We start from the raw sequence: 112,985 nt of genomic DNA on the forward strand, positions 1-112,985 counted from the left end.
CTTTATGCCCAAGGCGTCGATATCGGCGGTTCACTGGCCGAAAAGGATATGGCGGACACGGCGCGCGAAATCCTGGCGGAAGCCGAGGCGAAGGGCTGCGACATCCTGCTGCCCGTCGATGTCGTCGTGGCGACCGAGGTCAAGCCCGGCGCCGCCGCCCGCACCGTCAAGACAGGCGAAGCCCTCTCGACTGAAGACAAGATCCTGGACGCAGGCCCCGACACCGTCGCTCGCCTGAACGCCGCCATCGACGGCTCCAGGACCCTGATCTGGAACGGCCCGCTGGGCGTGTTCGAGGTCCCGCCCTTCGACGCCGCCACGGTCGCGGCCGCCAAGCACGTCGCCGAGCGCACCAAGGCGGGCGCCCTGATCGCCGTGGCGGGCGGCGGCGACACGGTCGCGGCCGTCGGCCATGCCGGCGTCAGCGCAGACCTGACCTTCGTCTCCACGGCCGGCGGCGCCTTCCTGGAATGGATGGAGGGCAAACCCCTGCCCGGGGTCGAAGCCCTGCGCGCCTGAAGGCTCAGCGATGCAGGCGGATCACGCCTGCATCCTGTCTTCGAAATCGGCGGTGAAACGACTGTAACACGGCGTGACTTCGGGCTGTCCGGCGTCTAATCTCTCGCCCAACCAAAAAGACTATTCGGCTCAGGAGACTACCCAATGGCGCGCATCACGCTGCGACAGCTGCTCGACCACGCGGCAGAGAACGATTACGGCCTGCCCGCCTACAACATCAACAATATGGAACAGGGTCTGGCGATCATGGAGGCGGCTCACGAGGTCAACGCCCCCGTCATCATACAGGCCTCGCGCGGCGCCCGGAACTACGCCAACGACATCGTTCTAGCCAAGCTGATCGACGCCCTGGCCGAGCTCTATCCGCACATCCCGGTCTGTATGCACCAGGATCACGGCAACGGCCCGGCGACCTGCGCCACCGCCATCCAATACGGCTTCACCAGCGTGATGATGGACGGTTCGCTGGAGGAGGACGCCAAGACGCCCGCCTCCTACGAATACAACGTCGACGTCACCCGTCGCGTCACCGAAATGGCCCACGCCTGCGGCGTCTCGGTCGAGGGCGAACTGGGCGTGCTGGGTTCGCTGGAAACCGGCATGGGCGAGGCTGAGGACGGCCACGGCTTCGAGGGCAAGCTGGACCATTCGCAACTGTTGACCGACCCGGATCAGGCCGTCGACTTCGTCGCGGCCACCAAGGTCGACGCCCTCGCCATCGCCATGGGCACCAGCCACGGCGCCTACAAGTTCACGCGCCAGCCGGACGGTGAAGTCCTGGCCATGAACGTGATCGAGGAAATCCACCGCCGCCTGCCCAACACCCACCTGGTGATGCACGGCTCGTCGTCGGTGCCGCAGGATCTGCAGGACATCATCAATCAGTACGGCGGCGAAATGCCCCAGACCTGGGGCGTGCCGGTCGAGGAGATCCAGCGCGGCATCAAGCACGGCGTGCGCAAGGTCAACATCGACACCGACAACCGCATGGCCATCACCGGCGCCATCCGTAAGGCCCTGATGGAGAAGCCGGGCGAGTTCGACCCGCGCTACTATCTGAAGCCCGCCAAGGAGGCGATGAAGAAGCTCTGCATGGAGCGCTACCAGCAGTTCGGCTGCGAGGGTCAGGCCTCCAAGATCCGCCCGCTTTCCACCGCCCAGATGGCGAAGCGCTACGCCTCGGGCGACCTCGATCCGTCCTTCCGCGGCGCATCCGTCAAGGCCGCCTAGGACCGTCGTCTAGACCGGGTAGCGGCCGCTCAGTTCGCGCCGCACCCGGCGAACGTCCCATTCCGCCTGATCCAGCGCGTCGCGTGCCTCTCGGGCATTGCGACGCGCATCCTGGATTTCGCCTCTGACCTCTTGAATGCGGTCACGAATACGCTCCCGCTCTTCGTCCGTCAGGCCCTCCCCGCGCAGTTCTCGCTCCTTGGCCTCCAGCTTGTCTTCGCGGTTCTCGATCCGGGCCTCAGCGCTGTTCAAGGCGCTTTCCGCCGTTTCGTGCGTGTCCTCGACCTCATGCAGCATTCGGCCGTCACGATAGGCCGGCAGAAACGCCTGCTCCTCCTCGGGCCGACAGACGCCATAATAGGCATTGCCCGCCCGCCCTTCCTCCCAGCCGCGCTGGAAGGTGCAGTAGGTCCGCAAGCCATCCTCACGCGCCGAGCCATAGGCGGCCGGATTGGCTGCGATCTGAAACTTGGCGCAGGCCTTGGCGTGGTCGTCCAGTCGCGTCATCGGATAGCCCGACGCCCCGTCCGCATAGCCCTTCTCGCCCCAGGCCCCGGCGAGGCATTCGTCCTTGCTCATGGTGGTGCAGCTGCTCAGCAGCGCCGCCGCGGCGAACGCGCCCCCGGCGATCATCAACCGCTTCATCGGATGTCCCCAACGCCCCCAAGCTTGACTATCGCCTCACCCGCACCCCTCGCGCAAGCGGCCGGTCGTGCTAGGGAGACGACGTGTCCGCCCAAGATCTGATCGATGACGACGAAGACCCCGCGACCGGCGCCCCCGCCGAGGTGCTGGAGGCCCGCATCGACGCGGCCGGCGCTCGCTTGGACAAGGCCCTGGCCGGCGCCTTCCCTACCCTGTCGCGCGCCCGGCTCCAGGCCCTGCTGGCCGAGGGCGCTGTCAGCCGCGATGGCGCGGTCCTGACCGGCGGTTCCGCCAAGGCCCAGCCCGGCCTCTATGCCGTCGCCCTGCCGCCCGTCGCGCCGGCCACGCCCCAGCCCCAGGCCATTCCCCTGACCGTTCTCTACGAGGACGCCGACCTTATCGTCATCGACAAGCCTGCGGGCATGGCCGCCCACCCCGCGCCCGGCACGCCCGACGGCACCCTGGTCAATGCGCTGCTGGCCCATTGCGGCGACAGCCTCTCGGGCATCGGCGGCGTCGCCCGCCCCGGAATCGTTCACCGGCTGGACAAGGACACCTCCGGCGTCATGGTCGCCGCCAAGACCGACCGCGCCCACGCCGGCCTCTCCGCCCTGTTCGCTGCGCACGACATCGAGCGCACCTACATCGCCCTGACACGCGGCGCGCCGTCGCCCGCGACCGGCCGTATCCACACCCGCATCGGGCGCTCCACCGGCGACCGCAAGAAGATGGCGGTCCTCAAGGCCGGCGGTCGCGAGGCCATCACCGACTATGTCGTCCAAGCGACCTTCGGGCAGCCCGCAAAAGCTGGCGGCGCACCCATGGCTGCGCGTGTCGCCTGCACCCTGCACACCGGCCGCACCCATCAGATCCGCGTCCACCTGTCGTCCAAAGGCGCGCCCATCCTTGGCGACGCGACCTATGGCTCAGGCAGTCCAGCCATTCCCGTTCGCACCGCCATCGCAGAAGCGGCCCTCGAGCGTCAGGCCCTCCACGCCGCCGTCCTGGGCTTTGTCCATCCTGTCACGGGCGAGGTGCTTCGCTTCGAGACCGCGCCGCCGTACGACATGCAGCGTCTCGAAACACGGCTCGCCGAACTCTGAACAGCCGCCCGTGTAGGCAGGTCTTGAATAGCAACTGACAAAGTTCTATATAGGACGTCGATCGGCGCGAGTGGCGCCAGGGCCACGGTCACGCTTTCGTGTGACGATCCGCCTCTAAAAATGGCGGCAACCCATCGCTACTTCACCGGTTGAGGGGTGAGACGTCGGCGCACACACCGTGGCCGATGACGAAGAGCCCGCTCGTTCAAGACGGTCGGAGGGACCTGTATATGGCTGCCAATAGTACGCTCGCGGTGATGTCGCCTGAACAAGGCCTGTCGCGCTATCTGACGGAAATCCGCAAATTTCCGATGCTGACCAAGGATGAGGAGTTCATGCTCGCCAAGCGTTGGTCTGAGCACCAGGACCCCGAAGCCGCCCACCGTCTCGTCACCTCGCACCTTCGTCTGGTGGCAAAGATCGCCATGGGGTATCGCGGCTATGGCCTGCCGATCGGCGAAGTGATTTCCGAGGGCAACGTCGGCCTGATGCAGGCCGTAAAGAAATTCGACGCCGACAAGGGCTTCCGCCTGGCGACCTACGCCATGTGGTGGATCCGCGCCTCGATCCAGGAATACATCCTGCGCAGCTGGTCGCTCGTAAAGATGGGCACCACCGCGGCGCAGAAGAAGCTGTTCTTCAACCTGCGCAAAGCCAAGAGCCAGATCTCGGCCTTCGAGGAAGGCGATCTGCATCCTGAACACCTCGCCGCCATCGCCACCAAACTGGGCGTGACGGAGGAAGAGGTCACCAACATGAACCGCCGTCTCGGCGGCGACGCCTCGCTGAACGCGCCTCTGCGCGCTGACGGCGAAAGCGAGTGGCAGGACTGGCTGGCCGATGACACGGCCGTGTCTCAGGAAACCCAGCTCGCCGACGACGAGGAAAAGGGCATCCGCATGAGCCTCCTGCAAGAGGCCATGGAAGAGCTGACCGACCGTGAGAAGCACATCCTCACGGAACGTCGCCTCAAGGACGATCCGGTCACGCTGGAAGAACTCGCCGGCCAGTATGGCGTCTCGCGCGAGCGCGTGCGCCAGATCGAGGTCCGCGCCTTCGAGAAGCTGCAAAAGGCCATGCGCGCCGCCGCCGAAGAGCGGAACCTGGTCGACGCCTGAGCTACTCGGTCCGCTGCGCCTTCAACGGCGCGGCGGACAGTCTATCGTCAAGACGCGCGCGCCACCTGCGCCGCTTCATTGGCCGCTCTCGCAGCCGTCACCACCGTGCCGATCGGCTGGGCCAGTCCCGCCTTCGTCACCTGACCGCTGGCCACATAGGCCTGCAATGTCGCCACAGCCATCGCCAGTCGCGCGTCCGCCGTCTTGATGGCCAGACCGTTCAGCGTCTCGGCCTGTTGGCGAATGGCGCGCGTCGCCTGCGACGGATCCTGCTCGAACTGCGACATGGCCGAAACCAGGATTCGCGACGCCTGATCGCGGATTTCTGCAGGGCCGCCTCCGGCCGCGCCATCGCTGCGGCGCTTGCGGGCGCCTGAATATTCACCTGAGTTGAACCGGCGACGATCCGGCCCGACATACCCGACGGCCTCGATCCAGGGTCGCGGCTTCAACGTCACATTCTCGACCCGCTTGAACAGGTCGCCTGTCGTGAACGGCTTTCTCAAGAACTCGTGGATGCCGGCGTCGCGCGCGCCCTTGATCGCCGCGGCGGTTGCCTCGCCCGTCACCATGATGATCGGCGACATGCGGCACGACATGCTGGAGCGCCGAATGCGCCGCGCCAGCGTCTCGCCGTTCAGCCTGTCTCCAGACCGCTCCGTGAAGATCACGCCCGGCTCGACGTCGCGCAGCAACTCTAGCGCCCGCTCCTCGTCGCCTTCGGAATAGACCTCGCGCGCACCCATGCCCTTCACGATGTCCGTCAGCAGTCGCGCTGACGACAGATTGGCGTCCACGATGACCACCCGACGAAGCGCAGGCTCCATGCGGCTTATGGTTCTGGCGTTTGCGGCGAACACATCAGACTCCGAAGTTGGAGCCGTTATCCTTACCGACCACGGGTTAAGACCTGTTGAATAGGTCTTTCTGCGTAGTCCGCCGCCTCACGCCGCCCCCTTCCAAGACCTCAGCCCTGGAACGGATCGCGCATCAGAATGGTGTCGTCGCGCTCTGGGCTGGTCGACAGCAGGGCCACTGGGGCGCCGATCAACTCCTCGATCCGGCGCACATATTTGATAGCGTTGGCGTTGATGTCCTTGAAGCTGCGGACGCCGGCGGTGCTTTCGCTCCAACCTTCCAGCTCTTCGAACACCGGCTCGGCCGCGCCCTGGGCCTTCAGGCTTGAGGGCAGATAGTCCAGCACCTCGCCATCGACCTTGTAGCCGACGCAGATCTTTAGCGTCTTCAACCCATCCAGCACGTCCAGCTTGGTCAGGGCGATCCCGTCGATGCCGTTGATCGCCACCGACTGGCGCACCAACACGGCGTCGAACCAGCCGCAGCGGCGCGCGCGGCCGGTGTTCACCCCGACCTCGCGGCCCACGGTCGCCAGATGCGCGCCGACCTCATCATTCAGTTCGCAGGCGAAAGGGCCCTCTCCGACGCGCGTGGTATAGGCCTTCACGATGCCCAGCACATAACCGACGCCGCGCGGCCCGATGCCTGAACCCGCCGCCGCCTGCCCGGCTACGGTGTTGGAGCTGGTGACATAGGGATAGGTGCCGTGATCCACGTCCAGGAAGGCGCCCTGCGCCCCTTCAAACAGGACGCGCTTGCCGTCCTTCTGCGCCTGGTCCAGCACGCGCCAGGCCGGTTTCACATAGGGCAGGATCTTCGGCGCGATCTCCAACAGAGAGGCCAGCAGCGCATCGGGATCGATCGGCTCCAGCCCCAGACCGGCGCGCAGCGGATCGTGGTGCGAGCGCAGCCGGTCGATCTTGACCTTCAGATCGTCTTCATTGGCCAGATCGCAGACTCGAATGGCGCGACGCCCCACCTTGTCTTCATAGGCCGGGCCGATGCCGCGGCCGGTCGTGCCGATCTTGGCGCCCGGCGCGCTCGCCGCCGCCTCGCGCGCGACGTCCAGCGCCGGGTGGATGGGCAGGATCAGACAGGCGTTGTCCGCAATGGTCAGGATCTCAGGGCTGATCGCCACGCCCTGGGCGGCGATCTTCTCGATCTCGCCGACCAGATGCCAGGGATCGACGACCACGCCGTTGCCGATGATCGACGGCTTGCCCTGCACAACGCCGCTGGGCAGCAGCGCCAGCTTGTAGACCTTGCCGTCAACGACCAGCGTATGGCCCGCATTGTGACCGCCCTGGAACCGCACGACCATGTCGGCGCGGTTGGACAGCCAGTCCACGATCTTGCCCTTGCCCTCGTCGCCCCACTGGGCGCCGACCACCGCTACGTTCGCCAAAACCGTCTCTCCGCACTGGAATGCGGGCGCAGCCTATAGCGAGGGAATCGTCCGATGTCGTCCCGTCAGGCGGATTTATCCGACTTCGCCGACCGCCGTCTCGAACGCCCATTCCAGCCAGGGCGTCGCCGCGATCACATCTGCGGTCTCGACCGTGCAGCCGCACCATAGTCGAAGACCAGGCGGCGCATTGCGATGCGGCTCCATATCAAACACGGCCGCCTCGCCTTCCAGCAGGGCCTTGAACCGCATGACGAAGGCCTTCTGCGCCTTGTCGTCCAGCGCGGCGATCCGCGCATCGGTGAACTTCAGGCAGACCGAGGTCGTCGACCGGATTTCCGGCCGATCCGGCAGGAAGGCGATCCAGTCGGTCCGTTCCACCCATTGCGCCAACGCGGCGTAGTTGGCGTCGGTCCGCCGGATCAGTTCGCTCAATCCGCCGATGTCCTTGGCCCAGCCCAGGGCGTCGATCCAGTCTTCGATGGTCAGGATCGAGAAGGTGTTGATCACGACCCCGTCCGCCAACGCCCGATCAAACCGTCCCTTGCCGTCCGTCAGCCGCAACAGCTTGGGGATCGCCCGATCCGGCCGGTAGGTATCCAGCCGCTCAACTGCGCGCGGCGACAGCACCATCACCCCGATGCCCGCTTCGCCGCCCAGCGCCTTCTGGAAGCTGAAGGTCACGACATCCAGCTTGTCCCACGGCAGCGGCATGGCGAAGGCGGCGGAGGTCGCGTCGCAGATCGCCAGCCCCTCGCGATCGTCGGCGATCCAGTCGGCGTCCGGCACGCGCACGCCCGAAGTCGTGCCGTTCCACGGGAACACCACGTCCTTGGACCAGTCGGCCCGGCTCAGATCAGGCAGTTCGCCCCACGGCGCCGTTAGCGCCTCGGGCTCCAGCCCCAGATGATCCTTCACGTCCGCCAGCCAGGTCAGGCCGAAGTTCTCGAACGCCACGACCTGCACCGGCCGCGCGCCCAGCATGCCCCACAGCGCCGCCTCGACCGCACCTGTGTCAGACCCCGGCGTATAAATCATCACGTGGCTGTCAGGCACTTCCAGCACCTCGCGCGTCAGCCGAAGGCCGTGCGCGAACCGCTCGACCACCTCCGGCGCGCGAATACCGCGTCCCAGCAGGTCGGACGGCAATCCACCCAGCGCATAGCCCGGCCGTTTCGCCGTCGGCCCCGCCGAAAACCACGGCCGCGCCGGCTTCACATCAGGCTTCGTGCTCATGCTCTCTTCCTTTGGCGCAACCGCGCTTCACGCGACTTGAGCGCGCTCACCGCCCCGGCGTATAGGGCCGCCTGGCCCGCCAATCCTCGGCGAACTGGGTCAGTTCGGCGTCCGGCGCATCCGGCAGCGTCACCATCACCCGCGCCAGCAGATCGCCGCGCCGCCCTTGAGCAAACGCGCCGCGCCCCTTCAGCCTCAGCACCTTGCCCGAGTTCGACCCCGCCGGCAGCGTCATCTGCACCACGCCCTCTGGCGTCGGCACCCGCACCTTGGCGCCCAGCACCGCATCGGGCACCGACACCGGCAGGTCCATGGTCAGGTCCGCGCCGTCGCGCTTGTAGATGGGGTGCGGTTCGATCCTCAGTTCGATCAGGGCGTCGCCGTTTTCGGCCCCGCGCCCCGGCGATCCCTGACCGCGCAGGCGGATCGTCTGGCCTTCCGACGCCCCCTTGGGAATGGTCACGTCCAGGGTGCGTCCGTCCGAGAACTGAATCCGCCGCGTCGCCCCGGCGATGGCGTCTTCCAGACTGACGTCCAGCGTCGCCTTCACGTCCTGGCCGCGCGAGGTGAAGTCCCGCGCGCCGCGCTGACGCCCGCCCCCGCCGAACATGCCGAACAGGTCGTCCAGATCAACGCCTTCGAAGTTGGCGCGGCCGCCCGGCCCGCCGCCTTGTCCGAACGGATTGCCGCCTTGGCCGAACGGGCTGCCGCCGGCGCGACCGCCCCCGCCGAAGCCGCGGTACTGTTCGTTGCCGTCGCCGTCGATCTGGCCCGCGTCGTATTTGGCGCGCTTTTCCTTGTCGCCCAGGATGTCGAAGGCCGCCGTCACCCGTTTGAACTTGTCCTCGGTGATCTTGTCGCCGGGGTTCTTGTCGGGATGCAGCTCCTTGGCGAGCTTGCGATACGCCTTTTTGACCTCTTCCGCGCTCGCGCCCTTCGAAACGCCCAGTTCCTTGTAGGGGTCGCCTGCCACGTCCGTTGTCGCTCCAGCTGAAAAAGGTCGAGAGGCCGTCAGTTAAGCCATGCCCCGCCCCGCGCAAAGGGCTGGACCCGCCCTATTTCGTCAGACCCGCCGGATTTCCGCCTCTACCTCTGCTTCTGAGCCCCACCCAAACCCCTCGCCCCACTGCGCCACGGCGATCCGCGCCGTCGATGTGACGCCTTCTGGGAAGTCCGCCGTCAAGTCGGCCGTAGAATAGGATGCCGACAGCCCCTCGACCTCCATCGTCCGCACCACGACGTCATGATCAAACACGCGCAGCCGGAACCGCATCGTATCGACCGCTGTCGGTTCCCCATCCCAGCTGTCGCCGAACAAGCGCACGCGTGGAGTCCATCCAATCTTCAGACCCTCGGCCGACGTCTCGACCGTCAGACCAGACGGCGACCACGGCCGATCATGCACGCCCCTCGCCACGAACAGGGCTTCGCTGAACTCCGTACCGCCCGGCGCCGCGCCAGCCGGTCCCGCGCGACAGACCAGCGGCAGTCCTCGCTCGCCCCGCCCGATCTCCGCGCGCGCCAGCCGATCGTCCAGAAACACCACGACCGCCCCGGCCCCGGCGCCCGCCCGCATCTCGACCTCGGTTCCCTGCTGCCCGCGCAACAGACCCGTCAGCCGCCATGTCTCCGGCCCGACCAGCACCGCCGACCGATACTGGACGATCTCCCAGCCCGCCGCCGTCTCGACCGCCAGCGCATTGCCGCCGCCCAGCACCGCCGCCTCGACCGCGCTTTCCGGCGCCTCGCCCTCGACCCGCACCACCAGGGCGTTGGCCTCGTCCCAGCGGTGCCGCACCCCCGGCCCCAGCGCCTCAAGCAGCACCCCGACCGTCGCCGGCGTCTCCACATCGCCCCTCGCCGTCAGGGTCTCAGCCGTCGGCCCCGCATGCAGCCGCATCGTCCGCCACGGCTCGGCCGCCACGGCGATCAAGGGCCGAGCGTCCGCCTCACCCCCCATCAAGGGCGGCAGGTCCAACACTTTCAGGAACGGGGCCCCGACCACGACCGGCGCCTCGCCCCCGCGCCGGACGCCGTCGTCCTCGACCGCCCCCCGCGCAGTCACCGGCTCCAGCACTGCCGACGGTGTCTCGTCCGACATGACCCGCATCACGCGCCAGTCGCCCGATCCACCCTCCAGCCGCACCCCGTCCCCCGGCTCCAGCCGCAAAGCCTCCAGCGGTCCCAGCGCCAGCGTTCTCGCCTCCACGCCCTCTCCGTCCAGCGCCCTCTGCGCCGCCGCCGTCGCCAGCCCGCCGCCGCACACCAGCGGCAAGTCCAGATCGACCCCGCCCGCCGTCGCCGTCGCATCGTCGGACCGCACTACCACCGCCCCGGTCTGATAGTCCGCCGTCTCGTCAATAAACCGCACCCGCGCCTCGCCCGCCCTGGGCTCCAGCGTCCGCGTCATCGTTTCCGCCGCCCCGCTATCGGGCAGAGCCAGCGCCTCGCCCGCGATCTCGACCACCGTCTCCACCCGCCCCAACACGGCGACCTTCCCGTCCCGCTCGGCCGCCACGGCGTCGAACGCCGCCAGCAGCGGCTCCAGCGCATCGCGCGTCCGCATCGGCCGGTCGATGACATAGCCGGCCGCGGCACCCTCGACGCCCTCGATCGCCATCTCGTGCGGCGACAACCCGCCTCGCGCCAGCACCGCCTCGATCAGATCACGCCCGTCGCCCGCCAGTCGTCCGTTCAGCCAGTGGCCGGCCCGCCACGCCCCTGCGTCGGCCCAGACATCGCCCCGCGCCGGAAAGGCCGGATAGGGCCGCGCGTCCCAGCACCAGGCGTCCGCCGCCTCCAGCATCCGCCCGCCATACACAGCGGACACCGGATTATTTTCTTGGTCCGCATAGTGTCCCAGCACCGCCTCCAGCGCCCCCCGCTGCACTGCGTCGTCGCGCTCGCCCGTTGATCCCGGCGGCAGTCGGCTCTCGCTGCTCTTCGCATCCTGAAACAGGTTCGGCGCATTGCCGCCCCGGTCCACCGCCGCGCAGCCGAACTCCGACAGCCGCACCGGCTTCATCCCCGGAATCCAGGCCGTCGGCACAGCGCTCCGCACCCCGCCCGGCCGGTCATGGTGCGAGTTCGACCACCAGCCGTTCAGGTCCTTAGGCCGAAATACCCAGTCCTCGCCATGCGCCGCGTCGACGATGGGCGTTCTCACCTGCGCCGCCCGATCCGCCTCGCTGGCGTAATACCAGTCGAACCCGTCCCCGCCCACGACCCCCGCCGCCAGATAGGCCGGGTCCGCCGCCCCGCCGAACGTCGCCGCATCGACCCCGCCGTCGCCCGCTCGCCAGTCCGTCAGCGGCGGATACCAGTCGATCGACACATGATCGATGGCCGCATCGGCCCACAGCGGATCGAGATGGAACACCACCTCCCCGCCCGACTGCCACCCGAAATATTCGCTCCAGTCCGCCGCATAGGACAGTTTCACGCTCGGCCCGACCACCGCCCGACACTCCGCCGCCAGCGCCCGAAACTGATCGACCGCCGGAAAGCCCCTGGCCGCATCCCGTGTCCAGGTCACGCCCCGCATCTCCGACCCGATCAGCAGACCGTCCGCCCCCTCCTCGGCCGCGATCCGGGCGTAGTGCAGCGCCATCCGCCGCAGCCCCCAATCCTCGGCCCCGCCGAACAGCGCCGCGATCTCCGTTGTCGCCCCTGCCCCGTCCACGCCCGCCACACGCCCCCGCCACGGATAACCGGGACAGTCCATGAAGACGAACGGATACAGGGTCACCTCCAGCCCCCGCGCCTTCAGCTCGCGGATCGCCTGACGCACGCTGTCGTCCGAAGGCGTCCCGCCATAGGCCGGCGCCCCATCCACCTGACTGACCTCATAGGCCTCATCGCGCGCGACGCCCGCCACGGACCAGACCTGCGGTTCGGTCGGCTTGTCGCGCCGCTCCACCCCCGGCCGCACGACGCAATGCCCGGCCCTCAGGTCGCTGCCGAACCACCCGACCACCAGGCTGACCCGTTTCAGCTTCGGCAGTTGCGCCTGAAGTTGATCCAGCGACACGACCAGATCGGCCCGGCCCTCGCCATTGTGCACATTCTCCGCCGTCGTCCGCGTCAGCCCCTCACGACGCACCACCGCCTCGGTCGCCAGGGCGAACTCTCCCGCGCCGGGGATCAGGCACACCCCTTCCAGCCGGTCCTCCAGCCGCGCGGTCTGTCCGCGCGGTCGCCGGAACACCTCGAAACTCAACTGCGGAACCCGATCCCCGAACGGCCCCAGCGGCAGGTCCTCGAACACCACATAGGCCGTCCCGCGATACGCCGGCGCATCCCCCTCGACCGCCTCGATCAGCAGGTCCGCCGTCTGCGCCTCACCCCCGCGATGCACCCGCATCACCACGCCGGTCAGGTCCATCAGCCGCCCATCGGCCCAGACCCGCCCGACCCCGTCGATCTCGCCCTCGCAAAGCGCCACGGCGAAACTCAGCGAATAGACATAGTCGACTGTCTTCGGACCGCCCTTGCCCGCCCGGCCCTTATTTTTGCCTTCCAGGAACCGCGCCGCCCAGATTACCTGACCCGTCACCCGCGCCCGTCCGAAGACGCAGGCCATCGGCGCCCCTTCCGCCGTGCCCTGAACCTTCAGCGTCTCCAGCCTGGGCCCCACCTGCCGCGCCGGACCCAGCGAGCCCACCACCCGATTGTCGATCGCCCGCCCAAGGGTCGCGCCGATCACCCGCCCGACCGGCCCGCCGACCGACTGCCCGACCGCGCTCAAAACGACTTGCGCCATGCCTTTAAACTCCGTCATCCTCGGTCAACGAGGCGGCGCACGCCGCCAAGGCCGAACCGGGGACAGGAAACCGGAACACGGCCGCCAGCCGTCTTCGCCACCACACGCCCATCCAGCTTTCGACCACCGCCCGTCCCCAATAGGCGTGGATCATCCTCGGCTCCGGTCCGTCGAGGTCGCTCAGAATGGCGCAGTGCTTCACCGCCGCCCCCGGCGACACGCGAAACAGCAACACGTCGCCCGGCCGCATCTGATCGACCGCAACGGGCCGCATCCACCGCCCCGCCGCCTCCAGCAGCGTCTCGCGCCCGCCGACCTCGGCCCAGTCGGCCGAATAGGCCGGCAAGACTTCGGGCTCCTCGCCCACCACCTCGCGCCACACCCCGCGCACCAGTCCCAGACAGTCCGCGCCCACACCCTTCATGCTGGCCTGATGCCGATACGGCGTGCCGAGCCAGGACCGGGCGGACATCACAACCGCGCTCCCGCTCACCGGCGGCTCCCGCCGTCGCTGCGCGCACTTCCGGCCGGATAGGCTGTCAGGAAGTCGTCCCCCGGCACATCCGGAAATCCGCGAAAGTTCGCCCCATTCCCGAACGTCCCGACGCAGGTCTCCCACCGCTTGTCGCAGACCCGCCCCGCCGGCGCCGCGACCCGGCACCTCTGGTCTCCCAGTCGCGCATCGCACATCCGCCCATAGGTCCGCCCGACCACCCGCTCCAGCTGCGCCAGGGGTCCCTCAAGCTCAGCGACGAAGCTCTCCCCCTGGCGCCGTATCTTCGCCAGCGCCCCCGACCACAATCGCACCTTCAGATCCGGCCGCGCCCAGTCCACGCGCCATAGTGCGACCGTCGCCTTGTCGAACAGACCCGCCGCCACATCCGCTTCCGTAATCGCCGCGTCATCCAGCACGCCCGCCGCCGAAACCGACCCCGCCGCCAGCCCGACCGCGCTCTCGCCCGCCCCCGCCGTCCAGCCGCTCGCCGCCCGACAGACGACCCCGTCCACCACCAGGTCCCGGTCATGGTCGGTGAACCCCATCACCACGCCGTCGGCTCGCTCCAGCCGCCAGACATGGCAAAGCGTCGCCGCCCCGCTCTCGATGCGGGCGGCCATTTCGTTCGGTATGTCGCGCATGGCTCAGACCCGAACCTCGATCAGCGGAACCGCCGCCATCCGTCCGGCCTCGAAGCTCTCCAGCGTCGTCTCGATCCGGTCCGAATCGAACCGCACCGGCGTGTCGAACTGAAACCCCGCCGTCACGCTGACACCCGCCTCCGGCGCGCGCTCCAGCGTCACCCGCCCGGTCGCGAGGTCGATCCCAAAAGCCGTCGTCTCGACACCGCCCACCGCGACCCGCACCGATTCCTCGACAGGCTTGGCGACCGGCCGCTCCACATCGCCGTAGCGCTTCACCAGATCGAACGCGGTGCGAACCCCGTCGCCCACGCCCAGCACCTGATCCTCAGACGATACCACCCCGCCCGGCGCGCACGATTTGAAGTCGGCGAAGTCCTTGAACCGGAACCCGTACAGCCGCCCCCGCCGCGCCTCGAAGAAGGCGACCAGCGCGGCCATGTCGTCCAGCGACCTCAGGTTCGCCCCGATCAGATACCGCCTGCGCCCCAGCGCCCAGGGCGTGGAGCGCCGCTCGAACCCTGACGCCAGCGTCGTGATCTCCGTCCGACGCTCCACCCCGCCGGTCGAACCGAACGCCAGCCGCGCGGGCAGGCGCACCTCATGAAAGGCCATGCGAGCCTTTCCTCCCTTTCACTTGTTCACTGATCGTCGCTCGTTCATGGTCGCATTGCGGCCAGCTTCGGCCGCATGCCCAAGGGGAGCGACACGTTTGCGCGGCGAGATTCTCAGCTACGACACCACCACCGGAATCGGTCTGATCAGCGGCGACGACGGCGCCCGTTACGATTTCACCTCGGCCGCGCTGCAATCGCCGGCCGTGCCCGCCACCGGCGTCCGCGTTGACTTCGTCCCCGAAGGTGCCGCCGCCACCCAGATCCTGATCCTGGCCGGTTCGCCCACCACCACCGGCGTCGCCGGCGGCTACGCCAGCTCGACCTCGACCGCCGTCGCCGGCTTCGACTGGCAAAAGCTGTTTCTGTCCTTCGAGGGCCGCATCCGCCGTAGCCATTTCTGGATCGGCTGGCTGATCCTGCTGGGCGTCAACGTCGTCATCAGCTGGATCCCAATCATCAACCTGTTTGGCATCGTGCTGATCTGGCCGAACCTGGCCATTTCGGTGAAGCGCCTTCACGACATGGGCAAGACCGGCTGGCTGATCGCCATTCCCTGGGTCGGCTCGGTCATCGCCTTCGTCGCCGGCTTCGCCATGATGATCGCCGGCGCCGTCGCCAACGGCTATGCCGAGGACTATTACGAGAGCAATCCCGCCGCCGTCTTCGCCCTGATGGGCCCGGCCATCGGCCTGTTCGCGATCGCCGGTCTGCTCGGCCTGGCCTTCCTGCTGTGGATCGGCATCGCCGACAGCCAGAAGGGCGAAAACCGCTTCGGCCCGAACCCCAAGGGCGAATAAGCCTCATCGCCGATCGACCTCAGCGCCGCCCCGTCCTCGACGGGGCGGCGTTTTCACATCCGCCTGGCGCCCAGGCTGACGGCCCGCGCCAGCATCTGGGCGATCTGCGCCTCGGACCGCAGCAGGGCCGGCGCCCCGCCGTCCACCGCCACATTCACCGTCACGCCCCCGCCGCCGACCGGCCCGATCTCGCCGCCCGTCGCCGGTCGAAACACCTCCGGCCCGCGCTCGCCGACCAGGTAGGCTGCACCGCCCAGCACCGGCCCGCCGTCCGTCCGCGCCCCGCCGAAGCTGGACATCACCGACTGGATCGCCGCGCTCAGCCCGCCACCCTGCGATCCCGCTGCCGCATTGACCGCATTCAGCACCGCCCGCGCCAGTTCGGCCAGCGACACCTCCCCGTCCGCCGCCGCCCGCGCTAGCGATCGCGTCAGGCTGTCGCCCGCCCGCCCGAACGCCGCTTCGATGGCGTCGGCCGCCTCCTGCGCCGGCGCCTTCAGCGCCTCCAGCGCCGCCCCGGCTTCGGCCGCTCTCAGCGCGATCTGATCGATCCCGTCCCGCCCGAACTCATCCGCCATCCGGCCAACCCTCCATCAATCGCGCCAGCCCGTCGCGCCCGAGCAGCGCCGTGCCGCGCGGCGCCTGCGTCAACAGCCGCCACTCCTTCAGCGACAGCCGCCAGAACGCCTCGGGCGCCACGCCCATCGTCGCCGCCAGTCGCAACATCTCGCCCCAGGGCGTCATCGTGCTGCGGCCGCGAACGCCTGCGCCACCGCGACCGCCGCCTCGCGCGGATCAACCGCCGCCACCTCCGGCTCGACCTCACCGCCGCCGCGCAACACCGCCGCCAGCACCACGATCAGATCCCGCGCCGACAACGTCTTCATCCGCTCGGCGACCGCCGCCATCCCATCGACGCCCAGCCCCGTCTCGATCTCCGCTAGCGCCCCCAGCGTCAGACAAGCCCGACGCCGCGCGCCGCCCAAGATTACCGCCGCCTCGCCCCGCGCGCCGTTCATATCGCGCTGAACCCGATGGCCCCGGCGCTTGCCAGGCTCAGCGCGAACGTCGCCTCCCCCTCGTGCTCGCCGGCGTATTCCAGAGCCGCCAACAGGAACGGCCCCTCCAGCACGCCGAAGTCCGGCACGATCAGCCGCCACCGTTTCGCCGCCTGATCGAAGAAGGCCTCGCGCACCAGGGCGTCCGACGCCGCATCGCGAAAGATGCCCTGCCCCGACACCGCCGCCGACTTCACGCCCGCGCCGGCCAGCAGCTCGCGCCACCGCCCGGCGCTGTCGCCGTCCGTGGCATCCACTGTCTTGGCGTTCAGCGAGATCGTCCGCGCCCTCAACCCCGCCACCGTCGTAAACACGCCCGGCGCGCCCTCGATCTTCAGCAAGATGTCCTTGCCGGCCTGTGCCGTCATCCGTCTTCTCCCACTTCCTCGGTTACCGCCCTCAACCGCACCACCGCATAAGTCCGCCGCCCGTCGCCCGCGCGGAACACGTCCGCGAATGTCGCCCTCAGGGTCGCCGTCCGCACCCCGTCGGCCTCCAGCACGGCCTCGTGCAGACAGGCCCGCACCGCCGCCGCGACCGCCTTGGCCTCTTCCGATCCCGCGAATCGCGACACGCCCGTCAGGGTCAGCTTCTGTTCAACCCCGCCCCCGTCCGCCGCCACTGGCCGGCTCTCGCACCGCCCTAGCGCCAGATAGGGACACAGCGCCCCTTCCGGTGCCTGGTCGTAAACCCGCTCCTGGATCAGGGCCGACAGCGCCGGATCGGCCTTCAGCGCCGCCACCATCGCCTTCTGCAGCGCGCCTTCATGGTCCCTCATCGCACCCGCTCCAGATCCAGCTTCGCTCGCCCCGGCCGCGCATCCTCGACCGAGACAATCCGCCAGTCCGCCCCGCCGAACCGTAGCACGCGACCGCTCATCAGCCGGGCATCCGCCCGCGCCTCGGCGCCCATAGTCTCGACCGCGCGCCGCTGATCGCCCTCGCCACGCTCCAGGCGCCGACGCGCCCCGCACTTCAGCCAGGCCGACCCGGCCGCCTCGAACGACACGCTGCGCCCGCCATACGGCGTCTCGGCCTCCACCGGCTGGAACAGTCCCGCCAGAACTCTCACAACCTCACCACGCGGTATGGCGCGATCCAGCCCTCCACCGGCTGGATCTCCACCGCCTCGCCTCGCTCATAGGCCCGCAGGACCAGCATCAGGATCGCCAGCCGCAACGGCGCCGGCGAGGTGGACGTCAGGCTCAACCCGACATCCCCCTCCACCTTCGCCTGCGCCGCCGCGATCAGGGTCTGGATTAAGCCGTCCTCGACCTCATGCTCGACCCTCAGAAACAGCTTCGCCTCCGCCACCGTCACCGGCTGCGCCATGGCAATCTCCATTGTCAGATTCGGAATTCTCCCTCCCCGCTCCGGGGAGGGTGGTCGCGCAGCGACCGGGTGGGGGCGGCCCGGCAAGGCCGCACGCTTGGTCGATGAGCTAACTTCGATCGCCCGGCCGTCCCCACCCGACTTCGGCTGCGCCTCAGCCACCCTCCCCCGCAGGGGGAGGGAAAGTCGCCATCACTCCGCGACTAGGTCGCGGCGAACTTCATCACCTTGATCGCGTCAAAGTTCTGCACCCCGCCGCCCACACGCTTGGTCGTGTAGAACAGCACATAGGGCTTGGCCGAATAGGGATCGCGCAGCACCCGCACCCCCGCCCGATCGACGATCAGATACCCCCGCTGGAAGTCCCCGAATGCGATCGACAGACTGTTCGCCGCCACGTCCGGCATGGTCTCGATCTCGGTCACCGGATAGCCGAGCAAGGAAGCCGTCTCGCCCAGCCGCGTCGCCGGCTGCCAGATATAGTTGCCGTCCGCGTCCTTGAACTTGCGCACGGCCGAGACCGTCTTGCGGTTCATCACGAACCGGCCGTTCGGCCGATACTGGGCCTTGGGTGCATAGATCAGGTCGATCAGGCGATCCGCCGGACTGGTCGCCGCAAAGCCGCCCGCCGCGCCCGATGCGACAGAACCGATCTGGCCCCAGGTCTGGCCCGCGTCCGCCACAGTCGGATAGGACAGCAGACCCTTGGGCTTGTTCACCCCGTCGCCGTTGATGAAGGCCTGGGTCTCCTGCGCCGCAAAGACGTCCTCGACCTCGGCCGCCAGCCATTCGTCCAGATCGACCATGGCGTCGTCCAGCAACGCCTGCGTCGCCGCCGGATTGGCGTAGAGATCCGCCGACGGAAACTCCAGCAGGGCCAGGGTCGCCGGGTCCGTCTCGGGCCGCGCGGCCGTCTCCGCCACCCAGCCGCAGGCCACACCCGCCGTCGATACCGGCTTTCTGAACACGCCGCCGCGACGGTCCTGACCGTGGCGATCTCGCGCATCGGACTGGCCGCCATCAGACGCCGCTCGATGGCCCGCTCGGTCTCGTACGGCACGACATAGCCGCCCGAGGTCGCCCCGCCCGACAGACCCGCCTTGACCTCCAGACCGCCCGCCAGATGAGGAGACTGACCCGTCTTCAAATAGCCGTCCCATGCCGCCTTCGCCTCTGGCGCTGACGTCGGCTCGGCAAGTTCGCCGCCGATCGCCGGACGACGGCTCTGGCTCATCACCCGATCCAGTCGCGCCTGGGCCGAGACGACCGCCTGGTCGATGCGCGCCACCTTCTCCTCCAGCAGCACATCGGCCGCCGCCTTCTTCTCGATCTCGCCCAACCGGGCGTCGTTCGCCCCTTTGAACGCCTCGAACGCCGCCATCATCTCGCGCACGACATCGCGCGCCTCGGGCTGGCCCGAAGCCTGTTTGGTCTCTTTCATGATATCTCCGGTTGAAGAACCGCGTGTTGCGGTTAGGGTCGAGACGTGACCGACACGACCTCGAAATTGTTGGACGGCCTGCAGCGCTCCTGGCTGCTTAAGCTCGTCTGGATATGGGCGCCGTTCGTACCGCTGACGGCCGTCGCGATCCTGAACCATTACGAGGGGCCGGTCCCCGAACTCTTCTACGCATTGCCTCTGCTGGCCATATTCGGCGCCTTGGGCCTTCAATATGGCCTCGCCTTCGTCGCTCGTCGCAAACGGCGCGCGCTGGCGCGTCACCTCTCGCCGCTACAGCGTCTTCAGACATCCCACGAACTCGATCCTGTTCCTCTCGGCGAATTCCTGCTCGTCACCAAGAAACCGCCTGTCGAAACCGTGCCACGGACCATCCAAGCGTTGATCGCGCGATGGGGAGCTCCACCTTCCAAAAGGACCGGCAACGTCATCGACGTAATGTCCATTTCCGTGTGGATCATGTTTTGCGCGGTGGCGGGCTTGCGCGACCCACTGGGTTTCCTGAGCCGCCACTTGGGGATACCGACCATCCCGTATTGGCCTGTCTTCACGACCTTATTTGTATTGGCCTTGCCGCTTTTCCTTCGAGCACAGCTGCGCCGGATGAACGATTACTACGTCGCTGAGGCGAAAGCTTCCGGTCGTCGACCTTTCCCTGCCCTGTGATGGCCGCCCCATGTCCCACCTGACGCCCCTGGAAAGCGCCGTCATGGACGCGATGATCTGGCAGATGGGCGACAGCGTCCCGGACCTGCGGGCCCAGGTCGCCGCCAGTTCGCCGGGCCTGCGTCGCAACACCGGCGCGGGCCTCTATTCCCAGATCGTCGTCGATGCGGACCGCGCGACCGCCAACCCGGACGCCACCGGCCTGTTCGGCACGGTCCATGCCATGGTCGCCGGCCTGCCCGACCCCGTCGGCTTCCAGATCGAGCTGCGCCAAGGCCGACTGACGGCCCTGCATGGCCAGAGCTACGGCCAGGACACCCGCGCTATCGACTTCACAACCACCGCCTTTGAAGAGGTCTTCACCGTCGACGAAGCCGGCCGATCGATCCTGTTCCGTCCTGCCCGGCGCGCGCCGGATCCGATCCCGCCCAGGCCAAAACCCGCCCGACCGGCCGCTGCACCCGCCGCCCAAGCCACGCCGCAGAAGCAATCCAGACCCGCGCCCCAACCGGCCTCAAAGCCCTCCGATCACGCCCTGCCATCCGCCGCCGCAGCGCCGACCGTGGCCGAGATCATCGCCGGCCTGTCCAACCCCACGGCCTCGCGCGGCGGCCAGCTGGCCCTGGTCTATCTCGGCGCCTATGCGCTGGCGGCCGTCTTCATCCTGTTCGCCCACCTGGCGCTGCACGTCGGCTGGATCTTCGGCCTGGTGCTCGCCGGCTGGGCCTTGCGCTATCTCCACGGCAAGAAGGGCCGCGCCCAGATGGCCGCCCTGGCCGAAACCCTCGACCGCAACGGCGCCTTCCAGGCCCTCAAGCCAAACTGAACCGCGCCCCCGGCAGCATCGGGAACGTCACCAGCGACACTTCCCACAGTTCGACCGCGCTCAGCACCCGCAGCCGTCCCTGACGCCGGGCCCGGGCCGTACGGTATCCGATCGACAGCCCGTCCAGCGCCCCGGCCCGGCTCAGCGCCCCGGCGAACCGCGCCTCGGCCGACCAGTCCTCAATCCGGCCGCGCACGAACAGACCGCGCGCATCCTCGACGATCTGCTCCCAGACCCCGACCGGCGAGCGCGCATCGTGCTGGTTCAGCATCCGCACCCCCTCGGCGCCCGTCTTGGCCAGACTGTCCGCAAACGCCCCCGCCTGCACCACGTCCCCGTTCAGATCCGCCACGCCCCACAGCGAGGCGTAGCCTTCGATTTGGAGGGGTGAGTGGTGACTCGTGAGCCGTGATTGCTCGCTCTTACTCACCAATCCCGATTCACCACTCACGATCCATCCTCCAACCTACGCTCGATCCGCTCCACGGCCGCCGCCGTCGCCTCGCCCTGGACCTCCAGCCGCGCCAGCCGTTCGGCGACCAGCCTTTGCTCCCCGACCCGCTGCTCCAGCGTCGCGATCCGCGCCGCGGCGCCCCCGGCCCAGACCAAGCCGCCCACCGTCTGCACCACAACGGCGATCAGCAGCGCCGTCGGCACGCGCCGGATCTGATGTTCGCTCATTTCGCTCTCTCCGTTCGCCGCGTGAATCGTGAGCCGTGAATCGTGAGCCGTGAATCGTGACTGTCAGACGAACCCCATTCACGCGTCACCAATCACCGCTCACGCCCCAAGCCCCGCCATTCGCCGACGCTCTTCGTCGGTCAGGAAGCGCGCCGCCTCCAGCCGCGCCCACAGGGCGTCCCGCTCGGGCTGCAGCGCCGAGACCGCATCCAGGTCCGCGCGGATTTCGCACCCCGCGAACCGCTCGCCCAGCCAGCCCGTCATCGCCCCCGCCGCCTTCTTCACCAGCGGGATCACCGTCTGTCGCCAGAAGGCCGCATTCGCCTCGCGATAGTTGGCGTAGGTCGCATCGCCCGGTATCCCCAGCAGCTGCGGCGGCACCCCAAACGCCAGGGCGATCTCGCGCGCCGCCGCATGTTTGCCGGCCGTGAAATCCATTTCCGCCGGCGTCAGGCTCAGCGGCTTCCAGTCCATCCCGCCTTCCAGCAGGATCGGCCGCCCGGCGTTGGTCGCCCCGGCATAGACGGTCGACAACTGATCCTTCAGCGCCTCGAACTGCCCGTCCGTCAGCCGCTCGCCGTTTCGCGCGCCATAAACGAGCGCCCCCGACGGCCGGGCCGCATTGTCCAGCAGGGCCTTGTTCCAGGCGCCGGCCGCATTGTGCGCGTCCACCCCTTGCGCCGCCGCCTCCAGCGGCGACAGTCCGTACCAGTCGTCCAGCGGGTGCCACAGCTTCAGATGCATCACCGGCGCCCAGCCGTCCGCCGCCCGCCCGATCCGCACCGACCGTCCGTCTACGGAGTAATCCCACGCTTCGGGCCAGCCCGACCGGCCCGGAACCACCTTCACCCGATCCGACCGCAGCGCCCACAGCTCGTCCGGCGCCCCGTCCCCGTCCACATCGCCGGTCGCCTCGACATAGGCGTTGCCCGACACCTGCAGCGCGCCATAGACCGCCTCCATCAGCTCCGCCCCCGACTGCTCGGGATTGGGCCGGCGGATGAGTTTCGCCAACGGATGCGACTCGTCGCGCACCCCGACCACGAACACCGCGAACGGCGCCGCCGCCGCCGCCTCGGCGATCATGCGGATGCAGCGATAGGCCACCGCGTTTCTCTGATACCCCTCGCGCGCCAGACTGGCGTAGTCGTTGGACGTCCACCGCGGCCGCCCCACCCCTGACAAGGCGATCACCCCGCCCGCCCGGCTCTCCTTGCCCTCAGGCGCGCCCACGCGCCCCGCCTGGCCGAACGGCCACCGGATCGAAACCATCGCAATCTCCTCAGAAATTTAGGCCAGATCCTCCCCGCCAGCGGGGAGGGGACCGCGTAGCGGTGGAGGGGCGACGGCGCGCTCTACGAACCGTCTCACACCCAACCCGTTTCCGCCCCTCCACCACGCTTCGCGCGGTCCCCCTCCCCGTGCCGCTACGCGGCTCGGGGGAGGATCTTCAAAAGCGGTCGCTCCACCCACAGATGCACCGCAACCCCCGCCGCCAGACTGGCGATCACAGTCAGCCCCACCACCGCATCCCCCGGCAGGACGACCACGCCGCTTTCGAACATGCGCCCCAGCGCCCGGATCACCAGCACATGGACCAGATAGATCGAATAGGACGCATCCCCCATGAAGGCCGCCGCCCGCGCCAGCCGCCCCGGCGCCCGGTCCGTCCGCTCCATCCGCACCACGCCGAACACCAGCAGGGCGCTGGGCAGACCCCAGACCGCTGCCCGCCGCAGCCCGTTCCACGGATCGTTCAGCGCCCGCACATCGTCGATGCCGCCATAGCCGAAGACCAGGCCCAGCCCGAACCCGAGCGTCGCCAGACCGATCGCCCACAGTCCAAGCCGACGCGGCGTCGACCGCCACACCGACGCGATCCCGACGCCCAGCAGAAACTCCGCAATGATCGGCGCGCCCCAGAACCTCAGCACCGGCGCCGCCACCACCAATCCGACCGCCAGCATCGCCGCATAGGTCCCAACCAGACTCCAGCCGACACGCCGCCCGCCCGCTATCGCCAGCCCGAACCCGGCGTAGAACAGCATTTCGAAACACAGGGTCCACCCCGGCCCCAGCGCCGGAAACGTCATCTCCAGCCCGCTGAACGGCCAGAACAGGAACGTGGCCGCCGCCACCTCCGGGCTCAGCGTCCCGCCTCGCGCCATCCCGATCAGGATCGGCAGCGACAGCAGCCAGTAGATCGGCGCCACCCGCCGAAACCGCCGCCACAGGAAGGCCCCGGCCGCGCCCACGCCCGTCTGCCCCTGCGTCGTGGTGGCGATGATGAAGCCGCTGATGACGAAGAACACGTCCACGCCCACGGCGCCGAAATCCTCCAGCGTCCCACCCGCCAGCACGGTCTCCAGCCCCAGCCGCGTCCCCGCCAGATCCACGGCGTGCGTGACGACCACCGCCGTCGCCGCCGCGAACCGCAGCGCCTGCACCCCGTGGAACCGCTCCCCCATCTGCCACGGTTACCACCGCGCGAGAGCGATCGACAACCTCAGATCATCACCCGCGTCCGCACAGCCTCGGCGATCCTCGCCTGGCCCGCCGCATTGGGATGGACGGAATCGAACATCAACCCGCCGGCGAAGCTGCCGCCGAACAGGGCCGTCCCGTCGACGGGCGCCGCCAACCCCCGCGTCGCCGCCACCTCGAACACCGCGTCCCGCAAAGCGGCTTGCGCGGCATAGCTCGCCTTGCCCTGGGCCGGGTCCGACGGACATCCGGTCATCAGCAGCACGTCCCCCGTCGTCAGGCACCGATCCACCAGCGTCCCCAGCCCGGCCTTGTAGGTCGCGACCGCCGTTCCCGCATTCCAGTCGTTGATGGTCAGGCACACGACCGACAGATCGGGCGCCGCCGCCGGGATCGACCCATAGGCCCGGTACGGCTGATCCGTCGTGATCCAGTCCGCGATCCTGGCCCCGCCCCACCCGGCGTTGATCACCCGCGCCCGCTTCACGTCCGAGCGCCATGCGACCCCGCCCGCGATGAACACCGCTCCGCCCGAGGCCCAGCGCACGCTCACAGGCCCGGTCGTCTCTGGAAAGGCCACGGTCAAGACCTCCATCGACGCCGCCTTGGTGGTGTTGACCGTCGCTCGCACTGCGCCGTCCGTCTCGACCGTCAGCACCCCCAGCGCCGTATTGGTCACGGCCCACAGGTCGAACCGATCCACCGGCCGGTCCGGCTGAAAGCTCCAGACGCCCGTCGACGACGCCGCGCCCGAAAACAGCTTGCCGCCCATCCCGGTCAGGGTGTTGACGCTCCACCCGGCCCCCAGGGTCACGCGCGGGTCATAGGCGGAATAGCCTCCGCTCGCCCCGTCCGCCGCCCCGGCGCCCGCGACCGACGCCGCCGAGGCCGGCAGGCCCCGCCCGCTCATCATCGCCGCCAGCCGCTCGGGCCAGGCGCTCGCCCGACCGTTCGGTGTCCAACCGCCGGAGACCGCGCCATAGCCTTGGGTCACGCTGTCGCCGATGCACAGCAGCCGCGCCTCGCGCCCGCCCGCCTGCATGGTCCTGACCGCCGCCGACCAGACGGGCAGGTCGGGCACGGCGAACCGCGCCCCACCCAAGACACCGGCCAGCACCCCGCCCGGCGCCGCCGTCGCTGCTCCGATCTCGAGACCCGACATCAGTCGAAGGCCGCCACGATCTGCGTCGCCGTCGTCCCGGTCGCCAGCACCCGGCGCACCTGCACCGGCAACCACCCCACCGGATGGTTGGCGAAGGTCACGGCGTCCCCGTCCTCGGCCCCGACCGTCAGCACACGGATATTGCCCGCCCCGCCGACATACAGCGCCTTGGCGTAGGTCGTCAGATCGGCCGCGTCGCTGGGCGTGACCGCCGCCGCGCGCCTCGCCGGCCCGCCCGCGTCGCGCCCATGGTTCAGCAATCCGTCCCGCTCCGGAATGGCCGGCATATCGTCTCTCCTATGCAATGAATGCGGTCGTCATTCCGGGGCCGCGCCCCGCGCGGAACCCGGAAGCCAGGGCCGCCGCTCGGCGCTGACCCCCGGCCTTTTCGAAAGCCCCCTGGGTTCCGGGTTCGTCCTTCGGACGCCCCGGAATGACGGGTCGTGACCCGCTAGAGCCGGCTTATCCTCGGCGCCGACTGCCGCCCCAGCATCAGCCGCGTGATCGCCCACACCAGGGCGTCGGCCCGATCCGGGCTGGGTCCGCCCTCGCTGCCCAGCGCCAGCATCTCCTCCTCCAGCGCCGGGAAGGCGTCGCAGTGGACCACCCGCCCCTGTTCATAGAGCAGGGCCACCGGCTCGGCCCGCGCCGCCTTGGACCGCGAGGCGTGGACCATCTCGATCCGGCAAGGACACGCGCTGATGGCCAGGACCGAGCGCACCATGTCGCCGCCCTGATTGCTCTCGGCGACCACCTCGTGCGCGCCGAACTCGTGCGCCGCCGCGCTGACCGCCCCGCCCCAGCTCTGGGGCGAGCGTCCCTGCACCGTCCGGTCGGCCAGCACGAAGGCGTGGCGACCTTTTCGCCCCACGACCACGATGCCGCAGGCGTCTCCGGTCGCGGTCGCCGGCGGATCGACTGCCACGACGATCCGGTCCAGTTCGGCCGGCCGCGCACCCCTGGCCCGTTTCAGGTCCGCGATGCGGAACAGGGCGCCCTCCCCCTCGACCACCACGCCTTCCAGTTCCTGCGCCGCCAGCCGCGTCCCGCCATAGACGTCGTTCAGATGCGCCAGAAAGCCGGGCGACAGGTTCTGCGCGTTCAGCGCCGTCGCCGCCCGCTCCGTCACCGTCCCGGCCTCGGCCATCAACCGCCTCAGCGCCGGGATCGGCCGGGGCGTCGTCGTCACCGCCAGCAGCGGCTCGTCCCCCAGCCGCAACCCGAACCTCAGGTTCGACAGCACCAGCTCCGGCCGTCGCCAGGCGCAGAATTCGTCGGCCCAGGCCGCGTGGAACTGCGGCCCCCTCAGACTGTCGGGATCCTCGGCCGAAAACGCATAGGCCGCCGACTGATTTTTCCACACCAGCCGACGCCGCCCCGCTTCCCAACGCGGCCGGTCGCCCGGCTCGGCCAGCGCCTTGATCCCCGACGCCCCCTCCACCATCACCTCGCGCACATCGTGCAGAGCGGGGCCGACCAGCGCCAGGGTGATGCCGGGCAGCTCTCGCGCCATGATGTCGATCCAGACCGACCCGGCGAACGTCTTTCCCGACCCCCGGCCGCCCAGCAGCAGCCAGGTCTTCAGGTCATCATCCGTCGGCGAACACTGATGCTTCGCCACCCGACAATGGCTGCGATGCAGCCTTAGCTCGCGCCCTTTCAGCTGCCTCAGCGTTCTTCTCTTCCAGAATCCGATCAAGCCGCTCGTGCTCGACGACCAGTTCCTGTCGGATTCGCTCGTCCTCGGCGGGGTCGTAGGTTCGTCCACCCATCTCGTCCTCTTCGTTGTCGCTCAGGCACAGCAGTCGCAGCGCCTCGACCGCCTTGGCCGACCGCGCGATCACCCCGATCTGGCGCGCGACCTTCTCGGCGACGGCGGCGTCCTTGACGTCCGTTTCGCAGACGCTCTTGGCCGTCTCTTCGATCTTGGCCTTCATCATCAGGAACAGGGGCTCCATCCACCCGGCGCAGGACGCAGCCGTCTCGCGCGCGCCGCCGCAGCCGCCCTCTCCGTCATCCCGATTTCCCGTCATGCCCAAACCATAGCGGACCAGCGTCCTCAGGCCGGAAGAACACCCACATAATTCGCCAATGGCTTGTTTTCGCAGCCTTTCAACCAGCGTCATTGCGCTGGCTAGGGGGTGCTACCCTATCGCTCCCGGCCCCGTTCGACCGTCCATTCCGGCGCCTCGAAATCCAGCGCATCTTCCGGCTCGGCCAGCGACAGCTCCGAAATCGTCTGGCCCCGCACCGACACGCCCGCCGTATGCACCGTCTCGCGACTGCCCGAGATCAGATGATGCCATTTGGCCAGCGGCCGCCCCTCATGCAGCCGGCGATAGGCGCACGACTTAGGCATCCACTCCAACGCCTCGATGTTTCCGGGCGTCAGCTTGATGCAGTCCGGCACCTGGGCCTTGCGGTTCGCATAGTCCGAACAGGCGCAAGCCTCGGGGTCGAACAGCTTGCAATGCACCCGCGTCGGAATGACCTCGCCCGTATCCTCGTCCTCGAACCGGATCACGCAGCACAGCCCGCACCCGTCGCACAGCCCCTCCCACTCGGAAGGCGACATCTCGGCCAGGGTCTTGGTTTCCCAGTAGGGCTGCATGGCGCGCCTCATACGCGCCGCGCCGTCGCTTGTCACAGCCTCAATGCCCGACCGTCTTCGAGAACACGTTGATCACCGCCACGCCGCCGACGATCATCGCCAGCCCGACCATCGCCGGCAGGTCCAGCCGCTGGCGGAACACCACCGTCCCGATCACCGAGATCAGCACCACCCCCAGCCCGCTCCAGATCGCATAGGCGATCCCCACCGGCATCTGCCGCAGGGCGATCGACAGCAGATAGAAGGCCAGGCCGTAGCAGACCGCCATCCCCGCCGTGGGCCAGACCCGCGTGAACTGCTGCGAGGCCTGCAGCATCGTCGTGCCCGCCACCTCCAGCGCGATGGCGCCCAGCAGCGCGGCCCAGGTGATCATGCTCATGACAGGCCCATAGCGCGGCCCGACGCCCGGCCGCAAATCCACAGCCTGCGGCGCGTATCGCCTTTCCAGTGGCGAAATGGGCCTGAACCCCTTAGATCACACCCGTTTCCGCCCCCTCCGCCGCGCAGTGCGCGGTTTCCCTCTCCGGCGTCGCCCGAGAGGATCGAAAGTCACATGGCAGCCAGACCCCCTCTCGTCGCACTCAAGGACGTCCGCCTTCAGGACGGCCAGCGCCCCCTCTTTGACGGCGTCGACCTCGCGGTCGAACCGCGCAGCCGCGCCGCCCTGGTGGGGCGCAACGGCGCGGGCAAGTCCACCCTGATGAAGGTCGTCATGGGCCTGATCGAGCCGGACAGCGGGGACCGCTCCATCCAGTCCGCCGTCCGCTTCGCCTATGTGCCGCAAGAGCCCGTGATCACCGGCGAGACCCTGCTGGACTATGCGTCGTCGGGCGAGGCCGAGACCTGGACGGCCGAAAGCTGGCTGGAGACCTTCGGCCTGAACCCGGCGAAGTCGACGCAAGGGTTGTCTGGCGGCGAGACCCGCCGCGCCGCCCTGGCCAAGGCCTTCGCCGAAGAGCCCGACCTGCTGCTGCTGGACGAGCCGACCAACCACCTCGACATCCTGGCCATCGAACTGCTGGAGAACGAGCTGATCCAGGCCCGGTTCGCCCTTCTGGTCGTCAGCCACGACCGCGCCTTCCTGAACCGCGTCACTAACACCGTCCACTGGCTGGAAGGCCGCCGGGTCCGCACCCTGAACAAGGGCTTCGTCGAGTTCGACGAATGGTCCTCCAAGGTGTTGGAGGAAGAGGCCGAATCCCTGCGCCGCCTGACCAAGACCATCGAGCGCGAGACCGCCACCTTCTACTCCTCCATCACCGCCCGCCGCAGCCGCAACGAGGGCCGCGCCCGCTCGCTTCAGGCGCTGCGCGCCGAACGCGCCGAGAAGATGAAGAACGTGCCGCGCGAACTGTATCTCGGCGTCGATTCCGGCTCGACGTCGGGCAAGCTGGTCGCCGAGATCAAGCATGTCTCAAAGGGCTTCAACGGCCGCACCCTGTTCAAGGACCTGACCACCCGCATCATCCGCGGCGATCGTCTGGGCATCGTCGGTCCCAACGGCGCGGGCAAGACCACCCTGGTCAAGACCCTGCTGGGCGAACTGGCGCCCGACGAAGGCACGGTGCGCATGGGCGCGAACCTTGAGCCGGTCTATCTGGACCAGTCGCGCGAGGGGCTGAAGTCGGACATGACCCTGTGGGACGCCCTGACGCCGGGCGGCGGCGACAGCATTCTGGTGCGCGGCGTGTCCAAACACGTCGCCGCCTACGCCAAGGACTTCCTGTTCTCCGAGGCCCAGCTTCGCCAGCCGATCTCGACCCTGTCGGGCGGCGAGCGCAACCGCCTGCTGCTGGCCAGGGCGCTGGCCAAGCCGGCCAATATGCTGATCCTCGACGAACCGACCAACGACCTGGACATGGACACGTTGGACAAGCTGGAAGAGCTGCTGGAGGGCTATGACGGCACCCTGATCCTGGTCAGCCACGACCGCGACTTCATCGACCGGCTGTCCACCTCGACCCTGGCCCTGAACGGACGCGGCGACATCGTCGAGACCCCCGGCGGCTGGACCGACTTCATCCGCCAGAACCCCGGCTTCCTTCAGCCCGGCTCGAACCCCCGTCCCCAGGACAAGGCCGCCGCCCAGCGCGCCGCCGAGGCGCCGCCGCCCGCCGTCGCCCCCAAGAAGACCGCCAAACTCTCCTTCAAGGACGCTCACCGCCTCAAGGAGCTGGAAGCCCTGATCGATGCGTTGCCCGCGACCATCGCCAAACACGATGCGACCCTGGCCGACCCCGGCCTCTACGCCCGCGACCCGAAGGCTTTCGACGCCGCCATGAAGGCCGCCGAAAAAGCCCGCGCCGAGCTGGAATCCGCCGAACTGGAATGGCTGGAGCTGGAAGAGAAGAAGGCGGCCCTGGCGGGGTAGGGACCGAACGGCTGGTCACCCGGCGAGGACGGCTTGAGGGCCTAACCCTGACTGTCCGGATCCCCGGGCGGCGTCTTCGCCGCGCCCCGGTTCTGCATCACGCTGACGGCGATGCAGGCGACCAGGCCGAACGCGAACCACAGGCCGAACTTGCCCGTCAAAAGCCCGATCAGGCCGAAGATGAGCAGGACGCCGAAGGGGGTGAGCCGTTTCATGGGGCGGACGATAACCGGCTTTGTCGTGGCTGACGAGGCTAGGCCAAAGGCCCCGACTTGAAACCAAACCCGCCGCCGCACACTCAAGCTTCATGACCCTGCGCAGCCATCTCGTCGAATTCGCCCCGCCCCAGCAGGCGGCGGTGCGGCGGACCAACGCCGTCCTCGCCCGCGCGCCGCGTCTGCGCACCAACGGCTGGCGGATCGATGCGGGCCAGCGGCTATCGCTGTGGCTGGACGCGGCCGCCGGGCGGGTCACCACGCCTCGTCTCAGGAAGCGCGGCGTGACGGTCGAGATCGTCCAGACGGACGGCGATCACCCCGTTCCTCTACGCATCCTGCATCCGACGGGCACGCCCCGCGCCGTCATCTTGGATATTCACGGCGGCGGCTGGGTGCTGGGCAGCGCCGGGCTGAACGACCGGCTGAACGCCCATCTGGCCCACCACGGCTTCTGCGTCGTCTCGGTGGATTATCGCCTGCTGTCCGAACGGCGTCAGATCTATATCGACGCCGCCATCGCCGACTGTCTGGCCGCCGCCTATTGGACGGTCACGAATGTCGATCGACTGGGCGCCTCGACCCTGTTTCTGGCGGGCGAATCCGCCGGCGGGCATTTGGCCGCCCTGACCGCCGTCGCCCTGCGCGACCAGGGGCTGATTGATTTGGTGAAGGGCTGCGTCTTCACCTATGGCGTCTTCGATCTGTCGGGCACCGAAAGCGTGCGTTCGGCCGGGCCAGAAACCCTGCTGTTCAACGGCCCGACGATGCAGGCCGATCTGGCGCGCCTGGCGCCGGATCGCGACGAGGCGGCCTTGCGCCAGCCCGACGTCTCGCCCCTGTATGCCGACCTGACCGGCCTGCCGCCCGCCCTGTTCCTCGCCGGCGAGCAGGATCCTCTTTTCGAAGACAGTCTGTTGATGGCCACGCGCTGGGGCGAGGCTTCGGACGCGGACCTGATCCGCGTGCCCGAGACCCCTCACGGCTTCCTGCATTTCGGCGGCCCGGCCGCGCGCGGCGCGCGCAAGGCGATCCGCACCTGGCTGAACGCCCGGCTTTAGATCAGCGAGTGGGCTGCTCGTCATTCCGGGGCCGAGCGCAGCGAGGAACCCGGAACCTAGGGCCGCAGCCTCCAACGCCCGCCGATCCGACATCCAGGAACGCCTCCTGGCTTCCGGGTTCGTCCTTCGGACGCCCCGGAATGACGATCTGGGACGGGATCAACGCTTAACGATCCGACCTAATTCTCGATCAGTTCGCGGATCCGGCTGCCCAGCGCCTCCATGGCGAAGGGCTTGGTCATGACGTGCATGCCGGGGTCCAGGTGCCCGTTGCCGACCACCGCATTCTCGGCATAGCCGGTGATGAACAGCACCTTCAGGTCCGGCCGATCGATCCGCGCCGCATCCGCCATCTGACGCCCGTTCATTCCGCCCGGCAGACCCACATCGGTGACCAGGAGGTCGATCCGCGCCCCCGATTGCAGCAGCTTCAGCCCCCCCACGCCATCGGACGCCTCGATGCACTGATAGCCCAGCTCATGCAGGATTTCGGCGACCAGCATCCGCACCGTCGGCTCGTCGTCCACGACCATGACCGTCTCGCCGGCCTGGGCGCGCGGGGCCTGTTCGACCTCGGGGATCAGATCGGCGTCGTCCACCTCGCCGAAGTGGCGCGGCAGATACAGGCAGATCATCGCCCCCTCGCCCGCCTCGGAATAGATTCGCACCTGTCCCCCCGACTGGCGCACGAAGCCATAGATCATCGACAGACCCAGGCCCGTCCCCTCGCCCAGCGGCTTGGTGGTGAAGAAGGGCTCGAACGCGCGCGCCGCCACCTCCGGCGCCATGCCCGTGCCGGTGTCGCTGACGCAGATGGAGACATATTGGCCCGGCTCCAGATCCTGAGCCTTGGCCGTACGCGCGTCGATCCAGCGGTTGCCGGTCTCGATCGTCAGACGCCCCCCGCTCGGCATGGCGTCGCGCGCATTGATGCACAGGTTCAGCACCGCGTTTTCCAGCTGGTGCGCGTCGATCAACACGGGCCACAGGCCAGCGCCGGCGACCACCTCGACCTCGATGCCCGGCCCTGTCGTACGCCGCACCAAATCCTCCATCCCGCGGATCAGGCGGTTGGGATCGGTCGGCTTGGGATCCAGGGTCTGACGCCGCGAGAAGGCCAGCAGCCGGTGCGTCAGGGCCGCCGCGCGTTTCGCCGCCCCCTGCGCCGCCACCGTGAACCGCTCCACCTCGGCATGACGCCCCTGCGCGATCCGGTTGGTGATCAGTTCCAGGCTGCCGCTGATCCCGGCGAGCAGATTGTTGAAGTCGTGGGCGATGCCGCCGGTCAGCTGTCCGACCGCCTCCATCTTCTGGCTTTGGCGCAGCGCCTCCTCGGCCTGCATCAGGGCGCTGGTGCGTTCGGCGACCTGTTCTTCCAGGGTCTCGTTGAACCGCGCCAGTTCGGCCGATTGGCGTCGCAGGTCCTCGATGTCGGTGTTGGAGCCGACCCAGCGCAGGATCCGCCCCTCTTCGTCGTGGACGGGCTCGGCCCGAACCATGAAGGTGCGATAGACGCCGTCGTGGCGGCGGATGCGGAACTCGTTTTCATAGACCTGGCCGCTGGCCAGGGCCTGGACCCATCGCTCGGACGCCCAGTCCAGGTCGTCCGGGTGAACGACCTTGCCCCACCCGGTCGTGCCGTCCAACGCGCCCTCTGCAAGGCCGGAGTAGGCATAGACCTGGGGGTTGAACCAATACAGCGAGCCGTCCGCCCAGCTGGCCCAGATCTGGATCGGCGTGGCCTGGGCGAAGACCCGGAACTGGGCCTCACTGTCGCGCAGGGCCGCCTCGCTTCGGGCGCGCTCGGTCGCCGTGCGAACCCGTTCGGCCACGTCGCGCATCAGGCGCAGATCGCTGTCGGTGTAATGGCGCGGCGTCGCATGGTTGACGAACACCATCGCCACGACCCGCCCCTGTTCCATCAGCGGCATGTTGACGAACGACCCGGCGCTGATGACCCTCAGGGCCTCGGCTGTATCGGCCGTGCGGGGATCGTGGGCGACGTCGTCGATCGCCACCGTCTCGCCGCGCTTAATGTCCTCGATATAGGACCCGTAGTCGCGGAACGACAGGACGCCGGCGATGCTGCTCACCCCCGGCTGGTTGAAGTCGCGGGCGATGGTGATGGTCTCCGCGGCCGTGTCCACCGTGCCGTATCCGGCCCGGCTCACGCCCATGGTGCGGGCCAGAACCTGGGCGGAGGCCTGGGCGATGTCGCCGGCGTCGGTCAGGTCGCGGATTGCGTCGTTCAGCTCCAGCAGCGCGTTCTGACGCGTCTCGCTCTGTTTGCGCTCGGTGATGTTGTTGAACAGGATGGCGACCTGCCAGGCGCCCGGCTGGCCGATCCTCAGCGCCTGCACGTCATACCAGCGACCGAAGATGTCGGCCGGGTTCTCGAAACGGACCGGCTCGCCCGTCCGCGCCACCCCGCCGTAGAGATCGAACCAGTGCTGCTCCAGCCCCGGCGCGATCTCGCTGACCCATTTGCCGTAAGGGTCGACCAAGCCGGTCATCTCTTCGAAGGCCTTGTTGCCCTCGACGATCCTGTAATCGACGGGCCGGTCGGCCGCGTCGAACTTCATCTCGATGACGCAGAACCCCGTCGCCATCGCGGCGAACAGGGCGCCGTATCGCGCTTCGCTCAACGCCAGCGCTTGGTCCGCCCGGTGGCGATCCGACACGTCCATCCCCTGGATGAACACGCCCCAGACCCGACCGTCCTCCTTCAGCGGCTGGAAGACGAAATCGACGTAACGGTCCACGATCTCGCCGCCCGGCTCGGCCTGAACGGCGTACAGGGCGCTGTCGGCCCGGTGCGCCTCGCCGCTGCGGTAAACTTGGTCCAGCAGATCCAGATAGCCTTGCGCCACCGCATCGGTCAGCACCTCGCCCACCGTGCGCCCGATCACCTCGCGGTGGCCGATCACCTTCTGGTAGTTGGGATTGGTCAGCTCGAACCGATGGTCCGGGCCCGTGACCAGCGCCATGAACCCCGGCGCATGGGCGAACATCTGGGCCAGCTGGCTGCGATTGATACCGATAGATAAGGCGTGGTTAGAGCCGGTGTTGGACAACGAATTCCCCCAAGGACTTTTGTCCGTTGATCACAGAACCCAAAGCGCGCCGCACGGTTGCAGCGCAATGTGTCCGACGCCGGACATAGCGCTCTATCGCCGCGTTTCTGTGGACAAGACAAGACGCTGATCCGCAATCGCGAATTTGATCCGTCCACCGATGTTCACAGGCTTGTCCACCGCCGCCGGGCCAATCGTGCACACTGGGGCGAGTTCGGGCGCTTGCCTCATAGCCGGTTTCGTCCGAACGTCAACAGGCCAAGGGACACGGGGCAGCGGAAATCCAGGGAGACCTGGACCTCCAGCGAACCGGCCCGGCTCTCCGACCCGGCGCTTCGGGCGATCTTCGGATCGTAACGTGCGACAGGCGGGATCCAGGCTCCAGTCTTCGACGGTCTTCGGATCGACGGCAGACAGGAGAACCGGATCGGGATCGACGGACGACGCGGACTAAAATGCCGTGGGACGCCGAAGACCAGGAGCGCGACAGGATACAGCCGACCGCCCTTTCGGGGTCGCCCGAAACGACGCTGACGCCAAGGTCCAGACCCGAACGGCCAAGTCCAACCCGGACTTGGCGAGGGGACGAAGCTGACGGGTCCGCCCGCACGCTTCGTCCCCTCGCTCAATTGGGGCGCCGAAGACATGAAATCACGCTAGACAGCCGCCGCGCCAGATGCACCCATGAAGTGCAGACGGAGACACCCATGCGCGCGATCCTGTTCGGCCTCGGCCTTGCTCTGACGATGACGGCGCCCGGGTGGGCGCAAGCGCCGGTCGTTCGCCATCAAAGTGCGACATCGCCGGAGCAGGTCGTGTTTTTGATCCCCTCGACCGACATCCAATGGGACGGTCAGGCGGTTAAGCCGACCTTTTCCGACGATCTCCGCGTGGAAACTACTGGCCCATCTCGTGCCGACCGAACGTCCGTCTCCCTGTCTTTCAGCGTCGATGACACGGGTCGCACCTTCGACATTCGTGCGCCCCGGACTGCGACGCCCTCTAACAGCCCGATCATCATCCCGACCGGCATTGGCTCAGAACATGAACAGGCCGCCCTCGCCGCCTGGCGCTTCGATGGCCCTCGTCGCGACTGCATCATGACCATTCGTTACACGGCCAAACCTTTCATCGAGGCGACGAGAGGCGATCTGCTGCGCTATTTCGCGGTCACGCGGACGCGCGGTCCCATCCGAGACGCCGTGGCTGTTCGTCTCGCTGGGCCAGACGCCAACTGCGGAGGAGAGCGCAGAGGCGGTCGCGCGCCCCGCACCGTCAGTTATCCGGACTACAAGATCGGACAGCGTCCGCCGCCAGGCGGTCGATCCTGGACGGTCGTTCGCTGGGACGTCGACGCCGACGGGCGCGCCGTCAATGTCGAGACCCTGGGTTCCGCCGGTGATACGGCGTTCGATGCCGAAACGCGGCGCGCCGTGTCGGAAACCTTTGTCGAGAGCGGAGCGCCGCTGAAAGGCTGCGTCTTCAACTTCTACCGGTACGGCGAAAACCTTCGCGCGCCGGTGATGCAGCAAACCAGCGACGATCCGCTGCAGAACTGTCCCCCCGAAGTCGGTGCGCGATTCCAGGCGCGCGCGACGCCGGAAACCTACCCTCAGGCCTTCAGGGATCGCGGGATCGAGGGCTGGGCCCGCGTGCGGTTCGACTTCGCCACATGGGGTCAAATCGGCAATGTAGGGGTCATCGACGCCCAGCCCGCCTCCGCGTTCGGCGAAAGCGGCGTTCGCGTGGTTCAGACCAGCCGGGCCGACTCCGGGTTCCAGGCGGGCGTTCGCTGTGTAGCGCCCGTCCGCTATGTTCTTTCCCAAAGTCCCGGCGACGGGGCCCCCTCGACATCAGTCAACGCGGCGGACTGACGCCCCGCCTTCCCAAGGCCCCTATCGCCCCGTAAGTCAGGGGCATGAGCTTGTTGGGGAATCGCCTGCTGACCCGTCGCCGTGCGCTGATCGCGGGCGGGGCGGCTGTGGCGGCGGGGACGATCGGGCTTCGGGCCTGCGGGCGGGCCGAGGCGCCGGTCGACGAACAGGGCCGGGTGCGTTTGCGTTTCGCCACCGACTGGCGCGCCCAGGCCGAACAGGGCGGCTTCTATCAGGCGCTCGCCAGCGGGGCCTATGAGAAGCGCGGGCTGAACGTCCAGATCGTCCAGGGCGGGCCGGGCGTGAACGTGCCGCAACTGCTGGCCTCGGGCGCGGTCGAACTGGGCATGGGCTCCAACAGCTTCATCCCCCTGAATCTGGTCGCGTCCGGCGCGCCGGTGAAGGCGGTCGCCGCCTTCTTCCAGAAGGACCCGCAGGTCCTGATGGCCCATCCCGACGCGGCGCTGGAAACCATCGCCGATCTGGCCGGCCGACCCTTCCTGCTGTCCGAGGCCGGGATCAGCACCTTCTGGGTCTGGCTGAAGGCCAAATACGGCTTCACCGACGAGCAACTGCGCCCCTTCGCCTATGACCCCGCCGCCTTCATCGCCAATGCGCGGGCGGTGCAGCAGGGCTATCTCACCAGCGATCCCTACGCCATCGAACAGACGGCCGATTTCGACCCGCGCGTCTTTCTGCTGGCCGACGAGGGCTATCCCTCCTACGCCGCCATGGTCCTGGCGCCAAACGCCTTCGCCCGCGACAATGCGGCGGCGCTGCGCAGCTTCATCGCCGCCTCGGCGGAAGGGTGGCGCGACTATATTCGGGGCGACGCCTCGGCCGCCGACGCCCTGATCCGCAAGGACAACCCGGACATGACCCAGGCTGTGCTGGATCAGGCCCGCGAACGCCTGCGCGACTACGCCATCGTCGATGGCGGCGACGCGGCGCTTTACGGCCTGGGCGCCCTGACCGAGGAACGCTGGCAGGCCTTCTTCGACGTGACCTCGAAAGCGGGGGTTTACGAGGCCGGTCTGAACTGGCGCGACGCCTTCACCGACAACTATCTGCCCGGTCGCGGCTGACACGCGGTCGTTGTCGAATCCTGGCTTCACATTAGCGCGGGATTAAGGGTCCGAGCTCTAGTGTGCGCGCTGGAATTCCTCTCCGGAGAGCCGCCGTGCGCCGCGCCCTCGCAGTTTCGATCGTCCTGACCGCCGTCAATCTGGCGGCCGGCGCCGCCGTGGCGCAACAGGCGCCGACCAACGCGTCGGGTCTGCGCTACCTGTCCTGGCCCGGCAAGCCGGCGGTCGCCGCCCGTGCGACCCCGACGCCCGCCGTCATTCAGGCCGAGGCGCCCGCCCCGACCGTGACCGCCGCCAATCGCTCCCTGCCCGGCGCCATTCCCCTGGCCCGCCTGTCGCCCGCGCCTTCGGTCACCCCCTCGATCTCCACGCCGCGCAGCAACGGCCTGACGCCCGCCAGCGCCTGGATGCCCCAGCGTGCCCCGACGCCGGCCGAGCCTGCGCATAGTGCACCCGTAGAGGCCGCACCCGTAGAAACCGCCCCCGCGCAGGCGACGCGCGTCGCGCCCTCGCCCTATGTTCCGGAGCCGCAGCCTTCCGCGCCTCAACCTCAGCCTGAACCCCAGATGCAGGCCGAGCCGGCGCCCGTCCCGCAACAGGCCGCGCAGGCTGAGCCCCAGCCCGCGACCCAACCGGCTCAGGCGGCCGTCGCCGATCCGATGGCCCCGCGCCGCGACGCCCCCATCTATCGCCTGCAACGGCCCCAAGCCGGCGCGCCGCTGGACGCCGCCGCCGTCGCCGCCAGCGGTCAGGCCGCCCCGACGCCCACAGCCGGCGACAACAGCGCCCGCTACTATTCGGTCCACCGCCAGGCCGGCCGTCACCCCGACGCCATCCCTGCGCCGCAGCAGACCTACCTCGACGCCATGCCTGTCCAGATGGCCCAGACGCCCCAATCCAGCGACCTGGCCCAGCCGGACGGTCCGCCTGCCCTGATCCGCAACGCCAACGGCGCCCTGCGCGCCGTGCCACAGACTGAAGCCGACAACCTGCCATGAACGATCGCGCCGTGATCGAACCTGCCGAGATCAAGGGCTCGCGCCTGCCCGAACTCATCGCCCTGGCCAGCGAGGAGTCCAGCGAGAAGCGTCGTCTGCTGCTGCGCGAACTGACGGCCCACTTCTTCGGCGCGCCTGCGCCCAACGCCAATGAAACCGCGCTCTACGGCACGGTTCTGGCCAAGCTGTCAGCCGAGATGGAGGTCGCGGTCCGCGCCGAACTGGCCGCCCGTTTCGCCCAGGCCCCCAACGCCCCCCACAGCCTGATCCGCCGTTTCGCAGACGACGAGATCGAGGTCGCCGAACAGGTTCTGCGCGCCTCCACCGTCCTGACCGACGAGGATCTGATCCAGGTCGTGCGCAAGCGCAGCCAGGGCCATCTGCGCGCGGTCTCAGGCCGCGCGACGGTGTCCGAGGCGGTTTCCGAAGTCATCGTCGAGCACGGCGACGACGACACCTTGAACACCCTGCTGCGCAACGACGGCGCCCAGCTGTCGCGCGCCGCCTCCGAAACCGCCATCGAGCGCGCCAAGGCCAATCCGGCCCTGCACGCCGCCACGGTCGAGCGCCAGAGCCTGCCCGCCGACCTGCTGAACGAGATGTATTTCGTCGTCGAGGCGCGGCTGCGTCACCAGATCCTGGAACAGAACGCGCGCATGGATCCGGCCCTGCTGGAGGCGGCGCTGGCCGCCGGCCGCACCCGCGTCGCCACCGACGACGGCGCTTTGCCGGCCGACTATGCCGAGAACCTGGCCTACATCGACGAGCTTCAGGCCGCCGGCCAGCTGACGCCTCAGACCCTGATCCGCTTCCTGCGCTCCAACGGCCGCACGCCCTTCCTGATCGCCCTGTCCAAGCTGGCCGACATCGACTTCCACACCGCGCGCGGCATCGTCGAGCGCAAGGATCTGGACGCCCTGTCGGTGGTCTGCAAGGCGGCCGACATGGACCGTGCCGTCTATCTGACCTACGCCGTCGCCGTCCTGGGCGCCGAGGACAATCCGATGGGCAAGGCCGCCGCCTACGGCCGCATGTACGGCGAACTGACCCGCGACGCGGCCCTGCGCACCCTGCGCTTTTGGCGCATGCGCCGGACCGCCCAGGCGGCCTGAAGCAGTAATGATTTCTCCCTCCTCCCTGCGGGTGAGGGTGGTCGCGCAGCGACCGGGTGGGGGCGGCCCGGCACGGGCGCACTAATCAGATCAAAGACAAATCCGTGGGACGTCTCCCTGCCGTCCCCACCCGGCTGCGGCTGCGCCTCAGCCACCCTCCCCGCTACGGGGAGGGAGAATGCTCGTGCGCCCCCAAAGCAAAAACGCCCGCCTCCTGATGGAAGCGGGCGTCTCCAGACCGAAAAACCTCGGCTTATTTCTTCGCGCGGGTTCCGGCGGCGCGGGCGGGCTTGCGGCCGCCCTGGCCCAGGCCCATCGACTTGGCCAGTTCCGAACGCGCCTTGGCGTAGTTCGGGGCGACCATCGGATAGTCTTTCGGCAGACCCCATTTGGCGCGGTATTCTTCGGGGCTCATGTCGTATTTGGTGCGCAGGTGACGCTTCAACGACTTGAACTTGCGGCCGTCTTCCAAGCAGATCAGGAAATCGGGCGCGATCGACTTGCGGATCGGCACCGCCGGTTCCTTGGGTTCAGGTTCGGCCTCGACCGGACCGTTCGACACACCCGACAGGGCGGCGTGAATATTGGCGATAAGCGCAGGCAGGGCCTCTGCCGAGACCGAGTTATTGCCGACATAGGCCGACACGATGTCTGCCGTCATCTCCAGCAGTTCGGGCTTATCTTCCATTATCGGCTTCGCTTTCCTGATTTATTGAGTTCGGCTGATTCTCCAACCGAACGACCCCAATAGCGTCATAGGGTTGTTTCGCCGCGAAAGCAAACACGCGTATAAGCGGTGCGATATGCACGTCTATGCATTCGACTTTAGTGATCAGACCTATCGGCCGAAGTCTTCGGCCAGCACCATCATCGCCGCCCGCTCCGGCGCCGAATATTCATCGACCGCGTCATCCTCGCCGTCGCGAATGGCGCGCAACAGCGTGGGCGTCAGGGCCGAGGACAAAGACCAGTTCCAGTAACGCAGCACGGTCTGGGCGCGATCGACGGCCAGCATTTCATAGGTGATCTGCACACGCTCCCAGTCGGGATGGATCTTGCCGTCCGCCGTCGTCTCGGGCCGCCGCATCGAGCGCCATAGATTGGTCAGATCGACGCGCGACATCCCCGTCGCCTTGCACAGGATCGCCAGCGGCTCGCCGCCCGGATCGCCCAGAAGCTTGGCCCCCGTCAGCGGTTTGATCCCGGCCAGGAAGGCGATCTCGGACGCCGTCTCGCGCGTCAGGCCATCGCTGGCGGCGACCATGACGGCGTGTTCCAGGTTGTCGAACGGGCTCTTTTCGATGGCGGCGCGATTGCGCTGGCGGCGCTCGATAAACTGAAGCGCCTTACGAGCGACGGGATCGGACCAGCTTTCGTCATTGGCGATGGCGAAGACGTCTTCGGACGCCTCCTGCATGACTTCGCGCGACACGGCGAACCGTTGCAGGATGGTGCGGCGATCCTCGGGCGCGCACCACCAGAACATGACATAGGCGCCTGACGGCCTCAGCTCGGGCCGCTTCAGCAAGGGGCTGCACAGGCTCGGCGATTGGCGGCTCAGGCCCACCACCGTCTCGATGCCCAGCTGCGACAGGCGCGCGGTCGTGTTGCGCAGCACCGCCTCGATCACCTCCATCTCGCCGAAGGAGAACAGGGTCTCGGTCACGATCTCCGACAGGCCCCGGCGCACGGCCAGCAGCATCCGGTGCTCGAAACCGGCGTCGCGCGCACAGCCGACGATGTCCGCATCGCTCAGCGAGGCGCATTGTTCGATCAGCAGGCCGGCGATGTCCGGATCGTCGCGCAACAGGATGCGCGCCACGCTGTTGGGCAGTTCGGCCAGCGGCGCCAGACGCGCCGCCACGCGTTTGCGCTCATCGTGCGAGGCCAGCCGCAGCATCTCGACCAGCAGGTCGCCCGTCACCGCCCGCTCGAAGGCGTTGATCCGGCTGGCGGGCAGGGACACGACGTCGGCCAGACGCTTCAGCAGCGCCCGGCGCGCACGCAGCGGCGGCGGCGTCGCCTCTTCCCCGATCATGGCTGCCAGATCGCCCATCCCCCCACCTTAGAAGCGAGCGGTTAACCGGGCGTGAGCCGGATCAAAGCCCTTCGAATAACGCCGTCGAAAGATAGCGTTCGGCGAAGGACGGGATGATCACCACGATCGTCTTGCCCGCATTCTCTTCGCGCGCGGCGATGCGGAAGGCGGCGGTCAGGGCCGCGCCCGAGCTGATGCCGACGGGAATGCCCTCGACCCGCGCGGCCCTTCTGGCCATATCAAAACTTTCGTCGTTGGAGACCTGCTCGACCCCATCGACCACCGACGGATCATAGATGGCGGGCACGAAGCCGGCGCCGATGCCCTGGATCTTGTGCGGGCCGGGCGCGCCGCCGGACAGCACCGGAGAGGCCTCGGGCTCGACGGCGATGAACTGCACCGACGGCTTCTTGGCCTTCAGCGCCTGGCCGACGCCCGAGATGGTGCCGCCGGTGCCGACGCCGGCGACGACGATGTCCACCGCCCCGGCCGTGTCGTTCCAAATCTCCTCGGCCGTCGTGACGCGGTGAATGGCGGGATTGGCCAGGTTCTCGAACTGAGACGGGCTGATGGAGTTCGGCGTGGTCTCCAGCAGTTCCTGCGCCCGCGCGATCGCGCCCTTCATCCCCTTTTCGGCCGGCGTCAGCTCCAGCCGCGCGCCCAGCAGGGCCAGCATCTTGCGCCGCTCGATCGACATGCTTTCGGGCATGCACAGCGTCAGCTTCAGCCCCTTGGCCGCCGCCACGAAGGCCAGGGCGATGCCGGTGTTGCCGCTGGTCGGCTCGATCAGCACCGTGTCCTGATCGATCTTGCCCGCCTCTTGCAGCGCCTCGACCATGGCCACGCCGATCCGGTCCTTGACCGAGGCGATCGGGTTGAAGAACTCCAGCTTGGCCAGAACCGTCGCCTTCGTATCGTACTCCGCCGACAGGCGCGGCAGACGCACGATGGGGGTGTCGCCGATGGTGTCGACGATCGAGTCATAGACCTTGCCCCGGCCCTTCTTCAGGTGGCGGGACGCGTCATAGCTGAAGTCGGTCATTGGAAAAGGTCTCCTCGAATGCTGGCGCACAACAGATAAGGCCTTGCCGCCCCACGCAAGGGGTGACGCGCGATGATTTCTGCGAACGACCGTCAGAACCCTTGAGCTAAAGCCAGCCGGCGGCCCGCAGGTTGGCCACCCGCGCGCGCGACACCGGCGCCGTCAATCCGCCGGTCAGGGCCAGGCGAAGGTTCCGGCCGTCCTCGACGACCCCGACGATGGCTGCGCGCGCCACCCACCACGAGCGATGGGTCTGAAGCCCCTCGACGCCCTTCAATCCTGCCACGGCCTGCGACAGCGACATCAGAACAAGCTGCGACCCCCGCGTCGTATGCACGCGCACATAATGGTCCTCCATCTGCAGGCAGATCAGGTCGCGACCCACCCCCGTGGGCAGGGTGCGCGCAAAGCCCGGATCGCCTTGATCCGCTCGCGTCGCCGCAGCGGACGTCCGCATCCGCAACAGGGCGTAGAGCGCCACATAGACGGCCCCGATCAGCAGGGCCTGGCCGTACCATTCGACCCAGCCGACACGCTGGCGAATGCCGGGCCACAGGACCACGGCGATGATCCGGCTGATCAAGGCCGTAGGCCCGCTGGCGACGACGATCAGCATGGGCAGCCAGAACCGCATGGACACGCGTCTGCGGCGCATCCTGGGCCAGGCCCAGCGGATCGCAGCGCCGAACACCGCGCCGCTGATCACCAGAACCGCCGTCCAATAGCCGATCCGCACCGCCAGCCCGTCGTTGAAGAAGCTGCCGAAGGGACCGACCGCGCCCAACACCGCCCCCGTCAGGGCGCAGGCCGCCAGATCGACGGCCCAGGCGTGCGGCGTATTCAGTCTGTCAGCGGCGTTCTGCGTCATCATCCCTCCCCTCGTCAGCCCACTATCGTCGAACCCTTCGCCCGTCCACGCACTCGTTCGCCCATTGGCGAAATGCGGCTGGCGTTCGCTCGGTCTTGTCCCGAACAGCGGGTCGTCTCGACCAACGGAAACCGACATGACCCATCGCTCGCCGCCCCAAAACCTGACCGCCGGCCTCAGCCTGGCCCTGATGCTTCTGGCCGGCGCCGCCTCGCCCGTGCAGGCGACCGCGCCACAAGCCCAAGGCCCGGCGCGCGCCCAGACCGATCCGCAGGCGCCCGACCAGGTCTTCACCTTTCCCGGCGGACCGGACGGCGCGGTGGAGGCTGGAGTCTGGCTGCCGGCGCCCCCCGCCAATGCCCGGCCCGCGCCCCTGATCGTCATTTCGCACGGCAACGGCGGCGGTTTCCGCAGCCATGCCGACACCGCCAGAGCCCTGGCCGACGCCGGCTTCGTGGTCGCCGCCCTGACCCATCCCGGCGACAACTATCGCGACATGAGCCGCTCCACCCAACTGACCAATCGCGCGCCCCAGCTCAGTCGGCTGATCGACTATATGACGGGCGACTGGTCCGCGCGGCCGGGCGGCTTGGCCGTCGATCCGAACCGCATCGGCGCCTTCGGCTTCTCGGCGGGCGGCTTCACGGTCACCTCGGCCATCGGCGGGGTCTCGGACGCGGCGGTCATCGGCGACCATTGCCAGGCCCATCCCGGCTTCTTCGCCTGCCGCCTGCTGGACGCGATGGGGATCGACCTGTCGACCTGGCGTCCGCGTGCAAAGGATGACCGGATCAAGGCCGCCGTCATCGCCGCCCCGGCCCTGGGCTTCTCCTTCACATCCGACAGCCTCGCCGCCGTGCGCATTCCGGTTCAGCTGTGGCAGGCGGGCGCCGACACCATTCTGCCCGCGCCCTACAACGTCGAGCCGATCCGCGACCGGCTGGGCGCCGCACCCGAGTATCACCGCGTCGAAGGCGCCGGTCATTACGACTTCCTGCCGGCATGCTCGCCGGCCCTGGCGGCCGAGGCGCCGCAGATCTGCACCCCGACGCCGGGCTTCGACCGCGCCGATTTTCACAAGGACCTCAATCGCGAGATCGTCGGCTTCTTCCAGCGAACGCTGTAGCCCGCAGGGACCGGACCGAGGGCGGCGCGATCAAGGACGTCGTTGGCGCTCGCCACCGGCACAGGGGGTGACGCGCGATGATTTCTGCGCAAACCTTTCAGAGCGGCTATGTCAGCCTATATGTCGCCGTCGCGCGAACCGAGATTTCCGTCCTTGCCCCACACCCGCCCGCCCTCCGACCCCGGCCTGACCCCGGAGATCGCCGAACTGGTCGCCGAGGTGTGGGCCGACACGGCCTCCCAGACCCAGATCCAGATGGACGATCCCGTCGCGCCCAAGGTCGAGGATGCGCCGACGCCCGAGACCCGTTCCATCGCCGACGAGCTGCGCTATCGCCTGAAGCAGCAGTCGCTGCTGGCGCGTTTCGGCGAGGTGGCCCTGCGCGAACGCGATCGTCAGGCCCTGCTCGACGCCGCCTGCGTGGTCTGCGCCGACGGCCTGGAGACGCCCCTGTCCAAGGTGCTGATCCACAATGAAAGCCGCGACCGGCTGGTCTTGGTCGCTGGCGTGGGCTGGAGCGGCGAGGTCGAGGGTCACGCCTCGCTGGGCGTCGAACTGGATTCGCCGGCCGGCTACGCCTTCCAGACCGGCAAGCCGCTGATCTCCAACCATCTGGAGAACGAACAGCGCTTCCACACGCCCAAACTTCTGGCCGACCACGGCGTGCGGCGTGCCATCAACGTCCTGATCCGGCCCGAACTGGACGGCGAACCTTGGGGCGTGCTGGAGGTCGACAGTCCAGACGAGGGCCAGTTCGACGCCCGCGACGCCCTCTTTCTGGACGCCTTCGCCGCCGTCGTCGGCGCCGCCATCGCCCGCCAGCAGACCGAGCAGCGGCTTCTGGCCGCCATCGAACATCAGGCCCTATTGACGCGAGAGGTCAGCCACCGGGTCAAGAACAGCCTGTCGCTGGTTTCCAGCCTGCTGTCGATGCAGGCGCGCGGCGCGGCCTCCGACGAGGTGCGCGCCGCCCTGGCCACGGCTGGATCGCGCATCCAGGCCATCAGCGAAGTCCATGATCAGCTGTGGCGCGGCGCTGACGTCCAGACCGTGATCCTGTCTGACTTCCTGTGCCAGCTGTGCGAGGCCATCGACGCTGGCAGCGACCGCCATGTCGTCACATGCGAGGCGTCCGATGCGCCGCTGGGCGCCGACATCGCCATCCCGCTCGGTCTGATCGTGAACGAGCTGGTCACCAATGCCATCAAATACGCCTACGGCCCCGAGGGCGGCGGCGTCTCGGTCACAGGCCGCATCGCCGACGGACGCCTGACCGTCACGGTGGCGGACCAGGGCAAGGGCTTCGACCTGATCGCCGCCCGCAGCGACCGCAGCCTGGGCATGCGCGTAATCAACAACCTGGTCCGCCAGATCGGCGGCACGATCGAGAACCGCAGTCCTGGTTCGGGCCAAGGCGCGACCCTGGTGGTCGAGGCCCCGGCGACCTAGCGCTCCAGCACGGCGCGTCCGGGGTCGAAGCCGACGACCTCGCGGATGACGATCATGCTCTTGAAGCCGCGCACGCCCTTTTCGGGGACCAATTCGCGAATACCGAAGGCCTCATAGTCCTGCATGGAGCGGACGGCTACGGTCAGCAGATAGTCGGTTTCACCCGTCACGTCCCAGCAGCCCTGCACCTCGGGACTGGCCTTCATGGCGCGCTGGAAGGCGTCCATCACCTTGCGGTCCTGGGTGTTCATCTCGACCTGGACATGCAGGACGATGCGCGGTTCGACCCGGGCGGGATCAATGACGGCGACGTCGGCAGCGATGACGCCCTCGGCCCGCAGGCGACGCAGGCGGCGCAGCACGGCGGATTCCGACAGGCCCACCGCCTCGGCCGTCACCCGCGCCGGCTCCAGATTGTTGCGCCGGACCCGCATCAGCAGCTTATGGTCGAAATCGTCGAGCGTGACGAAATTCGTCATTACAGGGTCTCCAGTGACGATTTCCATCGCATTCAAGCGGAAATTCGCCGGGAAGCGCAAGCGGCGTTACGCTAGCTTTACGCCATGACGTCGCTGGCCCTGAAAACCCACCTGAACTCGCCGCTGGCGGCGCGCCTGGTCCCCTATCTGGCGCTGTTTGCGGGTATGGTGACGCTGGCGTGCGGCACCTCCTTCGCCAAGACCCTGTTTCCAGCGATCGGGGCGGAGGGGACCTCGGCCTATCGCGTCGGAATTTCGGCCGTTCTGCTGGTCGCCGTCTTCCGGCCCTGGCGGTTCCGCCTGACCCGCGCGGACCTGGGCGCCATCGCGCTTTACGGCGTCGTGCTGGGGGCGATGAACCTCAGCTTCTACATGGCCCTGCGCACCATTCCGTTGGGTCTGGCCATCGCCATCGAGTTCATTGGGCCCCTGACCCTGGCCCTGATCCATTCCCGAAAGCCCATCCATTTCGCCTGCATCGGTCTGGCCGTCGTGGGCTTGGGCCTGCTGCTGCCGATCAAGGCCGGCGCCGGCGCGCTGGATCCCGTCGGCATGGCGCTGGCGGCCTTCGCCGGCCTGTGCTGGGCGCTGTACATCGTCTTCGGCAAGCGGCTGTCGCACCTGCACGCCGGTCAGTCGGTGGCGCTGGGCATGAGCGTGGCGGCCATGGTCGTCGTGCCATTTGGCGTGGCCCATGCGGGCGCCGCCCTGCTGAACCCCGCCATCATCCTGGCGGGCGTGGCGGTGGCGATCTTCTCCAGCGCCCTGCCCTATTCGCTGGAAATGGTCGCCTTGCGCAGCATCCCCAAACGCACCTTCGGCGTGGTGCTCAGCGCCGAGCCGGCCGTCGGCGCACTGGCGGGGCTTGCGATTCTGCACGAGCACCTGACGGGCCAGCAATGGCTCGCCATCGCCGCCATCGTCGCCGCCTCGATCGGCGCCATCGCGACGACGCGGGAGGCGAAGATCGAGCTGGAGCCGAGCGCGCCCTAGAACTCTTCCCAGCCCGCGCTCGACGCCGCAGTCGCGCCGCCGCTGGCGAAGGCCCGGATGCGGGCGCGTTCGCGGGCCAGGGGGACGGGGGCGGCGGCTTGCGACAGGTCGTGGATGCGGGTCTGAGCCGGCGCCTCGCCCGTCTCGAAGCGTTCGACCAGCAGGGCCAGTTGTTCGGTTTCGGACTTCAGGCTCATGGCGGCGGCGGTCGTCTGTTCGACCATGGCCGCGTTCTGCTGGGTCACCTGGTCCATCTGGTTGACGGCCGTATTGACCTGGCTCAGCCCCGTCGCCTGTTCCTGAGCCGATGCGGCGATCTCGCTGACCAGAGCGTCCATCTCCGCCACCTTGACCGCAATGGCCGACAGGGCCGCGCCGGTCTCGTCGACCAGCTTGACCCCTTGCGCCACCTCCTGGCCCGAGGTGGTGATCAGGGTCTTGATCTCCTTCGCGGCTTCCGCCGAGCGCTGCGCCAGAGCCCGCACTTCGGAGGCGACGACGGCGAAGCCGCGCCCTGCCTCGCCCGCCCGCGCCGCCTCGACGCCGGCGTTCAGGGCCAACAGATTGGTCTGGAAGGCGATCTCATCGATCACGCCGATGATGTCGCTGATCTGGGTCGAGCTGCGCTTGATGCCGTCCATGGCCGCAATCGCCTGGCGCACCACCTCGCCCGACCGATCCGCCTCGGCGCGCGCGCCCAGGGCGGCGGCCGAGGCCTGTTTGGCGCCGTCCGCGCTGCGTTTAACCGTGGCGGTGATCTGGTCCAGCGCCGCGGCGGTTTCTTCCAGACTGGCGGCCTGCTGTTCCGTGCGGCGCGACAGGTCGTCGGACGCGCTGGAGATTTCGCCCACCCCGCCCCGCAGACCCGACACGGCCCGCAGCGCCTGGCCCATCGTCTGGCGCAGGCTTTCGACCGCAGCATTATAATCGTCGCGCACCCGCACATGGTCGCCCTTCACCGGCGCATCGATCCGCGCAGTCAGGTCGCCGGCCGACAGTTTGTTCAGCACCCCCGCCAGGGCGTCGACCAGCAGGGTCTGGGCGCTTTCCGCCTCGACCCGTTCGGCCTCGCGGCGCGCGGCCTCCTGCTCATCGGCGGTGATGTCGATGGCCAGTTTGATGACCTTGGCCGGCCGCCCGTCTGGGCCGAACACCGGATTGTAGGACGCCTGCAGCCAGACCTCGCGGCCACCCTTGGCCAGCCGCCGGAACTTGCGGGCCAGGAAGTGTCCCGCGTTCAGCTCGCGCCAAAAGGCGGCGTAGTCGGGCGAAGCCGCCTCGGCCGGGTCCATGAAGGTCCTGTGGTGGGCGCCCCGGATCTCGTCCAGACTATAGCCCATCGTGGTCAGAAGGTTCTGGTTGGCGTCGATGATGGTGCCGTCTAGGTTGAACTCGATCACGGCCTGCGACCGGCCGATGGCGGCCATCTTGCCGTCCAGATCGATCAGCCGATCCTGCATGTCCGATGACTTCGGTTTACGCGCGAACATAGGTTGCAACCTCTTCGCTATCGGCCGGCCCCCGCCCGCCTCGGTTGCAAGATTAGCCCTCTAATTAGTTGAAGAATCGTTGCCCGCTTGAGTTGCAACCGAGACGCAGTAATCGCTGTCTTATCCCCCGCCTTCCAGCAGCGCTTCACCCGTCGTTAACCACGTTGCCGCATCTGTTGAGACCTGTTCCTGGGGTCTGATTTTTGCGCAATCTCGTCGCCGCCGTCGAAGCGATCGATCCTCTGGTCGTGACCGGCAAAGTCGCAGGCGTCTCGGGCCTGCTGATCGAGTCGCGCGGCGGCCTGTCGCGCCTCGCCGTCGGCGCCCGGGCCGAGATCGGACGGCGCGGCCACGATCCCCTGCCCGCCGAGGTGGTCGGTTTCCGCGATTCCAAGGCCCTGCTGATGCCCTTCGGTCCGGTCGAGGGCGTGGCCCCCGGCGCCGATATCCGCATCATCGATCAGGCCGCCAGCGTGCGCCCGACCACCGCCTGGCTGGGCCGCATCATCGACGCTTTCGGCCAGCCCATCGACGGCAAGGGACCGCTGCCCCAAGGCCCCGCCCCCTATCCCCTGCGCGCCCCGCCCCCGCCCGCCCATTCGCGCGGCCGGGTGGGCGAGCGTCTGGACCTGGGCGTGCGAGCCATGGACGTCTTCACCACCACCTGCCGGGGCCAGCGCCTGGGCATCTTCGCCGGTTCGGGCGTGGGCAAGTCGGTGCTGCTGTCCATGCTGGCCAAGGAGGCGACGTGCGACGCCGTCGTCGTCGGCCTGATCGGCGAACGAGGCCGCGAGGTACGCGAGTTCGTGGAAGAGACCCTGGGCGAAGAGGGGCTGAAACGCGCCGTCGTCGTGGTCGCCACGTCGGACGAACCGGCCCTGAAGCGCCGTCAGTCAGCCTATATGACCATGGCCATCGCCGAATATCTTCGCGACCAAGACCTGGAAGTGCTGTGCCTGATGGACAGCGTCACCCGTTTTGCCATGGCCCAGCGCGAGATCGGGCTGGCCGCTGGCGAGCCCCCGACCACCAAGGGCTACACCCCCACCGTCTTCACCGAACTGCCCAAGCTGCTGGAGCGCGCCGGTCCCGGCCCGATCCGCCCCGACGGCACGACGGCGGCGCCCATCACCGCCTTGTTCACCGTGCTGGTGGACGGCGGCGACCATGACGAGCCGATCGCCGACGCCGTGCGCGGTATTCTGGACGGCCACATCGTCATGGATCGCAAGATCGCCGAGCGTGGGCGCTTCCCCGCCATCGACGTGTTGAAGTCGGTCAGCCGCACCCTGCCCGGCTGTCAGACCCCGCCCGAGCGCGAGCTGAACAAGCGCGCGCGCCAGTGCCTGAGCGCCTACGCCAATATGGAAGAGCTGATCAAGATCGGCGCCTACCGCACCGGCGCCGACCCGATCGTGGACCGGGCCATCGCCCTGAATCCGGCGCTCGAAGATTTTCTGGGACAAGACAAGGACGATGCGACGCGTCTTTCCGATTCCTTTACCCGGCTGGAAGCAATCCTGAACCAAGGCATGATCAGGGAGTGATGATTTAGATGACCGCTTGGGCCCAATCCCTGATCCGCATCTCCAACTATGAGGTCGAGACGCTGCAGAAGCGCTTGGCCGAGATCGCCGAACGCCGCGCCGGCGCCGAACTCCGCATCGCCGTGCTGGACGCCGAGGCCGAGGGCGAACGCAACCGCGCCCGCATGGATGCTGAGGCCGGCATGATGCTGGGCGCCTATCTGAACGGCTGGAAATCAAGGAAGGCCGCCGCCGAAGGCGACCTGTCGGTGCTGGACGCCGAGGAAGCCGGCGCCCGCGACGCCCTGACCGGCGCGTTCGAAGAGCTGAAGAAGTTCGAACACGTCGCCGAGACCACGCGCCTGAACCAGCTGATCGCCCTCGCCAAGCGCGAAACCGCCGCCTTCGACGAGCTGGGCCTGCGGAAGCGTGCGGTCTGACGACCCGCAGCCTTCTACGTCTGCCTTCGCTGGAGGGAGACGCATGACGCCCACCCGCCGCGCTATCCTCGCCGCCCCGCTCGCGCTTGCCGCCTGCGACCGCTTCGCCTCGGCGGAGCCGTCGCCGCCCAACGTCCCCCCGCTGAAGTCCATCGCCCCGGCTCCCTTCGGCACGGCGATCAAGGCCAGCCAGATCGACGACCCGGACTGGGTCGCGCTGGCGCGCGCCAACGTCTCCCAACTCACGCCCGAGTGGGAGATGAAGATGGAGTACATCCTGGCCGATGGCCTGGACCGGCCCAACTTCGACCGCTCAGACCGTATCGCCGCCTTCGCCCGGGCCGAGGGCATGGCGATGCATGGCCACACCCTGATCTGGTACGCGCAGGGCAAGGAGGCCTTCGCCGGCCTGTCGGGCGCCGCCTTTGACCGCGCCTTCGACGGCTATATCGCCACGGTCGCCGGCCGCTATCGCGGCAAGGTCCGCAGCTGGGACGTGGTCAATGAGCCGATCCTGGACGACGGGTCGGGAATGCGAGACTGTCACTGGTCGGCGCGATACGGCCACGACGGCTATATCCTGCGCGCGTTCGAAAAGGCCCGGATCGCGGATCCTGACGCCGTCCTGTTTCTCAACGAATACAATCAGGAAAGCGTGCCGGCCAAGGGCGCGCAGTTTCTGAAACTGGTCGAGCGGTTGCTGAAGGCCGGCTGTCCGCTGCAGGGCGTGGGCCTGCAATCCCATCTGTGGATCGACATCCCCGAGGGCGTCATCGCCGCCTATATGCGCGAGATCAGCCAGTTCGGCCTGCCGATCCATGTGTCGGAGCTGGACTGCACCCTGCGCACCGAAAACCGGCTGGACCTCCGCAGCCAGGCCGACCGGATCGCGGCCCAGGGCGCGCGCGTCACCGAACTGGCCTCGGCCTTTGCGGCCCTGCCCAAGGCGCAGCAGTTCGCCTTCACCGTCTGGGGCCTGCGCGACACCGACAGCTGGTATCGCCAGGGCGACAAGGACGACGGCAACGACAAGCCTCTGCCCTTCGACAGCTCCGGCCGTCCCAATCCGATGGCAGCCGCCCTCGCGGCAGGCTTCAAGACCCCGGCCTGACGACAGGCCTCTGAATACGGAAACGCCCGGCCGTCTTGCGACAGCCGGGCGTTCCTGTGCGAACAGGAAGGGGCGGCCGGTTTACTTCTTCTTGGCGGTGACGGTCGCCGGCGGCTGGACCGACGTCTGGGCCTGGGCTTGATGACCCCGGCGATGCGCACGCGGGGCGCGGGCCGACGGCGCGGGCGTCGTCGCCGAAGCGGTCGCGGCCGGACGAGCGGTCATGGCGGTCGAGGGAGCCGGGGTCGTGCCGGCGAAGGCGGCGCCGCTGGTCAGGGCGACGAAGGCGACGGCGGAAACGGCGGCGGCGGTGCGGAAGGATTTCATGTCGATATCTCTCGTTTGAAGGTCGAAGTCTCAGGCGTGTCGGGGGGTCCTGCCGGCCGGGGACGCCGGCAGGACCAGTAAGGCGTCGCGCCTTACTTCTTCTTGGCGGGCGTCACGGCGCGGTGGGTGCGGGCGTGGCTGACCCGATGATGCGCACGGGCGGAGGCGGCGGGGCGGGCATGAGCGCCCGACGACGGGGCCGAAGGGGTGCCGGCGAAGGCTGCGCCGCTGGTCAGGATCACCAGGGCGGCGGCGCCGAAAGCGGCGGTGGAACGGAAGGACTTCATGGCGGGTCTTTCTGTGTGTTTGGCGTCCGGCCTCGTGTCGGACAGTCACTGTTTCGGACCCGCGTCCGGCCGGTTCGGGGCCGGTCGGTGTCGCCGCGTATCGTCGGCGAAGAGAATTGTGTCCGACTGTATCCGCCGCGCTTTGGCCATGAGACAGGACGACAGATCGCGCTTCTTCCCGCTCGCCGAACGCCAATGTCCCAGACCTCCGCCGCCCCTGTCCTTCTGGTCGTCGACGACGACCGCGAGATCCGAAACCTGTTGTCCGACCATCTGGAACAGCACGGGTTTCGCACGGTGAAGGCCGCCGACGGGCGAGCCATGAAGGCAGCGCTGGAGGCCGGGCCGGTCGATCTGGTGGTGCTGGACCTGAACCTGCCGGACGAGGACGGCCTGTCGCTGTGTCGCGGCATTCGGGCGGCGTCGAAAACGCCGGTCATCATCCTGACGGCGCGCGGCGATCCCATCGACCGCATCGTGGGGCTGGAGATGGGCGCCGACGACTATATGGCCAAACCCTTCGAGCCGCGCGAACTGGTGGCCCGCATCCGCACCGTCCTGCGGCGCACCGGCGGCGAGGCGACGACGAGCGAGGGACGACACGCCGACTTCTCCGGCTGGTCGCTGGACATCGCCGCGCGGGCGCTGACGGCGCCGGACGGACGGCTGGCCCCGCTGTCGGGCGCCGATTTCGACCTGCTGCACGCCCTGGTCAGGAACGGCGGCAAGCCCCTGTCGCGCGAGCGAATCCGCGCCCTGTCCACCGTCGCCGACGCCGACGACCGCGCCATCGACCTGAGGGTCAGCCGCCTGCGCCAGAAGCTGGGCGACGACGCCAAGGCCCCGGCCCTGATCCGCACGGTGCGCAGCCTGGGCTATATGCTGGCCGGACCCGTCATATGGCGCGCGTAGGAACCCGCCACGGCCGGGCCGAGGCCGAGACCACGCGGCTGTTCCTGCTGCTGCTGGTCGGCGCCCTGCTGGCGGCGGGCGTGACCTTCGCCGCCCTGGGCCTGAACCATCGCCATCGCCTGTCCCAAGCCCATGACTTCACCACCGCCGAACGGATCGTGGACCTGGCCGGCTCCAGCGACGATCCCGCCGCCGGCCTGACCGACGGCCTGCCGGACGCGGCGGGCCAAAGGCTGGGTGCGCCCGATCCGTCGCTGACCCATGCGGTCGCCGAGGCCCTGAAGCGGCGTGGCGTGGACGGGGTCTCGGTCAAGGCGTTCGAGGCCTCGGCCGGGGCGTGCGGCGCGGCGACCGATCGTCTGCGGTGCCGCATCCTGGTGCTGCGGCCGGTCAATGGCGCGCCCGTCCCGGTGGCGATCAGCCTGCCGCCCGCTCCGCGCCCGTGGACGCTCAGCCGCGAGGCCGCCGTCCTGCTGTTTGCGGGTCTGGCCGCCGTGCTGTTGACCGGCTGGATAGCGTCGCGGCTGGCGGCCGGTCCGCTGAATCGTCTGTCCCAGGGCGCCGTCGCCCTCAGCCACGATCTGGACCGCCCGCCCCTGGTCGAGGAGGGCGCGCGCGAGGTCCGCGAGGCCGCCGCCGCCCTGAACGCCATGCAGACCCGGCTGAAGGCCCTGATCGAGGATCGCACCCGCGTCCTGGCCGCCGTCGCCCACGACCTGCAGACGCCCCTGACCCGGATGCGGTTGCGTGTCGAAAAGATCGAGGACGAGACCCTGCGCGCCCAGTTCATCAGCGACTTGGCCGGCATGCAGCATCTGGTCCGCGAAGGGCTGGACCTGGCCCGGATCGAAACCACGCTCGAAGCCGTGACCCCCGTCGATCTGGACGCGCTGCTGTCCGCCATTTGCGAGGACGCGGCCGAGGCGGGCCAGCCGGTCGTCTTCACCGATGGCTGCAACGCCGTCGTGCCGACCCGGCCCCAGGCCCTGCGTCGATGCCTGACCAATCTGATCGACAACGCCGTCCGCCACGGCGGCGATGCGGCCGTCAGCGCCGTGCGCGACGACCATGCCGTGCGCCTGATCGTGCGCGACCACGGCCCCGGCGTGGCGCCGGACCAGTTGGAACGCCTGTTCGAGCCCTTCTACCGCCTCGATCCGTCCCGGTCGCGCGACAGCGGCGGCTCCGGCCTGGGCCTGACCATCGCGCGCCGCATGGCCGAACGCGCCGGCGCCCATTTGACGCTCGCCAACGCCGACGGCGTCGGGCTGGAGGCGACTCTGACCTTCCGACAGCCCTGACGAAAAGGACGGACGCCTGCATCCGAACGCCACGCTCGCCGCCTCTGTCGGAAAGCGTTAGCGTGACGCGTTCAGGAGACCGCCCCTTGCCTCATTCGTTGCTCGCCCGCCGTCGTCCGGCCATCCTGCTGCTGGCCGCCAGCGCCCTGGCCCTCACGCTCAGCCCGCTGGCCAGCCGCCCGGCCGCCGCCCAGGACGTGGCCCGCATGGACCAGGTGATCCGCGCCTCCAGCGACGCCGACGCCTTCTCCGGCGCCGTCCTGGTCGCCCGCGACGGCCGCATCCTTCTGGACCGGGGCTACGGCCTGGCCAATCGCGAGTGGAACATCCCCAACGATGGTGATGTGAAGTTCCGCCTCGGCTCACTGTCGAAACAGTTCACCGCCGTCGCGGTCATGCTGCTGAACCAGCAGGGCAAGCTGGATCTGGATGCGCCGATCAAGACCTGGTTGCCCGACGCCCCGGCCGCCTGGGACGCGATCACCCCGCGCCATCTGCTCAGCCACACGGCAGGCGTGCCCAACTTCACCGCCTTTTCCGACTTCGAGGCCCAGAAGACCCGGTCCGCGACGCTGCCGCAGTTGATCGCCCGGTTCCGCGACCGGCCGCTGGATTTCGCGCCGGGGTCCCGGTTCGCCTATTCCAACTCGGGGTATGTGCTGCTCAGCGCCATCATCGAGGCGGCCAGCGCCCAGACCTACGCCGACTTCGTCGCCGCCAATCTGTTCCAGCCGCTGGGCATGAGCGACAGCGGCTATGACCGCCACGACGTGATCCTGCCCCGCCGGGCCTCGGGCTATGCGCCGGGCGCCGACGGCGTCGTCAACGCCGACTATGTGGACATGACCATCCCGACCGGGGCCGGCGCCCTGTATTCGACCACCCACGACCTGCTGAAGTGGGAACAGGGCCTGTTCGGCGGGCGGCTGCTGAACGCCCAGTCGATGACCGCCCTGACCACGCCGGTGCGCAACGGCTACGCCATGGGGCTGATGGTGTCCGAAGCCGACGACAAGCGTCTGGTCTGGCACAACGGCGCCATCGATGGCTTCAACACCTATATAGCCTATGATCCTGGCGACCGGACCGCCGTCATCGTCCTGGGCAATCTGAACGGCGAGGCGCCCGACAAGCTGGGCGCGGCCCTGGTCACCCTGGCGCGCGGCGGAACCGTCACCCTGCCAAGCGAACGCCGCGCCGTCGCCCTCTCGCCCGACGTGCTGAAAGCTTATGAGGGCGTCTATAATCTGGCCCCGACCTTCGCCCTGACGATCTCCGTCGTGGACGGAAAGCTGATGGCCCAGGCCACCGGCCAGCCCGCCTTCGCACTGACGGCGGAAGCTGAGGACGCCTTCTACCTCACCGCCGTCGATGCCCAGATCACCTTCACCCGCAACGCCGCCGGCGCCGTCGAGGGCCTGGTCCTGCACCAGGGCGGCCGCGACATGCCGGCGAAGCGTCAGTAAGCTCTCAACGCAAAACGCCCGCCGTCACCGGCGGGCGTTTCAAAATCGCGGATCGAAGGTCGATCAGGCGGCGACGGTGACGACGCCCTCGGCCGGGTCGCGCAGGACATAGCCGCGGCCCCAGACGGTTTCGATATAGTGTTTGCCGTCGGCGGCGGTGGCCAGCTTCTTGCGCAGCTTGCAGATGAAGACGTCGATGATCTTCAGCTCGGGCTCGTCCATGCCGCCGTACAGGTGGTTCAGGAACATTTCCTTGGTCAGGGTGGTGCCCTTGCGGAGCGAGAGCAGCTCCAGCATCTGGTATTCCTTGCCCGTCAGGTGGACACGGTGACCGTTCACCTCGACCGTCTTGGCGTCCAGGTTCACGGCGATCTCGCCGGTGTGGATGATCGCCTGGGCGTGACCCTTGGAGCGGCGGACCACGGCGTGGGTGCGCGCGATCAGTTCGTCCTTGTGGAAGGGCTTGGTCATATAGTCGTCGGCGCCGCCGCCGAAGGTCTTGACCTTGGTTTCGATCTCGTGGCTGCCCGACAGGATCATGACCGGCGTGTTGACCTTGCCGACGCGCAGCTGGCGCAGGACTTCCAGGCCGCTCATGTCCGGCAGGTTCAGGTCAAGAAGAATGAGGTCGTAGTCATAGATCTTGCCCAGATCGATGCCTTCCTCGCCCAGGTCCGTCGTATAGACGTTGAAGCCTTCCGACTTCAGCATCAGTTCGATGCTTTGGGCGGTTGCGTGATCGTCTTCAATCAACAGGACGCGCATACGTGCCCCTCCAGGCAAAAAGCTTTGCGGTAACCACCCTGACACACGGCCGGGTAACCTTGTTCGCAAGTTAAGACGTGAAAACCTTAAGAAGGGTTAACGCCATCCAATTGAGGCGAATCTAGGCTGATTTGCGAATCGGCGTCGAGAGGCTGGAGTCAACGATTCGAAATTTATTAACCATGTTGGACCCGCGCCCCGTGTTTCGGCCGACAGACCGCCCGTCCTCTCACCTCCCTCACGCACGACGTGCTGCCCGCAACCGCAAGGCGGTTAAGCCGCCACGACCGATTTTGGCGCACAGTAGGATGATATTCCTATCGCGACGTCACGGCCACCTATGATGCCGGCGTCGAGAGTTCGTGAGAGGGAGAAGTTTCGTGCTGGAGGAATACAAGGTGCCGGTCACCGAGGAGGATCAGGTCAAGGCCGGGCTGGCCATTCATCTGATCGCGGCGCGCACCGGCGCCCATCCGTCGCAGATGACCGGTCGGGGTCGGATGAACCCCCGCGCGGCCCGCCCGCGCTGGCTGGCCATGTATCTGTCGCACGTCGCCTATGGCTGGACGATGGAGCGGGTCGGCCACGTCTTCGGCGTCAATCGCGCCAGCGTCGGCGCCGCCTGCCGCTGGGTCGAGGACGAGCGCGAACGGCGCAGCATCGACGATCTGATGAACGACCTCGAAGGCTGCATCCAGGGCCTGTATCAGTCGCCCCGCCTGGAGTTGCCGCAATGAGCCGGCTTCTGGAACGCGCGCGCGATCTGATGGCCAAGCCCGGCGCCTGGCTGTCGGCCGAGGGCGGCGCCTATGCCTTGCGTCTGTCGCCGGATCGCCGCAGCCGCATCAGCCTGACGCTGACCGAGACCGAGTTTCGCGCCCTGATCGACCAGCCCGGCCTGCGCGTGCGGCCCGGCGGCGGCTGGTCGGGACGCGCCCAGCCGGACCCGACGCCGTCCCCCGCCCCCGGTCGTCCCGGCTTCGTGGCGGGCCAGCGCGACCTGATGCAGCCAGATGGCCGCATGGTCCGCGCGCGGGCGAATCTGGGCGAAAGCCCCATCGCCTGGCTGGCGCGGCGCAAGGATGCGTCCGGCCGCCCCTGGCTGACCCCGGCTGAAGCCGCCGCCGGCGAACGGCTGCGGCGCGAGGCGGAACAGGCGACCAGGGGCGCCTCGGTCACCATGCGCTGGGACGCCCTGCCGACCTCCGGCTCAGGAACCGCCGCGCGGATGGAGCCGACCGACCGCGCCCTGTCCGCCGCCCGCCGCGTCGAACAGGCGCTGACCGCCGTCGGCCCGCGCCTTCGCCCCATCCTGACCCGCATCTGCATCCACGGCGACAGCCTGCAACTGGCCGAAACCGGCCTGGGCCTACGCCGTCGCCAGGGCAAGACCGTCCTGAAACAGGCGCTGCAGGCCCTGGCGGATCACTATGGGATCGGGTGAAGTTTTGATGCGCTATCGGATGTGACGAAAGCGTGCTGTGGATGGGAAGCGGACATGCCCAAGTGACTTTGCTGCGCAGGCAGATATTCTAAGCGTATGATGGAGACCAACCTTCAAGAGCCACCTGCAATAATCGAGCTGCGCAGAGATGCAGAAGCGATTGCGCGGCTGAGGCTCTACGGTGATGACTGTGCAATGATGGGCTGGACCGGCGACTACAGGAGCAATTCGCCCGTAGTCGCATTTCTGGCGAAGTCTGAGGCTTCGAATACCAGCACCATCAAAGCCGTGGAAATCTTACTGGAGCAGACAAGCGAAGCAATCTACCTTTGGAGTGTGGAATTTTTCAAACAGGACACGATGAAGCTTGCCGAGTTTCTCTCGACCACCTGTCCAGACCTGGCCCAGCGCTTTCCAAATATCCTCGTTGCGGATGGCGATGAGCCAGAAACTCCCCAACAGTTTCACGCGAAGTTGCTCAGCTTCGTAATCAGAGTGTCCTAGCGACAGGTCCGCATCACAGAAGTTGGGCACGCATGTTTGCAATGGGTCGAAAGCCGAAACAGCCATCGCACCGGGCAACGGACCTTCGCTAACATTCCGCGCGCTGATAATCGCACCCCCACTAGACCCTGTCTTGTCCGCTCAGATCAGGGCGATGGGGATCAGGATGGCCAGGAGGTAGATCAGCGCCCGGATCAGGGCCAGCACCGCGATGACCGCGCCGCGCCCCTTTGACACGTTCAGCCGCCGGGCGAACCAGCGGGACTGCACGACGACGAACCAGGCCGTGCCGCCGGTCATGATCGCCGCGCCGACCGCATTGGGCAGTTCGGGCCGTTGAAAGATGGTCCCGCCCGCCGAGACGAAGGCGGCGCAGACGGCGGCGAGATAGCATTGCGCATAGAAGGGTGCGCGCAGGGTCTCGCGGCTGATGCGTTTCTTCTCGTGGCGCAGCAGGGTGACGGCGGCGACCAGCGGGATCAGGCTGAAGGCCAGCGAGCGAAACAGGACCAGGTTCTGCTGGGACGCATAGACCACGCGGCTGAGGTCGGTCGCCTCGGGCGGCGGCGGCACATGCAGCGCCATCGACAGCAGATTGGTCAGGACGATGGTGGCCAACAAGAACAGCGGCGGGCTGAGCGCATCGTCGTAGCGACGCTCCTCGCTGTCGCTTTGCTCGCGGTCCGAATAGTCCATCGCCGCCAGCGGCCCGCGCAGGATGCGCCACAGGGTCAGGGGATAGAAGACCAGCCAGCTGACCGCCTCGAAGAGAAACTCCTCGAAACTGCGCAGGATCTTCAGCAGGTCCATCCGCGCCCCCCCGGTTACGACCCCGCGATCGTGGGTCGCCGGGCCGGCGGTTGCAACCCCCGACTACTGAACCGCCAGCGCCGCCTCGCGGATGCGGCCGACCATGCTGTTCAAGCCATTGGCGCGCTGGCGCGTCAGGGCCGAGGGCAGGCCCAGCCGATCCAGCGCCGCGCGGGCGTCGAAGGCGACGATCTCCCGCGCCGTGCGGCCTGAATAGAGTTTCAGTAGCAGGGCGATATTGCCCTTGGACAGGGCGCTGTCGCTGTCGGCGGCGAACCACAGACGCCCGTCGTCCTGCGTCGTCGCCAGCCAGACCTGGGCGGCACAGCCCGGCACCTTGTTGGCCTCGATCCGGTCGGCCTCGTCCAGCGGAGCCAGCCCCTTGCCCAGTTCGATGACGTATTCGATCCGTTGCTCCCAATCGCCCAGCAGGTCGAAATCCTCGGCCAGTTCGGCCAGGGTCTGGTCCAGGGTGTCGGTCGGCGGCGTGCGGTCGGTCATGCGCCGCCAGATAGGCCGCGAGGCCGTTAACGACAACCGGCCGTTTTGTCCCCCGATATTCATGGTGAACGCCGCAATGGGGTTCGCCTCAGGGGGGAGCGGCCTCGCACCGACTCAGCCGCAGCCCTAGTCTGGGCGCAGACGAAACCCATGGCCCGCCCTTCTTGAAACCCGACGCCCACGCCAGATTCGAGGACGACCCGACGCACGACGCGGCGTTGGGCGCTCCGCTGGTCGCCTTATGGCATGCCATCTGGGCGGTGGCTGTGGCATTGACGGCGCTCGCGGCCCAGATGATGGACGGGCTGAAGGACGCGCCGCTGGCCGCCCTGCTGCTGATGGCCTTCCCCGGCGTGTTCGGCGTCGTGCTGATGGTGCGCGACAGCGTGGGGCTGAGGCTGGCCGTCATGGGCGGGTGGATTTTGGCCGCCACCGCTTCGGCCGGCCTGACCGGCGGCGTGACCGGCGCCCTGCCCGGCCTGATCCTGACGCCGCTGGCGGCGGGGATCGCCCTGGATCACGGCGTGCATCACGCTCGCGTCGGCGCCGACCGCCTGACCCGGATGGGCGCCTTTGCGGTGGCCCTGCCGCTGCTGGCGGGGCTGATCTCGACCTGGCTGAACGGGGCGGAGGCGCAAGCCCCCCTGCTGGCCGCTGTCTCAGGCCTGCTGGCCATGGGCGCGATCATCGCCGCCATGCGCCTGACCTGGAGCGCGCGCCAGCGTCGCCTGGACGAGGCGGAAGGACAGGCCGCCCGCATCGCCGCCCTGCTGGAGGATCAGCCGGCCCTGACCCTGCTGCTCGATCCGTCGGGCCGCGCGGTCGCCACCTGGGGCACGCCGCCGCCCGCCCTGTCGGTGCTGGCCCTGACCGAACAGGGCCTGATCTCGGCCGTCCATGCGCCGGACCGACCGGCCGTGTCCGCGGCCCTGGCCCGCGCCCTGTCGGGCCAGTCGGTCGAGGTCCAGTTCACGCCGCGCATCGCCCTGGACCGCCGTGTCGTCATGATCCTGGGCCCGTTCCAGCACGAGACGGACCGCCCGCGCCTGATCGCCCAGGCGTTCGACGGCACGGCCCAGTTCGCCCGTGAGCTGGGGCTGGAGACCGCCCGCGTCGAGGCCGAGGCCCAGTCGGCCGGAAAGACCCGCTTCCTGGCCAATATGAGCCACGAGCTGCGCACCCCCCTGAACGCCGTGATCGGCTTTGCGGACATCATGCGCCAGAAGCTGTTCGGCCCCCTGCCCGAACGCTACGCCGGCTATGCCGACGCCATCCATCAGGCGGGCGGCCACCTGCTGGATCTGATCAACGACGTCCTGGACCTGTCCAAGATCGAGGCCGAGCGCTACCAGCTGGCGATGGAGACGTTCGACGCCCGCGACGCCGTGTCCGCCGCCGTCGCCCTGGTCCGGCTTCAGGCGGACGACAAGGGGGTCGAGCTGGCCGCCGTCCTGCCGTCCGAGCCGATCAAGGTCTGCGCCGACGCCCGCGCCCTGAAGCAGATGGCGCTGAACCTGCTGTCCAATGCGGTCAAGTTCACCCCGGCCGGCGGCTCAGTGACCATTACCCTGGACGCCGACGGACCGGATCTGGATCTGGCCGTGTCCGACACCGGCGTCGGCATCGCGCCGCAGGACCTGCAACGCCTGGGCCGCCCCTTCGAACAGGCCGGCGGCGCCGACCAGAAGGCGCAAGGCACGGGCCTGGGCCTGTCCCTGGTCCGCAGCCTGACCGAACTGCACGGCGGCCGCATGACCATCGACAGCACCCTGGGCGAAGGCGCGGCGGTGATGATCCGGTTGCCGGTGATGGTGGCGGCAGGGTCGCTGGATCCACAGCCGAGCGAAGCGACCCCTGCGACGGTTGAGGCCTGAGCGTTAGCTTTGGGTTGTGAGGACGCGCGCGCATCTCTAGCAGTCTATGCAGAATGCCGCTCTGTCTCGAGGCCCTGATATGCGCACAAAGCTGAAGCTTGCCATGCCGCTCGGCCTGACGGTCGGGCTGATCGGCCTGCTGTTTGTGACCGCGCCAAGCGCGAGCGGATCGGCCGCGACCCTGTTCGGTTGGTCGCGGTGGCCGGAGGAGGTCGGCCTTGTCGTCGTCACGCTCGGGCTGGGGCTGGCGCTTTTCGGCCTAGTCCTCACCCTGCGTGGCCGGCTAAAGGCGGCGAAGCCGAACGCGCCCCGTAAAGCCGATCCGACGCGTCGCGCCCTCTAAACCTGCCCCATCGCCAGGAAGGCCCTACCCGCCGCGAAGTCGCCGGCTTCGAAGGTGGAGCGGGCGATGCTGCCGTCGCGGAACAAGAACTCGACCGTGAAGACCTCGCGCGGGTCCAGGGCCGACAGGGCGTCGGCGGCGGCGGCGGGGAACAGCCAGGCCTGACCGGCCGGACGGCCTTCGGGCAACAGCATCGTATCGGCGCTGGTCACCCCGGCGGCCCAGAAGGCGCGGCGCTGGGCGGCGGGCGGCAGGTCGTGCGACAGCCACGGACGCGGCGCCACCGTGTGGTCGCGCATCACCACCCGCACCCCGGTCGGCCGCGAGCGCCCCTGCCAGGACACCACGGCGGCCAGTTGATCGGGCCGGTCCATGCCGCCCACCACGCCGAACCGCACCGGCGAGGCGCCGGTCACGGTCGCCTGCATCAACCGCCAGGTCGGGCGCGCATAGGCCGCGCGATCCGCGCTCCACTTTCGGCGATCGCCGGGAAACTCCATCCGCGTCGTGCGCGACCAGCCGGAAAAGGCGGTCTGGACCCGGCCCTGAACCGTCTTCAGATCCGTCGAGCCGCACGGCGTCGTGTTTGCGCGCGCCCGCGCCCGCTGGGCCGTCTCAGCCAGCTGCCGGTCGTTGGATCCGGCGCGCAGGGCTGCGCCCCGCGCCTGATAGGCCGCAGCCGTCAGGGCGGCGGTCAGTTGCGGCTCGAACAGGCCGCAGCGGTCGTTGGCGGCCAGCACGAAGCTGCGCTCATAGAAGCGGTCCTGCGGCGCGGCGAAGGCTGCGACGGGCGTCGCGGCGATCAGCACGGCCGACAGGAAACCTCTGGCTTGCCGGGGGGAAAGGCCTATCCTCATGCCCCGACCCTAGCGCGCCAGGGTTGGGGTTCCGTGTTCGAGCAGGGTTAGCGAATTGCTTCTTTCCAGCGACCTGTGGGTCAGCGCCCTGATCCGCCGCGCCCAGATCGAGGGCGCCTATGCGACCGTGGTCAAGAAAGGCGACGCGCGCGCCGGCTCGGTCATCGTCAAGGCCTACGACACCACCACCCGCACCGCCCGCCTGTTCACCGAAGCCTTCGGCACCGACGGCGACCGCCTGTGGATCCAGCCCGTCACCTCCCACAGCGAAAGCGAACTGGACGCCTATATCGCCCGGCAGAGGGGATATGACCCGGACGTGTGGGTGGTCGAGATCGAGGACCGGCAGGGGCGGCACTTCATCACGGAGACGGTGCAGGGGTAGATGCGCCGTTCGTCGTTCCAAGAAGCGAACTTGAGCCCTAGCATTCCCGGTGAACCCGTCTAGCTTCGACCCCGGGGAGAGCCTGTGGCCGACGCAAGCAAGACCGGAACGGATTGGAAGGACGACGAGCTCGACGCCATCGTCGCTGACTATTTCTCCATGCTTGCCCTCGACGCGGCGGGCGAGCCGTTCGTCAAAGCGCATCGCGCTCGTGCACTGATGGAGCGAACCGGCCGAAGTCACCGCTCGGTCGAATTCAAACACATGAACATTTCGGCCGTCGCAGCCGAGCTGGGCTTGCCCCATGTGCGCGGTTACCGCCCCATGGCCAACTACCAAGCCGCCATCTTCGACGCCATCGACCGCCACCTAGACGCCCATCCCGAAATCCTAAATGACAATGCTTTTTCTTTCCTCCCCGTTGCGCTGACATGGGGCGGTGGATCGGCGCTCTTTCGCGCCGAGACGGAGGGAACGACTGGGTCTGAGCGAGGCGTCGCCGAATCCGCGTCAAGGTTTGACGACGCAGGTGCAAGCCATCTGCCCCTCACCCTCACCGAAAGCCCTCCCCCCGGCCCGGCCCGCACCCCGCGCCCGGAAGGGCTCGCCCGCCTCGTCCGCAAGTACGACCCAGCAGCCCGCGATCACCGGAACCGGTCCCTCGGCTTGCTGGGCGAAGAGCGCGTCTTCCATCACGAGCGCGCGCGTCTCATCGCGCACGACCGCCCCGACCTCGCGCGTCGCATCGAATGGACCAGCCAAGAACGCGGCGACGGCACCGGCTATGACATCCGTAGTTTCGACCCTACCGGCGCCGAGCGCCTGATCGAGGTGAAGGCCACCCGAGGTGGCCCCACGACGCCCTTTTACCTGACCCGCACCGAGCGCGAGGTTTCGCAGGAACGCCCCGACCACTGGCGGCTCTACCGCCTCCACGACCTTTCAGCCGCGGCAGGGCTCTTCATCCTGCCGCCGCCGCTGGAAGCGTCGGTCACGTTAGAGGCCGAGGCTTGGAAAGCCCACTTCTGACCGGTCAAGGTTCGAACCGGATCAGGTCATACTTCTCCGCGAAGCACGCCACGAACGCCGCCGGGTCTTCTTCATTCCGCCAAGCGCGCGTTAGCTGATCTTCGTCGATCCCGGCGTCGGTCACTGACAGACGCCAGTCGCTTAGCAACAACCGATTCACTGTCCGAATCCACTGTGCGCGGTGCATCACTCGACCTCGCCCGATGGCCCTTTCAGCGCCTTGGCCTTGGCTCGTTCCAACTGACCGATGCTCGTTTCCGGCGTCGGCAGACGCTCCGGCATCACACCGCCCAGTTCTGAGATGGTCTGGCGCACCTTCTTGCCGACGGCATGGTGAATGTCGTTGGCCTGCGCCTTTGTGCTCGCCCCGTCTCGCCTTAGCTTGTCCTCGGCCTGAGTGGCGCGGAACAGGTTCGCGGCTAGTTCCGTCGATCCCATGTGATCCAGTATCTTTTGGCTCTTCTTCAGGCCCTTCAGCGCGTGGATGTCGCGCATGGTCCGGCCGCCATAAAGGCCGCGATAGCCGTGGTCCTGAAACACCGCATAATCCAGTCCGGTCTCAACCCCCGCCTGCCTCGCGGCGGAGGCCAGCGCGGTATTGTGTTGCGCCATCTCGCGCCTCAGCATCAATCGCTTGTCGTCCTCCGACAGGCCGCCAAACGCTGGGTCGTCCGCGATCTCCTGACGCCGCGTCTGGACGGCGAAATAGGTCTGCCCCGCCGCGATCACAGGCTTGGACGGGTCACCGTTCTGGACGATCAGGTAACAGGCGTAACGAGACAACCGCACATCGGCGACCTCGCGTTGCGCGCCAGAGCCCAGATCGACCATTTTGGTGACGTCACCGAAATGGTCCGCCGGATCGAGCCCCGCCGCAGCCGCCGACACACGCGCCTTCTCAATCACGGACAGGAAGTTGCGGTAATCCTGATAGCCGAGAACGGGGGCAAGCTGCCTCGCCAGCCAATACTCAACCCCTTCGTCCTCATGGCGAATGGACTCGAACGACTGGCGATGCGGAGGAGCGATGTCGGTCATCTGGTGACTATCACGCCAGCAGAACAAAAAGGCAACTCTGTTATCCTTTTGCCAGCGCTCCTCGGTCAGCTCTCAATCCTCGTCCATCTTCAGGGCGGCGATGAAGGCTTCCTGCGGGATCTCGACCTTGCCGAACTGGCGCATGCGCTTCTTGCCGGCCTTCTGCTTCTCCAGCAGCTTCTTCTTGCGGGTGGCGTCGCCGCCGTAGCATTTCGAGGTCACATCCTTGCGCAGGGCGCGGACGGTTTCGCGGGCGATGATCTTGCCGCCGATGGCCGCCTGGATCGGGATCTGGAACAGGTGGGGCGGGATCAGTTCCTTCATCTTCTCGACCATGCCCCGGCCGCGCGTCTCGGCGCGGGCGCGGTGGACCAGCATGGACAGGGCGTCGACCGGCTCGGCGTTGACCAGGATGGACATCTTCACCAGGTCGCCGACCTTGTATTCGGTGATCTCGTAGTCGAACGAGGCGTAACCCTTCGAGATCGACTTCAGCCGGTCGTAGAAGTCGAACACCACCTCGTTCAGCGGCAGCTCATAGACCACCATGGCGCGGTTGCCGACGTAGGACAGTTCGATCTGCTGGCCGCGACGGTCCTGGCACAGCTTGATGACGCCGCCCAGGTATTCGTCGGGGGTCAGGATGGTGGCCTTGATCCAGGGCTCGGCGATCGTCTCGATCTGCATCACGTCGGGCAAGTCGGCCGGGTTGTGCAGGTCCATTTCGGAGCCGTCGCGCAGGCCGATCTTGTAGACGACGGACGGCGCCGTGGCGATCAGGTCGAGGTTGAACTCGCGGCTCAGGCGCTCCTGAATGATCTCAAGGTGCAGCAAACCCAGGAAGCCGCAGCGGAAGCCGAAGCCCAGCGCCGCCGAGCTTTCCATCTCATAGGTGAAGGAGGCGTCGTTCAGGCGCAGCTTGCCGATCGCGGCGCGCAGGTCCTCGAAGTCGGCGGCGTCCACCGGGAACAGGCCGCAGAAGACCACCGACTGGACCTCCTTGAACCCCTTCAGCGGTTCGGCGGTCGGCTTCTTCTCGTCGGTGATGGTGTCGCCGACGGCGGCATGGGCGACTTCCTTGATCTGGGCGGTGATGAAGCCGACCTCGCCGGGGCCGAGCTGATCGACCGGGGTGTTCTTGGGCAGGAAGACGCCGACGCGGTCGATCAGGTGGGTCGAGCCATTGCGCATCATCTTGACCCGCATGCCGGTCTTCAGCACGCCGTCGAACACGCGCACCAGCACGACGACGCCGAGGTAAGGGTCGTACCAGGCGTCGACCAGCATGGCCTTCAGCGGGGCGTTCACATCCCCCTTGGGCGCCGGAAGCTTGGTGACGATGGCCTCCAGCACCTCCTCGATGCCGATGCCGGACTTGGCGCTGGCCAGGACGGCTTCGGAGGCGTCGATGCCGATCACGTCCTCGATCTGGGCGCGCACGCGGTCCGGCTCGGCCGCCGGCAGATCGACCTTGTTCAGGACCGGGACGATCTCGTGGTTGTTGTCGATGGCCTGATAGACATTGGCCAGGGTCTGGGCCTCGACCCCTTGCGAGGCGTCCACGACCAGCAGCGAGCCTTCGCAGGCGGCCAGCGAGCGGCTGACCTCATAGGCGAAGTCCACGTGGCCCGGCGTGTCCATCAGGTTCAGGATGTACTCCTCGCCGTCCCTGGCCTTGTAGGTCAGGCGCACGGTCTGGGCCTTGATGGTGATGCCCCGTTCCTTCTCGATCTCCATATTGTCGAGCACCTGCTCGGACATCTCGCGCGCGGTCAGGCCGCCGGTGTGCTGGATCAGGCGGTCGGACAGGGTCGACTTGCCGTGGTCGATGTGGGCGACCACGCTGAAGTTGCGAATGTTCGAGATCGGGGGAGTCGTCATCCGCGCGCCCCTATCACGCGCGGGCGCCGGGGACCAGACGCGGCGCGATCCGGCCCCGATCAACGGGCGTATTACAGCTTTGCAATGATGGCGTTTGTCTTTGAGCGCGGCTCTGTGACGCGATAAGGAGACAGCCATCGCCTGATCGCTCTCCAAGGACGTTTTTCCGTGCTCCAGACGACCCGACCCACTCTCTTGGCCGGCGCGGCCGTTCTCGCCGTCCTGCTGCTGGCCGGCTGCGGCGGCGGAGACGACAAGAAGGCCCACGGCAAGGAAGCGGCCGGCGCGCGCCAGACCGTGACCGCCGCGACCGTGACCCAGATCAATCTGGCCCGCACGGTCAGCGCCTCGGGCTCCGTCTCCGCCTGGGAAGAGGTGCCGGTGGCGGCCGAGACCGGCGGCCTGACCGCCGTCGCCGTCTATGTCGACGAAGGCTCCTACGTGCGTCAGGGCCAGCCGCTGGTGCAGATGAACGACGTCCTGCTGCGCGCCCAGCTGCGCCAGCAGCAGGCCCAGGTGCAGCTGGCCGAGGCCAATGTGGCGCGCGACAACGCCGCGCTTGATCGCGCGCAGCAGCTGAAGGAACGCGGCTTCCTCAGCCAGGCGTCGCTGGATACGGCCCTGGCCAACCAGCGCAGCTCGAACGCCAATCTGGCCGCCGCCCGCGCGGCCCTCAGCCAGACCCAGACCCAGTTGTCGCAGGCGACCATCCGCGCGCCCGTCGGCGGGATGATCATCAGCCGCAGCGTCACCAAGGGCCAGATCATCGCCGCCGGGACCGAGCTGTTCCGCATGGTTCGCGACGGCCGGCTGGAACTGGACGCCCAGGTGCCGGAAACCGAACTGTCGCTGGTCCGCGCCGGTCAGTCCGCGATCGTGACCTCCAGCGAGGCCGGCCAGACCACCGGCTCGGTCCGCATCGTCACGCCCGAGGTCAATGCGCAGACCCGCCTGGGCCTGGCCCGCATCTCCCTGGCGCCCGGCGCCCAGCTGCGCCCCGGCATGTTCGCCCGCGCCGAGATCGCCGTCGGCGATCAGCCGGCCTTGGTCGTGCCGTCCTCGGCCGTCGTCTATCGCGAGGCCAAGGCCGGCGTCTATGTCGTGGGTCAGGGCGATGTCGTCCGCTTCGTCCCGGTCACGACCGGCGTTCGCAGCGGCGACCGCGTCGCGGTCACGGGCGTCCAGGCCGGTCAGCGCGTCGTGGTTCAGGGCGCAGGCTTCCTGGGCGAAGGCGACCATGTGACGGTGGCCCCGGCCACGGCGGCGCCCCAGCCGGCGGCGCCCGCCGCCCCTGCCCCCGCCGCTGCAGTAGCGCGCTAGGATCGGACCGATGGGCTTTCAGAACATCTCGTCCTGGTCGATCAGGAACCCGATTCCCATCGTCCTGCTGTTCGTCGTCCTGACGATCGCGGGGACGATGAGCTATTTCACGCTCAGGACGAACAACTTCCCCGACGTGGATCTGCCGGTCGTCGCCGTCACGGTGGTCCAGGCCGGCGCCGCCCCGACCGAGATGGAGACGCAGGTCACCCGCCTGGTCGAGGATGCGGTGGCGGGCCTGGGCTCGGTCAAGCACATCACCTCGGTCGTCAACGAGGGGGTGTCGACCACCTCCATCGAATTCCAGCTGGGCGTGAACCTGGAGAAGGTCACCAACGACGTGCGCAACGCCGTCAGCGGCATCCGACAGAACCTGCCCGCCGACGTGCAGGAACCGATCGTCCAGCGCATCGAGTTCACCGCGATCCCCTTCGCCAACTATGTGGTGCGGGCGCCGGGCATGAGCCCCGAGGAGCTGAGCTGGTTCGTCGACAACACCGTGGCCAAACGCCTGCTGTCGGTGCGCGGCGTCAGCCAGATCAGCCGTGACGGCGGCGTCAGCCGTGAAATCCGCATCAAGCTGGACCCCGCGCGGCTCGCCGCCTCGGGCGTGACGGCGGCCCAGGTTTCAAACCAGCTGCGCGCCTCCAACATCAACCTGCCGGGCGGCCGCGGCGAGATCGCGGGCGAGGAACAGGCCATCCGCACCGTCGGTTCGGCCAAGTCGGTCGAACAACTGCGCGAGACCCTGATCCCCATCGGCAGCCGCAGCGTGCGCCTGGGCGACCTGGGCCAGATCACCGACGAATGGTCCGAGCCGCGCGGCCGCGCCCGCTTCAACGGTCAGGAAGTCGTCGGCTTCGGCGTCTCGCGCGCCATCGGCTCGTCCGAGGTGGACGTCTATGACCGCGTCAAGGCCGAGATCGAGAAGCTGGACCAGGAGCGCGGCGACGTCGCTATCGAGGAGGTGGCCAACACCACCGAGGACGTCGTCAACAACTTCCACGCCTCTGTCGAGACCCTGGTGCTGGGCGCCCTGCTGGCGATCGCGGTCGTCTTCATCTTCTTGCGGGACTGGCGCGCGACCCTGATCGCGGCGGTGGCCATGCCGCTGTCGCTGATCCCGACCTTCTGGGTGATGGACCTGACGAACCAGTCGCTGAACGTGGTGACGCTGCTGGCCCTGTCGCTGACCATCGGCATCCTTGTGGACGACGCCATCGTGGAGATCGAGAACATCGTCCGCCACATCCGCGACGGCAAGGCCCCCTACCCCGCCGCCATCGAGGCGGCCGACGAAATCGGCCTGGCGGTCATGGCGACGACGGCGACTCTGATTGCGGTGTTCGCCCCCACCGGCTTCATGCCCGGCGTCGTGGGTCAGTTCTTCAAGAGCTTCGCCATCGCCACCTGCGTCAGCGTTCTGTTCTCGCTGCTTGTGGCGCGAACCCTGACGCCCCTGATGGGCGCCTATCTGCTGAAGCGCGACCAGGGCAAGGAGCACAAGGAGCCCTTCTGGATGGGGCCCTATCTGAAGGCCCTGAACTGGGCGCTGGGCGACGACTGGCGCAAGCGCCGGGCCGACCACCATCCGCGCGCCAGCTGGTTCCGCCGTAAGGTCGCGGACCGGATGTTCGATCACCGGCTATGGGTGCTGGGGATGGGGATCCTGTTCTTCTTCCTGTCGATCTTCATGGCGACCAAGCTGCCGGGCGAGTTCATTCCGGTCGAAGACATCTCGCGCTCCACCGTGACGGTGCAGTTGCCGCCGGGCGCGACCCTGGCGGAGACGGATTCCGCCGTGCAGCGCATCAACCGCGAACTGATGAAACGGCCCGAGGTGGCGTCGGTCTATTCGTCCGTCGGTTCGGCGACGACCAGCTTCGGCCCCGGCGGCGGCGGTTCGGCCGGCGAGGTGCGCAGCGCGAACCTGACCGTCAATCTGGTCGGGCGCTGGGATCGCAAGCTGAACCAGCAGGAGTTCGAGCGCGACATGGGACCGGTGCTGCGCCAGATCCCCGGCGCGCGGATTCAGTTCGGCGCCTCGGGCGGCGGCGGCGGGTCCAGCCTTCTGACCATCGCCCTGGTCGGGGACGAAGCGAACGTGCTTGAACCCGCGGCCGCCAAGGTCGAGCGCGAGATGCGCAGCATTCCCGGCCTGTCCAATGTGGTGTCCTCGGCCTCGCTCGTGCGCCCGGAAATCCTGGTCACGCCGCGCGCCGACGTCGCCGCCCTGCAAGGGGTGTCGACCCAGGACATCAGCCAGGTGGCGCGCGTCGCCACCCTGGGCGACGCCGATCAGCTTTTGCCCAAGTTCAACCTGGGCGACCGTCAGGTGCCGATCCGGGTCATGCTGACGGAACAGGCGCGCTCGGATCTGGGCGTGCTGGAGAACCTTCAGGTGCCGACGGCGTCGGGCGCGACGGTGCCCCTGTCGGCGGTGGCGGACATCACCTTCGGCGCAGGCCCCAACCAGATCAATCGTCTGGACCGACTGCGCGTGGCCAACATCACCGCCGAACTGACCGGCCTGACCCTGAGCCAGGGCACGCAGGCGGTGAACGCCCTGCCCGCCATCAAGTCCCTGCCGCAGGGCGTCAGCCAGAAGCCGTCGGGCGACGCCGAAAGCTTCCAGGAACTGGGCATGGGCTTCGCCTTCGCCATCGTGACCGGCATTCTGCTGATGTATGTCGTGCTGGTCCTGCTGTTCAAAAGCTTCTTCCACCCGATCACCATCCTGGCGGCGCTTCCCGTGTCGTTCGGCGGCGCCTTCTTCCTGCTGCTGGTGACGGGCAAGTCGCTGTCCATGCCGGCCCTGATCGGCATCATCATGCTGACCGGGATCGCGGCGAAGAACTCCATCCTGCTGGTCGACTACGCCATCATGGCGATGGAGAAGGGGATGGGCCGACACGACGCCCTGATGGACGCCGCCCACAAGCGGGCGCGGCCGATCATCATGACGACGATGGCGATGGGGCTGGGGATGCTGCCGATCGCGGCGGCGTTCGGCGAAGGCACCGCCTTCCGCTCGCCCATGGCCATCGCGGTCATCGGGGGGCTGATTACCTCGACCGCCCTGTCGCTGCTGTTCGTGCCGGTGGTGTTCAGCCTGATCGACGGGGTCAAGCGCCGCCTGGAAGGCCGACTGAACAAGATGTTCCACGGCCAGCACGGGCACGAGGAGCCGGCGGCGGAGGATCGCCCGGCCTGATCCGCCCAAGACTGAAACGACCAAGGCCCGGCGGAGCGATCCGACCGGGCCTTTTTTTGGACGCTGTGTAGCCTAGCAGTCTATGGCGTTGCTGAGGCACTGGGCCAGCACAGCCGCGCCAATGCGCCGGGGCTTGCAGGCCGCAGCGACCACTGTCCGCCGAGTTGTCGCGCCAGGGCCGTCGTAATCCGAAGACCCAAGCTCGTCGGTTCGCCGCTCGCTGCTTCAGTAACCCCCACCCCATCGTCGGCGACCGTCAGCGTGCGAACCGCGCCATCGTCGCACAGATCGATCGTGATCCGGCCTGGCCGGTCGGGAAAGGCGTGCTCCAGCGCGTTGTTGACGCACTCCAGCATGATCAGGACCACGGGCGTGGCCTCCTCGGCCGACAGAACCACGTCGCCGCTGGAAATGGAGACAATCACGTCGTCACGCGCGGCCGCCGTCAGCGCATCGTCGACGATCGATCGCGCCAAATCCTGAAAAGCGGTGTTCTTCTGGTCTGCGTCGGCCAGACTGCGCTGGATGCGGGCCACCAGACCCGTGCGGGACGAGGCGTCGGCCAAAGCCTTTCTGGCGCCTGGGTCGGCGGCGGCGCGCGCCTCCAGGCTCAACAAGGCGCTGACCACCTGAATATTGTTCGACACCCGGTGCTGCACTTCTCTGAGCAGAATGTCGCGGCTTTCCGCGAGCGCGGCGTTGCGCTCGACTTCGCGCGCCAACTTTCCTGACGCCTTGTCCATGCCGACGATGAAGAAGATGTCGACGGCGACGACGAAGGCATAGAAGCCGATGGCGACGAAGGTCGCGACGCTGAGGTCGAACCCAGCCGGGCCGATCCAGAACCACCAGGCCGACAACCCCGACAGGGTCGCTGTCAGGACCGCCGGGCGCAGGCCCGCATAGAAGGCGACCAGCACGACGGCCGGAAAGAAGGTCAGATAGGGAAAGCCCGGTGGAAACCAGTGCGCCAAGCCATAGCGAATGGCGAAGGCGACCAGCCAGGCGGCTATGGCGAAGGCATAACCGCGCCAGACGGGCGTTCGAAACTTCTGATGACGCATTCGCTTCCTCAATGGACGCAGTGCGTCGACAAAGCCTTGTATCGGGCAGTGGAACGTCCGCGTCCAGCATGGCTTGACGAGGGAAACCGGCCGATCGGCGAAAAGTCGATAACGAGGGCCTGCTGTGACAACGCGAGGTCGCACCCGCCCACGGGCTTGATTGCACAGAAAAAGGGCCGGCCGGTTTCCCGGTCGGCCCTTGGTCGGTCAGCCTTGAGGGCTGGCGATCAGTATTTGACCTTCAGCGTCACGCCGTAAGTGCGCGGGGCGCCGAGGTAGGCGTTGTAGGTCGCCGTGTCGGTGGCCTGGTTGTAGAAGGTGCCGTTGGCTTGCGGCGTCGTGGTGTTGGTGAAGGCCGTGCCTTGCAGCGGCGCGGCGAAGCCGACCTGGGTGTATTCTTCTTCCAGCAGGTTCTGGCCCCAAACCTCCAGCGTCCAGCGTTCGTCGGCCGAACCGATCGAGACCCGGCCGTTGACGACGGTGAAGGCGTCCTGGTTCTTGTAGGGCAGCAGGTCCGAGCCGGTGTTGTATTCGGTCGAATATTTGGCCGACAGGTTGAAGCCGCCGCGCAGGCCGCCGCCCAGTTCGCGATCGAACGCCAAGGCGCCGGTCAGCGACCATTCCGGAGCGAACGAAGCACGCGCGCCCGGCAACAGCGACAACTGCGGGAAGCGGCCGGGGCTGGACAGGTCGCCGGCGCCGAACTGGCCGTATTTGGCGTCGGTGTAGGTCACGCCGCCCTGGAAGCTCAGGCCCTCGACCGGGGTGAACCAGACCATGTCGGCGTCGACGCCGCGCGAGGTCAGTTCCGGGATCGATTCCACCACGAAGGCGGTGCCCAGGAAGGTGTTCAGCTGGAAGTTCTCGAACTTCTGATCGAAGTAGGTGACGTTCAGCAGCATGGTGCGGTCGAACAGGGTCGTCTTGACGCCCGCTTCATAGCTGTCGACGGTCTCGGCCTTGAAGAACAGCGAGGCGTCCGGCGTCACGCCCGTCTGCACCCGGTCCATATTGTAGCCCGCGCCCTTGTAGCCGCGCGCATACGAGCCATAGACCATGATCGACGGGTTGAAGCGGTAGGACGCCTTAATCGTGCCCGAGATGTCGGTGTCGCTGAACTTCTCTTGGATCCGGCGACCATCATACAGCGGGTTGGACCAGGGCAGGCACAGCAGGCCGAGCGCAGCGGCCGGCGTGGCGACGTTGGCGGTGCCGGGGATCGGCGACACGGTGCGATTGGCCGGGTTCTGATTGGCCAGGGCGCCGCCGCAGGCCGCGCCGTTGGTACCCAGGTTGTCCTGAATCCCGAACAGACGCTTGCTGTCGTAGGTGTAGCGCAGACCCAGGTTGATATCGAAGGCCTCGGTCACCCGATAGGTGTTGTTAGTGAACACGGCGACCGATTCCGACTTCTGGGAATAGTGGTCTTCATAGGCCTTGCCGACGCCGAAGGTCGGGGCGGTGGCGCTGGGCGGCACCGCGCCGATCACGCACAGCGGCTGACCCGCAGCGGCGCCGGCGGTGCCGACCAGGAAGCCGTTCGGATTGGTGAAGCAGCCCAGACGCGAGGGGCTGGGGCCGCCCACGGCCGCCGGCAGCGAGGCCGTCAGCAGCAGGGAGGCGAAGGCGTTGTAGTCCGAGCCGTAGACATAGCTGTCGTCGCGATACACGCCTTCCTTGGTGGCGAACAGACCGACCAGCCAGTCCAGCTTGTCAGACGTGCCAGCCAGGCGGAACTCTTGCGTCAGGTTGTCGACGCCGTAGCCGTTCGAGCCGTCGTTGGCGCGGTACAGGATGTCGGCGCCGGTGTAGTCCAGGTCCATCCCCTGCTGGAACGACCAGTCGCGCCACGAGGTCTGCGACGTCAGGGTGGCGTTGATGCTGGGGAAGTCGATGGTCGCTTCCGCCGACAGACCCATGTCCTCGATCTCTTGCGGCGTCTCGCGGTTCGAATAGGCCAGGCGAGAGAAGGGCACCGTGCCGAACGTCGCGTTCGGCGGCGTCTGTCCGGGGCCGTTCGGCGCGGTCAGGGCGGCGATGAAGGCCTGGGTCGGGCCGACGCGCGTCTGCACGGCGACGCAGCAGTATTCCTCGCGCTTGGTGTAGTCGGCGATCAGGCGCAACGAGACGTCGTCGCTGGGCAGGATCAGCAGCTGACCACGCGTGGTCCAGTAGTCCTGGGTCTGGTCGTCCTTGCGGGTGTTGGGTCCGTCGCCGTTGTTGACGTCGTAGAAGCCGTCACGCTCGCGGTGAGCGACGAACAGGCGGCCGGCGATCTGGTCGGTCAGGCCGCCGGTGACGGAAACCGAACCGCCGATGGCGCCGAAGTTGCCGCCGGTCAGTTCGCCCGCGATCGAGGGATCGAACGAGGGGCGCTCGGTAATGATGTTGATGACGCCGGCCGAGGTGTTCTTGCCGAACAGGGTGCCTTGCGGGCCCTTCAGGACCTCGATGCGGCTCAGTTCGCCCAGGTCGCCGAAGCCGACCGAGTTGCGCGAGCGATAGACGCCGTCGATCACCACGCCGACCGAGCTTTCCAGGCCGGGGTTGTCGCCGACGGTGCCGGCGCCGCGGATGCGCACGGTGGTGGAGGCTTCCGATTGGGTCGAGGTGACGGTCATGCCCGGCGTCAGGATCTGCAGATCCTTGATGTCCTGCACGCCGGCGCCGTCCAGCAACTCCTGCGACAGGGTCGTGACCACGATCGGCACGTCCTGCAGGCTCTGCTCACGCTTCTGGGCGGTGACGATGATGTCGTCGACGGTCGCCGGGGCTTCCTGCGCGGCGGCGACGCCGGCGAATCCCATGACGGCGGCGCCCATGACGGCGGCGGACACAGTGGTCCTGAGTTGAAGATTGCGGCGCATCGGCGTCCTCCCGGCTGAAGCCGCGACGCCAGTGGCGATCGCAGCGTTTCCTGTTCCCTCGACGTCCCCTACGTGGGGGATCATTCGTTACGGACAGGCTAAGCGCGGTTCGGGCCGACCGACAAGCGAGCGTTGTTCGCCGCGACGATTTTTCGCCGCGGATTCGCCTTTGTGTGTCAGGGAAGCGACAGAAAACGCTGACGCTAGGTCAGTTTTTGCCCGTTTTTCGGCCCCAGAGGCTCGACCTCAGAGTGCAGGGCGGCGGGATCCACCTGGCGGGCCCGACCGGCGAAACCCAGCACCAGGGCCGCCGCGATCGCCGACAGGATCGAGCCGCCGATAACGCCCAGTTTGACCTCGATTTGTTCGGGCGAATCGACCGCGCCAGGGAAGGCCAGGACGCCGATGAACAGGCTCATGGTGAAGCCAACCCCGCACAGCAGGGAGACGCCATAGACTTGCAGCCAGCTGGCGCCCGTCGGCCGCGCGCCGATCCTCAGCGCCGAGGCCAGCCAGGCGGCGCCCAGGACGCCGATCTGCTTGCCGAAGAACAGGCCCAGGGCGATGGCGATGACCAGGGGCGCGAACGCCTGCTCCATCGACAGGCCGGCGAAGGAGACGCCCGCCTTTGCGAAGGCGAACAGCGGCAGGACCAAAAAGGCGTTCCACGGATGCAGATCGTGCATCGCCTCCTTCAGCGGGCTTTGACCGTCTTCGGCGCGCCCCTTGATCGGCACGATCATGGCGAAGGCCACGGCGGTCAGGGAGGTGCTGAGGCCCGACAGCACGGTCAGATACCAGACCATGGCGAACCCCAGCACCCAGAAGGGCGCAGGGATGCGGATGCGGTGCGCCACGACCGCGCCGACCGCTAGGGCGCCCAGCGCCCAGAACAGCGGCGTCCAGTTCGCACCCTCGCTGAACAGCACGGCGATCAGGGCGATGGCCCCGAGGTCGTCGACGATGGCCAGGGTCAGCAGGAAGACCCGCAACGACGAGGGCAAGCCCTTGCCGACAAAGCCGAAGATGGCCAGCGCAAAGGCGATGTCGGTCGCCAGCGGAATGGGCCAGCCCGCATGCGGCGCGCCGATGGCGCCGGACAGCAGCAGATACACCGCCGCCGGCCCCGCCATGCCGCCCAGCGCCGCCAGCACCGGCGTCGCCAGCTTCTTCGGGTCGCTGAGTTCGCCGCGCACGATCTCGTATTTGATCTCCAGCCCCACGACGAGGAAGAAGATCGCCATCAAACCTTCCTTGATCCAGTCGGAGATCGTCTCCTCCAGCCGGATCGGGCCGATCTGCAAGACGTGGTAGCTCTTCAGCCAGGCGAAATAGTCGGCCGACCAAGGCGAGTTGGCGATCGCCACGGCGGCGATGGCGGCCAGCGCCAGGGCCGAGCCGGATGCGGCCTCGGTCTTGAGGAAATCAAGTGTCAGTTTGCGCGCCACGGCGGCCTCCAAGCGAACGGAAGTTTCGTCGTGACGCCAGGTTATCGACGGGCGTCGGACCGGATTCGCAAACCAAACTCGGCGCGCCGGCCTGGCCGCACGGGGCGACCTGATGGCTGGGGCCAGAATAGAGGATCAGGGCGGCCAAGCCAAGCCAAAGCAGGTTAGCCGCGCGGGCCGAACAGGATGAGCCCGGCGCCGACCAGACAGATCAGGCCGCCCAGAATGTCCCAGCGATCCGGCGGGGTCTTCTCGACCAGCGCCATCCAGATCAGGGAGGCGCAGATATAGACGCCGCCGTAGGCCGCGAAGGCGCGGCCCGCCGCGTCGCTGGGAACCAGGGTCAGGAGCCAGGCGAAGGCGATCAGGCAGGCGACACCGGGCGCCAGCCACAGGGGTGAACGATCCAGCTTCAGCCAGGCCCAGAAGGCGAAACAGCCGCCGATCTCCGCCAGGGCCGCCAGCGGATAGATCAGCAGGGTTTTCACTCCGGCTTAGCAGCGTCGGCCTTGGCCGCCCGCTCTGCCGCCAGCTTGGCAAGGACCCGACCGCGGCCGCGCGACAGGGCGTGGATGGCGCCGCGCATGGTGGCGACCTCTTGCTCCGAGAAGGCGGCGCGGCCCAGCATGACGCGCAGGTTCTGGCTCATCGAGCGCTTCTTCTCGGGCGGATAGAAGAAGCCGCCGTTTTCCAGCTCTTCCTCCAGATGCTCGTACATGCCGACGAGCAGGTCGTTCGACGCCGGCGGTTCGCTGTCGCGGAAGCGCGGCGGCGGGGCGTCCAGGATCAGGGTGCGCCACTCATAGGCGTTGATCGCCACGGCCTGGGCCAGGTTCAGCGAGTGGTGTTTCGGGTCGATCGGAATGGTGACGATGCCGGCGCACAGGGCGATGTCGGTCGTCTCCAGCCCGGCGCGTTCACCGCCGAACAAGAGGCCCGTCTTCAGGCCCGAGGCCGTGTCGTCATAGAGGACGCGGCTGGCCTCGCGCGGCGTGCGCACGGGCTGGCGCGTCTCGCGCGGGCGGGCTGTCGTGGCGAAGACGGTGTTCAGGTCGGCGATGGCCTCGGCGACACTGTCGAACACCCGCACCCCGTCCAGCACCCAGTCGGCGCCCGAGGCCGTGGCCCAGGCCCGCTCCTGGGGCCAGCCGTCGCGCGGGCTGACCAAGCGTAGATCCGACAGGCCGAAGTTGGCCATCACCCGCGCCACGGCGCCGATGTTTTCGGCCATCTGCGACTTGTCGAGGATGACGGCGGGGGGTGTCAGCTCGGACAACGCAATCAGTCCTCGCCCACCATGGCGATCCAGGGGTCGGCTGTTCCGGCCTCGACCTCGGCGACCTTGACGGCGGGCCAGCCGATGGAGGCGCTGCCGGATGCGGTCCAGGCGGAGACGATGAAGTCGCGCAATTCGCCGGCGCCCGCGCCCAGACGTTCGTTGACGAAGGCCGCGCCGCGCGGGTCGGCGTCACGGAAGCCGCCGGCCTTTTCCAGGCGATAGAAGGGGATCACCGTGGCCAGGGTAGTGGTCAGATAGGAGACGGTGCGCGCCTTGACGTCGAACCCGTCCAGTTTGGCGGCCGGCATGGCGGCCTCGACGGCGTCCAGTCGGGCGACGCGGTTGGTGAACTCGCCCTCGAACACGGCGTGGGTCTGGCGCGAGTTGGTGAAGCCTTCCGGGTTCGGGAAGTCGCCCCAGCCGTTGTAGTGAATGCTGGTGTGATGCGGTTGCGAGCCGTCGCCGACGTAGTGGCCCATGACGCCGATGTCGCGCAGGATCAGGGCCTCGCGGCGGATGCGGTCGGCGCGATACCAGGCCTGACGCTCCATATTGGTCTCGCGCTTCTCGGCGGCGTTCAGCACGCGCCAATAGGCGAAGTCGCGGCCCAGCTGCTGCCAGGCGTCCATCATGGCGTAGGGCAGATAGCCGGCGTCGTTGACGTCCAAACCGGCCTTGGTCAGGGCGGCGTCATATTCGGACTTCAGGCGCGGCAGGTCGTTGAGGCTCATCCCGCGCTGGTCGTAGACGCGACCTTGGTCGTCCAGATCGACGAAGTGGGCGGTGTCGCGCTCGCGGTCGTGCGGCTGGCCGGCGCCCTTCCAGCGGTCGGGCTCGCGCGCCAGTTCGCCCACGTCGGCAATGGCGGCGGGGGTGCGCAGGAAAGCGGGCAGTTCGTCCGGCAGGGCCCGCATCGCGGCCACGCCGATCAGGCGGTGGCCGGTGTTGCCCCAGGCGGTGACGGTGACAGCCGGCGCGGCGACCGCGACGAGGGCCAGGGCGGCGATGGCGAGACGTTTCATGGACAAACCTCAACAAGGATCACGCCCGTCTAACGCATCCTTGATCGCGCCTCCAGCGTCCAAGGGGTGGTGCGAGGCGCATCGGCGCCTAGGTTATGAATGCTCCCCCTTCGTCTGTTTCAGGCTCCACGCCCTTGGGGAGCGATGACGTGATTGCGTCGTCGCCGTCGTCGGACGGCCCTTCAAGTGGACGCCAGACCGAAAGGACATTCCCATGCGCACGCCCCGCATCGCCCTTCTTGCTTCCGTCGCCCTTCTTGCGACCGCCGCGACCGCTCACGCCCAAGACGCATCGACGACGGCGGAGACGCCGACCGCCGCGCCGATGGCCGGGTCGACCACCTTCACCGATGACGAGCTGAAGAAGTTCGACGACGCCATGGCCAAGGTGAGAGCCGTCAGCGACACGCTGAACGGCGCCCAGCCGACGCCGGAACAGCAGGCGCAGATGGCCGCCGCAGTGCAGGATTCGGGGCTGGAGGTGACGCGCTTCAACACCCTGTCCAACGCCGTCGCCGCCGATCCGGCCCTGGCCGCGCGCATTCGAGTGGTCAACGCCACGCCGCCCGCGCCCGGCACGCCGGCCGCCGCCGTGACCGATGACGAACTGAACCGCTTCATCACCGCCATGACGCAGATTCGCGCCGTCACGGCCGAGGTGCAGAACAACCAGGCGACGCCCGAGCAGAGCGCCAGACTGACGGCGGCGGTCGAGGCGTCCGGCCTGACGACCGAGCGCTTCAACGCCATCTCGCAACTGGTGTCCGCGACGCCCTATCTTCAGGCCAAGGCGCAACTGGCCGGCGCGCGTCTGGAAAAGGGCGCCAGCCAGTAGGGATCAGGTGTCGGCGGGCTCGCGCCGGGTGTCCGGCGCGGCCGGGCCCGCCTCGTCCTCGTTCAGCAGACGGCCTTCGCGACGGGGCTTGATGTAGGGAGCGGGCTGGGGCGTCGGCATGTTGCCGCGCATCAGCTGGCGGCCGGCCTTGAGCCCGCCGGTCAGCTGCAGGTCCAGCCGGGCCTCGTCGCGACGGCGCACGTCGCCGATGGTCTCGGCCGCCTCATGCTCGTCCAGCCCCAGTTCGACCAGGGCGCGCTCGCCGAACTTGAGCGCCGACTCGAAGGTCTCGCGGATCTGGTAGTCCACCCCGGCCTGGATCAGGCGCATCGAATGCCCTCGGTCGAAGGCGCGGGCCATGATCCGGGTGGTCGGGAACTCGGACTTGACCAGTTCGACGATGCGGTCGGCAGCCTCGGGCTTGTCGACGCAGACCAGGACCATCTCGGCCTCCTCCGCGCCCGAAGCGCGCAGGGTGTGCAGCTGGGTGCCGTCGCCGTAGTAGACCTTGAACCCGAACTGGGAGGCGGCCTGGATCATCTCCACGTCGTTCTCGATGATCGACACGTCGACGTCGCGGGCCAGCAGGGGTTGGGACACGACTTGGGCGAAACGGCCGAAGCCGATGATCAGCACCTGGCCGCGCAGGTCCTTGGCGAAATCCACGCCCTCGGCGCTTTCGGCGTCCTGGACCGGCTTGGGCGACAGCCGTGCAATCAGCAGCGAGGTCAGGGGCGTCAGGGCCATCGACAGGATGACCACCGCCGACATCATCGCCCCGATGCGGGCGTCGAACAGGCCGGCGGCGACGGCGGCGCCATACAGGACGAAGGCGAACTCGCCGCCTTGTGCGAACAGGCCTGCACGCTCGATCGCCTCATGGTGCGAGGCCTTGAACAGGCGCGCGACGGCATAGATGCCCACGCCCTTGACCAGCATGAAGGCCACGACCCCGCCCAGCACCAGACGCCAGTCGGCGACGACGACCGAGACGTCCAGCGACATGCCGACGCTGAGGAAGAACAGGCCCAGCAAGATGGCGCGGAACGGCTCGACGTCGGCCTCCAGCTGGTGACGGAAGGTCGATTCCGACAGCAGGACCCCGGCCAGGAAGGCGCCCATGGCCATGGACAGGCCGCCCAGCGACATGGCCCAGGCGGCGCCGACCACGACCAGCAGGGCCGCCGCAGTCATCACCTCGCGTCCACCGTACTGAGCCAGCAGGCGGAAGACCGGATTGACCAGATATTTGCCGGCCAGCAGCACACCGCCGACCGCCGCGACCGCGAAGCCGACGGTCTGCCACAGGGGCGGCGCCTGTTCGTTGGCCACGCCCAGCACTGAGGCCAGGACGGCGACGATCGCCAGCAGCGGCACGATGGCCAGATCCTCGAGCAGCAGGATGGAGACCGCGCGCTGGCCCGGCCCGCCCGCGATCTCGCCGCGCTCTTCCAGCATCTGCATGATGACGGCGGTGGACGACAGGACAAAGCCCATGGCGCCGACGAAGGCGACGGGTGCGGAGAAGCCGGCCAGCATGGCGGTCAGGGTCAGGATCAGGCCGCAGAACAGCACCTGGGCCGCGCCGAGGCCGAAGATTTCCTTGCGCAGTCCCCAAAGCCGTTTGGGCCGCATCTCCAGCCCGATGATGAACAGGAAGATGACCACGCCGAACTCGGCGACGTGCAGGATGGTCTCGGGCTCGCGGAACAGCTTCAGGCCGAAGGGACCGATGGCGAGGCCCGCCGCCAGATAGCCCAGAACCGATCCCAGGCCGATGCGCTTGAACACCGGCACGGCGAGCACGCCCGCGGCCAGCAGAGCGGCCGCCGCGCCCAGATCCAGTCCCGTCGTCGCCTCAGCCATCGCATTCCCCCAAGCTTGGCCTCTATTGTGGAGGGCCTTAGCGGCGATTGCGAGAGGACACGAAAGACACGCTGAAAGATCATCGTGCGTAGAGGGGGATTTGGCGCCACAGTTTCGCCCCATGACGATCCGCGACTGGCGGCAACGAAACAACCGGAGGAAGCCATGCCACGCGTAATCAGGATCGCGGCCCTGTCCGTTCTGAGCCTCTCGTTCGCCTCGCCGCCGGTCGCCGTGCCGGCCGTCGCCCTGGCCAAGCCGCTGGATGGCGAACCGACGCCGGCAGCGTGCCGGCCTCTTGGTTTTGAGCTGGGATCGCCTGAGCACGTCGCCGCACCGCCGGCGCCGCGCACCGGTCCGCCGACCCCGCCGGTGAGGATTACGCCGACACGCAAGGAAGATCGCGTCCCCTACGGCGCGCCACCGCCTCCGCCTCCTCCGCCTCCTCCGCCGCCACCGCCCGCCCCCGCGCCGTCATCGATGGCGCCGCAAGATATTGTCGTCACGGGCTCCCGGATCACGCAATCACCGGGCGCCCCGACGTCGCCCGGCATGATGACGCCGCCCCCTGCCGATACCGAACGCTATCCGGATGCGACGCCCAATCCGGTGAAGCGGACCAGCGATCAGCCGGTCTCGACCTTCTCCATCGACGTGGACACGGCGTCCTATTCGAACGTGAAGCGCTTCATTGACGAGGGTCGTGCGCCGCCCAAAGATGCGGTGCGGGTGGAGGAGCTGATCAACGCCTTCGACTATGATTATGCCCGGCCGACCAGCCAGACCCGGCCCTTCGCCATCACCACGGCGGTCGCGGCCTCGCCCTGGGCTGACGGGCGTCAGATCGTGCACATCGGCCTGCAAGGTTATGAACTGCCGGCGGGCGAGCAGCGGCCGTTGAACCTGACCTTTTTGGTCGATGTCTCCGGCTCGATGCGGAGCCCCGACAAGCTGGACCTGGCCAAGAAGGCGATGAATTTGGCCATCGACCGGCTGAGGCCGCAGGACACGCTGGCCGTCACCTATTACGCGGAAGGCGCCGGCACGACCTTGCAGCCCACGAAGGGCGACGAAAAGCTGAAGATGCGCTGCGCGGTCGCCAGCCTACGGGCGTCCGGCGGCACGGCCGGGGCGACCGGCATGACCAATGCCTATGACCAGGCCCAGGCGAACTTCGCCCGCGACAAGGTCAACCGCATCCTGATGTTCACCGACGGCGACTTCAACGTCGGGGTGACCGACAACAAGCGGCTGGAGGACTATGTCGCCGAAAAGCGCGGGACGGGCATCTATCTGTCGGTCTATGGCTTCGGGCGCGGCAACTATCAGGACGCGCGGATGCAGACCATCGCCCAGGCGGGCAATGGGGTCGCGGCCTATGTCGGGGACCTGAGGGATGCGCGCCGGCTGTTCGGACCGGCCTTCGACAAGGGCGCCTTCCCCATCGCCGACGACGTCAAGATCCAGGTCGAGTTCAATCCCGCGCGCGTCGCCGAATGGCGGCTGATCGGATATGAAACCCGGCTGTTGAACGAGGAAGACTTCAACAACGATCAGGTCGATGCGGGCGAGGTCGGATCCGGCGCCAGCGTCACGGCCCTGTACGAGATCACCCCCGTCGGCGGCCCGACCCAGGTTCCCGAAAGGCGCTATCCCGATAACCGTATCGGGGTCGGCGGCGGCGATCCGAACGGTGAGATCGGCTTTATCCAGGTGCGCTACAAACAGCCGGGCCAGAGCCGCTCGGACCTGATCCAGCAGCCGCTGACCAACCGCGCGGGCGGGCCGGTCAGCGCCCAGCCGCCCGAGGCCACGCGCTGGGCCATCGCCGTCGCCGGATTCGGGCAAAAGCTGCGGGGCGATCCGTGGATGACAGCCGACTATGGCTGGGACCGGATCATCGATCAGGCGCAAGGGGCCAGGGGCGAAGACCCCTATGGCGACCGGGCCGAGTTCGTTCAGCTGGTGCGGGCGGCCCAAGGCCTTCCCCCGATGCGGACGCCCTGACCGGAACCGCCACGCTCGCGGCGGGTTTTTGAGCGCAACGCTTCAACCAAGGAAACCCGCCATGAAGATTCGCGACGTGATGACCAAGGACGTGCATCTGGCCCGCCCCGCCGACACCATCCAGGACGTGGCCAGCCGCATGGCCAAGGGCGGCTTCGGCTTCGTGCCCGTGGCGGACGGCGATCAGCTGATCGGCACCATCACCGACCGCGACATCGTGGTGCGCGCCCTGGCCACGGGCGCCGCCTCGAGCGCCTCGGTTGTGGAGTTCATCACCCGCGATCCGCAGACGGTGCTGGACACCGACGACCTGAAGGTCGTGTTGGACCTGATGGGCGCCAAGCAGATCCGTCGCGCCCCGGTCGTGGACAAACATGGCCGGGTGGTCGGCGTCGTGTCGCTGGGCGACCTGTCGACGCGGGTGAAGGAGAAATACGCCGGCGAGACGCTGGAAAGCATCTCGCGTTAAGACCTGCGTAACCGCGCCCCGACACCGGGCGTCAAGGATCGTCGTTCATGCTGTTCCTTCGAATATCGGAGGATGGCATGGCGCGCGCACAGTTCCAGAAGGGTCAGAAGGTCTGGGTCGAGTGCGTCGGCGCCTGGGCCTTTATCGAACAGGTCCAGCCCGTCTGGGCCAAGGGGTTCGAAGAGCCCGTGCGCGTCACCTATGACGTCGGTCTGGGGCGCGAATTCACCGCCAACGAGCTTTTGCTGGCAACCGATGACCCGGCCTCGGATCAGAGTTTAAGCGACTGGCGGCTGCTGCGCGCGCGCAACAAGTGGCAACTGCCCGAGGATTGCCTGCATCACCCCCACCCCGGCACCTATCCGGTCGTCGTGACCGATCGGGCGGACTGGGGCGGTTGGCGCGTGCCGGGCGCCGAATACGACCGCGATCCCCAGCAGATCGAGTTTCAGGCCCGCCTGATCGCCGCCGCGCCCCAACTGATGCGCCTGGCCCAGGATCTGGTGGATCTGGTCGCCGAGACGCCCGACGATGCGCCGCCGGCCGTCCTGACCCTGGCCCGACAGGCGCGCGATACGCTGCATGGGGTGACGCGGGTGCTGGAGCCCGCGCCCGACCGCCTGCTGTCGCCGGTCGCCGCCGCTTAAAAACCCGTTAAAAGCGCGCGCCGAGCCTCGACACGAATCCGCGACGCAGCCTAGATTCCGACAACGAAGTGTTTGTCGGAGGGTCGGGGCTTGCGGGACGAGGAGCGGCGGGAAAATCGGTCGGGGCGTCGCGCCTCCGACCGCGCCGCCGGCGCGCCTGCCTGGTTGCGGATCGCCGTCCTGGTCCTGGCGCTGATCGCGGCGGCCTATGCCCTGATGGCGTCGCGCGAATTCAGCCGGCCGACCCGGGAAATCAGCCGCCTGGAAGCCGAAAACCTCAAGCTGAACGCCGAGCTGGTCGCCAGCCAGACCGCGGTGCTGATCCAGTCGGCCGAAGCGGGCCTGGCCGCGGGCCGCACCGCCATCGCCGCCAAGCGCCCGCCCATCGAGGTCGTCGAGGCCGCACAGGCCGCCGCGCCCAAGGTCGCCTTCACCCTGGTCGGTCCCGGCGAGACGGTGCAGGCCGCCAAGGGCGAAGGACCGGTCGTCGCCGGCCAGGCCAATGCCGACGGCCTGAGGCTGGAGGCGCGGATCGCGCCGGTCCTGCCGAAAGGCGGCGAGACGCGGATCGTGTCGGCGGGCGGCGTGGTGCTGGCCTCCGCGCGCGCCGCCGAAATCGGCCAACCCATCCGCACCCTGATCGGCGTCGACCCTTCCGCCCTGGTCGACCAGGCCGAACCGCGCACCGTGACGCTGGGCGGCCAGGGCGGCCTCGCCGCCGCCGCTCGAACCGTCGCGGGCGGCCCCTATGTCGTCGCGATCTCGGAAGGGACGACCGCCTCCTTCTTCGACGACGCCTGGGTGGTGCTCGCGCCGCTGCTGCTGGGGGTCGGGGTCGTGGTTCTGTTCGTCCTCTATGGCCTGCGCCAGACGCGCCAGCACCGCGAACGGGTAGCCACCGAAAAGCGGTTCCGCATCGCCGTCGAGGCCGCGCGGTGCGGGGTGTGGGAGTGGGATCTAGCCAAGGGCGAGGTGTCGCTGTCGGACTATATGGCCGCGCTGCTGGGCTTTTCGCGCGGCGGTGTGACCGACGCCGAAGATGTGATCGGCCGCGTCCATCCGCGCTTTCAGGAAGATTTCCGCCACGCCCTGCGCCAGGCGGCGGCCTATGGCGCCTTTGAGATCACCTTCCCGGTGGCGGGACCGGACGGGCGAGCGCGGTGGATCGACGCGCGGGGCCAGGCGCGCGGCGAGCGCGGCGACATGGGCTTTTCCGCCATCCTGGGCGTGGCGTTGGACATCACCGAGGCCCGGCGCGCCAAGGCCGCCGCCCAGGCCGCCGAAAGCCGGCTGCGCGACGGGGTGGAGAGCATCTCCGAGGCCTTCGTCCTGTTCGATCGTCAGGGGCGGCTGATCCTGTGGAACCAAGCGTTCGAGGACGCCTTCGGCTTCGATCACGGCGTGGTGCGGCGCGGCGCCATGAAGGACGAGCTGAACCGGATCGCCGGCCTGGCCATCAAGGCCGAGCATCGTCCGGCCAGCGGTCGTGCGGGCCTGCGCGAGGTCGAGCTGAACGACGGGCGCTGGCTGCAACTGTCCGAGCGGTTCACCTCCGAAGGCGGCTCGGTCGTCACCGCCGCCGACATCACCGCCATCAAACGCCAGGAGGCCGAGCGCCGCCGCGCCGCCGACGATCTGCGGGCCACCGTCGATCAGCTGGAATCCAGCCAGGAAAAGCTGTCGTTGCTGGCGCGTAAATACGAGGTGGCCATGACCCGGGCCGAGGCCGCCAACCAGGCCAAGTCCGAGTTCCTGGCCAATATGAGCCACGAGCTGCGCACGCCGCTGAACGCCATCAACGGTTTCTCGGAGATCATGGCCAGCGAGTTGTTCGGGCCGCTGAACGAGAAATACAAGGGCTACGCCGGCGACATCCTGAAGTCGGGCCAGCACCTGCTCAGCCTGATCAACGACGTCCTAGACATGGCCAAGATCGAGGCCGGCAAGATGACCCTGCACTATGAGCCGGTGTCCTTGCGCGAGGTATGCGAGGACGCGGTGCGGCTGATGCGCGGCAAGGTGCAGGACGCGGGCCTGAAGATCGCGGTCGAGGCCGGCGACCTGCCCGACATCGAGGCCGATCAGCGCGGCGTCAAACAGGTGATGCTGAACCTGATCTCCAACGCGGTGAAGTTCACGCCCGAGGGCGGCTCCATCGTCGTGTCGCTGAAACCCTTCGTCGGGGCCGAGGGCGAGGACCGCGTCCGCGTCGCCTGCGCCGACACCGGCATCGGCATCGCGCCCGAAGACCTGGTGCGCCTCGCCCGCCCGTTCGAACAGGTCGAGGGCCAGCATTCCAAGACCACTCAAGGCACCGGCCTGGGCCTAGCCTTGACCAAGTCCCTGATCGAGATGCACGGCGGCCAGCTGAGCATGGAAAGCCAGCCGGGCGTCGGCACGGTCGTCAGCTTCGACCTGCCGGTCAAACGCCCGGATCAGACCGTGCAGCCGATCCGGGCGGCGTTCGCGGCTTAAGGCTTTGGCATATATGGCCAGCCGAAAAGCTGCTGCGGTTTTCGGCCTATCCGAGACCTTCTGCCCGTAGGCTGCGAGCGCGAACTGTTGAGCTTTTTCGGCGGCCCGATCAGAGTGCATTTATGAGCCTCCGATCCCTTCTCGCCCTCGGTCTCCTCGCTCTCGCCGGATGCGCTCCATTTCCGAAAGGGCCACCTTTGATCGGGTACGATCCCGCTCCTTATGGCGATGCATTCCGGGCGGCGGCGACGGAAGCAGTCATCCGGAAAAAGCTGGGAAAGGGCTTCTACGAAGCCTTCGGCGACAAGGCCTATACGATCGGCAAGTCCGGCCTTTGCGCGGACGACTCGCTCCAGCAGTTCTTCTCGCTGCAGCAGGGATGTGCGCTGCTCGGTCCAGGCGACAATCAAGACTGCCGCGAACTGGAGCTTTGCATCCGGCTCACATTGAGCAGCGCATTATTTCGAGACCCAGAGATCAGGTCGGCTGTCGAATCCGCTTTGCTACGTCCCTGCGATGCGCTCACTCCGCCTCGAGATCTGCCATACGCACGATGGCCTTCGGCCATTGGCAAGCCCGCGACCGCCAGTTGGGACTTGCTTGGCTGCAGCAGTTGTCGCCAGGTGGACGGGCGCGATATCGCGTTTCACGAGAACGGCGACCAAACCGTGATTTCATTCACGATTGGCCGCACTTAACGCAAGCAGGCCTCCAGCAACTAGATATGCTAGCCACCCGAAGAGGACGCTCGCAGCGTTCGCTCAAGACAACACGCCGGCCCTAGACCAACTCCACGCCCATCGCGGTGGCTTCGCCGCCGCCGATGCACAGGGCGGCCATGCCCTTGGTCTTGCCGTGGGCTTTCAGGGCGGACAGGAGGGTGGTGAGGACGCGGGCGCCGGAGGCGCCGAGCGGGTGGCCCAGGGCGCAGGCGCCGCCGTTGACGTTGATCTTGTTGTGGGGAATGCCGAGTTCCTGCATGGCGATCATCGGCACGATGGCGAAGGCCTCGTTGACCTCCCACAGATCGACGTCGTCCGCGCTCCAGCCCGCCTTCTTCAGCGCCTTTTGCAGGGCGAAGACCGGGGCGGTGGTGAACAGGTGCGGCTCGTGGGCGTGGGCGGCCTGGCTGACGACGCGGGCGATGGGTGTCAGGCCCAGGGCCTGGGCCGTCGACTGGCGCATCATGACCAGGGCGGCGGCGCCGTCCGAGATCGAGGCGGCCGAGGCGGCGGTGATGGTGCCGTCCTTTCCGAACGCGGGCTTCAGATTGGGGATCTTGGACGGGTCGGACCGGGTCGGCTGTTCGTCGCGGTCGACGGTGACGGGACCTTTGCGCGTCTTGACCTCGACCGAGGCGATTTCGGCGTCGAAGGCGCCTGTCTCCTGGGCGCGCTTGGCCCGGCCGGCGCTTTCGATGGCGTAGGCGTCCTGCTGCTCGCGGGTGAACTGATAGTCCTTGGCCGTGTCCTCGGCGAACTGGCCCATCAGTTTGCCGGGGGTGTAGGCGTCCTCCAGCCCGTCCAGATACATGCTGTCGGAAATGACGTCGTGACCGATGCGGGCGCCGCCCCGGTGCTTTTGCATCAGATACGGGGCGTTGGTCATGGACTCCATGCCGCCCGCCACGATCACGTCGGCCGAACCCGCGGCCAGCGCATCGTGCGCCATCATGGCCGCCTGCATGCCCGAGCCGCACATCTTGTTGATGGTGGTGGCCTCGGTCGAGGTGGGCAGGCCCGCGCCCATGCCCGCCTGACGCGCCGGCGCCTGGCCCAGGCCCGCAGGCAGGACGCAGCCCATGATGATCTGCTCGACTTTGTGCGGATCGAGGCCCGCGCGGTCCAGCGCCGCCTTGACCGCCACAGCGCCCAGGTCAGTGGACTTGGCATCGGACAGCGCCCCCTGGAAACCGCCCATCGGGGTGCGGGCGTAGGAGACGATGACGACGGGATCGGCGGACGTGGTCGCGGACATGGGGACGGCTTCCTCTATTTCGGGCGAGAGATAGCGATCCCGGCCGGTCAGGAAAAGTGCAGCCGCCGATACTTGCCCCGGAAATAGAGCAGCGGATCGCGGCGCGGCTCGAACCGGGCGCGCCTGACCCGGCCGATGATGACCAGGTGATCGCCGGCCTCGACGATCTGCTCGGTTCCGCATTCGAAGCTGGCCAGGGCGCCCGAGAGGATGGGCGCGCCGGTGTCCCATGTCTCCCACGCCACGTCCTGGAACCGGTCGGCCTGGGACCGGGCGAAGACGCCGGAGGTCGGCTGCTGGCCGATATGCAGGACGTTGATGGCGAAATGTTCGGCCTGGCGGAAGCGGTCGACATTGGTGGACGAGCGGGCCAGGCAGAACAGGATCAGCGGCGGATCCAGCGACACCGAGGAGAAGGAGTTGGCGGTCAGGCCGACAGGCCGTCCGGCCTTGTCCAGGGTCGTGACCACCGTCACGCCGGTGGCGAAACAGCCCAAGGCGTCGCGCAGGGTGCGCGGGTCGGAGCCGGCCTGATAATGCAGGGCGTCGCGCGGGGCGTGGCGTTCGAGGAAGCCCAGGAGGGCGGCGTTCTCGGCCTCGACCGCGTCGGACGCCTCGGCGCGCGCGATCGTCTGGATCGGAACGCCGGCCAACTGTGTCTCAAGCTCGGGCGAGACAGCCCCCTGCCCTTCGACGACGACCATCAGGCAGCTGGCGAGGGCCGGGCCGGTGACGGCGAGCGCAGGGACGACGGCCGCCAGTGTCGTGTCGGAACAGACGATGGCCGGGCGAGAGGAAAGCTCGGTCAGCAGTCGACGCAGGGCGGCGGAGCTGTCGTCCGCTTTATCAAAATCGGCTGCGAGCATGACGTGGCGGCCGGCCTCGACCAGCGCGCGCACCGACCGGCGCCAGTCGCCGGACAGATGCTCGGGCGCGCCGATCAGCAGGACGATGGGATCCTCGGGGTCGCCCCAGCTTTCGACGTCCAGGCCTAGAGCGAAATCGGTTGCGTTGGACGCAGTCCGACGCGGCTCAGATTTCGCTCCAGCATCCTCTGGAGCCTGATTCACGGCATCAGCGGGATCGCGAAGCGATCCCCCCTCAGCCGATCAGGCTCTAGGTTCGGGGGCGGCGATGCGGTCATGAGGCGGGGCGGTCCGGTCTGTCGTGAAGCGTGAGGCGATCCCTATTAGGGGAAGACCGGCGCCCGGCGCCAGAACTGTATCAGCCGCCGTAGCCTCGGCCGCCGCCGCCGAAGCCGCCGCGCGAGACGACGGTGGTGCGGCTCTGCACCCGCGTCGGGGCCTGACGGGCCACGTCGCCATGCTCGCGCGCATTGGTCAGGGTCTTGCCGGTGCGATAGTCGCGGTAGGCGTAGCCGCCGCCGTAGCCGTTCGACAGCCGCCCTTCGCGGTCGCGATACAGCGGTCCGCCGCCGCGATAGCCGCCGCCGTTCAGCAGCTGGCCGACGATGAAGCCGGTCAGCAGCGGGCTGAAGAAGGAGCCGCCGTTATTGTTCGGCTGGCACTGCGACGGTCCCCACTGGCCCTCGCACTCCTCGCGGGTGGCGTAGCGCGGCGCGGTCTTGGCGGCCTCCTGCTGAGCCTTGGCCAGGGCGGCGTCGCATTCGTTGTCGGGAATGTCGTTGGCGGCCTTGCATTCGTCCAGCGACTGATAGGCCAGGGTCGGCTCGGGCTCGGGCGCCGGCACGCGCTGGGGCGAGCCGCAGGCGGCCAGCGAGAAGCTGGCCGTCGCCATCAGGCTGCTCACGTGCAGGACGCGCGAGCGCTTGAGCCGGCGCATGGTGTCGGTCTTGGCCAGGTTCTGGGGCAGGTCTTTGGGATCGGTCATGGCGGTCACGACGTCATGCAGGCGGCGTTGAGCAGGCCGACGCAGATGGAGATGGAGGCCAGATAGACGGCCGCGGCGATCTCGCCCGCCTCGATGCGGACGACCAGATTGCGGAAGGCCATGCGGCTGATGGCGACGAAGACGACGATCTGGATCACGCCGGCCAGCAGCGCCCAGGCCGCGAACTCCATCAGGCTGACGGTGTGCGACAGCGCCGAGGCCAGAGGCAGGACATAGCCGATCAGGGCGCCCCCGAGCGCAATGGCGGCGGCCGTGTTCCCCTCACGGATCAGCGTATGCTCGTGATACGGCGTGACCCACTGGTAGATCAGCTTGAAGGCCAGGGTGAAGGCGCCCGCCATGGCGAAGGCGATCAGGAAGGCGATCGCCCCCTGCTGAAAAATGAACCAGTCGAACATCGGTCTTGCCCCCTTCGGATTGCGTGCTCAGGCGCGGAACTCGGCCATTTCCAGCGGAATGCCGATCATGATTTCGTGCGTGGTGTCGCCGCCCTCGGGCTGCTGCTCCAGGGCCAGCATCAGCTCGCGCCCGCCGCCCAGTTCGCGCGCATACAGCATGCAGGTCTGGAAGATCTTGGCATAGGGCGCGGTCGCGGCGCGGTCGTCCCAGATCGTCTCCCACAGGGTGACGGGCGGCTGGATGGCGTCGCTCTCGGCGAACCAGAACCGGGGATAGTCGGGCAGCTCCTCGGCCGCGCCGTGAAAGACCGGCGCCGACAACCGATCGCGCCAGATGCGGCGTTCGCGCTCGCCCGGCGGATAGGCCGAGGTCCAGGGCACGAACAGGCTGAAGTCGTAGGATTCCAGACCGGCCTCGTCGTCGCTCATGGCCTGAAGCATGACGTGGTCGTCGGTGTAGAATCGATGGACGAACTGGCCGCTGTCCAGGCTGACCAACCCCTGGGCCGAGATGTCCAGCACGTCGCGATCCAGAGCGAACTGGGTCTCGTCGCCCAGCCGGCGCCAGGCCAGCGGGTCCAGCGACACGGTGCGGCCCACGGTGATGTTGCGCACCGTCGCCAATCGATTGGCAGGCGCGACCTTCTCCGACGATCCGAAAAGCTTCTTGAACATGGGCGACTATCTAGGCCCGATGCGCGCCGACGGCGAGCGAACAGAAGCGATGCGACCGAATGAGGCGGTTCATGGCGCGACATTCCGTCCGATCTTGCGTCAAGTCAAGCGTTCATGTTACGCGTTTCATGTAACGATATGCCAAACGACGGATCGCCCTCTTCCACCGCCAACGACCGCATCCGTGCGTGGCGACAGGCGCGTCGTGAGGCCGGCTTGGTCAAGCTGGAGCTTTGGGTGCCGGCCGCCGCCCGCGACGACGTCAAGGCGGCCGTTCGCGCCATCGTCACCGATTCAACACGCGGACCGCAGCTTGCGGGGCGCCCGCGCCGCCCCACTTCCGATTCCATCCCCCCTGGAGACGACCATCAAATGGACGCCGTGATCGAGACCCCCTGGACCGTGCCCGCCATCAAGGCGGCGCTGGACGGCTCAACCCTGCTGCGTGACGGCGAAATGACCCTGCGCGTGGTCGAGGGCGCCGAGCCGGTGCTGCTGGCGACCATGCACGAATACGGCGACCTGCCGGTCTATCTGAGCGTCGGCGGCGCCCAGATCGTCTGCTCGGTCCTGCTGTGGCCGGTGTCTGAGCAGAAGGATCGCCATGCCTTCAACGACTTCCTGCTGAAGGCCCAGCGCGTGGTGCCCCTGTCCAACTTCGCCATCACCAATGTCGGTGGCGAAGACGTGTATGAGCTGATGGGCGAACTCTCTTGCAAGACGACGCTTCAGACCATCCTGATCGAACTGCGCACCCTGGCCGAGAATGCGATCGACGCCACCGAACTGCGTGAAACCTTCGGCGCCGACGCCGCCTGATCCCGGAAGACCGACCATGTCCATGCTCAGAAAACTGTCCGCCCTGTTCCGCGGCACGGCCCACGATGCGGCCCAGGGCGTCGTCGACGCCAATGCGCTGAAGATCCTCGACCAGGAAATCCGCGACGCCGACAACGCGCAAGGCAAGGCCAGAGACGACCTGGCCGGCCTGGTGGCGCGCCGCCGCATGGCGGAAAACGAACTTGCATCGTTCAGGGACCAGATCGCCAAATACGAAAGCTCGGCCCGCACCGCCCTGGGTCAGGGCAAGACCGATCTGGCGCGCGAGGTCGCCGGCCGCATCGCCGAGCTGGAGGTCGAGATCACCAGCCGCGGCCCGCTGATCGAGGACATGAAGACGGCCGAGACGCGTCTGCGCACGGCCATCGCCTCGACCGACCAGAAGATCGAGACGCTTCGTCGCGAGATCGACATCGTCAAGGTCAACGATTCCGTCCAGAAGGCCCAGACGTCGGTCGCCCTGAACTCGGCCGGCGCCCAGTCGCGCATCGGCTCGGCGGCGGACAGCCTGCAACGCATCAAACAGCGCCAGGCGATCCAGGAAGAGAAGCTGAACGCCAGCCAGGCGCTGGAGGATCGCCGCACCGGCGCCGATCTGGACGCCAAGCTGCGCGAGGCCGGCATCCTGCCCGGTCACTCCTCGGCCGACGACGTCCTGGCCCGCCTGAGCCAGCCGGAGGTGACCGTGGTCACGCCGCGCATCGGCCAATCCACGCCTGACAAAGACCCGGCCTGATCCATGGAGCGTCTGCGCTTCGATCCCCGCACCGACTGGGACGCCAAGGCCGAGGAACTCGGCTTCACCTGGCGCCACACCGACGGCAAGCCCTATTGGGACGAGACGGCGGCCTATGCCTTTTCGCTGGCCGAGATCGAGGACGGGATCGAGGCGCCGACCGAGGAACTGCACGGCCTGTGCCTGGAGCTGGTCAACGAGGCCGTCCAGTCCGAGCGGCTGATGGAGCAGCTCGATATTCCCGAGACCATGCGGGACTATGTGGCCGACAGCTGGAAGCGGGGCGACCCGTCCCTCTATGGCCGGTTCGACTTCGCCTATGACGGGACGGGGCCGGCCAAGCTGTATGAATACAACGCCGACACCCCGACCAGCATCTATGAGACGGCGGTGTTTCAATGGCTTTGGCTGGAGGACCAGATCAAGGCCGGCGCCCTGCCCGCGGATGCGGATCAGTTCAACAGCCTGCATGAAAAGCTGGTCGATCGCTTCCGCGCCATCTTCCCGAACGGCGGCTTCGTGCATTTCGCCTCGGACGCCGATTTCGTCGAGGATCGCCAGACCGTGCGCTTTCTGGAAGACCTGGCCCAGCAGGCCGGGCTGGAGCCCCAGTTCGTCGCCATCGACCAGATCGGGCTGAACGCCGACGGCCGGTTCGTCGATCACGAGAACTGGATCATCCAGGCGATGTTCAAGCTCTATCCCTGGGAGCAGATGCTGCGAGACGACTACGCCGCGCCCCTGCCGACGGCGGACGTGACCGTGCTGGAGCCGGCGTGGAAGAGCATCCTGTCCAACAAGGCCATACTGCCGTTGTTGTGGCAGCGGCATGCGGGCCACCCCAACCTACTGGAAAGCTATTTCGAGGGCGATCCGGCCGAGGCGGCGCTGGGGTCATCCTATGTGCGCAAGCCGTTGTTCTCGCGCGAAGGCGACAATGTTGAACTGATCGACCAGGGCGTCAGCGCTGCAGAGGTGGTGGACGGCGGCTATGGCGCAGGGCGTCACATCCGCCAGGCGCTGTGCGACCCGCCCCTGTTCGACGGCAACCATGTGATCGTCGGGTCTTGGGTGGTGGGAACCGAACCGGCGGGCATCAGCCTGCGCGAGGATACGGGCCGCATCACCCGGAACACCTCGCGTTTCGTGCCGCACTTCATCCGCGACTGAGACGCAGGCAGGCAACCAAGCCGGACGACCATCGTTTTGTCGGCTGACATCAACCGACAAGAAACCTTCCCATGCGCAACGTCCGCCTCGCCCTGATCGCCACCACCGCCCTGACCCTCGCGGGCGGCGCTGCAGTCGCCCAGACGCAATACCCCTCGACGACCCAGGATCGGCTGGGTGCGGTCGTGGGCGCCCTGTTCGGCGATCGTTTGGGCCTGTCGGCCATGGATCAGGCCTGGCTGCGCGGCGGCCGTCCGCTGCGTGACGGCCAGAGCCAGTTCTCCACCCGCGTGGACGCCAGCGTGCGCGCCGGCGGCGTCTCCGCCTCGGCCGCCACGCGCCTGCGCGCGGACTACGCGGCCCTGGTTGATCTGGAGAACCAATACGCCGTCGGCGGCATCTCGGCCCAGGAACGCGCGGATCTGAACGCCCGCTACACCGCCCTGACCCAGACGCTGGAAGCCGGCGCCTCGGGCTATGCCGACATGGACACCGTGGCCCAGGGCCGTGCGGAGTTCGACACCCGCGTCAACGCCGCCGTGACCGCGCGCCGCATCACCCGCACCGAGGCGACACGCCTGAAATCCGACTATCAGGCCCTGATCCAGCTGGAGAGCCGCTACAGCGCCGATGGATCGATCAGCGCCAGCGAGCGCGCCGATCTGGACGCCCGTCTGGACGCCTTGGACCTGCGCGTCGGCGACGGCCCAGCCGGACAGACGCCAACCGCCAACCTGCCCGCCCGCACCCGTCTGGCGAACCTGGAAACCGCCCTGACCGCCGCCGAACGCTCGGGCGCCGTCAGCCGCTCCGAGGCCGCCGACATCCGCGTCGAGGCCGGCGACCTCGCCCGCCTGGACGCCGCCTACAGCCGCACCAGCCCCTCGTCCGACGACGCGGCCTACCTGAGCCGCCGCATCGCCGAACTGGAACTGCGCGTCCGTCGCTAGGCCTGACCAAAGCGTCCCGTGTGATCCGGCACGGGACGCCTCTCCGGCTACACCTGTGCATTGGGAGCTCTGATTTCACGGCAGCGCGGAAATGGCGTATGGGCACCCGCAGTCGCCCCTGCATCGCCGGTCAAGCCGCAACCCTATGTCCCTGAACACCTCCCGCACGCTGTCCATCGCCCCGATGATGGACTGGACCGATCGGTATTGCCGGGCGTTCCACAGGGTTTTGACGCGCAGGGCGCTGCTTTACACCGAGATGGTGACGGCGCCGGCGGTGTTGCATGGGGATCGCCAGCGGCTGCTGGGGTTCGATGCGCTGGAGCATCCGGTGGCCTTGCAGCTGGGCGCGTCGGATCCGGCCCAGCTGGCCGAGGCCGCCAAGGTCGGCGAGGCGTTCGGCTATGACGAGATCAATCTGAACGTCGGCTGCCCGTCGGACCGGGTGCAGTCGGGTCGGTTCGGCGCCTGTCTGATGCGCGAGCCCGAGCTGGTGGCCGACTGTATGGCGGCGATCAAGGGGGCCGTCAGCGTGCCCGCGACCGTCAAATGCCGCATCGGCGTGGACGATCAGGACCCGGCCGTCAGCCTGTTCGCCACGGTGGACGCCTGCGCCGCCGTCGGGATCGACGTCTTCGTCGTCCATGCGCGCAAGGCCTGGCTGAAGGGGTTGTCGCCCAAGGAGAACCGCGACGTGCCGCCGCTGAGCTATGATCTGGTGCGCCGGCTGAAGCGCGAGCGGCCGCATCTGAACATCTCGATCAATGGGGGCATCGCCTCAATGGACGCGGCCGAGGCCCATCTGGCCGAGATCGACGGCGTCAAGCTGGACGGGGTCATGCTGGGTCGCGCCGCCTATCACGAGCCGGCCATCCTGGGTCAGGCGGATCGTCGCCTGTTTGGCGCGCCGGTCGAGGACACCGACGCCTTCGCCGCGCTGGAGCGCTATCGGCCCTATATGGCCGCGCGCCTGGAGGAAGGCGTCGCCCTGCCCGCGATGGCGCGGCATATGCTGGGGTTGATGCACGGCCGGCCGGGCGCGCGGGCGTTCCGTCGCATTCTGACGGTCGAGGCGATCAAGCCCGGCGCCGGCCTGGAGGTGCTGGATCGAGCGGTGGAGGCTGTGCGCGAGGCCGAAGCGAGGCGTGACACGGCGCCCGGCGACTGGGCGGCGTAACCCAATCTTCAGAGCTGGCCGGCAAGGTTAAGAGAACCCTGCCGTTTCGGACCTGCACGCCATGAAGACCCCGCTGATCGCCGCCGTCATCGCGGCCGCCCTGCCCGCCACATCGGCCCTGGCGCAGGCTGACTGCCGGTTCGCCGTCGGCGCCCAGGCCGGCACGCCGGGCGCCGGCCTTCAGGCCCAGTTCGCGCTCAGCCCGGTCGTGGTGCTGCGCGGCGGCTATGACGTGCTGAAATGGGATCGGGACCAGACCTACAAGGGCATCGATTACGACGCCAAGATCGACTTCAAGTCGCCAGGCGCCTTTGTGGACCTGCATCCGTTCCGCAACGGCTTTCTGATCTCGGGCGGGGCCTATTTCGGCGATCGCAAGGTCGATCTGGATGCGACGCCCACCGGGAACGTCAATGTCGGCGGCGCGACCTTCACACCGGCCCAAGTCGGGACATTGACCGGCCGCATCGACCTGGAGAGCACCGCGCCCTTCTTCGGCCTGGGCTATGACAACACCTTTACGCGCGGCGGAAGGCTCGGCTTCCGCATTCTGGCTGGCGCGGCCTTTGGCGATGCGCCGCAAGTGGATCTGGACGCTCGCGGCGGGACGCTGTCGAACGACCCTACCTTCCGTTCGCGTTTGGATCAGGAAGAGCGTGAGATTCAGGCCGAGGCCGATGATTACAAGGTCCTGCCGGTGCTTCAGGCGGGCCTGAACTTCAAGTTCTGACGACCGGTAGCGTCGTTCCTAAGCGTGAAGGTTGGGGATAAATAGGTTATAAAAAACAGGCTATTAACCTAGAAACAAATCGTAACAGACGACACCAAGGCGGGTTTCGCCACTTTCTCGCCACAGGTTAACGCGACAAGGCCAGCGCCGGCGGCGTTGGGAGCCGGTGTCTCCTGAGCGAAACTCATGATCGGCGCCTCCGCTGCTATCGCCATGCTTTGGGCTGCCGTATCGTCTGTGACGAGCGGGCCTGTCCCCTACAATGACGTCGTAGCGGCGGATCAAGTCAGGACTGAAACCCCTGCCGCCATCGTCGGTTCCGATGAAGTCGAGACCGCCCTGAACGCCGAACAGGCCGAGCTGATGGCCTCCGATCCGGACTGGCGCGCGTCGGCGCGCCTCTATCACGCAGGCGGCGGCGGCGCGACGGGCAACGATTCGCTGGGTTGCCGTCCGATCGCCATGCGCACCGTCGCGGTCGATCCCCGTGTGATCCCGCGCCGCACCAAGCTGTTCATCCGCGAAACGGTCGGCATGCGTTTGGCCGACGGTTCGATCCACGACGGCTACTGGTACGCCTCCGACACCGGCGGCGCGATCAAGGGCCAGAAAATCGACCTCTATACCGGCAACGGTCGTGGCTCGATGAACCAGGCGCAGCGCCTGAACATGCGCACCCTGACCATCGTGGACGCCGGCGATTTCGACGGTTGCCCCCCGGCCTGGACTACCGCTTCCAACTGATCCGGCCGATCATGAAAAACGCCGGCTGACCGCGAAGGTCAGCCGGCGTTTTCATGTCTGAAGCCTTGCGCCGATCAGTCCAGCTCGGACACTTCCAGCGTCGACTGGACCATCGAGCCGTTATAGGTGCCGACCCATATGTCGTAGCGGCCGCTCTGGGGGTTGGTGATCGTCACCTTCGGATCGACGCCGCCCGCGCCGTCGTCGTCGCAGTAGAAACGGCCGTTGGGCGTATTGATCAGCAGGGTGGTGTCCTCGTCTGCGCGGACGCGGAAGGTCAGATCGGCGTCGCCCGGCTCGAAGAAGATCTGGATGTCCGGGGCTGAACTGACCGAACCTTCGCAGCCCGGCTTCGCGGCCGAGGCGGGCGAGGAGCCGCCGGCCAGGATCGACTTGGTCCAGGGGTCGGGCGTAAAGCCGCCGCGCAGATTGGCCGTGCCGTAGTTGGGCTCAAGATCGATATTGGGCGCCGCGCCGGCCGTCGTGTCCGTGCCGCCCAGTTCGCTGATCTGCAGCGTCGACTGGACCATGTTGTCGTTATAGGTGCCCAGCCAGATGTCGTAACGGCCGCTCTCGGGATTGGAGATGGTCACCATCGGGTCCAGGTCGCCGCCGCTGTCGTCGTCGCAGTACCAGCGGCCGCCGGGGCTGTTGACCAGCAGCGTGGTGTCCTCGCTGGCGACCGCCTTGATGGTCAGGTCCAGATCCCCGGCTTCGAAGTTCAGTTGCAGATCGGGCGCAGCGCTAACCTTGCCCTCACAGCCCGATTGGGCGGCCGAGGCGGCGATCGAACCGCCCGCCAGGATGGACTTGGTCCAGGGATCCGGCGTGAAGCCGGCCTCCAGCCGCACCGAACCGTAGTTGGGGTCCAGGGTGAAGTCGGGCTTGGCCCCGCTCTTCTGGGCCAGGCTGACCCCAGGGGCGAGCAGCACGGACGCAGCGGCGATGACGGCGATGGATTTCATGATGCTCCCTCCAGCAGCGGCGCAACGCCGCAGGGCGAGACTATTCCGTTTCGCCGAACCGTGCAGCTTGAAATGCAGGCCTCAAAAGCGGCGCTTGCCGGTCACCGTCTCGAAGAACAGGCGAAAGTCGCCCATCAGGCTCCACAGCGGATATTTGAACGTCGCGGGCCGGTTCTTTTCGAAGAAGAAATGCCCGACCCAGGCGAAGCCGTAGCCCAGCACCGGCATGGCCAGCAGCCACCAGGCGTTCCGCGTCGCCACGAAGGCGACGAAGGCCGAGATCACCAGAAAGGTGCCGACGACGTGGATGCGCCGACACGTCCGGTTGGAATGCTCGTGGATGTAATAGGGATAGAAGGCCTCGAACGAGGCGTAACGGCCCTCAGGTGCGGACGGCGTGCTCATGGGCGGAGGGTGCGCCTCCGCCCACGATCAGGCAAGTGCCGGCATGATCAGCCCTTGGGCTTGCCTTTGAAGCCGTCCTTCTTGAAGCCCGGCTTGGCCTTGAAGGGCTTCTTGGCATAGGGCTTGTCGCCCGCGGCGTTCGAGCGCGGATTGGCGCCGCCGTCAGCCTTCGGCGCCCAGGGCTTCTTCTTGAACGGCGGGCGGGCGTCGCCCTCTCCGCCATCGGCGCGCTTGTAGGGGGTCTTCTTGAAGGGGCGGTCGCCGTCCTCGCGCGGCTTGCCGGCGAAGCGGCTAGCCTTCATCGAGCCGGGCGTCGGGGCTTCCGACGGCGTGATCTTCACCTCGTCCTTGGAGGCGGCGACGGCTTCGCGGAAAGCCTTCTCGTGGGTTTTGGCGACCTCGAACCGCGTCTCTTCGGGGAAGGTGCGGATGGCGCCGATCTGAGGCTTGGAAATGCCGCCGATGCGGCAGATCAGCGGGATCAGCCATTTGGGGTCGGCGTTCTTGTTGCGGCCCACGTCCAGACGGAACCAGACCACATCATCAGCGCCCAGGCGGTCGCCCGGCCAGGGTTGAGCCGCCGTGCCGTCGTCGTTGCGAACGGTGCGCTCGCGCTTGGCCGGACCGCGATCCGAACCCGGATCGGACAGTTCTTCCGGCGCCGGCTGTTCCTTGCGCAGCAGACGCACCAGGGCGGCGGCGATCTCGTCGGGCGTGCGCTCGGCGATCATCCGCTTTGCGACGACCATGTCCTCGTCGGAGACGTCGGCCTCGAAGAACTCGGGCGACAGCAGGCGGCCTTCGTCGGCCTTGCGGATTTCATCGAAGGTCGGGGCGCCGGTCCAGACGGCGTCGACGCCGGCCTCGTCCATCAGCCGCTCAGCCTTGCGACGGCGCGAGTGCGGGACCAGCATGACCGAGATGCCCTTCTTGCCCGCCCGGCCCGTCCGGCCCGAACGGTGCAGCAGGCCGGCGCGGTTCATTGGCAGTTCGGCGTGGATGACCAGACCCAGGTCCGGCAGATCCAGACCGCGCGCGGCGACGTCGGTGGCGACGCAGACGCGGGCGCGGCCGTCACGCAGCGACTGCAGCGCGTCGGTGCGCTCGCGCTGACCCATCTCGCCCGACAGGCTGACGGTCGAGAAGCCGCGCTCCAGCAGAGAGGATTGCAGGTGACGCACGCTGTCGCGGGTCGAGCAGAAGACCATGGCGCGCGGCGCCTCGAACCAGCGCAGGGTGTTGACCACCGCGTGCTCGATCTCGTTGGGCGCGATGCGATAGGCGCGGTATTCGATGTCGGCGTGCTGGCGCGTCTTGTCGGTCGCGTCGATGCGGACCGCGTCCTTCTGATAGCGTTTGGCCAGGGTGGCGATGTCGCGCGCGATGGTCGCCGAGAACAGCAGGGTGCGGCGTTCGGCCGGCGCCTGGTCCAGGATGTGCTCCAGATCTTCGCGGAAGCCCATGTCCAGCATCTCGTCGGCCTCATCGAGGACGGCGACCTTCAGCTCCGACAGGTCCAGGTTGCCCCGGTCGATGTGATCCTTCAGGCGGCCCGGCGTGCCGACGACGATATGGACGCCAAAGCCGAGCGCGCGAGCTTCACGCCGCGCATCCATGCCGCCGACGCAGGTGGCGATCTTGGCGCCGGAGTCGGCGTACAGCCATTGCAACTCGGCCGCGACCTGCATGGCCAGTTCGCGCGTGGGGGCGATGGCCAGGCACAGCGGCGCGCCGCCGGGGCCGAAGATCGGCTTGTCGCCCAGCAGGGTCGGCGCAGCGGCCAGACCAAAGGCCACGGTCTTGCCCGAACCCGTCTGGGCCGAGACCAGCAGGTCGCGATCCGCATGCTCCGCCTCCAGCACGGCGGCCTGAACCGGAGTGGGTTCGGCATAGCCCTTGTTGATCAGGGCGCGGTCGAGCGCGGGATGGACGGCGGGAAAGGGCATAGGAAACCTGGGACAACGGACAAGGGCGGTCGCCGAAACGACCGCGCCCGGCCGAGGTCAGACCTCAGGCCGGGCGAATGATGGCGCTCTATACATCAATAAGGGCGCAAGCGGGGCGGAAAACACCGTTCACCCTATTCCTTCAGGCGACGTTGACCTGAAAGACGCAGTCTGGCGATCGAACCCACCGCGTCCGGAGCTTCGCCATGCAAGCGCTTTCTATCGCCGCCGCCGGAATGACGACCGCGCAGAACCGGTTCGACAACAGCGCGCGCCGTACCGCCAACGCGCCGCTGGACAATCTCGCCGAGGAAACCGTGGAGCGGATCCAGGCCAAGACGGCCTTCAGCGCCAACGCCGCCGTTCTGCGCACCGCCGACGACATGACCGGCACGCTGCTGGACATGCTGGCCTGAAGCTTCAGACCGGCGCCTTCTCCGGCAGGTTGAAGAAGCCCGCAAAGCGGTCAAACACGGCCCGGTCGCCGGTCAGCGTCATCAAGCCGTCGGCCTCGAAGGCGCCGGGCGGGACCTTGCCGTAGACGCAGGCCGCGACCAGCGGCGGTTGGGTCGTCAGGACGACGTCGGCGGCGTCCGTGGCGCCGCGGCGGGTCGTGATCGTGCCCTTCTCGATCTGAACGACGAAAAGTTCGTCGCCGAAGACGAAGCCGACCGTCATCGCCGCGTCCCCGGCCAGGGCCGGGTCGAACATCGTCTCGAACGACTGCATGATCGATACCGCGCTGATCGGCAGGGTCGGATCGTGGCGAGGCGAGCGCGCCGCCCAGCCGCCCAGCACCATGAAGACCGGCTTGATCTCATATCCCCACGGCGTCAGCTCATAGACCTGAACCGAGGCGGGCGGCGGGAGCTTGCGGCGGGTCACGATGCCCGAAGCCTCCAGCCCCTCCAGCCGCTGGGTCAGCACGTTCGCGGAAATGCCGTGCAGATCCTTTCTCAGATCACCGAACCGGCGCGGGCCCATCATCAGTTCGCGGATCACCAGCAGAGCCCAGCGCTCGCCGATCAGGTCCAGTCCGTGCGCAGCGCCACAGGCGTCATGGTATTTTCGGCCCGCCTTATCGGTTATCTTTTCTAACTTCATAGTTGACTATGGTAATCATTGGAGTCAGGTTTCGCAAATAACAAGGAGAGGAAACGCCGTGGCCCAGCTGATTTTCATCAACCTGCCGGTCGCCGACCTGCCCCGATCGATCGCCTTCTACGAAGCCGTCGGCGCGACCAAAAACCCCATGTTTAGCGACGACACGGCCGCCTGTATGGTGGTGTCGGACGTGATCCACGTCATGCTGCTGACCCACGACAAGTGGCGCACCTTCACCGACCGGGCGATCCCCAACGCCCATGTCTCGGCGCAGATGTCGCTGTGCATTTCTTTCGACAGCCGAGAGGCTGTGGACTCGGTGGTCGAACGCGCGGGTGCAGCGGGCGGCCTTATGGATCCAAACCCGATTCAGGATCACGGCTTCATGTATGGGCGCGGCTATGCCGACCCGGACGGCCACATCTGGGAACCGATGTGGATGGACCCGGCCGCCGTCGCCGCCGGTCCCGAAGCCTTCGCCGCCAACGCCATGGTGTCGTGATGGGTGACGGTCGCGAACTGAGCATCAGCCGTCTGATCAAGGCCTCGCCGGAGACGGTGTGGAAGATCTACACCGAGCGTACCGGCGAGTGGTTCTGCCCTCGCCCGTGGACCACGCCGGTCGTGGATTGGGACCTGCGCGTCGGCGGGCGGGCCAATGTTGAAATGGCTTCGCCCGAGGGCGAGCGGCATCCCTATTCCGGCGTGTTTTTGGAGGTGGTTCCGGGCCGCAAACTGGTCTCGACCAGCGCCTTCACCGAGGGCTGGGTTCCGCAGGCCGGCGACATGAACTTCGTGCGGATCGACACCTTCGAGCCCGAGGCCGGTGGAACCCGCTACACTGCCACCGCCCGGCACTGGGACGAAAAGGCCGCCGAAACCCACAAGGCCATGGGCTTCGAACAGGGCTGGGGCGCCGTCGCCGATCAACTGGCGGCGTTGGCGCAGGGAGATGCGGCATGAGCGACAAGATCATTCCCTGCCTGTGGTTCGACGGCGAAGCCGAGGCTGCGACCGCCTTTTATGTCAGCCTCCTGCCCGACAGCCGCATCACCGCCGTCAACCGCTCGCCGGTCGATACGCCCTCCGGCGCTGAAGGCACTGTCCTGACGGTGCAGTTCGTGCTGGCGGGTCGCGAGTATCTGGCGCTGAACGGCGGACCGACCTTCCGCTTCACCGAGGCCGTCTCTTTCATGGTGATGACCGAGGATCAGACCGAGACGGACCGGCTGTGGGACGCCCTGCTCGCCGACGGCGGCAGCGAGAACGCCTGCGGCTGGCTGAAGGACCGCTGGGGCCTGTCATGGCAGATCACGCCTCGCCGCCTGATGGAACTGACCACCGATCCGAACCCCGCGCGCGCCAAGGCCGCCATGCAGGCCATGATGGGTATGATCAAGATCGACATCGCGGCGCTGGACCGCGCCGTCGCCGACGTTTGAATCCAGAAAGAGGAGACGACCGATGACCTATGTGACCGGCTTCCTGACCCCCGTGAAAACCGAGGACAAGGCGCGCTACATCAAGTCCGCCGAGGCCTCCTGGCCCCTGTTTCAGAAATACGGCGCCCTGTCGCAGGTCGAGACCTGGGGCGAAGACGTGCCGGACGGCGCCCTGACCAGCTTTCCCATGGCGGTGAAGCTGCAAGAGGGCGAGGTCGTCGTCTTCTCCTGGGTCACCTGGCCCGACCGCGCCACCGCCGACGCCTGCTTCGGCAAGATGCAGGACGACCCCGACTTTGCGAACATGGACATGCCCTTCGACGGCAAGCGCATGATGTGGGGCGGTTTCAGCGTCGCCTTCGAAGGCAAGGCCTGAGCCTGGCGGCGGCCCTGTTCGAACGCAAATCGCCCTGACGCATTGTCACGGATCGAGGAGAACCGACATGGCCGCCCGCCCCACCTGGCAAGGACATCTGAAGCTGTCGCTGGTCACCTGTCCGGTGGCCCTCTACACGGCGACGACCAGCACGAACGACGTGCGGTTTCACCTGATCAATCCCGACACCAACAATCGCATCCGCATGGTGCCGACCGATCCGGACGCCGGGCCGGTCGAGCGCAGCGATCTGGTGCGCGGCTATGAGGTGTCCAAGGACGAATACGTCCTCTTCGACGACGCCGACTTCGACAAGGTGAAGCTGGAAAGCACCAAGACCATCTCGATCGACAAGTTCGTCGACGAGGACGACATCGACCGGCTGTACTGGGACGACCCCTTCTTCGTGGTCCCCGAGAAGGGCGCGGGCGTCGAGGCCTTCGCCGTCATTCGCGACGCCATGGAGAAACAGGGCAAGGTGGCGCTGGGCCAGCTTGTCCTGCGCGGCAAGGAGCGTCAGCTGGCGCTGGAGGTCCGGGGCAAGGGGCTGATCGCCTACACCCTGCGCGCCCATGACGAGGTGCGCGATTCCGACGAATATTTCGACGACATTCCGACAGTGAAGGCCGATCCCGACATGGTCGAGATCGCCGCGCGCATTATCGGCCAGAAGGAGGCGGACTTCGACCCGACGGACTTCAAGGACGGCTACGACGACGCCCTGCGCGCGATGATCAAGGCCAAGTCCAAGGGCGGCAAGGGCGTAGTCGATGTCGCCGAACCCGACGACACCAATGTCATCGACCTGATGGCCGCACTGCGGAACAGCCTCAAGGGGTCGGCGACGGGGACGAAGAAGCCGGCCGCCAAGAAGGTTCCGGCACAGAAGGCGGCGCCCAAGAAGGCTGCGGCAAAGAAGAAGACAGCGGCCTAGACGCCCATCTTTTTAAGCGCCGATTGCAAACTGACCGCCGAGCTGCGGAAATCGGCCCAGGGATCGGGCTTCTTCAGCAAGGCCGCATAGGTCCAGAGGTTGAATGCGGCGGGGTCCAGCCCGGCCTTCACCTGACGCCACGACAGCGGGAAGGCGATCCCCGCCCCCGGCCGTGCGCGCGGCGACCAGGGCGCGACCGCCGTCGCCATTCGCCCGTTGCGCAGATAGTCGATGAAGATTTTTCCGCCCCGCGCCTTCTTGGCCAGGGTCGTGGTGAACCGGTCCGGCGCCTCGGCTCGGATGGCCTCGGCCACCGCCTTGGCGAAAGCCTTGTTCTGGTCCCAGGTCACGCGCGAGCGGGCGTCGGTCTTGATCGGCACCACGACGTGCAGCCCCTTGCCCCCGGTCGTCTTGACGAAGGCGGCGAGACCCAGCGCCTCAATCTTCGCTTTCACGACCTTGGACGCGGCGATGACGTCGGCGAAGTCCAGCCCCTCGTCCGGATCCAGGTCGAAGGTGATCTGGTCAGGGATTTCCGGCTGGCCGGGCGCACAGCCCCAGGGGTGCAGTTCCAGCCCGCCTGACTGGGCGATGGCGACCAGGCCGCCCGCATCGACGGCGGCCACATAGGGCGTGCGCGCCTTGACGTCGATCAGCTTCAGCCGCGGGTTCGACCCCGCCATGGCGTGGCGTTGGAAGAAGGTCTCGCCGCCGATTCCCTCGGGCGCCCGGATGATCGAGGTCGGCCGGTCCGCCACATGGGGCAGGATCCGCTCAGCCGCCGCCTCGTAGTAGCGCGCCAGATCGGCCTTGGTGATCGCCGGCCGGTCGCCCACGGCGGGCCACAACACCTTGTCAGGGCTAGAGAGGGTCACGCCCGCCACGACCACCTTGCCGGGCTTTCCGGCTGGTCGCACCGTCGTCGTGGTCTTCTTCGCGTCGCCCATGTCCGTGGGCGGCTGCGGCGGCTCGGTGACCTCTGCGGCCGTCTTGTCTTCGCGCAACCCTTTGAACGCCGCCTGCCGCAGCGATCCGGATTCGGTATAGCCGCCGTGCTCGACCTCGGCGACCAGCACCGGCTTGACCCAATGGATGTCCTTGGCCGCCTTTGGCGCGCCCGCCCCGGCGAAGGGAGACTTCTGCGCCGCCACGCCCTTCAGCGCCGGAACAAGCGTCTTCGTCACCGCCTCGCCATAGCCGGTCCCCACCCGGCCCAGATAGCGAAGGCCGCCCTTTTCCCTGACCCCGACCAGCAGAGAGCGGAACCGCGTGCCGCCCTCGGACGACCAGCCGCCGATCACGACTTCATCGCGCCCGCGGCATTTGGACTTCAGCCAGGTCGATGACCGCCCGGCATGGTAGGGGGCATCCAGTTTCTTGGACATCACGCCTTCCAGATCCATGCGGCAGGCGCTCTCCAGCACCGCCTGGCCGGTCGAGGCGAAATGCTCGACGTAACGCAGCCGCGCCCCGGCCATTTTGCCGATCCGGTCCACATAAGCCTGCAGCCGCGCCTTGCGATGCGACAGCGGCAGTTTGCGCAGATCCTCCGCCCCCTCGAACAACAGGTCGAAGGCGAAATACACTAGGTCTTCAGTCTTCTCGTCCGAGATGGCCGCCTGCAACGCTCCGAAGTCCGGCATGTGTTCCTCATCCAGCGCGCACAGCTCGCCGTCGATCACGGCGTCGGGCCAGGTCGCCGCGTGCGTCGCCAGATCCGAGAACTTGTCGCTCCAGTCCAGACCCTTGCGCGTCCGCAAGACCGCCCGACCGCCGCCCACGCCGATCTGGATGCGATAGCCGTCGAACTTGATCTCGTGCGCCCAACCCGTCCCGCCCGGTGGATGGTCGGTCACCTTACACAGCTGGATCGGCACGAAGGCCGGCGGCTTCCTGGCCTTCGCCGCCGCTTTCGAGGGCTTGGGCTTGGCCGGACCTTTACGCCCCGTCGGTTTGGACGCCGTCCACTCCTTCGTCCCATCCGCGATCTCGGCCAGAGACCGGCCGGTCGTCACAGAGGCGTCGATTTCGGCCAGCGCATCGCCCTCTCCCGCCACGGCGAAGTCGTCCTTCTCCTTCAGCAGCAGCCAGTTGTTGCGTTTGGAGGGTTTGCCCCGATCACTCTTCAGCCGGATCAGCGCCCATTTGCCCTTCAGCCGTTCGCCGTGAAGGATCATCTTGATCTGACCCTTGGCCCAGGCCGCCTCCAGGTCCGGCTCCTGCGGCTCCCAGGTGCCGACATCCCACATCTGCACCGTTCCGGCTCCGTAGTTGCCGTCGGGGATCGTGCCTTCGAACGATCCGTAATCCAGCGGATGATCCTCGACCTCGACTGCCAGCCGCTTGACCGCCGTGTCGCGCGACGGCGCCTTGGTCACGGCCCAGGACTTCAGCACCCCGTCCGCCTCGATACGGAAATCATAGTGCAGACGCGTCGCCGCGTGGCGCTGGATCAGATAGCGGAAGCCGCCCTTCGCGCGCTTGCCCTTCGCGCCCTTCGGCTCGGGCGTTTCGCCGAACCGGCGCTTGGCCTGATAGGTCTTCAGTTCACCGCGCATAGGGGCGTAATCCGCCCCGCGCCAAAGCGTTGCCTCAGCGACAGAAGCGCGTGTCGGTCGCCTCGAGGTGCAGGTGGTCGTAGTGGACGGCGTTGTAATCGGGGCTGAGCGTCGTGCCGAAGATGCGGCAGGCGTCGTCGCGGATACGCTTCAGGAAGCGCGCTTCGGGCGTGTCGCCGTTCCAGTCCTTCGTCACCGTGATCCGCCGCCCGTCCCTCAGCCGCACCCCGGCGAAGTCCAGCGCCGCTGCCTGGGAATGGGCGCTGATGCGGTTCGACCCCGCGCCGTTGTTCACGTTGCGACAGGCGTAGGCCCCCATGTGGTCGATCTGCACGACGTCAGAGCCCAGGATCTCGCGCGCCGCCGGCTCCAGCGACTGACGACGCCAGATGCTCAGCGCCAGCGCGGTCTGGCAGGTCATCTCCACATCGCCCGGCGCCATGCGCGCCACGGTCCCCAGGTCGGCGCCCAGAACCCCGCCTTGATGCAGGCCGCAGGTCGCGGTGTTCTGGCGATCCGGCACAGGACTGAACCGCACACGCGCGGCGTTCAACTCGGCCAGACAACGGCCCAGATCGCTACCTTCGCGCACGACCAGGGCTTGAGTCCCGCCGTCGATCATCCGATCCACCAGCCCCCCGACCAGCGGCGCCTCGGTGCGTGACGGATAGGGCGATGTCGGCCGCAATGGCTCGGGCGGCCGCCGCACGCAGCCGCTGAGGATCAGCAGGACGCCGAGGCCGATGAGAAAGGGAGAGACGCGCGACACGGAGAGCATGGTCGCGACGCTTAGCTGATTCCCGCCGCCGCCGTGGTCACGAGGCGGAGAGCCGTCTATCGGCGCTCTTCGGATGCGCCCTTGGCCCGGCACCGATCCGAGCAGAACCGCACCTGATCCCAGTCCCGCGCCCACTTCTTGCGCCAGCCGAACGGCAGACCGCAGGCGGCGCAGAACTTTTGCGGCAGGTCGGACTTGGCCGGCGCCGTGCCGAGATTGACGTGTTTTCGGGCCATGTCGCCTGCCAAGAAAAAGGGCGGCCCGTCGGAGCCGCCCTTGATCGTATCAGCTGTCCAGGAAGGACCGCAGTTTGCGCGACCGCGACGGGTGCTTCAGCTTGCGCAGCGCCTTGGCCTCGATCTGACGGATGCGTTCGCGGGTCACCGAGAACTGCTGGCCGACTTCTTCCAGCGTATGGTCCGTGTTCATGCCGATGCCGAAACGCATCCGCAGCACCCGCTCCTCGCGCGGCGTCAGCGACGCCAGAACGCGGGTGGTGGTCTCGCGCAGGTTCGACTGGATGGCGGCGTCGATCGGCAGGACGGCGTTCTTGTCCTCGATGAAGTCGCCCAGGTGGCTGTCTTCCTCGTCCCCGATCGGGGTTTCCAGCGAGATCGGCTCCTTGGCGATCTTCAGGACCTTGCGCACCTTCTCCAACGGCATGGCCAGCTTTTCGGCCAGCTCTTCCGGGGTCGGCTCGCGGCCGATCTCGTGCAGCATCTGGCGGCTGGTGCGGACGATCTTGTTGATCGTCTCGATCATGTGCACCGGGATGCGGATGGTGCGCGCCTGATCGGCGATCGAGCGGGTGATCGCCTGGCGGATCCACCAGGTGGCGTAGGTCGAGAACTTGTAGCCGCGACGGTACTCGAACTTGTCGACCGCCTTCATCAGGCCGATGTTGCCCTCCTGGATCAGGTCCAGGAACTGCAGGCCGCGGTTGGTGTATTTCTTGGCGATGGAGATCACGAGGCGCAGATTGGCCTCGACCATTTCCTTCTTGGCCTGACGCGCTTCGCGTTCGCCCTTCTGCACAGTCTGGACGATGCGGCGATAGTCGTCGATCGGCAGACCGGCTTCCAGCGCCACCGCGGCGACGTCGGAACGGATGGTCGCAATCTGGCTGGCTTCGTTCTCGCTGAACTTGGTCCAGCGCACGCCCTGGTCCTTGATCCGGTCGGTCCAGGTGGGATCGAGCTCCGAGCCGAAATAGGCCTTGAGGAACTCGGGCCGCGAAATGCCGTAGCTGTCGGCCAGGCGCAGTAGACGGCCTTCCAGACCGATCAGGCGCTTGTTGATCGCATAGAGCTGCTCCACCAGCGCCTCGATGCGATTGTTGTTCAGCTTCATGGTCTTCAGACGGTCCGAGATGGACGTCGTCAGCGCCTGATAGGCCTTTTCATCCTTGGCGCTCAGCACTTCGCCCTTCAGGCGGGCCTGAACCAGCTTGTCCTGCAGGGCGCGGAAGGCGCCGAAGTCCGCGGCGATGGCGTTCAGGACGTCCATCACCCCGTCGCGCAGCTCGGCTTCCAGCGCCGAGATCGACATGCCGCCGCCATCGTCGAAGTCGTCGTCGTCTTCGTCGTCGGATTCAGGCTTGTCCTCGGCGGCTGGCTTGTCTTCGGCCTCGTCTTCCTCTTCGCCTTCAGGCTGGGCGGCGCCCGGCAGGGACGAAGGGTTCAGCACGCCATAGGTGGCGTCCAGGTCGATGACCTCGCGCAGCAGGATGCGGTTGTTTTCCAGCTCGTCGCGCCAGACCATGATGGCCTCGAAGGTCAGGGCGCTTTCGCACAGACCCGAGATCATGGCGTCACGGCCGGCCTCGATCCGCTTGGCGATGGCGATTTCGCCCTCGCGGCTCAGCAGTTCGACCGAACCCATCTCGCGCAGGTACATGCGCACGGGGTCGTCGGTGCGGTCATAGGCCGACTTGGCGGGCGTTTCGGCCACGGCGGTGCCGGCGGCGGCGGCGACGTCGGTAGACTGCTGCTCCTGCGCGTCCTCCTCGGCCTCCACGACGTTGACGCCCATTTCGGACAGCATCGCCAAGGTGTCTTCAATAGCGTCGGGCGTGACTTCTTCGGATGGCAGGACCTTGTTCAGCTCCTCCATCGTCACATAGCCGCGCGCCTTGGCTTGCTTGATGAACTTCTTGACGCCGGCGTCCGTCAGATCGAGCAGGGGCCCATCGGTCGAAACCTCGGTGTCCTGCGTCTCGGTCTGTGCGTTCATAGTCAGTCTGTCTCCAGCCGAGAGGGTGATCAGTCCGCCCCGGCGAAAAATACAATGCTTGGCGTGCCGTAAAGTTACGTGCCCGCGCTGTCTTCCCAAATCGTCCCGGCTTTGATCGCACGGCGAAGCGCATCCCGCTCGGCCTTCAGCCGGCGGAACGCCTCATCCTGCCCAGGCACATCACGTGCATGGGCCAAGGCGTCCTCCAACGCGGCGACCCGCGTCGAAGCGTCGAACGCCTGCGACCATCGGACCCTTGCCTCGGCGAGGGGCGCATTTGCGGCCAGGAATGGCGCGCCGGACTTTGCCGCCGCCTTCTCGACCTCGCGCACTAAGGCATCATGACCCGATTGCGCCAGATGGCGTCGCAGGGCGGCGGAGTCAAGGCTATGTCCCGACAGACGCAGGCGAACCAGCTCCTGCGCCAGTCCATCCAGCCCCTTGTCGCCGAATCCGTGGGCGGCGATCTCTTCCAGATGGTCGTCCATCCGTTCGGGGTCGTCGATGGCGCCATGGGCCAAGGCGGCCGGCACCGGCTCGATGGCGCGAAACAGCGACTGCATCGCCTGGGCGCCCTCCGCCGTCTGACCCAGTTTGGGCGGCGGACCGAAACCGCGTTTGCCCTGCCCCGGCGTCCAGGGCGCGCGTTGAGGGCTGCGCGGGAACAGGGCGTCGAAACGGT

General features: G+C 67.8%; 114 protein-coding genes and 1 pseudogene (2 of these 115 cut by a window edge). 51 read left to right on the top strand and 64 right to left on the bottom strand.

The features are described from left to right. Positions 1-519, top strand: partial view of a phosphoglycerate kinase gene (locus A4249_RS10045; RefSeq protein WP_066552370.1) — the 3' portion only. Its footprint begins 678 nt before the window's first position; the window shows 519 of its 1,197 coding nt (coding positions 679-1,197); its start codon lies beyond the left edge, outside the window; its stop codon occupies positions 517-519. 144 nt (positions 520-663) lie between these two features. After that, on the top strand, positions 664-1,749 hold the full coding sequence (gene fba, locus A4249_RS10050) for a class II fructose-bisphosphate aldolase (protein WP_055803694.1): 1,086 nt from the start codon (positions 664-666) through the stop codon (positions 1,747-1,749). A 9-nt stretch (positions 1,750-1,758) separates the two neighbouring features. Here the strand turns inward: fba and A4249_RS10055 are convergent, their stop codons facing one another. Next, complete coding sequence (locus tag A4249_RS10055) at positions 1,759-2,394, bottom strand: DUF2799 domain-containing protein (protein ID WP_066552371.1); 636 nt, start codon at positions 2,392-2,394, stop codon at positions 1,759-1,761. 83 nt (positions 2,395-2,477) lie between these two features. Between A4249_RS10055 and A4249_RS10060 the strand changes: the two genes are divergently transcribed. Together A4249_RS10060 and rpoH are read left to right on the top strand one after the other, a co-directional pair. Further along, positions 2,478-3,497: an RluA family pseudouridine synthase gene (locus tag A4249_RS10060; RefSeq protein WP_066552372.1), complete on the top strand. Its 1,020-nt coding sequence runs from the start codon at positions 2,478-2,480 to the stop codon at positions 3,495-3,497. 230 nt (positions 3,498-3,727) lie between these two features. Next, complete coding sequence (gene rpoH / locus A4249_RS10065; RefSeq protein WP_026108409.1) at positions 3,728-4,615, top strand: RNA polymerase sigma factor RpoH; 888 nt, start codon at positions 3,728-3,730, stop codon at positions 4,613-4,615. Positions 4,616-4,662: 47 nt separating this feature from the next. On the opposite strand, the gene A4249_RS10070 is transcribed toward rpoH, so the two are convergent. The 8 genes from A4249_RS10070 to A4249_RS10105 form a co-directional block, all read right to left on the bottom strand. Further along, positions 4,663-5,475, bottom strand: a complete 813-nt coding sequence (locus A4249_RS10070; RefSeq protein WP_066552373.1) for a response regulator — start codon at positions 5,473-5,475, stop codon at positions 4,663-4,665. A 107-nt stretch (positions 5,476-5,582) separates the two neighbouring features. Further along, complete coding sequence (locus tag A4249_RS10075; RefSeq protein WP_066552375.1) at positions 5,583-6,878, bottom strand: adenylosuccinate synthase; 1,296 nt, start codon at positions 6,876-6,878, stop codon at positions 5,583-5,585. 75 nt (positions 6,879-6,953) lie between these two features. Beyond that, on the bottom strand, positions 6,954-8,114 hold the full coding sequence (locus tag A4249_RS10080; protein ID WP_066552376.1) for a phosphoserine transaminase: 1,161 nt from the start codon (positions 8,112-8,114) through the stop codon (positions 6,954-6,956). A gap of 46 nt (positions 8,115-8,160) precedes the next feature. After that, the gene (locus tag A4249_RS10085) at positions 8,161-9,087 is read right to left on the bottom strand and encodes a DnaJ C-terminal domain-containing protein (protein WP_066552378.1); all 927 of its coding nucleotides are present in this window, start codon (positions 9,085-9,087) and stop codon (positions 8,161-8,163) included. Positions 9,088-9,177: 90 nt separating this feature from the next. Next, positions 9,178-12,876 (bottom strand): baseplate multidomain protein megatron, encoded by a 3,699-nt coding sequence (locus A4249_RS10090; protein ID WP_066552379.1) that lies wholly within the window; start codon positions 12,874-12,876, stop codon positions 9,178-9,180. Between the two features lie 4 nt (positions 12,877-12,880). Continuing rightward, on the bottom strand, positions 12,881-13,348 hold the full coding sequence (locus A4249_RS10095) for an NlpC/P60 family protein (protein ID WP_066552380.1): 468 nt from the start codon (positions 13,346-13,348) through the stop codon (positions 12,881-12,883). 17 nt (positions 13,349-13,365) lie between these two features. Further along, positions 13,366-14,013: a baseplate hub domain-containing protein gene (locus A4249_RS10100; RefSeq protein ID WP_066552382.1), complete on the bottom strand. Its 648-nt coding sequence runs from the start codon at positions 14,011-14,013 to the stop codon at positions 13,366-13,368. Positions 14,014-14,016: 3 nt separating this feature from the next. Further along, positions 14,017-14,628, bottom strand: coding sequence for a DUF2460 domain-containing protein (locus A4249_RS10105; RefSeq protein WP_066552383.1), 612 nt, complete (start codon positions 14,626-14,628; stop codon positions 14,017-14,019). A 97-nt stretch (positions 14,629-14,725) separates the two neighbouring features. Here A4249_RS10105 and A4249_RS10110 point away from each other — a divergent pair, with 97 nt between their 5' ends. Beyond that, positions 14,726-15,427: a DUF805 domain-containing protein gene (locus tag A4249_RS10110; RefSeq protein ID WP_066552384.1), complete on the top strand. Its 702-nt coding sequence runs from the start codon at positions 14,726-14,728 to the stop codon at positions 15,425-15,427. A 53-nt stretch (positions 15,428-15,480) separates the two neighbouring features. Here the strand turns inward: A4249_RS10110 and A4249_RS10115 are convergent, their stop codons facing one another. From A4249_RS10115 to A4249_RS10145, 8 genes and pseudogenes are all read right to left on the bottom strand, one after another. Then, positions 15,481-16,005, bottom strand: a complete 525-nt coding sequence (locus A4249_RS10115; protein ID WP_066552387.1) for a phage tail tape measure protein — start codon at positions 16,003-16,005, stop codon at positions 15,481-15,483. After that, on the bottom strand, positions 15,995-16,171 hold the full coding sequence (locus A4249_RS16335) for a phage tail assembly chaperone (protein ID WP_156494694.1): 177 nt from the start codon (positions 16,169-16,171) through the stop codon (positions 15,995-15,997). Before A4249_RS16335 ends, A4249_RS10115 begins: the two co-directional genes overlap by 11 nt. Continuing rightward, positions 16,168-16,446 (bottom strand): GTA-gp10 family protein, encoded by a 279-nt coding sequence (locus A4249_RS10120; RefSeq protein WP_066552388.1) that lies wholly within the window; start codon positions 16,444-16,446, stop codon positions 16,168-16,170. Before A4249_RS10120 ends, A4249_RS16335 begins: the two co-directional genes overlap by 4 nt. Beyond that, positions 16,443-16,853: a phage major tail protein, TP901-1 family gene (locus tag A4249_RS10125; RefSeq protein ID WP_066552389.1), complete on the bottom strand. Its 411-nt coding sequence runs from the start codon at positions 16,851-16,853 to the stop codon at positions 16,443-16,445. Before A4249_RS10125 ends, A4249_RS10120 begins: the two co-directional genes overlap by 4 nt. Continuing rightward, positions 16,850-17,263: a DUF3168 domain-containing protein gene (locus tag A4249_RS10130; protein ID WP_066552390.1), complete on the bottom strand. Its 414-nt coding sequence runs from the start codon at positions 17,261-17,263 to the stop codon at positions 16,850-16,852. The genes A4249_RS10125 and A4249_RS10130 overlap by 4 nt, the downstream gene beginning before the upstream one ends. Further along, entirely contained in the window at positions 17,260-17,556 is a 297-nt protein-coding gene (locus A4249_RS10135; protein ID WP_197458372.1) for a phage head-tail adapter protein, read from the bottom strand. The genes A4249_RS10130 and A4249_RS10135 overlap by 4 nt, the downstream gene beginning before the upstream one ends. Then, positions 17,553-17,816 (bottom strand): head-tail connector protein, encoded by a 264-nt coding sequence (locus tag A4249_RS10140; protein WP_066555032.1) that lies wholly within the window; start codon positions 17,814-17,816, stop codon positions 17,553-17,555. Before A4249_RS10140 ends, A4249_RS10135 begins: the two co-directional genes overlap by 4 nt. A 203-nt stretch (positions 17,817-18,019) precedes the next feature. After that, a pseudogene (locus A4249_RS10145) lies at positions 18,020-19,197 on the bottom strand (phage major capsid protein). Between A4249_RS10145 and A4249_RS16945 the strand changes: the two are divergent. Genes A4249_RS16945 through A4249_RS10155 form a run of 3 tightly spaced genes read left to right on the top strand, consistent with a single transcriptional unit; the run spans position 19,094 to position 20,767 of the window. After that, positions 19,094-19,306, top strand: coding sequence for a hypothetical protein (locus A4249_RS16945; RefSeq protein WP_231868824.1), 213 nt, complete (start codon positions 19,094-19,096; stop codon positions 19,304-19,306). The pseudogene A4249_RS10145 and the gene A4249_RS16945 sit on opposite strands and share 104 nt — an antisense overlap. Further along, a complete protein-coding gene (locus tag A4249_RS10150; protein WP_066552392.1) occupies positions 19,303-19,941 on the top strand; it encodes a hypothetical protein in 639 nt (212 codons plus the stop codon). Before A4249_RS16945 ends, A4249_RS10150 begins: the two co-directional genes overlap by 4 nt. A gap of 10 nt (positions 19,942-19,951) precedes the next feature. Further along, entirely contained in the window at positions 19,952-20,767 is an 816-nt protein-coding gene (locus A4249_RS10155; RefSeq protein ID WP_066552393.1) for a hypothetical protein, read from the top strand. On the opposite strand, the gene A4249_RS10160 is transcribed toward A4249_RS10155, so the two are convergent. The 10 genes from A4249_RS10160 to A4249_RS10205 all read right to left on the bottom strand — a co-directional run bounded on the left by A4249_RS10160 (position 20,754) and on the right by A4249_RS10205 (position 28,084). After that, a complete protein-coding gene (locus A4249_RS10160; RefSeq protein WP_335621853.1) occupies positions 20,754-21,119 on the bottom strand; it encodes an HK97 family phage prohead protease in 366 nt (121 codons plus the stop codon). The two genes, A4249_RS10155 and A4249_RS10160, sit on opposite strands and share 14 nt — an antisense overlap. Before the next feature lie 95 nt (positions 21,120-21,214). Beyond that, positions 21,215-21,448 (bottom strand): hypothetical protein, encoded by a 234-nt coding sequence (locus A4249_RS10165; protein ID WP_066552394.1) that lies wholly within the window; start codon positions 21,446-21,448, stop codon positions 21,215-21,217. 99 nt (positions 21,449-21,547) lie between these two features. After that, positions 21,548-22,720, bottom strand: a complete 1,173-nt coding sequence (locus A4249_RS10170) for a phage portal protein (RefSeq protein ID WP_066552395.1) — start codon at positions 22,718-22,720, stop codon at positions 21,548-21,550. A gap of 155 nt (positions 22,721-22,875) precedes the next feature. After that, a complete protein-coding gene (locus A4249_RS10175) occupies positions 22,876-23,916 on the bottom strand; it encodes an acyltransferase family protein (RefSeq protein ID WP_082854123.1) in 1,041 nt (346 codons plus the stop codon). A 38-nt stretch (positions 23,917-23,954) separates the two neighbouring features. After that, complete coding sequence (locus A4249_RS10180; RefSeq protein WP_066552398.1) at positions 23,955-25,094, bottom strand: SGNH/GDSL hydrolase family protein; 1,140 nt, start codon at positions 25,092-25,094, stop codon at positions 23,955-23,957. Further along, positions 25,094-25,381 carry a spike base protein, RCAP_Rcc01079 family gene (locus tag A4249_RS10185; protein WP_066552400.1) on the bottom strand — a complete coding sequence of 96 codons (288 nt, stop codon included), beginning with the start codon at positions 25,379-25,381 and terminating at the stop codon, positions 25,094-25,096. Before A4249_RS10185 ends, A4249_RS10180 begins: the two co-directional genes overlap by 1 nt. A gap of 164 nt (positions 25,382-25,545) precedes the next feature. Then, the gene (locus tag A4249_RS10190) at positions 25,546-26,715 is read right to left on the bottom strand and encodes a DNA-packaging protein (RefSeq protein WP_156494695.1); all 1,170 of its coding nucleotides are present in this window, start codon (positions 26,713-26,715) and stop codon (positions 25,546-25,548) included. Further along, positions 26,684-27,220: a hypothetical protein gene (locus A4249_RS10195; protein WP_156494696.1), complete on the bottom strand. Its 537-nt coding sequence runs from the start codon at positions 27,218-27,220 to the stop codon at positions 26,684-26,686. The genes A4249_RS10190 and A4249_RS10195 overlap by 32 nt, the downstream gene beginning before the upstream one ends. 23 nt (positions 27,221-27,243) lie before the next feature. Then, complete coding sequence (locus A4249_RS10200) at positions 27,244-27,705, bottom strand: YcgN family cysteine cluster protein (protein ID WP_082854124.1); 462 nt, start codon at positions 27,703-27,705, stop codon at positions 27,244-27,246. 40 nt (positions 27,706-27,745) lie between these two features. After that, complete coding sequence (locus A4249_RS10205) at positions 27,746-28,084, bottom strand: DMT family transporter (RefSeq protein ID WP_082854238.1); 339 nt, start codon at positions 28,082-28,084, stop codon at positions 27,746-27,748. Positions 28,085-28,258: 174 nt separating this feature from the next. Here A4249_RS10205 and A4249_RS10210 point away from each other — a divergent pair, with 174 nt between their 5' ends. After that, positions 28,259-30,076, top strand: a complete 1,818-nt coding sequence (locus tag A4249_RS10210) for an ABC-F family ATP-binding cassette domain-containing protein (RefSeq protein ID WP_066552407.1) — start codon at positions 28,259-28,261, stop codon at positions 30,074-30,076. Between the two features lie 41 nt (positions 30,077-30,117). On the opposite strand, the gene A4249_RS16805 is transcribed toward A4249_RS10210, so the two are convergent. Continuing rightward, positions 30,118-30,291 carry a hypothetical protein gene (locus A4249_RS16805; RefSeq protein WP_165115604.1) on the bottom strand — a complete coding sequence of 58 codons (174 nt, stop codon included), beginning with the start codon at positions 30,289-30,291 and terminating at the stop codon, positions 30,118-30,120. A 92-nt stretch (positions 30,292-30,383) separates the two neighbouring features. Between A4249_RS16805 and A4249_RS10215 the strand changes: the two genes are divergently transcribed. Further along, on the top strand, positions 30,384-31,352 hold the full coding sequence (locus tag A4249_RS10215; protein ID WP_066552408.1) for an alpha/beta hydrolase: 969 nt from the start codon (positions 30,384-30,386) through the stop codon (positions 31,350-31,352). A gap of 179 nt (positions 31,353-31,531) precedes the next feature. On the opposite strand, the gene A4249_RS10220 is transcribed toward A4249_RS10215, so the two are convergent. Beyond that, the gene (locus A4249_RS10220) at positions 31,532-34,426 is read right to left on the bottom strand and encodes a PAS domain S-box protein (protein WP_197458373.1); all 2,895 of its coding nucleotides are present in this window, start codon (positions 34,424-34,426) and stop codon (positions 31,532-31,534) included. A gap of 707 nt (positions 34,427-35,133) precedes the next feature. Here A4249_RS10220 and A4249_RS10225 point away from each other — a divergent pair. From A4249_RS10225 to A4249_RS10240, 4 genes are all read left to right on the top strand, one after another. Further along, positions 35,134-36,300 (top strand): energy transducer TonB, encoded by a 1,167-nt coding sequence (locus tag A4249_RS10225; RefSeq protein ID WP_066552410.1) that lies wholly within the window; start codon positions 35,134-35,136, stop codon positions 36,298-36,300. Between the two features lie 44 nt (positions 36,301-36,344). Further along, a complete protein-coding gene (locus A4249_RS10230) occupies positions 36,345-37,385 on the top strand; it encodes an ABC transporter substrate-binding protein (protein ID WP_066552411.1) in 1,041 nt (346 codons plus the stop codon). 95 nt (positions 37,386-37,480) lie between these two features. Continuing rightward, positions 37,481-38,383, top strand: coding sequence for a hypothetical protein (locus A4249_RS10235; RefSeq protein ID WP_066552413.1), 903 nt, complete (start codon positions 37,481-37,483; stop codon positions 38,381-38,383). Then, entirely contained in the window at positions 38,380-39,495 is a 1,116-nt protein-coding gene (locus A4249_RS10240) for a DUF2336 domain-containing protein (protein WP_066552414.1), read from the top strand. Before A4249_RS10235 ends, A4249_RS10240 begins: the two co-directional genes overlap by 4 nt. A 253-nt stretch (positions 39,496-39,748) precedes the next feature. Here the strand turns inward: A4249_RS10240 and A4249_RS10245 are convergent, their stop codons facing one another. The 4 genes from A4249_RS10245 to A4249_RS10260 form a co-directional block, all read right to left on the bottom strand. Continuing rightward, positions 39,749-40,183: a MucR family transcriptional regulator gene (locus tag A4249_RS10245; RefSeq protein WP_055753018.1), complete on the bottom strand. Its 435-nt coding sequence runs from the start codon at positions 40,181-40,183 to the stop codon at positions 39,749-39,751. Positions 40,184-40,333: 150 nt separating this feature from the next. Continuing rightward, positions 40,334-41,551, bottom strand: coding sequence for a DUF2336 domain-containing protein (locus A4249_RS10250; protein ID WP_066552416.1), 1,218 nt, complete (start codon positions 41,549-41,551; stop codon positions 40,334-40,336). 43 nt (positions 41,552-41,594) lie between these two features. Then, positions 41,595-42,575 (bottom strand): cysteine synthase A, encoded by a 981-nt coding sequence (gene cysK, locus A4249_RS10255; protein WP_066552418.1) that lies wholly within the window; start codon positions 42,573-42,575, stop codon positions 41,595-41,597. Positions 42,576-42,681: 106 nt separating this feature from the next. Next, a complete protein-coding gene (locus tag A4249_RS10260; RefSeq protein WP_156494698.1) occupies positions 42,682-43,446 on the bottom strand; it encodes a LytTR family DNA-binding domain-containing protein in 765 nt (254 codons plus the stop codon). Between the two features lie 133 nt (positions 43,447-43,579). Between A4249_RS10260 and A4249_RS10265 the strand changes: the two genes are divergently transcribed. Continuing rightward, positions 43,580-44,569 carry an alpha/beta hydrolase family protein gene (locus A4249_RS10265; RefSeq protein WP_066552421.1) on the top strand — a complete coding sequence of 330 codons (990 nt, stop codon included), beginning with the start codon at positions 43,580-43,582 and terminating at the stop codon, positions 44,567-44,569. Between the two features lie 153 nt (positions 44,570-44,722). Then, the gene (locus A4249_RS10270; protein WP_231868691.1) at positions 44,723-46,018 is read left to right on the top strand and encodes a sensor histidine kinase; all 1,296 of its coding nucleotides are present in this window, start codon (positions 44,723-44,725) and stop codon (positions 46,016-46,018) included. Here A4249_RS10270 and A4249_RS10275 read toward each other — a convergent pair. Further along, positions 46,015-46,497, bottom strand: a complete 483-nt coding sequence (locus tag A4249_RS10275) for an Lrp/AsnC family transcriptional regulator (RefSeq protein WP_066629457.1) — start codon at positions 46,495-46,497, stop codon at positions 46,015-46,017. The genes A4249_RS10270 and A4249_RS10275 overlap by 4 nt on opposite strands. A gap of 84 nt (positions 46,498-46,581) precedes the next feature. Between A4249_RS10275 and A4249_RS10280 the strand changes: the two genes are divergently transcribed. Beyond that, positions 46,582-47,490, top strand: coding sequence for an EamA family transporter (locus A4249_RS10280; RefSeq protein WP_066552422.1), 909 nt, complete (start codon positions 46,582-46,584; stop codon positions 47,488-47,490). Here the strand turns inward: A4249_RS10280 and A4249_RS10285 are convergent. Further along, the gene (locus A4249_RS10285; RefSeq protein WP_082854126.1) at positions 47,487-48,980 is read right to left on the bottom strand and encodes a methyl-accepting chemotaxis protein; all 1,494 of its coding nucleotides are present in this window, start codon (positions 48,978-48,980) and stop codon (positions 47,487-47,489) included. The two genes, A4249_RS10280 and A4249_RS10285, sit on opposite strands and share 4 nt — an antisense overlap. A gap of 203 nt (positions 48,981-49,183) precedes the next feature. Between A4249_RS10285 and fliI the strand changes: the two genes are divergently transcribed. The 3 genes from fliI to A4249_RS10300 are packed head-to-tail and all read left to right on the top strand — an operon-like array spanning position 49,184 to position 52,057. Further along, positions 49,184-50,527 (top strand): flagellar protein export ATPase FliI, encoded by a 1,344-nt coding sequence (gene fliI / locus A4249_RS10290; protein WP_066552424.1) that lies wholly within the window; start codon positions 49,184-49,186, stop codon positions 50,525-50,527. Between the two features lie 8 nt (positions 50,528-50,535). Next, positions 50,536-50,946: a hypothetical protein gene (locus A4249_RS10295; protein WP_055803572.1), complete on the top strand. Its 411-nt coding sequence runs from the start codon at positions 50,536-50,538 to the stop codon at positions 50,944-50,946. Between the two features lie 43 nt (positions 50,947-50,989). Next, a complete protein-coding gene (locus A4249_RS10300) occupies positions 50,990-52,057 on the top strand; it encodes an endo-1,4-beta-xylanase (RefSeq protein WP_066552425.1) in 1,068 nt (355 codons plus the stop codon). A gap of 81 nt (positions 52,058-52,138) precedes the next feature. Here the strand turns inward: A4249_RS10300 and A4249_RS10305 are convergent, their stop codons facing one another. Both A4249_RS10305 and A4249_RS10310 read right to left on the bottom strand, forming a co-directional pair. Then, entirely contained in the window at positions 52,139-52,384 is a 246-nt protein-coding gene (locus A4249_RS10305) for a hypothetical protein (protein WP_066552427.1), read from the bottom strand. Between the two features lie 92 nt (positions 52,385-52,476). Then, on the bottom strand, positions 52,477-52,671 hold the full coding sequence (locus tag A4249_RS10310; protein WP_017505846.1) for a hypothetical protein: 195 nt from the start codon (positions 52,669-52,671) through the stop codon (positions 52,477-52,479). 195 nt (positions 52,672-52,866) lie between these two features. On the opposite strand from A4249_RS10310, the gene A4249_RS10315 reads away from it, so the two are divergent. The 3 genes from A4249_RS10315 (at position 52,867) to A4249_RS10325 (ending at position 56,350) form a co-directional block, all read left to right on the top strand. Further along, on the top strand, positions 52,867-53,583 hold the full coding sequence (locus tag A4249_RS10315; protein WP_066552429.1) for a response regulator: 717 nt from the start codon (positions 52,867-52,869) through the stop codon (positions 53,581-53,583). Then, positions 53,571-54,884 (top strand): sensor histidine kinase, encoded by a 1,314-nt coding sequence (locus tag A4249_RS10320; protein ID WP_066552430.1) that lies wholly within the window; start codon positions 53,571-53,573, stop codon positions 54,882-54,884. Before A4249_RS10315 ends, A4249_RS10320 begins: the two co-directional genes overlap by 13 nt. A gap of 86 nt (positions 54,885-54,970) precedes the next feature. Beyond that, positions 54,971-56,350, top strand: coding sequence for a serine hydrolase (locus A4249_RS10325; protein WP_066552432.1), 1,380 nt, complete (start codon positions 54,971-54,973; stop codon positions 56,348-56,350). Between the two features lie 63 nt (positions 56,351-56,413). Here the strand turns inward: A4249_RS10325 and ctrA are convergent, their stop codons facing one another. Next, a complete protein-coding gene (gene ctrA / locus A4249_RS10330) occupies positions 56,414-57,115 on the bottom strand; it encodes a response regulator transcription factor CtrA (protein WP_017505852.1) in 702 nt (233 codons plus the stop codon). Positions 57,116-57,495: 380 nt separating this feature from the next. Here ctrA and A4249_RS10335 point away from each other — a divergent pair, with 380 nt between their 5' ends. The 3 genes from A4249_RS10335 to A4249_RS10345 all read left to right on the top strand — a co-directional run bounded on the left by A4249_RS10335 (position 57,496) and on the right by A4249_RS10345 (position 59,063). Continuing rightward, the gene (locus A4249_RS10335; RefSeq protein ID WP_082854127.1) at positions 57,496-57,852 is read left to right on the top strand and encodes a chromosomal replication initiator DnaA; all 357 of its coding nucleotides are present in this window, start codon (positions 57,496-57,498) and stop codon (positions 57,850-57,852) included. Then, the gene (locus A4249_RS10340) at positions 57,849-58,559 is read left to right on the top strand and encodes a DUF6456 domain-containing protein (RefSeq protein WP_066552433.1); all 711 of its coding nucleotides are present in this window, start codon (positions 57,849-57,851) and stop codon (positions 58,557-58,559) included. The genes A4249_RS10335 and A4249_RS10340 overlap by 4 nt, the downstream gene beginning before the upstream one ends. A gap of 96 nt (positions 58,560-58,655) precedes the next feature. Beyond that, a complete protein-coding gene (locus A4249_RS10345) occupies positions 58,656-59,063 on the top strand; it encodes a hypothetical protein (RefSeq protein WP_066552436.1) in 408 nt (135 codons plus the stop codon). 141 nt (positions 59,064-59,204) lie between these two features. On the opposite strand, the gene A4249_RS10350 is transcribed toward A4249_RS10345, so the two are convergent. Both A4249_RS10350 and A4249_RS10355 read right to left on the bottom strand, forming a co-directional pair. Further along, complete coding sequence (locus A4249_RS10350; protein WP_066552437.1) at positions 59,205-59,873, bottom strand: hypothetical protein; 669 nt, start codon at positions 59,871-59,873, stop codon at positions 59,205-59,207. A 63-nt stretch (positions 59,874-59,936) separates the two neighbouring features. Continuing rightward, the gene (locus tag A4249_RS10355) at positions 59,937-60,374 is read right to left on the bottom strand and encodes a SufE family protein (protein ID WP_066552439.1); all 438 of its coding nucleotides are present in this window, start codon (positions 60,372-60,374) and stop codon (positions 59,937-59,939) included. A 164-nt stretch (positions 60,375-60,538) separates the two neighbouring features. Here A4249_RS10355 and A4249_RS10360 point away from each other — a divergent pair, with 164 nt between their 5' ends. Together A4249_RS10360 and A4249_RS10365 are read left to right on the top strand one after the other, a co-directional pair. Then, complete coding sequence (locus A4249_RS10360; protein WP_066552441.1) at positions 60,539-62,248, top strand: sensor histidine kinase; 1,710 nt, start codon at positions 60,539-60,541, stop codon at positions 62,246-62,248. A gap of 79 nt (positions 62,249-62,327) precedes the next feature. Further along, entirely contained in the window at positions 62,328-62,591 is a 264-nt protein-coding gene (locus tag A4249_RS10365) for a hypothetical protein (protein ID WP_066552443.1), read from the top strand. Here the strand turns inward: A4249_RS10365 and A4249_RS10370 are convergent. Next, positions 62,588-63,448, bottom strand: a complete 861-nt coding sequence (locus A4249_RS10370; RefSeq protein ID WP_055754058.1) for a hypothetical protein — start codon at positions 63,446-63,448, stop codon at positions 62,588-62,590. The genes A4249_RS10365 and A4249_RS10370 overlap by 4 nt on opposite strands. A gap of 55 nt (positions 63,449-63,503) precedes the next feature. Here A4249_RS10370 and A4249_RS10375 point away from each other — a divergent pair, with 55 nt between their 5' ends. Both A4249_RS10375 and A4249_RS10380 read left to right on the top strand, forming a co-directional pair. Next, a complete protein-coding gene (locus A4249_RS10375; RefSeq protein WP_066552445.1) occupies positions 63,504-63,833 on the top strand; it encodes a DUF1491 family protein in 330 nt (109 codons plus the stop codon). A gap of 84 nt (positions 63,834-63,917) precedes the next feature. Next, positions 63,918-64,862, top strand: a complete 945-nt coding sequence (locus A4249_RS10380; RefSeq protein ID WP_066552447.1) for a DUF3883 domain-containing protein — start codon at positions 63,918-63,920, stop codon at positions 64,860-64,862. 186 nt (positions 64,863-65,048) lie between these two features. Here A4249_RS10380 and dinD read toward each other — a convergent pair whose 3' ends face one another. Then, complete coding sequence (gene dinD, locus A4249_RS10385; RefSeq protein WP_066555061.1) at positions 65,049-65,900, bottom strand: DNA damage-inducible protein D; 852 nt, start codon at positions 65,898-65,900, stop codon at positions 65,049-65,051. A gap of 72 nt (positions 65,901-65,972) precedes the next feature. Further along, the gene (gene lepA, locus A4249_RS10390) at positions 65,973-67,781 is read right to left on the bottom strand and encodes a translation elongation factor 4 (protein ID WP_066552449.1); all 1,809 of its coding nucleotides are present in this window, start codon (positions 67,779-67,781) and stop codon (positions 65,973-65,975) included. Positions 67,782-67,949: 168 nt separating this feature from the next. Here lepA and A4249_RS10395 point away from each other — a divergent pair, with 168 nt between their 5' ends. Both A4249_RS10395 and A4249_RS10400 read left to right on the top strand, forming a co-directional pair. Next, the gene (locus A4249_RS10395; RefSeq protein WP_066552451.1) at positions 67,950-69,101 is read left to right on the top strand and encodes an efflux RND transporter periplasmic adaptor subunit; all 1,152 of its coding nucleotides are present in this window, start codon (positions 67,950-67,952) and stop codon (positions 69,099-69,101) included. Between the two features lie 10 nt (positions 69,102-69,111). After that, positions 69,112-72,315, top strand: coding sequence for an efflux RND transporter permease subunit (locus A4249_RS10400; protein ID WP_066552455.1), 3,204 nt, complete (start codon positions 69,112-69,114; stop codon positions 72,313-72,315). 80 nt (positions 72,316-72,395) lie between these two features. Here the strand turns inward: A4249_RS10400 and A4249_RS10405 are convergent, their stop codons facing one another. The 6 genes from A4249_RS10405 to A4249_RS10430 form a co-directional block, all read right to left on the bottom strand. After that, on the bottom strand, positions 72,396-73,379 hold the full coding sequence (locus tag A4249_RS10405) for a sensor histidine kinase (protein ID WP_066552458.1): 984 nt from the start codon (positions 73,377-73,379) through the stop codon (positions 72,396-72,398). 227 nt (positions 73,380-73,606) lie between these two features. Further along, on the bottom strand, positions 73,607-76,246 hold the full coding sequence (locus A4249_RS10410; protein WP_066552462.1) for a TonB-dependent receptor: 2,640 nt from the start codon (positions 76,244-76,246) through the stop codon (positions 73,607-73,609). Positions 76,247-76,449: 203 nt separating this feature from the next. Next, a complete protein-coding gene (gene nhaA, locus A4249_RS10415) occupies positions 76,450-77,694 on the bottom strand; it encodes a Na+/H+ antiporter NhaA (protein ID WP_066555062.1) in 1,245 nt (414 codons plus the stop codon). Positions 77,695-77,858: 164 nt separating this feature from the next. Continuing rightward, positions 77,859-78,182, bottom strand: coding sequence for a YnfA family protein (locus A4249_RS10420; RefSeq protein ID WP_066552464.1), 324 nt, complete (start codon positions 78,180-78,182; stop codon positions 77,859-77,861). Beyond that, a complete protein-coding gene (locus A4249_RS10425; RefSeq protein ID WP_066552466.1) occupies positions 78,179-78,970 on the bottom strand; it encodes an RNA methyltransferase in 792 nt (263 codons plus the stop codon). Before A4249_RS10425 ends, A4249_RS10420 begins: the two co-directional genes overlap by 4 nt. Before the next feature lie 5 nt (positions 78,971-78,975). Then, positions 78,976-79,995 (bottom strand): S1/P1 Nuclease, encoded by a 1,020-nt coding sequence (locus A4249_RS10430; protein ID WP_066555065.1) that lies wholly within the window; start codon positions 79,993-79,995, stop codon positions 78,976-78,978. Between the two features lie 214 nt (positions 79,996-80,209). On the opposite strand from A4249_RS10430, the gene A4249_RS10435 reads away from it, so the two are divergent. Continuing rightward, positions 80,210-80,830 carry a DUF4168 domain-containing protein gene (locus A4249_RS10435; RefSeq protein ID WP_066552468.1) on the top strand — a complete coding sequence of 207 codons (621 nt, stop codon included), beginning with the start codon at positions 80,210-80,212 and terminating at the stop codon, positions 80,828-80,830. A 3-nt stretch (positions 80,831-80,833) separates the two neighbouring features. Here A4249_RS10435 and A4249_RS10440 read toward each other — a convergent pair whose 3' ends face one another. Next, positions 80,834-82,696 carry a monovalent cation:proton antiporter-2 (CPA2) family protein gene (locus tag A4249_RS10440; RefSeq protein WP_066552470.1) on the bottom strand — a complete coding sequence of 621 codons (1,863 nt, stop codon included), beginning with the start codon at positions 82,694-82,696 and terminating at the stop codon, positions 80,834-80,836. A gap of 165 nt (positions 82,697-82,861) precedes the next feature. On the opposite strand from A4249_RS10440, the gene A4249_RS10445 reads away from it, so the two are divergent. The 5 genes from A4249_RS10445 (at position 82,862) to A4249_RS10465 (ending at position 88,992) form a co-directional block, all read left to right on the top strand. Further along, a complete protein-coding gene (locus A4249_RS10445) occupies positions 82,862-84,703 on the top strand; it encodes a YfbK domain-containing protein (protein ID WP_066552472.1) in 1,842 nt (613 codons plus the stop codon). Between the two features lie 61 nt (positions 84,704-84,764). Further along, a complete protein-coding gene (locus A4249_RS10450) occupies positions 84,765-85,172 on the top strand; it encodes a CBS domain-containing protein (protein WP_055752885.1) in 408 nt (135 codons plus the stop codon). 77 nt (positions 85,173-85,249) lie between these two features. Then, positions 85,250-85,819, top strand: a complete 570-nt coding sequence (locus tag A4249_RS10455) for a hypothetical protein (protein WP_066555068.1) — start codon at positions 85,250-85,252, stop codon at positions 85,817-85,819. Positions 85,820-85,909: 90 nt separating this feature from the next. Then, on the top strand, positions 85,910-88,294 hold the full coding sequence (locus A4249_RS10460; RefSeq protein ID WP_066552474.1) for a PAS domain-containing sensor histidine kinase: 2,385 nt from the start codon (positions 85,910-85,912) through the stop codon (positions 88,292-88,294). A gap of 197 nt (positions 88,295-88,491) precedes the next feature. After that, positions 88,492-88,992: a hypothetical protein gene (locus A4249_RS10465; protein ID WP_066552476.1), complete on the top strand. Its 501-nt coding sequence runs from the start codon at positions 88,492-88,494 to the stop codon at positions 88,990-88,992. Between the two features lie 82 nt (positions 88,993-89,074). Here A4249_RS10465 and A4249_RS10470 read toward each other — a convergent pair whose 3' ends face one another. From A4249_RS10470 to A4249_RS10490, 5 genes are all read right to left on the bottom strand, one after another. Next, the gene (locus A4249_RS10470; RefSeq protein ID WP_066552478.1) at positions 89,075-90,271 is read right to left on the bottom strand and encodes an acetyl-CoA C-acyltransferase; all 1,197 of its coding nucleotides are present in this window, start codon (positions 90,269-90,271) and stop codon (positions 89,075-89,077) included. A gap of 47 nt (positions 90,272-90,318) precedes the next feature. Continuing rightward, the gene (locus A4249_RS16950) at positions 90,319-91,341 is read right to left on the bottom strand and encodes a flavin reductase family protein (RefSeq protein ID WP_231868692.1); all 1,023 of its coding nucleotides are present in this window, start codon (positions 91,339-91,341) and stop codon (positions 90,319-90,321) included. Between the two features lie 154 nt (positions 91,342-91,495). Continuing rightward, positions 91,496-92,122, bottom strand: a complete 627-nt coding sequence (locus A4249_RS10480; protein ID WP_185225069.1) for a DUF1190 domain-containing protein — start codon at positions 92,120-92,122, stop codon at positions 91,496-91,498. A 5-nt stretch (positions 92,123-92,127) separates the two neighbouring features. Then, positions 92,128-92,541 carry a DUF350 domain-containing protein gene (locus A4249_RS10485; RefSeq protein WP_017506364.1) on the bottom strand — a complete coding sequence of 138 codons (414 nt, stop codon included), beginning with the start codon at positions 92,539-92,541 and terminating at the stop codon, positions 92,128-92,130. Positions 92,542-92,568: 27 nt separating this feature from the next. Then, positions 92,569-93,216: a YjfK family protein gene (locus A4249_RS10490; protein ID WP_066552480.1), complete on the bottom strand. Its 648-nt coding sequence runs from the start codon at positions 93,214-93,216 to the stop codon at positions 92,569-92,571. A 138-nt stretch (positions 93,217-93,354) separates the two neighbouring features. On the opposite strand from A4249_RS10490, the gene A4249_RS10495 reads away from it, so the two are divergent. From A4249_RS10495 to A4249_RS10525, 7 genes are all read left to right on the top strand, one after another. Next, complete coding sequence (locus tag A4249_RS10495) at positions 93,355-94,035, top strand: DUF2170 family protein (RefSeq protein WP_066552482.1); 681 nt, start codon at positions 93,355-93,357, stop codon at positions 94,033-94,035. Between the two features lie 16 nt (positions 94,036-94,051). Further along, positions 94,052-94,792 (top strand): PspA/IM30 family protein, encoded by a 741-nt coding sequence (locus tag A4249_RS10500; RefSeq protein ID WP_045811908.1) that lies wholly within the window; start codon positions 94,052-94,054, stop codon positions 94,790-94,792. Positions 94,793-94,795: 3 nt separating this feature from the next. Beyond that, positions 94,796-95,962, top strand: coding sequence for a glutathionylspermidine synthase family protein (locus A4249_RS10505; protein ID WP_066552484.1), 1,167 nt, complete (start codon positions 94,796-94,798; stop codon positions 95,960-95,962). A 71-nt stretch (positions 95,963-96,033) separates the two neighbouring features. Next, positions 96,034-96,912 (top strand): hypothetical protein, encoded by an 879-nt coding sequence (locus A4249_RS10510; RefSeq protein ID WP_066552486.1) that lies wholly within the window; start codon positions 96,034-96,036, stop codon positions 96,910-96,912. Between the two features lie 145 nt (positions 96,913-97,057). Further along, the gene (gene dusA / locus A4249_RS10515; protein WP_066552487.1) at positions 97,058-98,089 is read left to right on the top strand and encodes a tRNA dihydrouridine(20/20a) synthase DusA; all 1,032 of its coding nucleotides are present in this window, start codon (positions 97,058-97,060) and stop codon (positions 98,087-98,089) included. Between the two features lie 61 nt (positions 98,090-98,150). Beyond that, on the top strand, positions 98,151-98,819 hold the full coding sequence (locus A4249_RS10520; RefSeq protein WP_066552488.1) for a hypothetical protein: 669 nt from the start codon (positions 98,151-98,153) through the stop codon (positions 98,817-98,819). A gap of 186 nt (positions 98,820-99,005) precedes the next feature. After that, the gene (locus A4249_RS10525; RefSeq protein ID WP_055752860.1) at positions 99,006-99,563 is read left to right on the top strand and encodes a 3D domain-containing protein; all 558 of its coding nucleotides are present in this window, start codon (positions 99,006-99,008) and stop codon (positions 99,561-99,563) included. Positions 99,564-99,637: 74 nt separating this feature from the next. Here the strand turns inward: A4249_RS10525 and A4249_RS10530 are convergent, their stop codons facing one another. From A4249_RS10530 to A4249_RS10540, 3 genes are all read right to left on the bottom strand, one after another. Next, a complete protein-coding gene (locus A4249_RS10530) occupies positions 99,638-100,528 on the bottom strand; it encodes a hypothetical protein (RefSeq protein WP_066552491.1) in 891 nt (296 codons plus the stop codon). Positions 100,529-100,609: 81 nt separating this feature from the next. Beyond that, a complete protein-coding gene (locus tag A4249_RS10535) occupies positions 100,610-100,933 on the bottom strand; it encodes an Mpo1-like protein (protein ID WP_066552492.1) in 324 nt (107 codons plus the stop codon). Between the two features lie 47 nt (positions 100,934-100,980). Then, positions 100,981-102,879: a DEAD/DEAH box helicase gene (locus A4249_RS10540; protein WP_066552493.1), complete on the bottom strand. Its 1,899-nt coding sequence runs from the start codon at positions 102,877-102,879 to the stop codon at positions 100,981-100,983. 206 nt (positions 102,880-103,085) lie between these two features. Here A4249_RS10540 and A4249_RS10545 point away from each other — a divergent pair, with 206 nt between their 5' ends. Further along, positions 103,086-103,295 (top strand): flagellar basal body rod C-terminal domain-containing protein, encoded by a 210-nt coding sequence (locus A4249_RS10545; protein ID WP_045811901.1) that lies wholly within the window; start codon positions 103,086-103,088, stop codon positions 103,293-103,295. Between the two features lie 4 nt (positions 103,296-103,299). Here the strand turns inward: A4249_RS10545 and A4249_RS10550 are convergent, their stop codons facing one another. Next, complete coding sequence (locus tag A4249_RS10550; RefSeq protein WP_066552494.1) at positions 103,300-103,983, bottom strand: winged helix-turn-helix transcriptional regulator; 684 nt, start codon at positions 103,981-103,983, stop codon at positions 103,300-103,302. Positions 103,984-104,041: 58 nt separating this feature from the next. On the opposite strand from A4249_RS10550, the gene A4249_RS10555 reads away from it, so the two are divergent. The 5 genes from A4249_RS10555 to ku all read left to right on the top strand — a co-directional run bounded on the left by A4249_RS10555 (position 104,042) and on the right by ku (position 106,735). Then, complete coding sequence (locus A4249_RS10555; RefSeq protein WP_066552496.1) at positions 104,042-104,485, top strand: VOC family protein; 444 nt, start codon at positions 104,042-104,044, stop codon at positions 104,483-104,485. Next, positions 104,485-104,946 carry an SRPBCC family protein gene (locus tag A4249_RS10560; RefSeq protein WP_066552498.1) on the top strand — a complete coding sequence of 154 codons (462 nt, stop codon included), beginning with the start codon at positions 104,485-104,487 and terminating at the stop codon, positions 104,944-104,946. The genes A4249_RS10555 and A4249_RS10560 overlap by 1 nt, the downstream gene beginning before the upstream one ends. Then, positions 104,943-105,425 (top strand): VOC family protein, encoded by a 483-nt coding sequence (locus A4249_RS10565; protein ID WP_066552499.1) that lies wholly within the window; start codon positions 104,943-104,945, stop codon positions 105,423-105,425. Before A4249_RS10560 ends, A4249_RS10565 begins: the two co-directional genes overlap by 4 nt. 22 nt (positions 105,426-105,447) lie before the next feature. After that, a complete protein-coding gene (locus tag A4249_RS10570) occupies positions 105,448-105,801 on the top strand; it encodes a DUF1428 domain-containing protein (RefSeq protein WP_066552501.1) in 354 nt (117 codons plus the stop codon). Between the two features lie 67 nt (positions 105,802-105,868). Further along, the gene (ku, locus tag A4249_RS10575) at positions 105,869-106,735 is read left to right on the top strand and encodes a non-homologous end joining protein Ku (protein WP_066552503.1); all 867 of its coding nucleotides are present in this window, start codon (positions 105,869-105,871) and stop codon (positions 106,733-106,735) included. Here the strand turns inward: ku and ligD are convergent. The 5 genes from ligD to dnaG form a co-directional block, all read right to left on the bottom strand. Then, complete coding sequence (gene ligD, locus A4249_RS10580) at positions 106,732-109,293, bottom strand: DNA ligase D (RefSeq protein ID WP_066552504.1); 2,562 nt, start codon at positions 109,291-109,293, stop codon at positions 106,732-106,734. The two genes, ku and ligD, sit on opposite strands and share 4 nt — an antisense overlap. 34 nt (positions 109,294-109,327) lie before the next feature. Continuing rightward, on the bottom strand, positions 109,328-110,071 hold the full coding sequence (locus A4249_RS10585) for an extensin-like domain-containing protein (protein WP_066552506.1): 744 nt from the start codon (positions 110,069-110,071) through the stop codon (positions 109,328-109,330). A gap of 56 nt (positions 110,072-110,127) precedes the next feature. Continuing rightward, a complete protein-coding gene (locus A4249_RS10590; protein WP_066555076.1) occupies positions 110,128-110,307 on the bottom strand; it encodes a DUF2256 domain-containing protein in 180 nt (59 codons plus the stop codon). Between the two features lie 49 nt (positions 110,308-110,356). Next, positions 110,357-112,303: an RNA polymerase sigma factor RpoD gene (gene rpoD / locus A4249_RS10595; protein ID WP_066552508.1), complete on the bottom strand. Its 1,947-nt coding sequence runs from the start codon at positions 112,301-112,303 to the stop codon at positions 110,357-110,359. 74 nt (positions 112,304-112,377) lie between these two features. Continuing rightward, on the bottom strand, positions 112,378-112,985 hold the end of the coding sequence (dnaG, locus tag A4249_RS10600) for a DNA primase (RefSeq protein WP_066552509.1). The gene runs 1,252 nt beyond the window's last position; the window shows 608 of its 1,860 coding nt (coding positions 1,253-1,860); its start codon lies beyond the right edge, outside the window; it ends in the stop codon at positions 112,378-112,380.

This window comes from Brevundimonas sp. GW460-12-10-14-LB2 (genome assembly GCF_001636925.1).
In the GTDB taxonomy this organism is placed as follows: domain Bacteria; phylum Pseudomonadota; class Alphaproteobacteria; order Caulobacterales; family Caulobacteraceae; genus Brevundimonas; species Brevundimonas vesicularis.

Bases quoted from the DNA above. Each gene is read 5' to 3' on its own strand.
- fba (WP_055803694.1), top strand. From the start codon at position 664: ATGGCGCGCATCACGCTGCGACAGCTGCTCGACCACGCGGCAGAGAAC.
- A4249_RS10055 (WP_066552371.1), bottom strand. From the start codon at position 2,394: ATGAAGCGGTTGATGATCGCCGGGGGCGCGTTCGCCGCGGCGGCGCTG.
- rpoH (WP_026108409.1), top strand. From the start codon at position 3,728: ATGGCTGCCAATAGTACGCTCGCGGTGATGTCGCCTGAACAAGGCCTG.
- A4249_RS10080 (WP_066552376.1), bottom strand. From the start codon at position 8,114: ATGAGCACGAAGCCTGATGTGAAGCCGGCGCGGCCGTGGTTTTCGGCG.
- A4249_RS10090 (WP_066552379.1), bottom strand. From the start codon at position 12,876: ATGGCGCAAGTCGTTTTGAGCGCGGTCGGGCAGTCGGTCGGCGGGCCG.
- A4249_RS10095 (WP_066552380.1), bottom strand. From the start codon at position 13,348: ATGTCCGCCCGGTCCTGGCTCGGCACGCCGTATCGGCATCAGGCCAGC.
- A4249_RS10100 (WP_066552382.1), bottom strand. From the start codon at position 14,013: ATGCGCGACATACCGAACGAAATGGCCGCCCGCATCGAGAGCGGGGCG.
- A4249_RS10105 (WP_066552383.1), bottom strand. From the start codon at position 14,628: ATGGCCTTTCATGAGGTGCGCCTGCCCGCGCGGCTGGCGTTCGGTTCG.
- A4249_RS10115 (WP_066552387.1), bottom strand. From the start codon at position 16,005: ATGGCGGATGAGTTCGGGCGGGACGGGATCGATCAGATCGCGCTGAGA.
- A4249_RS16335 (WP_156494694.1), bottom strand. From the start codon at position 16,171: ATGACGCCCTGGGGCGAGATGTTGCGACTGGCGGCGACGATGGGCGTG.
- A4249_RS10120 (WP_066552388.1), bottom strand. From the start codon at position 16,446: ATGAACGGCGCGCGGGGCGAGGCGGCGGTAATCTTGGGCGGCGCGCGG.
- A4249_RS10125 (WP_066552389.1), bottom strand. From the start codon at position 16,853: ATGACGGCACAGGCCGGCAAGGACATCTTGCTGAAGATCGAGGGCGCG.
- A4249_RS10130 (WP_066552390.1), bottom strand. From the start codon at position 17,263: ATGAGGGACCATGAAGGCGCGCTGCAGAAGGCGATGGTGGCGGCGCTG.
- A4249_RS10140 (WP_066555032.1), bottom strand. From the start codon at position 17,816: ATGGCGCAGCCGGTGACGGTGGCGGAGGCGAAGCTGTTTCTGAGGGTC.
- A4249_RS16945 (WP_231868824.1), top strand. From the start codon at position 19,094: ATGCGCGCCACCTTCTCCTCCAGCAGCACATCGGCCGCCGCCTTCTTC.
- A4249_RS10155 (WP_066552393.1), top strand. From the start codon at position 19,952: ATGTCCCACCTGACGCCCCTGGAAAGCGCCGTCATGGACGCGATGATC.
- A4249_RS10165 (WP_066552394.1), bottom strand. From the start codon at position 21,448: ATGAGCGAACATCAGATCCGGCGCGTGCCGACGGCGCTGCTGATCGCC.
- A4249_RS10170 (WP_066552395.1), bottom strand. From the start codon at position 22,720: ATGGTTTCGATCCGGTGGCCGTTCGGCCAGGCGGGGCGCGTGGGCGCG.
- A4249_RS10175 (WP_082854123.1), bottom strand. From the start codon at position 23,916: ATGGGGGAGCGGTTCCACGGGGTGCAGGCGCTGCGGTTCGCGGCGGCG.
- A4249_RS10180 (WP_066552398.1), bottom strand. From the start codon at position 25,094: ATGTCGGGTCTCGAGATCGGAGCAGCGACGGCGGCGCCGGGCGGGGTG.
- A4249_RS10185 (WP_066552400.1), bottom strand. From the start codon at position 25,381: ATGCCGGCCATTCCGGAGCGGGACGGATTGCTGAACCATGGGCGCGAC.
- A4249_RS10195 (WP_156494696.1), bottom strand. From the start codon at position 27,220: ATGACGCTGGTTGAAAGGCTGCGAAAACAAGCCATTGGCGAATTATGT.
- A4249_RS10200 (WP_082854124.1), bottom strand. From the start codon at position 27,705: ATGCAGCCCTACTGGGAAACCAAGACCCTGGCCGAGATGTCGCCTTCC.
- A4249_RS10205 (WP_082854238.1), bottom strand. From the start codon at position 28,084: ATGAGCATGATCACCTGGGCCGCGCTGCTGGGCGCCATCGCGCTGGAG.
- A4249_RS10210 (WP_066552407.1), top strand. From the start codon at position 28,259: ATGGCAGCCAGACCCCCTCTCGTCGCACTCAAGGACGTCCGCCTTCAG.
- A4249_RS16805 (WP_165115604.1), bottom strand. From the start codon at position 30,291: ATGAAACGGCTCACCCCCTTCGGCGTCCTGCTCATCTTCGGCCTGATC.
- A4249_RS10215 (WP_066552408.1), top strand. From the start codon at position 30,384: ATGACCCTGCGCAGCCATCTCGTCGAATTCGCCCCGCCCCAGCAGGCG.
- A4249_RS10225 (WP_066552410.1), top strand. From the start codon at position 35,134: ATGCGCGCGATCCTGTTCGGCCTCGGCCTTGCTCTGACGATGACGGCG.
- A4249_RS10230 (WP_066552411.1), top strand. From the start codon at position 36,345: ATGAGCTTGTTGGGGAATCGCCTGCTGACCCGTCGCCGTGCGCTGATC.
- A4249_RS10240 (WP_066552414.1), top strand. From the start codon at position 38,380: ATGAACGATCGCGCCGTGATCGAACCTGCCGAGATCAAGGGCTCGCGC.
- A4249_RS10245 (WP_055753018.1), bottom strand. From the start codon at position 40,183: ATGGAAGATAAGCCCGAACTGCTGGAGATGACGGCAGACATCGTGTCG.
- A4249_RS10250 (WP_066552416.1), bottom strand. From the start codon at position 41,551: ATGGGCGATCTGGCAGCCATGATCGGGGAAGAGGCGACGCCGCCGCCG.
- cysK (WP_066552418.1), bottom strand. From the start codon at position 42,575: ATGACCGACTTCAGCTATGACGCGTCCCGCCACCTGAAGAAGGGCCGG.
- A4249_RS10260 (WP_156494698.1), bottom strand. From the start codon at position 43,446: ATGATGACGCAGAACGCCGCTGACAGACTGAATACGCCGCACGCCTGG.
- A4249_RS10265 (WP_066552421.1), top strand. From the start codon at position 43,580: ATGACCCATCGCTCGCCGCCCCAAAACCTGACCGCCGGCCTCAGCCTG.
- A4249_RS10275 (WP_066629457.1), bottom strand. From the start codon at position 46,497: ATGACGAATTTCGTCACGCTCGACGATTTCGACCATAAGCTGCTGATG.
- A4249_RS10280 (WP_066552422.1), top strand. From the start codon at position 46,582: ATGACGTCGCTGGCCCTGAAAACCCACCTGAACTCGCCGCTGGCGGCG.
- A4249_RS10285 (WP_082854126.1), bottom strand. From the start codon at position 48,980: ATGTTCGCGCGTAAACCGAAGTCATCGGACATGCAGGATCGGCTGATC.
- A4249_RS10295 (WP_055803572.1), top strand. From the start codon at position 50,536: ATGACCGCTTGGGCCCAATCCCTGATCCGCATCTCCAACTATGAGGTC.
- A4249_RS10300 (WP_066552425.1), top strand. From the start codon at position 50,990: ATGACGCCCACCCGCCGCGCTATCCTCGCCGCCCCGCTCGCGCTTGCC.
- A4249_RS10305 (WP_066552427.1), bottom strand. From the start codon at position 52,384: ATGAAATCCTTCCGCACCGCCGCCGCCGTTTCCGCCGTCGCCTTCGTC.
- A4249_RS10310 (WP_017505846.1), bottom strand. From the start codon at position 52,671: ATGAAGTCCTTCCGTTCCACCGCCGCTTTCGGCGCCGCCGCCCTGGTG.
- A4249_RS10315 (WP_066552429.1), top strand. From the start codon at position 52,867: ATGTCCCAGACCTCCGCCGCCCCTGTCCTTCTGGTCGTCGACGACGAC.
- A4249_RS10320 (WP_066552430.1), top strand. From the start codon at position 53,571: ATGGCGCGCGTAGGAACCCGCCACGGCCGGGCCGAGGCCGAGACCACG.
- ctrA (WP_017505852.1), bottom strand. From the start codon at position 57,115: ATGCGCGTCCTGTTGATTGAAGACGATCACGCAACCGCCCAAAGCATC.
- A4249_RS10340 (WP_066552433.1), top strand. From the start codon at position 57,849: ATGAGCCGGCTTCTGGAACGCGCGCGCGATCTGATGGCCAAGCCCGGC.
- A4249_RS10345 (WP_066552436.1), top strand. From the start codon at position 58,656: ATGATGGAGACCAACCTTCAAGAGCCACCTGCAATAATCGAGCTGCGC.
- A4249_RS10350 (WP_066552437.1), bottom strand. From the start codon at position 59,873: ATGGACCTGCTGAAGATCCTGCGCAGTTTCGAGGAGTTTCTCTTCGAG.
- A4249_RS10355 (WP_066552439.1), bottom strand. From the start codon at position 60,374: ATGACCGACCGCACGCCGCCGACCGACACCCTGGACCAGACCCTGGCC.
- A4249_RS10365 (WP_066552443.1), top strand. From the start codon at position 62,328: ATGCGCACAAAGCTGAAGCTTGCCATGCCGCTCGGCCTGACGGTCGGG.
- A4249_RS10370 (WP_055754058.1), bottom strand. From the start codon at position 63,448: ATGAGGATAGGCCTTTCCCCCCGGCAAGCCAGAGGTTTCCTGTCGGCC.
- dinD (WP_066555061.1), bottom strand. From the start codon at position 65,900: ATGACCGACATCGCTCCTCCGCATCGCCAGTCGTTCGAGTCCATTCGC.
- lepA (WP_066552449.1), bottom strand. From the start codon at position 67,781: ATGACGACTCCCCCGATCTCGAACATTCGCAACTTCAGCGTGGTCGCC.
- A4249_RS10400 (WP_066552455.1), top strand. From the start codon at position 69,112: ATGGGCTTTCAGAACATCTCGTCCTGGTCGATCAGGAACCCGATTCCC.
- A4249_RS10405 (WP_066552458.1), bottom strand. From the start codon at position 73,379: ATGCGTCATCAGAAGTTTCGAACGCCCGTCTGGCGCGGTTATGCCTTC.
- A4249_RS10410 (WP_066552462.1), bottom strand. From the start codon at position 76,246: ATGCGCCGCAATCTTCAACTCAGGACCACTGTGTCCGCCGCCGTCATG.
- A4249_RS10430 (WP_066555065.1), bottom strand. From the start codon at position 79,995: ATGAAACGTCTCGCCATCGCCGCCCTGGCCCTCGTCGCGGTCGCCGCG.
- A4249_RS10435 (WP_066552468.1), top strand. From the start codon at position 80,210: ATGCGCACGCCCCGCATCGCCCTTCTTGCTTCCGTCGCCCTTCTTGCG.
- A4249_RS10440 (WP_066552470.1), bottom strand. From the start codon at position 82,696: ATGGCTGAGGCGACGACGGGACTGGATCTGGGCGCGGCGGCCGCTCTG.
- A4249_RS10445 (WP_066552472.1), top strand. From the start codon at position 82,862: ATGCCACGCGTAATCAGGATCGCGGCCCTGTCCGTTCTGAGCCTCTCG.
- A4249_RS10450 (WP_055752885.1), top strand. From the start codon at position 84,765: ATGAAGATTCGCGACGTGATGACCAAGGACGTGCATCTGGCCCGCCCC.
- A4249_RS10455 (WP_066555068.1), top strand. From the start codon at position 85,250: ATGGCGCGCGCACAGTTCCAGAAGGGTCAGAAGGTCTGGGTCGAGTGC.
- A4249_RS10470 (WP_066552478.1), bottom strand. From the start codon at position 90,271: ATGTCCGCGACCACGTCCGCCGATCCCGTCGTCATCGTCTCCTACGCC.
- A4249_RS10480 (WP_185225069.1), bottom strand. From the start codon at position 92,122: ATGACCGATCCCAAAGACCTGCCCCAGAACCTGGCCAAGACCGACACC.
- A4249_RS10485 (WP_017506364.1), bottom strand. From the start codon at position 92,541: ATGTTCGACTGGTTCATTTTTCAGCAGGGGGCGATCGCCTTCCTGATC.
- A4249_RS10490 (WP_066552480.1), bottom strand. From the start codon at position 93,216: ATGTTCAAGAAGCTTTTCGGATCGTCGGAGAAGGTCGCGCCTGCCAAT.
- A4249_RS10495 (WP_066552482.1), top strand. From the start codon at position 93,355: ATGCCAAACGACGGATCGCCCTCTTCCACCGCCAACGACCGCATCCGT.
- A4249_RS10500 (WP_045811908.1), top strand. From the start codon at position 94,052: ATGTCCATGCTCAGAAAACTGTCCGCCCTGTTCCGCGGCACGGCCCAC.
- A4249_RS10505 (WP_066552484.1), top strand. From the start codon at position 94,796: ATGGAGCGTCTGCGCTTCGATCCCCGCACCGACTGGGACGCCAAGGCC.
- A4249_RS10510 (WP_066552486.1), top strand. From the start codon at position 96,034: ATGCGCAACGTCCGCCTCGCCCTGATCGCCACCACCGCCCTGACCCTC.
- dusA (WP_066552487.1), top strand. From the start codon at position 97,058: ATGTCCCTGAACACCTCCCGCACGCTGTCCATCGCCCCGATGATGGAC.
- A4249_RS10520 (WP_066552488.1), top strand. From the start codon at position 98,151: ATGAAGACCCCGCTGATCGCCGCCGTCATCGCGGCCGCCCTGCCCGCC.
- A4249_RS10525 (WP_055752860.1), top strand. From the start codon at position 99,006: ATGATCGGCGCCTCCGCTGCTATCGCCATGCTTTGGGCTGCCGTATCG.
- A4249_RS10530 (WP_066552491.1), bottom strand. From the start codon at position 100,528: ATGAAATCCATCGCCGTCATCGCCGCTGCGTCCGTGCTGCTCGCCCCT.
- A4249_RS10535 (WP_066552492.1), bottom strand. From the start codon at position 100,933: ATGAGCACGCCGTCCGCACCTGAGGGCCGTTACGCCTCGTTCGAGGCC.
- A4249_RS10540 (WP_066552493.1), bottom strand. From the start codon at position 102,879: ATGCCCTTTCCCGCCGTCCATCCCGCGCTCGACCGCGCCCTGATCAAC.
- A4249_RS10545 (WP_045811901.1), top strand. From the start codon at position 103,086: ATGCAAGCGCTTTCTATCGCCGCCGCCGGAATGACGACCGCGCAGAAC.
- A4249_RS10550 (WP_066552494.1), bottom strand. From the start codon at position 103,983: ATGAAGTTAGAAAAGATAACCGATAAGGCGGGCCGAAAATACCATGAC.
- A4249_RS10560 (WP_066552498.1), top strand. From the start codon at position 104,485: ATGGGTGACGGTCGCGAACTGAGCATCAGCCGTCTGATCAAGGCCTCG.
- A4249_RS10565 (WP_066552499.1), top strand. From the start codon at position 104,943: ATGAGCGACAAGATCATTCCCTGCCTGTGGTTCGACGGCGAAGCCGAG.
- A4249_RS10570 (WP_066552501.1), top strand. From the start codon at position 105,448: ATGACCTATGTGACCGGCTTCCTGACCCCCGTGAAAACCGAGGACAAG.
- ku (WP_066552503.1), top strand. From the start codon at position 105,869: ATGGCCGCCCGCCCCACCTGGCAAGGACATCTGAAGCTGTCGCTGGTC.
- ligD (WP_066552504.1), bottom strand. From the start codon at position 109,293: ATGCGCGGTGAACTGAAGACCTATCAGGCCAAGCGCCGGTTCGGCGAA.
- A4249_RS10585 (WP_066552506.1), bottom strand. From the start codon at position 110,071: ATGCTCTCCGTGTCGCGCGTCTCTCCCTTTCTCATCGGCCTCGGCGTC.
- A4249_RS10590 (WP_066555076.1), bottom strand. From the start codon at position 110,307: ATGGCCCGAAAACACGTCAATCTCGGCACGGCGCCGGCCAAGTCCGAC.
- rpoD (WP_066552508.1), bottom strand. From the start codon at position 112,303: ATGAACGCACAGACCGAGACGCAGGACACCGAGGTTTCGACCGATGGG.